The organism is Ramlibacter sp. PS4R-6, from assembly GCF_037572775.1.
In the GTDB taxonomy this organism is placed as follows: Bacteria; Pseudomonadota; Gammaproteobacteria; order Burkholderiales; family Burkholderiaceae_C; genus Ramlibacter.
The window spans coordinates 2,106,964-2,216,387 of the sequence record NZ_JBBHKA010000001.1 but is presented as its reverse complement, the minus strand read 5'-3'; the positions used below and the strand labels follow the sequence as shown (position 1 = coordinate 2,216,387).

110 protein-coding genes, 6 tRNA genes and 1 riboswitch (2 of these 117 only partly in view) are annotated in these 109,424 nt (G+C 68.4%); of the genes, 43 read left to right on the top strand and 73 right to left on the bottom strand.

Going from position 1 to position 109,424, the window contains the following annotated elements:
• Window positions 1-578: the 5' portion of a DUF6806 family protein gene (locus WG903_RS11005; protein WP_340075205.1), read on the bottom strand. The gene continues 49 nt to the left of window position 1, outside the view; 578 of the gene's 627 nt are visible here — the first part of the coding sequence; its start codon is at window positions 576-578; its stop codon lies beyond the left edge, outside the window.
• Between the two features lie 54 nt (window positions 579-632).
• On the opposite strand from WG903_RS11005, the gene WG903_RS11000 reads away from it, so the two are divergent.
• Window positions 633-1,355 (top strand): class I SAM-dependent methyltransferase, encoded by a 723-nt coding sequence (locus WG903_RS11000; RefSeq protein ID WP_340075203.1) that lies wholly within the window; start codon window positions 633-635, stop codon window positions 1,353-1,355.
• Window positions 1,356-1,366: 11 nt separating this feature from the next.
• On the opposite strand, the gene WG903_RS10995 is transcribed toward WG903_RS11000, so the two are convergent.
• The 10 genes from WG903_RS10995 to WG903_RS10950 form a co-directional block, all read right to left on the bottom strand.
• Window positions 1,367-1,459, bottom strand: a tRNA-Leu gene (locus WG903_RS10995).
• A 47-nt stretch (window positions 1,460-1,506) separates the two neighbouring features.
• Window positions 1,507-1,580, bottom strand: a tRNA-Cys gene (locus WG903_RS10990).
• A 47-nt stretch (window positions 1,581-1,627) separates the two neighbouring features.
• Window positions 1,628-1,703: transfer RNA gene (locus WG903_RS10985), tRNA-Gly, on the bottom strand.
• 49 nt (window positions 1,704-1,752) lie between these two features.
• The gene (gene lon / locus WG903_RS10980) at window positions 1,753-4,182 is read right to left on the bottom strand and encodes an endopeptidase La (protein ID WP_340075201.1); all 2,430 of its coding nucleotides are present in this window, start codon (window positions 4,180-4,182) and stop codon (window positions 1,753-1,755) included.
• 93 nt (window positions 4,183-4,275) lie between these two features.
• Window positions 4,276-5,541, bottom strand: a complete 1,266-nt coding sequence (clpX, locus tag WG903_RS10975) for an ATP-dependent Clp protease ATP-binding subunit ClpX (RefSeq protein ID WP_340075199.1) — start codon at window positions 5,539-5,541, stop codon at window positions 4,276-4,278.
• A gap of 104 nt (window positions 5,542-5,645) precedes the next feature.
• The gene (gene clpP / locus WG903_RS10970; RefSeq protein ID WP_340075197.1) at window positions 5,646-6,254 is read right to left on the bottom strand and encodes an ATP-dependent Clp endopeptidase proteolytic subunit ClpP; all 609 of its coding nucleotides are present in this window, start codon (window positions 6,252-6,254) and stop codon (window positions 5,646-5,648) included.
• A 100-nt stretch (window positions 6,255-6,354) separates the two neighbouring features.
• A complete protein-coding gene (gene tig / locus WG903_RS10965) occupies window positions 6,355-7,665 on the bottom strand; it encodes a trigger factor (RefSeq protein ID WP_340075195.1) in 1,311 nt (436 codons plus the stop codon).
• A gap of 29 nt (window positions 7,666-7,694) precedes the next feature.
• A tRNA-Leu gene (locus tag WG903_RS10960) sits at window positions 7,695-7,781 on the bottom strand.
• A gap of 66 nt (window positions 7,782-7,847) precedes the next feature.
• Window positions 7,848-11,036, bottom strand: coding sequence for an efflux RND transporter permease subunit (locus WG903_RS10955; protein WP_340075193.1), 3,189 nt, complete (start codon window positions 11,034-11,036; stop codon window positions 7,848-7,850).
• Between the two features lie 7 nt (window positions 11,037-11,043).
• Entirely contained in the window at window positions 11,044-12,207 is a 1,164-nt protein-coding gene (locus WG903_RS10950; RefSeq protein ID WP_340075191.1) for an efflux RND transporter periplasmic adaptor subunit, read from the bottom strand.
• 103 nt (window positions 12,208-12,310) lie between these two features.
• On the opposite strand from WG903_RS10950, the gene WG903_RS10945 reads away from it, so the two are divergent.
• Together WG903_RS10945 and hpnD are read left to right on the top strand one after the other, a co-directional pair.
• The gene (locus WG903_RS10945) at window positions 12,311-13,255 is read left to right on the top strand and encodes a squalene/phytoene synthase family protein (protein ID WP_340075189.1); all 945 of its coding nucleotides are present in this window, start codon (window positions 12,311-12,313) and stop codon (window positions 13,253-13,255) included.
• Complete coding sequence (hpnD, locus tag WG903_RS10940; protein ID WP_340075187.1) at window positions 13,252-14,091, top strand: presqualene diphosphate synthase HpnD; 840 nt, start codon at window positions 13,252-13,254, stop codon at window positions 14,089-14,091. The genes WG903_RS10945 and hpnD overlap by 4 nt, the downstream gene beginning before the upstream one ends.
• Here the strand turns inward: hpnD and WG903_RS10935 are convergent.
• Window positions 14,088-14,780, bottom strand: coding sequence for an HAD family hydrolase (locus WG903_RS10935; protein ID WP_340075185.1), 693 nt, complete (start codon window positions 14,778-14,780; stop codon window positions 14,088-14,090). The two genes, hpnD and WG903_RS10935, sit on opposite strands and share 4 nt — an antisense overlap.
• A 17-nt stretch (window positions 14,781-14,797) precedes the next feature.
• On the opposite strand from WG903_RS10935, the gene hemH reads away from it, so the two are divergent.
• Window positions 14,798-15,781, top strand: a complete 984-nt coding sequence (gene hemH / locus WG903_RS10930) for a ferrochelatase (RefSeq protein WP_340075183.1) — start codon at window positions 14,798-14,800, stop codon at window positions 15,779-15,781.
• Here hemH and WG903_RS10925 read toward each other — a convergent pair whose 3' ends face one another.
• The 10 genes from WG903_RS10925 to WG903_RS10880 all read right to left on the bottom strand — a co-directional run bounded on the left by WG903_RS10925 (window position 15,782) and on the right by WG903_RS10880 (window position 27,717).
• Window positions 15,782-16,693 carry an alpha/beta fold hydrolase gene (locus WG903_RS10925; RefSeq protein ID WP_340075181.1) on the bottom strand — a complete coding sequence of 304 codons (912 nt, stop codon included), beginning with the start codon at window positions 16,691-16,693 and terminating at the stop codon, window positions 15,782-15,784.
• 23 nt (window positions 16,694-16,716) lie between these two features.
• Entirely contained in the window at window positions 16,717-17,853 is a 1,137-nt protein-coding gene (locus WG903_RS10920; RefSeq protein WP_340075179.1) for an ABC transporter substrate-binding protein, read from the bottom strand.
• A 59-nt stretch (window positions 17,854-17,912) separates the two neighbouring features.
• Window positions 17,913-19,625: a carboxylesterase/lipase family protein gene (locus WG903_RS10915; RefSeq protein ID WP_340078225.1), complete on the bottom strand. Its 1,713-nt coding sequence runs from the start codon at window positions 19,623-19,625 to the stop codon at window positions 17,913-17,915.
• A gap of 36 nt (window positions 19,626-19,661) precedes the next feature.
• Complete coding sequence (locus WG903_RS10910; RefSeq protein ID WP_340075177.1) at window positions 19,662-20,708, bottom strand: branched-chain amino acid ABC transporter permease; 1,047 nt, start codon at window positions 20,706-20,708, stop codon at window positions 19,662-19,664.
• A 7-nt stretch (window positions 20,709-20,715) separates the two neighbouring features.
• Window positions 20,716-21,693, bottom strand: coding sequence for a branched-chain amino acid ABC transporter permease (locus WG903_RS10905; RefSeq protein ID WP_340075175.1), 978 nt, complete (start codon window positions 21,691-21,693; stop codon window positions 20,716-20,718).
• The gene (locus WG903_RS10900) at window positions 21,690-22,415 is read right to left on the bottom strand and encodes an ABC transporter ATP-binding protein (RefSeq protein WP_340075173.1); all 726 of its coding nucleotides are present in this window, start codon (window positions 22,413-22,415) and stop codon (window positions 21,690-21,692) included. Before WG903_RS10900 ends, WG903_RS10905 begins: the two co-directional genes overlap by 4 nt.
• Window positions 22,412-23,245 (bottom strand): ABC transporter ATP-binding protein, encoded by an 834-nt coding sequence (locus tag WG903_RS10895; protein WP_340075171.1) that lies wholly within the window; start codon window positions 23,243-23,245, stop codon window positions 22,412-22,414. The genes WG903_RS10900 and WG903_RS10895 overlap by 4 nt, the downstream gene beginning before the upstream one ends.
• Before the next feature lie 24 nt (window positions 23,246-23,269).
• Window positions 23,270-24,769 (bottom strand): extracellular catalytic domain type 2 short-chain-length polyhydroxyalkanoate depolymerase, encoded by a 1,500-nt coding sequence (locus WG903_RS10890; RefSeq protein ID WP_340075169.1) that lies wholly within the window; start codon window positions 24,767-24,769, stop codon window positions 23,270-23,272.
• Between the two features lie 113 nt (window positions 24,770-24,882).
• Window positions 24,883-26,082, bottom strand: a complete 1,200-nt coding sequence (locus WG903_RS10885) for a substrate-binding domain-containing protein (protein WP_340075167.1) — start codon at window positions 26,080-26,082, stop codon at window positions 24,883-24,885.
• Between the two features lie 165 nt (window positions 26,083-26,247).
• Window positions 26,248-27,717, bottom strand: a complete 1,470-nt coding sequence (locus WG903_RS10880; RefSeq protein ID WP_340075164.1) for a sigma-54 interaction domain-containing protein — start codon at window positions 27,715-27,717, stop codon at window positions 26,248-26,250.
• A 71-nt stretch (window positions 27,718-27,788) separates the two neighbouring features.
• Between WG903_RS10880 and WG903_RS10875 the strand changes: the two genes are divergently transcribed.
• Window positions 27,789-28,214, top strand: coding sequence for an RNA-binding S4 domain-containing protein (locus WG903_RS10875; protein ID WP_340075162.1), 426 nt, complete (start codon window positions 27,789-27,791; stop codon window positions 28,212-28,214).
• Window positions 28,215-28,218: 4 nt separating this feature from the next.
• Here the strand turns inward: WG903_RS10875 and WG903_RS10870 are convergent, their stop codons facing one another.
• Window positions 28,219-28,956 (bottom strand): SDR family oxidoreductase, encoded by a 738-nt coding sequence (locus WG903_RS10870; RefSeq protein WP_340075160.1) that lies wholly within the window; start codon window positions 28,954-28,956, stop codon window positions 28,219-28,221.
• A gap of 96 nt (window positions 28,957-29,052) precedes the next feature.
• Between WG903_RS10870 and WG903_RS10865 the strand changes: the two genes are divergently transcribed.
• Entirely contained in the window at window positions 29,053-29,229 is a 177-nt protein-coding gene (locus WG903_RS10865) for a hypothetical protein (RefSeq protein ID WP_340075158.1), read from the top strand.
• Between the two features lie 67 nt (window positions 29,230-29,296).
• Window positions 29,297-30,148, top strand: coding sequence for an alpha/beta fold hydrolase (locus WG903_RS10860; protein WP_340075156.1), 852 nt, complete (start codon window positions 29,297-29,299; stop codon window positions 30,146-30,148).
• 3 nt (window positions 30,149-30,151) lie between these two features.
• Here WG903_RS10860 and WG903_RS10855 read toward each other — a convergent pair whose 3' ends face one another.
• From WG903_RS10855 to tilS, 19 genes are all read right to left on the bottom strand, one after another.
• Entirely contained in the window at window positions 30,152-31,357 is a 1,206-nt protein-coding gene (locus tag WG903_RS10855; RefSeq protein ID WP_340075154.1) for an ABC transporter permease, read from the bottom strand.
• 9 nt (window positions 31,358-31,366) lie between these two features.
• Window positions 31,367-32,098 (bottom strand): ABC transporter ATP-binding protein, encoded by a 732-nt coding sequence (locus WG903_RS10850; protein ID WP_340075152.1) that lies wholly within the window; start codon window positions 32,096-32,098, stop codon window positions 31,367-31,369.
• Window positions 32,095-32,937, bottom strand: coding sequence for a glycosyltransferase family 2 protein (locus WG903_RS10845; RefSeq protein ID WP_340075150.1), 843 nt, complete (start codon window positions 32,935-32,937; stop codon window positions 32,095-32,097). The genes WG903_RS10850 and WG903_RS10845 overlap by 4 nt, the downstream gene beginning before the upstream one ends.
• Before the next feature lie 2 nt (window positions 32,938-32,939).
• Window positions 32,940-33,668 carry a 3-oxoacyl-ACP reductase FabG gene (gene fabG, locus WG903_RS10840; RefSeq protein WP_340075148.1) on the bottom strand — a complete coding sequence of 243 codons (729 nt, stop codon included), beginning with the start codon at window positions 33,666-33,668 and terminating at the stop codon, window positions 32,940-32,942.
• Window positions 33,665-34,090 carry a hydroxymyristoyl-ACP dehydratase gene (locus WG903_RS10835; protein ID WP_340075146.1) on the bottom strand — a complete coding sequence of 142 codons (426 nt, stop codon included), beginning with the start codon at window positions 34,088-34,090 and terminating at the stop codon, window positions 33,665-33,667. The genes fabG and WG903_RS10835 overlap by 4 nt, the downstream gene beginning before the upstream one ends.
• A complete protein-coding gene (locus tag WG903_RS10830) occupies window positions 34,087-34,893 on the bottom strand; it encodes a beta-ketoacyl synthase chain length factor (RefSeq protein WP_340075144.1) in 807 nt (268 codons plus the stop codon). Before WG903_RS10830 ends, WG903_RS10835 begins: the two co-directional genes overlap by 4 nt.
• Window position 34,894: 1 nt before the next feature.
• Window positions 34,895-36,091, bottom strand: coding sequence for a beta-ketoacyl-ACP synthase (locus tag WG903_RS10825; RefSeq protein WP_340075142.1), 1,197 nt, complete (start codon window positions 36,089-36,091; stop codon window positions 34,895-34,897).
• On the bottom strand, window positions 36,073-37,152 hold the full coding sequence (locus tag WG903_RS10820) for an SAM-dependent methyltransferase (RefSeq protein WP_340075140.1): 1,080 nt from the start codon (window positions 37,150-37,152) through the stop codon (window positions 36,073-36,075). The genes WG903_RS10825 and WG903_RS10820 overlap by 19 nt, the downstream gene beginning before the upstream one ends.
• An 11-nt stretch (window positions 37,153-37,163) precedes the next feature.
• Entirely contained in the window at window positions 37,164-37,730 is a 567-nt protein-coding gene (locus WG903_RS10815) for a LolA-related protein (protein WP_340075138.1), read from the bottom strand.
• A complete protein-coding gene (locus WG903_RS10810; protein ID WP_340075136.1) occupies window positions 37,727-38,605 on the bottom strand; it encodes an LpxL/LpxP family acyltransferase in 879 nt (292 codons plus the stop codon). The genes WG903_RS10815 and WG903_RS10810 overlap by 4 nt, the downstream gene beginning before the upstream one ends.
• Window positions 38,602-38,919 (bottom strand): hypothetical protein, encoded by a 318-nt coding sequence (locus WG903_RS10805; RefSeq protein ID WP_340075134.1) that lies wholly within the window; start codon window positions 38,917-38,919, stop codon window positions 38,602-38,604. The genes WG903_RS10810 and WG903_RS10805 overlap by 4 nt, the downstream gene beginning before the upstream one ends.
• Window positions 38,916-40,301: an AMP-binding protein gene (locus WG903_RS10800; RefSeq protein WP_340075132.1), complete on the bottom strand. Its 1,386-nt coding sequence runs from the start codon at window positions 40,299-40,301 to the stop codon at window positions 38,916-38,918. The genes WG903_RS10805 and WG903_RS10800 overlap by 4 nt, the downstream gene beginning before the upstream one ends.
• 1 nt (window position 40,302) lies before the next feature.
• Window positions 40,303-40,698 (bottom strand): hypothetical protein, encoded by a 396-nt coding sequence (locus WG903_RS10795; RefSeq protein ID WP_340075130.1) that lies wholly within the window; start codon window positions 40,696-40,698, stop codon window positions 40,303-40,305.
• A 22-nt stretch (window positions 40,699-40,720) separates the two neighbouring features.
• On the bottom strand, window positions 40,721-41,008 hold the full coding sequence (locus WG903_RS10790) for a phosphopantetheine-binding protein (RefSeq protein ID WP_340075128.1): 288 nt from the start codon (window positions 41,006-41,008) through the stop codon (window positions 40,721-40,723).
• Window positions 41,005-41,394: a hypothetical protein gene (locus tag WG903_RS10785; protein WP_340075126.1), complete on the bottom strand. Its 390-nt coding sequence runs from the start codon at window positions 41,392-41,394 to the stop codon at window positions 41,005-41,007. The genes WG903_RS10790 and WG903_RS10785 overlap by 4 nt, the downstream gene beginning before the upstream one ends.
• 162 nt (window positions 41,395-41,556) lie before the next feature.
• A complete protein-coding gene (locus WG903_RS10780; RefSeq protein WP_340075124.1) occupies window positions 41,557-42,405 on the bottom strand; it encodes a DUF3405 domain-containing protein in 849 nt (282 codons plus the stop codon).
• Window positions 42,406-42,454: 49 nt separating this feature from the next.
• Window positions 42,455-42,548: transfer RNA gene (locus WG903_RS10775), tRNA-Ser, on the bottom strand.
• A 35-nt stretch (window positions 42,549-42,583) separates the two neighbouring features.
• The gene (locus WG903_RS10770) at window positions 42,584-43,861 is read right to left on the bottom strand and encodes an aspartate kinase (RefSeq protein WP_340075122.1); all 1,278 of its coding nucleotides are present in this window, start codon (window positions 43,859-43,861) and stop codon (window positions 42,584-42,586) included.
• Between the two features lie 88 nt (window positions 43,862-43,949).
• Complete coding sequence (gene tilS / locus WG903_RS10765) at window positions 43,950-44,891, bottom strand: tRNA lysidine(34) synthetase TilS (RefSeq protein WP_340075120.1); 942 nt, start codon at window positions 44,889-44,891, stop codon at window positions 43,950-43,952.
• Between the two features lie 104 nt (window positions 44,892-44,995).
• Here tilS and WG903_RS10760 point away from each other — a divergent pair, with 104 nt between their 5' ends.
• Entirely contained in the window at window positions 44,996-45,661 is a 666-nt protein-coding gene (locus tag WG903_RS10760; protein WP_340075118.1) for a TonB family protein, read from the top strand.
• 37 nt (window positions 45,662-45,698) lie between these two features.
• Here WG903_RS10760 and WG903_RS10755 read toward each other — a convergent pair whose 3' ends face one another.
• Genes WG903_RS10755 through cysS form a run of 3 tightly spaced genes read right to left on the bottom strand, consistent with a single transcriptional unit; the run spans window position 45,699 to window position 48,723 of the window.
• Complete coding sequence (locus tag WG903_RS10755; RefSeq protein ID WP_340075116.1) at window positions 45,699-46,679, bottom strand: acetyl-CoA carboxylase carboxyltransferase subunit alpha; 981 nt, start codon at window positions 46,677-46,679, stop codon at window positions 45,699-45,701.
• Window positions 46,680-46,711: 32 nt separating this feature from the next.
• Window positions 46,712-47,350, bottom strand: coding sequence for a DNA-3-methyladenine glycosylase family protein (locus WG903_RS10750; RefSeq protein ID WP_340075115.1), 639 nt, complete (start codon window positions 47,348-47,350; stop codon window positions 46,712-46,714).
• Window positions 47,347-48,723 carry a cysteine--tRNA ligase gene (cysS, locus tag WG903_RS10745; protein WP_340075114.1) on the bottom strand — a complete coding sequence of 459 codons (1,377 nt, stop codon included), beginning with the start codon at window positions 48,721-48,723 and terminating at the stop codon, window positions 47,347-47,349. The genes WG903_RS10750 and cysS overlap by 4 nt, the downstream gene beginning before the upstream one ends.
• Window positions 48,724-48,815: 92 nt before the next feature.
• Between cysS and WG903_RS10740 the strand changes: the two genes are divergently transcribed.
• Genes WG903_RS10740 through WG903_RS10720 form a run of 5 tightly spaced genes read left to right on the top strand, consistent with a single transcriptional unit; the run spans window position 48,816 to window position 52,016 of the window.
• Window positions 48,816-49,349: a tetratricopeptide repeat protein gene (locus WG903_RS10740; protein ID WP_340075112.1), complete on the top strand. Its 534-nt coding sequence runs from the start codon at window positions 48,816-48,818 to the stop codon at window positions 49,347-49,349.
• A 34-nt stretch (window positions 49,350-49,383) separates the two neighbouring features.
• On the top strand, window positions 49,384-49,962 hold the full coding sequence (locus WG903_RS10735) for a peptidylprolyl isomerase (RefSeq protein ID WP_340075110.1): 579 nt from the start codon (window positions 49,384-49,386) through the stop codon (window positions 49,960-49,962).
• A 10-nt stretch (window positions 49,963-49,972) separates the two neighbouring features.
• Window positions 49,973-50,479 carry a peptidylprolyl isomerase gene (locus WG903_RS10730; protein WP_340075108.1) on the top strand — a complete coding sequence of 169 codons (507 nt, stop codon included), beginning with the start codon at window positions 49,973-49,975 and terminating at the stop codon, window positions 50,477-50,479.
• Between the two features lie 2 nt (window positions 50,480-50,481).
• A complete protein-coding gene (locus tag WG903_RS10725; protein WP_340075106.1) occupies window positions 50,482-51,261 on the top strand; it encodes a UDP-2,3-diacylglucosamine diphosphatase in 780 nt (259 codons plus the stop codon).
• Entirely contained in the window at window positions 51,261-52,016 is a 756-nt protein-coding gene (locus tag WG903_RS10720; RefSeq protein WP_340075104.1) for a M90 family metallopeptidase, read from the top strand. The genes WG903_RS10725 and WG903_RS10720 overlap by 1 nt, the downstream gene beginning before the upstream one ends.
• 1 nt (window position 52,017) lies before the next feature.
• Here WG903_RS10720 and WG903_RS10715 read toward each other — a convergent pair whose 3' ends face one another.
• Window positions 52,018-54,642 carry a DUF349 domain-containing protein gene (locus WG903_RS10715; RefSeq protein ID WP_340075102.1) on the bottom strand — a complete coding sequence of 875 codons (2,625 nt, stop codon included), beginning with the start codon at window positions 54,640-54,642 and terminating at the stop codon, window positions 52,018-52,020.
• 843 nt (window positions 54,643-55,485) lie between these two features.
• Here WG903_RS10715 and WG903_RS10710 point away from each other — a divergent pair.
• The 3 genes from WG903_RS10710 (at window position 55,486) to nrdR (ending at window position 58,170) form a co-directional block, all read left to right on the top strand.
• The gene (locus WG903_RS10710) at window positions 55,486-56,307 is read left to right on the top strand and encodes a lytic transglycosylase domain-containing protein (RefSeq protein WP_340075100.1); all 822 of its coding nucleotides are present in this window, start codon (window positions 55,486-55,488) and stop codon (window positions 56,305-56,307) included.
• A gap of 26 nt (window positions 56,308-56,333) precedes the next feature.
• Window positions 56,334-56,444: riboswitch (ZMP/ZTP riboswitch) on the top strand.
• A gap of 22 nt (window positions 56,445-56,466) precedes the next feature.
• The gene (gene glyA, locus WG903_RS10705; protein WP_340075098.1) at window positions 56,467-57,711 is read left to right on the top strand and encodes a serine hydroxymethyltransferase; all 1,245 of its coding nucleotides are present in this window, start codon (window positions 56,467-56,469) and stop codon (window positions 57,709-57,711) included.
• A 9-nt stretch (window positions 57,712-57,720) separates the two neighbouring features.
• Complete coding sequence (nrdR, locus tag WG903_RS10700) at window positions 57,721-58,170, top strand: transcriptional regulator NrdR (protein ID WP_340075096.1); 450 nt, start codon at window positions 57,721-57,723, stop codon at window positions 58,168-58,170.
• On the opposite strand, the gene WG903_RS10695 is transcribed toward nrdR, so the two are convergent.
• The 8 genes from WG903_RS10695 to WG903_RS10660 form a co-directional block, all read right to left on the bottom strand.
• The gene (locus tag WG903_RS10695; RefSeq protein ID WP_340075094.1) at window positions 58,167-58,688 is read right to left on the bottom strand and encodes a GspH/FimT family protein; all 522 of its coding nucleotides are present in this window, start codon (window positions 58,686-58,688) and stop codon (window positions 58,167-58,169) included. The genes nrdR and WG903_RS10695 overlap by 4 nt on opposite strands.
• A 10-nt stretch (window positions 58,689-58,698) precedes the next feature.
• A complete protein-coding gene (locus WG903_RS10690; protein WP_340075092.1) occupies window positions 58,699-59,274 on the bottom strand; it encodes a GspH/FimT family pseudopilin in 576 nt (191 codons plus the stop codon).
• Window positions 59,275-59,379: 105 nt separating this feature from the next.
• The gene (locus tag WG903_RS10685) at window positions 59,380-64,023 is read right to left on the bottom strand and encodes a hypothetical protein (RefSeq protein ID WP_340075090.1); all 4,644 of its coding nucleotides are present in this window, start codon (window positions 64,021-64,023) and stop codon (window positions 59,380-59,382) included.
• A gap of 28 nt (window positions 64,024-64,051) precedes the next feature.
• Window positions 64,052-64,588, bottom strand: coding sequence for a pilus assembly PilX family protein (locus WG903_RS10680; RefSeq protein ID WP_340075088.1), 537 nt, complete (start codon window positions 64,586-64,588; stop codon window positions 64,052-64,054).
• Window positions 64,588-65,700 (bottom strand): PilW family protein, encoded by a 1,113-nt coding sequence (locus WG903_RS10675; protein ID WP_340075086.1) that lies wholly within the window; start codon window positions 65,698-65,700, stop codon window positions 64,588-64,590. Before WG903_RS10675 ends, WG903_RS10680 begins: the two co-directional genes overlap by 1 nt.
• Window positions 65,701-65,705: 5 nt before the next feature.
• A complete protein-coding gene (gene pilV, locus WG903_RS10670; RefSeq protein WP_340075084.1) occupies window positions 65,706-66,287 on the bottom strand; it encodes a type IV pilus modification protein PilV in 582 nt (193 codons plus the stop codon).
• The gene (locus WG903_RS10665; protein ID WP_340075083.1) at window positions 66,284-66,787 is read right to left on the bottom strand and encodes a GspH/FimT family pseudopilin; all 504 of its coding nucleotides are present in this window, start codon (window positions 66,785-66,787) and stop codon (window positions 66,284-66,286) included. The genes pilV and WG903_RS10665 overlap by 4 nt, the downstream gene beginning before the upstream one ends.
• A gap of 5 nt (window positions 66,788-66,792) precedes the next feature.
• Window positions 66,793-67,242, bottom strand: coding sequence for a type IV pilin protein (locus WG903_RS10660; RefSeq protein WP_340075081.1), 450 nt, complete (start codon window positions 67,240-67,242; stop codon window positions 66,793-66,795).
• A 131-nt stretch (window positions 67,243-67,373) separates the two neighbouring features.
• Here WG903_RS10660 and ribD point away from each other — a divergent pair, with 131 nt between their 5' ends.
• Genes ribD through WG903_RS10610 form a run of 10 tightly spaced genes read left to right on the top strand, consistent with a single transcriptional unit; the run spans window position 67,374 to window position 74,775 of the window.
• The gene (gene ribD / locus WG903_RS10655) at window positions 67,374-68,474 is read left to right on the top strand and encodes a bifunctional diaminohydroxyphosphoribosylaminopyrimidine deaminase/5-amino-6-(5-phosphoribosylamino)uracil reductase RibD (protein WP_340075079.1); all 1,101 of its coding nucleotides are present in this window, start codon (window positions 67,374-67,376) and stop codon (window positions 68,472-68,474) included.
• A 38-nt stretch (window positions 68,475-68,512) separates the two neighbouring features.
• Window positions 68,513-69,130, top strand: a complete 618-nt coding sequence (locus WG903_RS10650; RefSeq protein WP_340075077.1) for a riboflavin synthase — start codon at window positions 68,513-68,515, stop codon at window positions 69,128-69,130.
• Window positions 69,127-70,239 carry a bifunctional 3,4-dihydroxy-2-butanone-4-phosphate synthase/GTP cyclohydrolase II gene (gene ribBA, locus WG903_RS10645; RefSeq protein WP_340075075.1) on the top strand — a complete coding sequence of 371 codons (1,113 nt, stop codon included), beginning with the start codon at window positions 69,127-69,129 and terminating at the stop codon, window positions 70,237-70,239. The genes WG903_RS10650 and ribBA overlap by 4 nt, the downstream gene beginning before the upstream one ends.
• A gap of 13 nt (window positions 70,240-70,252) precedes the next feature.
• Complete coding sequence (ribH, locus tag WG903_RS10640; protein WP_340075073.1) at window positions 70,253-70,714, top strand: 6,7-dimethyl-8-ribityllumazine synthase; 462 nt, start codon at window positions 70,253-70,255, stop codon at window positions 70,712-70,714.
• Entirely contained in the window at window positions 70,714-71,214 is a 501-nt protein-coding gene (gene nusB, locus WG903_RS10635; RefSeq protein WP_340075071.1) for a transcription antitermination factor NusB, read from the top strand. The genes ribH and nusB overlap by 1 nt, the downstream gene beginning before the upstream one ends.
• Window positions 71,211-72,395, top strand: a complete 1,185-nt coding sequence (locus WG903_RS10630) for a pyridoxal phosphate-dependent aminotransferase (protein ID WP_340075069.1) — start codon at window positions 71,211-71,213, stop codon at window positions 72,393-72,395. Before nusB ends, WG903_RS10630 begins: the two co-directional genes overlap by 4 nt.
• Complete coding sequence (gene ybgC, locus WG903_RS10625) at window positions 72,392-72,808, top strand: tol-pal system-associated acyl-CoA thioesterase (protein ID WP_340075067.1); 417 nt, start codon at window positions 72,392-72,394, stop codon at window positions 72,806-72,808. The genes WG903_RS10630 and ybgC overlap by 4 nt, the downstream gene beginning before the upstream one ends.
• On the top strand, window positions 72,805-73,497 hold the full coding sequence (tolQ, locus tag WG903_RS10620) for a protein TolQ (RefSeq protein WP_340075065.1): 693 nt from the start codon (window positions 72,805-72,807) through the stop codon (window positions 73,495-73,497). The genes ybgC and tolQ overlap by 4 nt, the downstream gene beginning before the upstream one ends.
• A gap of 2 nt (window positions 73,498-73,499) precedes the next feature.
• A complete protein-coding gene (locus WG903_RS10615) occupies window positions 73,500-73,925 on the top strand; it encodes a biopolymer transporter ExbD (protein WP_340075063.1) in 426 nt (141 codons plus the stop codon).
• A 7-nt stretch (window positions 73,926-73,932) separates the two neighbouring features.
• Entirely contained in the window at window positions 73,933-74,775 is an 843-nt protein-coding gene (locus WG903_RS10610) for a cell envelope integrity protein TolA (protein ID WP_340075061.1), read from the top strand.
• 8 nt (window positions 74,776-74,783) lie between these two features.
• Here WG903_RS10610 and WG903_RS10605 read toward each other — a convergent pair whose 3' ends face one another.
• Together WG903_RS10605 and dnaE are read right to left on the bottom strand one after the other, a co-directional pair.
• Window positions 74,784-75,557, bottom strand: a complete 774-nt coding sequence (locus WG903_RS10605) for a class I SAM-dependent methyltransferase (RefSeq protein WP_340075059.1) — start codon at window positions 75,555-75,557, stop codon at window positions 74,784-74,786.
• A gap of 1 nt (window position 75,558) precedes the next feature.
• Complete coding sequence (dnaE, locus tag WG903_RS10600; RefSeq protein ID WP_340075057.1) at window positions 75,559-79,017, bottom strand: DNA polymerase III subunit alpha; 3,459 nt, start codon at window positions 79,015-79,017, stop codon at window positions 75,559-75,561.
• Between the two features lie 53 nt (window positions 79,018-79,070).
• On the opposite strand from dnaE, the gene WG903_RS10595 reads away from it, so the two are divergent.
• On the top strand, window positions 79,071-79,778 hold the full coding sequence (locus WG903_RS10595; RefSeq protein ID WP_340075055.1) for a sulfurtransferase: 708 nt from the start codon (window positions 79,071-79,073) through the stop codon (window positions 79,776-79,778).
• Between the two features lie 45 nt (window positions 79,779-79,823).
• Window positions 79,824-80,705, top strand: coding sequence for an alpha/beta hydrolase family protein (locus tag WG903_RS10590; RefSeq protein ID WP_340075053.1), 882 nt, complete (start codon window positions 79,824-79,826; stop codon window positions 80,703-80,705).
• Between the two features lie 35 nt (window positions 80,706-80,740).
• Here WG903_RS10590 and WG903_RS10585 read toward each other — a convergent pair whose 3' ends face one another.
• The 4 genes from WG903_RS10585 to WG903_RS10570 are packed head-to-tail and all read right to left on the bottom strand — an operon-like array spanning window position 80,741 to window position 83,408.
• The gene (locus WG903_RS10585) at window positions 80,741-81,637 is read right to left on the bottom strand and encodes a pirin family protein (protein ID WP_340075051.1); all 897 of its coding nucleotides are present in this window, start codon (window positions 81,635-81,637) and stop codon (window positions 80,741-80,743) included.
• Between the two features lie 3 nt (window positions 81,638-81,640).
• A complete protein-coding gene (locus tag WG903_RS10580) occupies window positions 81,641-82,195 on the bottom strand; it encodes a flavodoxin family protein (protein WP_340075049.1) in 555 nt (184 codons plus the stop codon).
• Entirely contained in the window at window positions 82,192-82,668 is a 477-nt protein-coding gene (locus tag WG903_RS10575) for a DoxX family protein (protein ID WP_340075047.1), read from the bottom strand. Before WG903_RS10575 ends, WG903_RS10580 begins: the two co-directional genes overlap by 4 nt.
• A 35-nt stretch (window positions 82,669-82,703) precedes the next feature.
• A complete protein-coding gene (locus WG903_RS10570) occupies window positions 82,704-83,408 on the bottom strand; it encodes a pirin family protein (RefSeq protein ID WP_340075045.1) in 705 nt (234 codons plus the stop codon).
• A 108-nt stretch (window positions 83,409-83,516) separates the two neighbouring features.
• Here WG903_RS10570 and WG903_RS10565 point away from each other — a divergent pair, with 108 nt between their 5' ends.
• The 4 genes from WG903_RS10565 (at window position 83,517) to WG903_RS10550 (ending at window position 87,311) form a co-directional block, all read left to right on the top strand.
• Window positions 83,517-84,467 carry a LysR family transcriptional regulator gene (locus WG903_RS10565; RefSeq protein WP_340075043.1) on the top strand — a complete coding sequence of 317 codons (951 nt, stop codon included), beginning with the start codon at window positions 83,517-83,519 and terminating at the stop codon, window positions 84,465-84,467.
• 4 nt (window positions 84,468-84,471) lie between these two features.
• A complete protein-coding gene (gluQRS, locus tag WG903_RS10560; RefSeq protein ID WP_340075041.1) occupies window positions 84,472-85,350 on the top strand; it encodes a tRNA glutamyl-Q(34) synthetase GluQRS in 879 nt (292 codons plus the stop codon).
• Complete coding sequence (gene trmB / locus WG903_RS10555; protein WP_445263592.1) at window positions 85,320-86,042, top strand: tRNA (guanosine(46)-N7)-methyltransferase TrmB; 723 nt, start codon at window positions 85,320-85,322, stop codon at window positions 86,040-86,042. The genes gluQRS and trmB overlap by 31 nt, the downstream gene beginning before the upstream one ends.
• Window positions 86,043-86,174: 132 nt before the next feature.
• Window positions 86,175-87,311 carry an ABC transporter substrate-binding protein gene (locus tag WG903_RS10550; protein WP_340075037.1) on the top strand — a complete coding sequence of 379 codons (1,137 nt, stop codon included), beginning with the start codon at window positions 86,175-86,177 and terminating at the stop codon, window positions 87,309-87,311.
• Between the two features lie 3 nt (window positions 87,312-87,314).
• Here WG903_RS10550 and alaS read toward each other — a convergent pair whose 3' ends face one another.
• Entirely contained in the window at window positions 87,315-89,939 is a 2,625-nt protein-coding gene (gene alaS / locus WG903_RS10545; protein WP_340075035.1) for an alanine--tRNA ligase, read from the bottom strand.
• A 237-nt stretch (window positions 89,940-90,176) separates the two neighbouring features.
• Between alaS and WG903_RS10540 the strand changes: the two genes are divergently transcribed.
• A tRNA-Gly gene (locus tag WG903_RS10540) sits at window positions 90,177-90,250 on the top strand.
• 47 nt (window positions 90,251-90,297) lie between these two features.
• On the opposite strand, the gene WG903_RS10535 is transcribed toward WG903_RS10540, so the two are convergent.
• From WG903_RS10535 to WG903_RS10480, 12 genes are read right to left on the bottom strand one after another with little or no spacing between them, the layout of a single operon-like run.
• On the bottom strand, window positions 90,298-90,927 hold the full coding sequence (locus WG903_RS10535) for a glutathione S-transferase N-terminal domain-containing protein (RefSeq protein ID WP_340075033.1): 630 nt from the start codon (window positions 90,925-90,927) through the stop codon (window positions 90,298-90,300).
• The gene (locus tag WG903_RS10530) at window positions 90,924-91,223 is read right to left on the bottom strand and encodes a cupin domain-containing protein (RefSeq protein ID WP_340075031.1); all 300 of its coding nucleotides are present in this window, start codon (window positions 91,221-91,223) and stop codon (window positions 90,924-90,926) included. Before WG903_RS10530 ends, WG903_RS10535 begins: the two co-directional genes overlap by 4 nt.
• 19 nt (window positions 91,224-91,242) lie before the next feature.
• On the bottom strand, window positions 91,243-92,157 hold the full coding sequence (locus WG903_RS10525; protein WP_340075029.1) for an alpha/beta fold hydrolase: 915 nt from the start codon (window positions 92,155-92,157) through the stop codon (window positions 91,243-91,245).
• Window positions 92,154-93,026, bottom strand: a complete 873-nt coding sequence (locus WG903_RS10520; RefSeq protein ID WP_340075027.1) for a CoA-transferase subunit beta — start codon at window positions 93,024-93,026, stop codon at window positions 92,154-92,156. The genes WG903_RS10525 and WG903_RS10520 overlap by 4 nt, the downstream gene beginning before the upstream one ends.
• Window positions 93,013-93,870: a CoA transferase subunit A gene (locus WG903_RS10515; protein WP_340075025.1), complete on the bottom strand. Its 858-nt coding sequence runs from the start codon at window positions 93,868-93,870 to the stop codon at window positions 93,013-93,015. The genes WG903_RS10520 and WG903_RS10515 overlap by 14 nt, the downstream gene beginning before the upstream one ends.
• Before the next feature lie 4 nt (window positions 93,871-93,874).
• Window positions 93,875-94,600, bottom strand: a complete 726-nt coding sequence (locus WG903_RS10510) for an ABC transporter ATP-binding protein (RefSeq protein WP_340075023.1) — start codon at window positions 94,598-94,600, stop codon at window positions 93,875-93,877.
• On the bottom strand, window positions 94,587-95,372 hold the full coding sequence (locus WG903_RS10505) for an ABC transporter ATP-binding protein (RefSeq protein ID WP_340075021.1): 786 nt from the start codon (window positions 95,370-95,372) through the stop codon (window positions 94,587-94,589). Before WG903_RS10505 ends, WG903_RS10510 begins: the two co-directional genes overlap by 14 nt.
• Window positions 95,369-96,988, bottom strand: coding sequence for an ATP-dependent acyl-CoA ligase (locus tag WG903_RS10500; protein WP_340075019.1), 1,620 nt, complete (start codon window positions 96,986-96,988; stop codon window positions 95,369-95,371). Before WG903_RS10500 ends, WG903_RS10505 begins: the two co-directional genes overlap by 4 nt.
• Window positions 96,985-97,962: a branched-chain amino acid ABC transporter permease gene (locus tag WG903_RS10495; RefSeq protein WP_340075017.1), complete on the bottom strand. Its 978-nt coding sequence runs from the start codon at window positions 97,960-97,962 to the stop codon at window positions 96,985-96,987. The genes WG903_RS10500 and WG903_RS10495 overlap by 4 nt, the downstream gene beginning before the upstream one ends.
• A complete protein-coding gene (locus tag WG903_RS10490) occupies window positions 97,959-98,825 on the bottom strand; it encodes a branched-chain amino acid ABC transporter permease (RefSeq protein ID WP_340075015.1) in 867 nt (288 codons plus the stop codon). The genes WG903_RS10495 and WG903_RS10490 overlap by 4 nt, the downstream gene beginning before the upstream one ends.
• 32 nt (window positions 98,826-98,857) lie before the next feature.
• On the bottom strand, window positions 98,858-100,036 hold the full coding sequence (locus WG903_RS10485; RefSeq protein WP_340075013.1) for an ABC transporter substrate-binding protein: 1,179 nt from the start codon (window positions 100,034-100,036) through the stop codon (window positions 98,858-98,860).
• Window positions 100,029-100,790 (bottom strand): TetR/AcrR family transcriptional regulator, encoded by a 762-nt coding sequence (locus WG903_RS10480; RefSeq protein ID WP_340075011.1) that lies wholly within the window; start codon window positions 100,788-100,790, stop codon window positions 100,029-100,031. The genes WG903_RS10485 and WG903_RS10480 overlap by 8 nt, the downstream gene beginning before the upstream one ends.
• 111 nt (window positions 100,791-100,901) lie before the next feature.
• Here WG903_RS10480 and WG903_RS10475 point away from each other — a divergent pair, with 111 nt between their 5' ends.
• The 10 genes in view from WG903_RS10475 to WG903_RS10430 are tightly spaced (at most 17 nt apart) and all read left to right on the top strand, a layout consistent with a single transcriptional unit that may run on beyond the window.
• Complete coding sequence (locus tag WG903_RS10475) at window positions 100,902-102,005, top strand: thiolase family protein (RefSeq protein WP_340075009.1); 1,104 nt, start codon at window positions 100,902-100,904, stop codon at window positions 102,003-102,005.
• Window positions 102,002-103,201 carry a thiolase family protein gene (locus WG903_RS10470; protein ID WP_340075007.1) on the top strand — a complete coding sequence of 400 codons (1,200 nt, stop codon included), beginning with the start codon at window positions 102,002-102,004 and terminating at the stop codon, window positions 103,199-103,201. The genes WG903_RS10475 and WG903_RS10470 overlap by 4 nt, the downstream gene beginning before the upstream one ends.
• Window positions 103,202-103,218: 17 nt before the next feature.
• Window positions 103,219-103,689, top strand: coding sequence for a Zn-ribbon domain-containing OB-fold protein (locus WG903_RS10465; RefSeq protein ID WP_340075005.1), 471 nt, complete (start codon window positions 103,219-103,221; stop codon window positions 103,687-103,689).
• Between the two features lie 11 nt (window positions 103,690-103,700).
• The gene (locus WG903_RS10460) at window positions 103,701-104,891 is read left to right on the top strand and encodes a thiolase C-terminal domain-containing protein (protein WP_340075003.1); all 1,191 of its coding nucleotides are present in this window, start codon (window positions 103,701-103,703) and stop codon (window positions 104,889-104,891) included.
• A complete protein-coding gene (locus WG903_RS10455; RefSeq protein WP_340075001.1) occupies window positions 104,888-105,331 on the top strand; it encodes a Zn-ribbon domain-containing OB-fold protein in 444 nt (147 codons plus the stop codon). The genes WG903_RS10460 and WG903_RS10455 overlap by 4 nt, the downstream gene beginning before the upstream one ends.
• Window positions 105,328-106,380, top strand: coding sequence for an MBL fold metallo-hydrolase (locus WG903_RS10450; protein ID WP_340074999.1), 1,053 nt, complete (start codon window positions 105,328-105,330; stop codon window positions 106,378-106,380). The genes WG903_RS10455 and WG903_RS10450 overlap by 4 nt, the downstream gene beginning before the upstream one ends.
• Complete coding sequence (locus WG903_RS10445) at window positions 106,377-107,150, top strand: SDR family NAD(P)-dependent oxidoreductase (protein WP_340074997.1); 774 nt, start codon at window positions 106,377-106,379, stop codon at window positions 107,148-107,150. The genes WG903_RS10450 and WG903_RS10445 overlap by 4 nt, the downstream gene beginning before the upstream one ends.
• A complete protein-coding gene (locus tag WG903_RS10440) occupies window positions 107,147-108,400 on the top strand; it encodes a thiolase family protein (protein ID WP_340074995.1) in 1,254 nt (417 codons plus the stop codon). The genes WG903_RS10445 and WG903_RS10440 overlap by 4 nt, the downstream gene beginning before the upstream one ends.
• An 11-nt stretch (window positions 108,401-108,411) precedes the next feature.
• Window positions 108,412-109,176: an SDR family NAD(P)-dependent oxidoreductase gene (locus tag WG903_RS10435; protein WP_340074993.1), complete on the top strand. Its 765-nt coding sequence runs from the start codon at window positions 108,412-108,414 to the stop codon at window positions 109,174-109,176.
• Window positions 109,173-109,424, top strand: the beginning of a protein-coding gene (locus WG903_RS10430) for an iron-containing alcohol dehydrogenase (protein WP_340074991.1). 912 nt of this gene lie beyond the right edge of the window; the window shows 252 of its 1,164 coding nt (coding positions 1-252); its start codon is at window positions 109,173-109,175; its stop codon lies beyond the right edge, outside the window. Before WG903_RS10435 ends, WG903_RS10430 begins: the two co-directional genes overlap by 4 nt.

Below are 109,424 nucleotides of genomic sequence, written 5' to 3'. Positions count from 1 at the left end.
CCCCCGCTGCCGCGCGGGGGCTTGCCGATCTCCAGCGAGCTCACCAGCGCGTCGAAGCGCTGCGAGAACAGCCGGTCGATCTCGGCGACGACGCCATTGAGCTCGCCCGCGTCGAAGTGGCGCTCCATCAGGTTCACCACGTCCTCCACCAGCAGGTCGCGCTGCACCTGCATGATGGCCGCCGGCGTGGGGCCGACGAACAGCATCACGAAGTCGTCACGGGCCTCGGCCTCGGGCGGCTCTTCCTCCTCGTCGAACTCGGCGTCGTAGAACGTGACCTCGATGGCCGCGCCCTGCTCCGACAGTTCATTGAGGCTCATGGCCATCTCGTCGAGCGACTGGCGGAAGTCCTGGTCGCCCTCCACCGTCCAGCACATGCGCAGCACGTGCTCGGTGGCGTCGAACTTGATGCCGGGCTCTTCCTCGTAGGCGCTCTCCGCCGCATCCGCCAGCGATTTCGCGCCGGCGTATTTCCACAGGGGCTTGAGCGCCTCCTGCAGCTGCGTATAGGTTACGTCGGCGCGCAGGGGCACGTCGCCGTGCACGTGGATCTCGAAGGGGGCGTCGTAATTGGCCATGGGGACGAAAGGTGAAGTTTAGACTATGGGAACTCTTCAGATGGCCGCCCCGGAATGATCAAGCAATTGGCGAAGGACTGCCTGCGCGCCGCCGGCTTCGAGCTGCGCCGGGTGCCGGCAGGCACGCAGGGCCCGGTCCAGAGAGCGGATCGGCGGTTCGTCAACTTCCACATCGGTTGCGGCGCCATCCTCGCGCCGCAGTTCCTGAACATCGACGGCGACCTGACGTCCGCCGGCTTGCCGCGCGGCGTTCGCGGGCCGGTACCGGCGCCGGGTCGCCCCGAGGCATTCGCATGGGCCCACGACCTTCGCGCGGGCATCCCCGCGCACGACGGCTGCCTGGAGACGATCTACCACGCGCACTTCCTCGAGCACCTGACGGTGGCCGAAGGCATCGCTTTCCTCGCCGAGTGCCGGCGCAGCCTGCGCCGCGGCGGTTGCATGCGGGTGGCGGTGCCGGACCTCGAGCTGTGGTCCCGGAGCCTGGCGTCGGCGGACCCGACATTGTTCGACTGGTACCGGCGCGCGTACCTGGGCGACGACAGCGAGGCCTACCCTACGCGCGGCTCGGTTTTCGCGGGAATGTTGTACGGGTGGCAGCACCGCACGGCGTTCGACTACGACACGCTGGCGGCGCGCCTCTCGGCGGCCGGTTTCGACCGCATCCGCCGGGTGCCATGGGGAGCGAGCGAGAGGTTGCCGTCAGTCGATGTGCTCGAGCCCGCAGACAGCGAACGGCGGCACGAGAGCCTGGTCGTCGAGTGCGAAAAGGCCTGACGCCGACCTGCTGGTACCTCGGGCCGGACTCGAACCGGCACGCCGCCTTTGGGGCAAGCGGCGGATTTTAAATCCGCTGTGTCTACCCATTTCACCACCGAGGCCCCTGCTCAGGGACTTCATTGTGGCTCATTGGTGGCGAGGGGCTTTTTGGAGGCGCGTACCGGAGTCGAACCGATCTAAACGGATTTGCAATCCGCTGCATAACCGCTTTGCTAACGCGCCGCTTTCCGGATGTGGAAACGGGAAGCACGTGCTTCCCGTTTCTGAATTGGAGCGGGCAAAGAGTCTCGAACTCTCGACCTCAACCTTGGCAAGGTTGCGCTCTACCAACTGAGCTATGCCCGCATATTTCGAGCCTCGAATTATAGCGTAGTTTTTCGGGGCCCTTTTCCGCTCAGTGCTGGACGCCGAGGCGCGACTCCGCCGGTTTCGCGGCGTCGGGAAGCGCGGGCGCCGCCGCAGCGACCTCTTCGTCCGTGAGCGGGGTCGGCGTGCGCTCCAGGGCGACCTCGAGCACCTTGTCGATCCACTTCACCGGCACGATCTCGAGCCCGTTCTTCACGTTCTCGGGGATGTCCTGCAGGTCCTTGGTGTTTTCCTCGGGGATCAGGACGGTCTTGATGCCGCCACGCAGGGCCGCCAGCAGCTTTTCCTTCAGGCCGCCGATCGCGGTGACTTCGCCGCGCAGCGTGATCTCGCCGGTCATCGCCACGTCCGCACGCACCGGGATGCCCGTGAGGGCCGACACCAGCGCCGTCGTCATCGCGGCGCCCGCGCTCGGGCCGTCCTTGGGCGTGGCGCCGTCGGGCACGTGGATGTGGATGTCCTTCTTCTCGAAGTTCTCCTCCTTGATGCCCAGCATGCGCGCGCGGCTGCGCACCACCGTGCGCGCGGCCTCGACCGACTCCTTCATCACGTCGCCGAGCGAACCCGTGCGCTGGATGTTGCCCTTCCCGGGCATCAGCGCCGACTCGATCGTGAGCAGGTCGCCGCCGACTTCCGTCCACGCGAGGCCCACCACCTGGCCGACCTGGTTCTGCTTTTCGGCGCGGCCATAGGTGAACTTGCGCACACCGAGGAAGTCGTTGAGGTTCTCGGCCGTCACGACCACCTGCGGCGTCATCTTTTTCAGCTGCAGGCCCTTGACCACCTTGCGGCAGATCTTGGAGAGGTCGCGCTCCAGCGAACGCACGCCGGCTTCCCGCGTGTAGTAACGGATGATGTCGCGGATGGCGTCCTCGGTCACCGCGAGCTCTTCTTCCTTCACGCCGTTGTTCTTCATCTGCTTGGGCAGCAGGTACTTCATGGCGATGTTGGCCTTCTCGTCCTCGGTGTAGCCCGAGAGGCGGATCACCTCCATCCGGTCCAGCAACGCCGGCGGGATGTTCATCGAGTTGGACGTCGCCACGAACATCACGTCGCTCAGGTCGAAGTCGACCTCGACGTAGTGGTCGCTGAAGGTGTGGTTCTGCTCGGGGTCCAACACCTCGAGCAGGGCCGACGCCGGGTCGCCGCGGAAGTCCTGGCCCAGCTTGTCGATCTCGTCCAGCAGGAACAGCGGGTTGCGCGTGCCGACCTTCGACAGCGACTGCAGCACCTTCCCCGGCAACGCGCCGATGTAGGTGCGGCGGTGGCCGCGGATCTCGGCCTCGTCGCGCATGCCGCCCAGCGCCATGCGCACGTACTTGCGGCCCGTCGCCTTGGCGATCGACTGGCCGAGCGAGGTCTTGCCCACGCCGGGCGGGCCGACCAGGCACAGGATGGGCGCCTTCACCTTGTCCACGCGCTGCTGGACCGCGAGGTACTCGAGGATGCGGTCCTTGACCTTCTCGAGGCCGTGGTGGTCCTCATTGAGGACATCCTCGGCGTGCGACAGGTCGTGCTTGATCTTCGTGCGCTTGCTCCACGGCAGCGACGTGAGCACGTCGATGTAGTTGCGCACCACGGTCGCCTCGGCCGACATCGGCGACATCAGCTTGAGCTTCTTCAGCTCCCCGTCCGCCTTCTTCTTGGCGTCCTTGGGCATCTTCGCGGCCTTGATCTTCTTCTCGATCTCCTCGATGTCGGCGCCCTCTTCGCCTTCGCCGAGTTCCTTCTGGATGGCCTTGACCTGCTCGTTGAGGTAGAAGTCGCGCTGGTTCTTCTCCATCTGGCGCTTCACGCGGCCGCGGATCTTCTTGTCGACGTTGAGGATGTCGACCTCGCGCTCGATCTGCTCGAAGAGGTTCTCCAGGCGCTCCTTGACGTCGGCCAGGTCCAGCACGACCTGCTTGCTCTCGAGCTTGAGCGGAAGGTGCGCGGCGATGGTGTCGGCCAGGCGGCCCGGGTCGTCGATGCTGGAGATCGAGGTGAGGATCTCCGGCGGGATCTTCTTGTTCAGTTTGACGTACTGGTCGAACTGCTGCATCACCGCGCGGCGCAGCGCCTCGATCTCGGCGGACTTGACGTCGCCGCCGGCGGGGTCCTGAGGCGTCACGTCGGCCACGAAGTGCGATTCGCCTTCGGTGATCTTGTTGACGCGCGCGCGCTGCTGGCCTTCGACCAGCACCTTCACGGTGCCGTCGGGCAGCTTGAGCATCTGCAGGATGGTGGACACGCAGCCCACCTCGAACATGTCGCTGGTGGACGGCTCGTCCTTGGCGGCGGCTTTCTGCGCCACCAGCATGATGCGGCGCTCGGCCTCCATGGCCGCTTCCAGCGCCTTGATGCTCTTGGGCCGCCCCACGAACAGCGGGATGACCATGTGGGGGAAGACCACCACGTCACGCAGCGGCAGCAGGGGCAGCTGGATGGGTTCGGTGGGCAGGGGCGTGTGGCCGGACATTGGATTCCTTGTGTTCTCTAGCCCAATATGGACCGTTCCGGGCGGGTTTCAACCCGCGGTGATGCTGGACGCGGCGAAACCGCCGTCATTCCGTCATGCCTTCTTGGCTGCCTCGCGGTAGACCAGCAGAGGCGCCTTGCTCTCCTCGATCGTGGATTCGTCCACCACGACCTTGTCGACGTTGGCGATGTTGGGCAGCTCGAACATCGTGTCGATGAGCGACTGCTCCAGGATGGAACGCAGGCCGCGCGCGCCGGTCTTGCGGGCGAGGGCCTTGCGGGCGATGGCGCGCAAGGCGTTGGGGCGGATCTCCAGGTCGACGCCTTCCATCGCGAAGAGCTTGCCGTACTGCTTGGCCAGCGCGTTCTTCGGCTCCGTCAGGATCTGGACCAGCGCGTCCTCGGAGAGCTCCGCGAGCGTGGCGACGACCGGCATGCGGCCGACGAGCTCGGGAATCAGGCCGAACTTGATGAGGTCTTCCGGCTCGACCTCGCGGAACACGTCCGACAGGGCGCGCTCCTTCTTGGTCTTCACCGTCGCGCCAAAGCCGATGCCCGACGATTCCGTGCGCTGCTCGATGACCTTTTCCAGGCCGGCGAACGCGCCGCCACAGATGAACAGGATGTTGGTCGTGTCGATCTGCAGGAAGTCCTGGTTGGGGTGCTTGCGCCCGCCTTGCGGGGGCACCGAAGCCATGGTGCCTTCGATCAGCTTCAGCAGCGCCTGCTGCACGCCCTCGCCCGACACGTCGCGCGTGATCGACGGGTTGTCGCTCTTGCGCGAAATCTTGTCGATCTCGTCGATGTAGACGATGCCGCGCTGCGCGCGCTCGACTTCGTAATTGCAGTTCTGCAGCAGCTTCTGGATGATGTTCTCGACGTCCTCGCCGACGTAGCCGGCTTCGGTGAGCGTCGTCGCATCGGCCATCACGAACGGCACATCGAGCATGCGCGCCAGCGTTTGCGCCAGCAGCGTCTTGCCCGAGCCGGTGGGACCGATCAGGAGGATGTTGCTCTTGGCGAGCTCGACCTCGTCCTTCTTGGCCTTGTCCTTGTGGCGCAGGCGCTTGTAGTGGTTGTAGACCGCGACCGACAGGCTGCGCTTGGCCGCCTCCTGGCCGATCACGTAGTTGTCCAGGTTGGCCTTGATCTCCGCGGGCGTGGGCAGGTCGCCGCGCGCTTCGCGGTTTTCCTCACCCGTGGGCAGTTCATCGCGAATGATCTCGTTGCAGAGATCGATGCACTCGTCGCAGATGAAGACGGAAGGCCCGGCGATCAGCTTCTTGACCTCGTGCTGGCTCTTGCCGCAAAACGAGCAGTAAAGCGTTTTCTCGCTGGAAGAGCCTTTCTTGTCGGCCATGGATTCCTCAGGATGGGTTCCGGGTCAAATGATAGCGAAAACGCCAAGGCGCCTCCCGTAGGACGGGAAGCGCCGTTGCTGTGGAGCAACCTCGGATGGGAGCCTTACGGCCGGTGCGCGAGCACCTGGTCCACGAGGCCGTACGACTTGGCCTCTTCGGCGTCGAGGAAATAGTCGCGCTCGGTGTCGCGCTCGACTTTCTCCAGCGGCTGGCCGGTCTTGTCGGCCAGGATCTTGTTCATGATCGCCTTGGTCTTCAGGATGTCCTTGGCGTGGATCTCGATGTCCGTCGCCTGGCCCTGGGCGCCGCCCAGCACCTGGTGGATCATGATCTTCGAGTTGGGCAGCGCCACGCGCTTGCCCTTCGCGCCCGCGGCGAGCAGGAAGGCGCCCATGCTGGCGGCCATGCCGCAGCACAGGGTGGAGACCTGCGGCTTGATGAAGTTCATCGTGTCGTAGATCGCCATGCCGGCGCTCACGCTGCCGCCGGGCGAGTTGATGTACAGGAACACGTCCTTGTCGGGGTTCTCGCTCTCCAGGAAGAGCATCTGGGCCACCACGAGGTTGGCCGTCTGGTCGTTCACCGGCCCCACGAGGAAGACGATGCGCTCGCGCAGCAGGCGCGAATAGATGTCGTAGGACCGCTCGCCGCGCCCGGACTGCTCGATCACCATCGGGATCAGGCCGAGGCCGCGGGTTTCAAGTGCGCTCATGGAATGGGGGCTCCGTTCTTGACTGGGGTAACTGTATGCCAAAAGGAAATGGGGCCCGCGCGGCGAAGCGCAAGCCCCATTACGCGGTAAGGCCGGCGGCTTACTGCTGCTGCATCAGCTCGTCGAAGGAGACGTTCTTGTCCTTCACCTGGGCCTTGGCCAGGATGAAGTCCGTGACATTGTTCTCGATGACGATGGCCTCGACCTCGGCCAGGCGGCGGCGGTCGCCGTAGTACCAACGCACCACTTCGGCCGGCTTTTCGTAGCTGGCCGCGAGCTCTTCCACATGCTGCTTGATCTGGTCGGCCTTGGCTTCCAGGTTGTTCGTGCGCACCAGCTCGGCGACCACCAGGCCCAGGCGCACGCGGCGCTCGGCCTGCGGGCGGAACATGTCTTCCGGGATCGGCGCCTTGTCGGCGTCCTTCAGGCCGCGCTGCTTCAGGTCGGCGCGCGCCTGCTCGACCATACGGTCCAGTTCGGCCTGCACCACGGACTTGGGCAGGTCCAGCTCGGACTTCGCGACCAGCGCGTCCATCGCGGCCTGCTTGTTGCGGGCCAGCAGGCGGAATTTCACCTCGCGCTCGAGGTTCTTCTTGATGTCGGCGCGCAGGCCTTCCACCGTGCCTTCGGGAATGCCCAGCGACTTGGCGAAGGCTTCGTTCACCTCGGGCAGGTTGGCTTGCTCGATCTTCTTGACGGTCACGAGGAAGTCGGCCTGCTTCCCGGCCACGTCCTTGCCGTGGTAGTCCTCGGGGAAGGCCAGCGGGAAGGTCTTGCTCTCGCCCGACTTCATGCCGCGCGTGGCGTCCTCGAACTCCTTGAGCATCTGGCCGTCGCCGACGATGAACTGGAAGTCCTCGGCCTTGCCGCCCTGGAAGGGCTCGCCGTCGATCTTGCCTTCGAAGTCCACCGTCACGCGATCGCCGTCGGCGGCCGGCGCGTCGGCCGGGCGCTGCGCGAAGGTGCGGCGCTGCTTGCGCAGGATGTCCAGCGTCTTGTCGATGGCGGCGTCGCTCACCTCGGTGGCGAGGCGCTCGACTTCGGCCGTGGCCAGGTCGCCGATCTTCACCTCCGGGTAGACCTCGAAGATCGCGTCGAAGGCCAGCTGGCCGTCGGGGGCCCCGTCCTTCTCGGTGATGCGGGGCTGGCCGGCCACGCGCAGGTTGGCCTCGTTGGCGGCCTGGGCGAACGCCTCGCCCACCTTGTCGTTCATCACCTCGTAGTGCACGGAGTAGCCGTAGCGCTGGGCGACGACGTTCAGCGGCACCTTGCCCGGGCGGAAGCCGTCCATCTTGACGGTGCGCGCCAGGCGCTTCAGGCGCGAGTCGATCTCGTTCTTGATGACGTCCGCGGGAAGCGTGAGCGTGATCTTGCGCTCGAGCTTGTCGAGGGTTTCAACGGTGACGGCCATGGTGGTTCTCTTGTCTATGTGCGTGTGACTGGTGCGCGGGGTCGGACTCGAACCGACACGCCGGTGAAGGCGTCAGGACCTAAACCTGGTGCGTCTACCAATTTCGCCACCCGCGCTTGCCCCAATGGGAAAGCGGGCCCCGGTCACCCGGCGGCCCGCTTGCCATCGGCGAATCGCGAATTTTAGCCGACGGCGGGCACCGCGCCGTCGTCCCGGCGCAGGCCGGGATCCAGAGTCTCTTCTTCACCGGGCCGTTTGACCCGGAAACAGGCCGCGTACATGGCCGGCAGGGCCAGCAGCGTGAGGACCGTCGCAACGATCAGGCCACCCATGATGGCCACGGCCATCGGGCCCCAGAAGACCGAACGCGAAAGCGGAATCATCGCCAGCACGGCCGCCGCGGCCGTCAGCACGATCGGACGCAAGCGGCGCACGGCCGACTCGACGATCGCGTTCCAGGTCGGCACGCCCGCCGCGCGGTCTTGCTCGATCTGGTCGATCAGGATCACCGAGTTGCGGATGATCATGCCGAAGAGCGCGATCACGCCCAGCAGCGCGACGAAACCGAAGGGCCGGTTCAGGACCAGCAGCGCTCCCGCCACGCCCGCGATACCCATGAAGCCCGTCCCGAATGCCAGCAGCGAGCGGCCGAAGCTGTGCAGCTGGAGCATCAGGAGCGTGAAGGTGATGAAGATCGCGATGGGCAGGCCGACGGCGATGGAGCCCTGGCCCTTGGAGCTTTCCTCCACCGCGCCCGCGACCTGGATCGCATAGCCGATGGGCCACTTCTTCTCCAGCTCCTTCAGCTTGGGCAGCAATTCGTTGGTCACCGTCGCGCCCTGCAGGCCCTCGACGATGTCGCTCTGCACGGTGATGGCGTAGTCGCGGTTCTCGCGCCACATCACGCCCGGCTCCCACGTGAACGTGGGGCGCGCGATCTGCGTGAGCGGGATCGACTTGCCGGACGCGGTGGGCAGGTAGGCATTGCCCAGGTCCGTCAGCGCATTGCGCTCCTCCAGCGGCTGGCGCAGCACGATGTCGATCAGCTTGTCGCCCTCGCGGAACTGGCCCACCGGCGTGCCGGCGAGGATGGTGCGCGAGGCCTGCGCGATGGACTGGCTGGTGACACCCAGCGCACGTGCCTTGGCCTGGTCGACCTCGAGGCGCAGCACCTTGACCGACTCGTTCCAGTTGTCGTTGACGCCGCGCGTGTTGGGGCTGGCGCGGAAGACTTCCTTCACCTGGTCGGCGCGCGTGCGCAGCTCGATGGGGTCGGGGCCGACCACGCGGAACTGCACCGGGTAAGGCACGGGCGGGCCGTTGGGCAGCAGCTTCACGCGGCCGCGCGCCTCGGGGAATTCGGTGGCCAGCAGCGCCGGGAACTTCACGCGCAGCGTCTCGCGCGTCTTCAGGTCCTGCGGCATCACGATGAACTGCGACACGTTGGTCTGCGGGAACACCTGGTCCAGCGGCAGGTAGAAGCGCGGCACGCCGGAGCCCACCCAGGTGCTCACGCTGATGACGCCCGGCTCGGCCTTCAGGCGCGCCTCGACGCGCTTGGTCACCTCTTCGTTCGCGGCGAAGGACGTGCCCTCGGGGAACCAGATGTCGACCATGATCTCGGGCCGGCTGGAATCGGGGAAGAACTGCTGCTGCACCTTGCCCATGCCGACGATGCCGAGGAAGAACACGGCGATGGTGGCGCCTATGGTCTTCCAGCGGTGCTCCACGCACCAGTCCACGAGCTTGCGGAAGTTGCGGTAGAACGGCGTGTCGAAGTGCTCGTGGTGTTCGCTGGTGGGCGGCTTTTCCTTCAGCAGCGCCTGCCCGAGGTAGGGCACGAAGTACACGGAGACGAGCCAGCTCAGGACCAGCGCGATCACCGTCACCGCGAAGATCGCGAAGGTGTATTCACCGACGGTGGACTTCGCCAGGCCGATCGGCAGGAACCCCGTCGCCGTGATGAGCGTGCCCGTGAGCATCGGCATCGCCGTGATCTCGTACGCGAAGGTGGCGGCGCGGACCTTGTCGTAGCCCTCCTCCATCTTCCGCACCATCATCTCCACGGCGATGATCGCGTCGTCGACCAGCAGGCCCAGCGCGATGATCAGCGAGCCCAGCGAGATCTTGTGCAGGCCGATGCCCCAGTAGTCCATCGCCAGGAACGTGACGGCCAGCACCAGCGGGATCGTGATGCCGACGACGAGGCCGGGGCGCATGTCGATATACCAGCGCTTCCACAGCGGCAGCGCCGCGGCGTCGGGGCGCTTGTGCAGGCCCAGCGCGAGGAAGCTCACGGCCAGCACGATGGCGACCGCCTCGATCAGCGTGCGCACGAACTCGCCCACGGAGTTCGACACGGCCTTCGGCTGGTCCTGGATCTGCACGAGCTTGATGCCGGCGGGCAGGCCGTCCTCGATGCGATGGAACTCGGTCTTGAGCGACTTGCCCAGGCGGATGATGTCGCCGCCCTTGGCCATGGACACACCCAGCGCGATCACTTCCTTGCCGTCGTGGCGCACCTTCACCGAGGGCGGGTCGACGTAGCCGCGCTTGATCTCGGCGATGTCGCCCAGGCGCAATTGGTTGCCGGAGGTGCCGCGGATCGGCATGGCACGCAGCTGGCTCACGGCCTCGAACTGGCCGGCCACGCGCACCTGCACCACGTCCAACGGGGTCTGCACGGCGCCGGCGGATTCCACTGCGTTCTGCTGGCCCAGCTGCGCCAGCACCTGATTCAGGTCCAGGCCCAGCTCGGCCAGGCGCTTCTGCGAGATCTCGACGAAGAGTTTTTCATCCTGCACGCCGAACAGTTCGACCTTGGCCACGTCCTGCACGCGCAGCAGGTTCTGGCGCACGTCGTCGGCGAACTGCTTGACCTCCGCGTAGCTGTAGCCGTCGGACTCCAGCGCGTAGATCACGCCGTATACGTCGCCGAAGTCGTCGTTGAAGAACGGCCCCTGGATGCCCGGCGGCAGCGTGTACTTCATGTCGCCGATGTTCTTGCGCACCGTGTACCAGACGTTGGCGACATCGGTGGGCTTCGAGTTGTCCTTGATCTGGAAAATGATCTGCGACTCGCCCGGCTTGGAGTAGCTGCGGATCTTGTCGGCGTAAGGCGCCTGCTGCAGCGAGCGCTCGATCTTGTCGGTGACCTGCTCGGCCACCTGCTGCGCCGTCGCGCCGGGCCAGTAGGTGCGCACGACCATCGCGCGGAAGGTGAAAGGCGGGTCTTCGTCCTGCCCGAGCTGGAAGTAGGCGGCGAAACCCAGCAGCATCAGCACCACCATCAGGTAGCGCGTGAGCTCGGGGTGGTCCAGCGCCCACTTGGAGAGGTTGAACTTCTCCTTGGGCTGCACGTCGGTGCTCATCGCGGCCTCACTTCGAGACGGGTGCGCCGCCTTCGGTGGCGGCAACGGTCTTCGCCTGCTCCTGCGCGACGGCGTTGGCCGGCGCGGCCGAGCGCTCGCGGAAGATCGCGACCTTCTGGCCCGGCGACAGCACATGCACGCCGGCGCTGACCACCAGCATGCCCGGCTGCAGGCCCGACGCGATCACCGCCTCGTTGCCGTCGGCCGTGGCGATCACCACCGGCTGCGACTTCACCGTCATCGTCTGCTTGTCCAGCACCCACACGGCCGTGCCGTTGCCTTCCTTGCGCAGCGCGCTGGTCGGCAGCTTGATCACGGGCATGCCCTGCATGCTGAGCGCCTGCGGGGCAACGTACACCGTCGCGCCGAGCGGCACGTTCACCCCCGCGTCGAGCGAAACCTTGATCGGGTACGTGCGCGTAACGGGGTCGGCGGCGGCCGCCACTTCGCGCACCTTGCCCTTGACGTCGCGGTTGTCGGACCAGATGCGCACCGACACCTCGGTGCCGGCCTTGATCGCGGCGACCTTGTCCTCCGGCACGGAGAACACGACGTCGCGCGGGCCGTCGACGGCGACGCGAACGACCGTCATGCCGGGGTTCACGACCTGCCCCGACTCGGCTTCGACGGCCGTGATCACGCCCGGCGCATCGGCGACGAGGCTCGCGTAGGTAGCCTGGTTGCCTTGCGCGGCGAGCTGCGCCTTGGCCTGGTCCAGCTGCGCCTGCGCGGCCTTCAAGGTGGTTTCCCGGCGCTCCAGTTCCGCGCCGCTGATGAAGTTCTGCTCGCGCAGGGCCGCGTAACGCTTGAAGTCCGCCCCGGCCAGGTCGCGGTTGGTCTGGGCCGCATTCACTTGCGCCCGGGCCGCTTCGGCCGCCAATTGGTAATCGCGCGCATCGAGCTGCGCCAGCACGTCGCCGGCCTTCACGCGCTGCCCCACTTCGGCCTGGCGCTTGATGATCTTGCCGCCCACGCGGAAGCCCAGGCGCGACTCGACGCGCGGCTTCACCTCGGCCGCGAACTCGTGGCTGGCCTGGAAGGTGTCCACGCCGACGGTGATCACCTTGACGGAACGGATGGGCTCGGGGGCGGCTTCCTGCCGGGAGCAGCCCGCCAGGACGGCGGCGGCGACGGCCAGAGCCAGCGGGAGGGAACGGAGTCGGGGAGACATGGCAGTTTCTTTTCGGGAAAAGGGAGACGAGGGCAACCTTACTGACTGACTGGTTAGTAATCTAGGGGAACCGCTCAGCCTTGTCAAGCGACAATCCGCCGCCATGCCCGACCGTTCGCGCCCGGACCCCGCCCTGCTGACGCTCCTGGAAGGCGTTTCCCGGTCCTTCTACCTGTCGATCCGCCTCCTGCCGCCGGGATTGGGGCGGCCGGTGGGCTTGGGCTACCTGCTGGCCCGGGCATCGGACACCCTGGCCGATGCCCCCGGCGCCGGCAGGGCCGAACGGCTGGCCTTGCTGGACCGGTTCCTGGGCATGGTGCGCGGCGAGCGCCCCGCCGAACCCATCCGGCTCGACGCCGCCGAAACCCCGCAGGAGCGCCAGCTGCTGCAGGCGCTTCCGGCCTGCATGGGCGAGCTGCAGGCGCTCGACGAAGCGGATCGAGCCGACGTGCTCACGGTCCTGGGCCACATCACGCGCGGCCAGCGGCTGGACGTCGAGCGCTTCGGCGACGCTTCCGCCGCGAATCCGGCGTCGCTGGCGGACGACGGCGAGCTGGACGAGTACACCTACCTCGTCGCCGGCTGCGTCGGCGAGTTCTGGACGCGCCTGGGCTTGCGGCACGTCGCCGGCTTCGCCACCCTCCCCCCACCCGAGCTGATGGACCTGGGCAAGCGCTACGGCATGGCCTTGCAGCTCGTGAACGTGCTGCGCGACGAAGCGCAGGACCTCGCGACCGGGCGGCGCTACCTCCCCGCGGCGCGCGAACCGTGGTTCGCCAGGGCACGCGAGGGGCTCGAATGCGGCTTGCGCTATTCGCTCGCACTCGAAAGCAGGCGCATGCGCGTGGCCAGTGCATTGCCCGCCTTGATCGGCGCACGGACGCTCGCGCTGCTTCGGGCCGCGGGCCCGCGCGCCGCGCACGAACGCATCAAGGTGCCGCGCAGCGAAGTGCGCTGGCTCCTCCTGCGCGTGCTCCTGTCGCTGGGCAGCCGTGCGCGCATCGCACGCGAGTTCCGCGACGCGCTCGGCGACAATCGCCCGCGATGACGCCGCAGGATTACGTCCAGCAGAAAGCTGCCGCCTCGGGCAGCAGCTTTTATTACGCCTTCCTCTTCCTGCCCAGGCCGCGGCGCGCGGCGATCACGGCCTTCTATGCGTTCTGCCGCGAGGTCGACGACGTGGTCGATGAAGTGAGCGACCCGGGCGTGGCACGCACGAAGCTCGCGTGGTGGCGCTCCGAAGTCGCGAAGTCCTTTCGTGGCCAGCCCGAGCACCCGGTGATGCGCGCGCTCATGCCGTGCGCGCCGGACTACGGCATCGAGGAGCGGCAGCTGCAGGCGGTGATCGAAGGCTGCGAGATGGACCTGCAGCAGACGCGCTACCTGGACTTCCCGGGCCTGGAGCGTTACTGCCACCTGGTCGCGGGCATCGTGGGCGAGGTGGCGGCGCGCATCTTCGGCCAGTCGCAGCCGCAGACCACCGAATACGCGCACAAGCTGGGCCTGGCGTTCCAGCTCACCAACATCATCCGCGACGTCGGCGAAGACGCGATGCGCGGGCGCATCTACCTGCCCGTGAACGAACTGCAGCAGTTCGACGTGAAGTCGCAGGAGATCCTGGAGCGGCGCTACTCCGACCGTTTCACGGCGCTGATGAAGTTCCAGGCGGACCGCGCGCGGCGTTATTACGACGAGGCGCTCGCGCTCCTGCCGCCCGAAGACCGCCGTGCCCAGAAACCCGGGCTGATGATGGCCAGCATCTACCGCACGCTGCTGGACGAGATCGAGCGCGACGGCTTCCAGGTGCTGCACCAGCGCGTGAGCCTCACGCCGGTGCGCAAGTTCTGGCTGGCCTGGAAGGTGCAGGCCCTGGGGCGCCTCTAGCCGAGCAGTTCGCAGAGTTCCGTGAGGTGGCTCACGGTCACCTGCGGCTGCTGCTCGTGCGGCCACAGGTGGTCCGAGCGGTTCACCCACACTGCCTGCATCCCGGCGTTCAATGCGCCCAGCGCGTCCAGTGTCGCGTCGTCGCCGACGTGCAACATGTCCTCGGGCGTCACGTCCACCGCGCCGGCGGCGGCGTGGAAGATGCGCGGGTCGGGCTTGCCCACGCCGAACTCGCGCGCCGAGATGGCGGCGCGGAAGAACTCCGCGATGCCGACGCGCGCCAGGTCCGCGTTGCCGTTGGAGATGCTCACCAGCGGGAAGCGCGCCGCGAGGTATTCGAGCGCGGGGCGCGCGTCCTCGAAAAGGTCCACGCGCTGGCGCTCGGCGAAGAACACCTCGAACGCCTTGTCCGCCAGCAGCGGGTTCTCGCCGGCGCGGTACAGGGCCAGGCGGATCGACTCGCGCCGCACGGCGCTCAGGTCGTGCTTCAGTTCGGGCCGGTTGCTCGCCATGTAGTCGCGGATGTCGCGCAGCGCGCCCGGGCTGGAGAAGAGCGCGGCAGCCATGGGCGCGTTGTCGACGAGCCAGTCGTGCAGCACCTTCTCGGCGCGCTCGATCGTGGGCCAGATGGGCCACAGCGTGTCGTCGAGGTCGAGGCTGACGGCCTTGATCCGGGCAATGTCGAGCATTCAGTGAGAATAGCGCAATGCAATGCGCGATCCTCTGGTGCAACCTCGGCACGCCCGAAGCGCCGACGCCGGCCGCGGTGCGGCGCTACCTGGCGCAGTTCCTGTCGGACCCGCGCGTCGTCGAGATCCCTCCCGCGCTGTGGCTGCCGCTCCTGCGCGGCGTGATCTTGCCCCTGCGCGCGCCGAAGTCGGCGGCCAAGTACGCCAAGATCTGGACGCCCGAGGGCTCGCCCCTGCAGGTGTGGACCGAAAAGCAGGCCAAGCTGCTGCAAGGCTGGCTGGGCGAGCGCGGCCACAAGCTGAAGGTGCGCCACGCGATGCGCTACGGCGCGCCGTCGATTGCTTCCCAGCTCGATGCGCTGCACGCCGAGGGCATTCGCCACGTGCTCGTCCTGCAGGCCTACCCGCAATACTCGTGCTCCACCACGGCGAGCGTGATCGACGAGGTCGGGCGCTGGGCCGCGCGCACGCGGGTGGTGCCGGAGATCCGTTTCGTCAACAGCTACCACGACGACAGCGGGTACACCGAGGCGCTCGTGCGGCGCATCGAACGCTCGTGGCGCGACGGCGGCCGCCCGGACCACCTGGTGCTGAGTTTCCACGGCGTGCCGGAACGCACGGTGAAGCTGGGCGACCCGTACCGCGACCAGTGCCTGGAAACCGCGCGCCGCGTCACGGGACGCCTCGGTCTCGATGCGAAGGACTTCACGGTGAGCTTCCAGTCCCGGTTCGGCCGCGCGAAGTGGCTCGAACCCGCGACGGAGGCCACCTTGCGCTCGCTCGGCAAGCGCGGCGTCAAGCGCGTGGATGTCGTCTGCCCGGGCTTCACCGGCGACTGCCTCGAGACGCTGGAGGAGATCGCGATCGAAGGCCAGTCCGCCTTCCTCACGGCCGGCGGCAGGGAGTTCCGCTACATCCCGTGCCTCAACGACGACTCCGCGTGGATCACGGCGCTCGCAACGATCGCCGAGCGCCACCTCGCCGGGTGGCCGACGCGCTGATCAGGACAGCGCCGCGGCGCGGGGGCCCTTCGAGGGCGCGGGCGCCGCGTCGTGCTGATCGATGAAGGACATCACCAGGTCCAGTTGCTCCGGGACGTTCAGGGCGGGCGCATGGCCGCAGCCGGGAATCTCGACGATGCGCGTGAGGCCACGCAGCCCCGGGCCGCGCCGCATCATCTCGTCGGTGGCGTCGCGCTGCACCAGGTCCGACTCCGCGCCGCGCAGGCACAGCACCGGGATCTCCAGCACGTCGTAGTGCGCCCAGATGTCGTAGTCGTTCGGGTGGTCGGTGAACTGCCGCACCATCTGCGGGTCGTAGTGCGGCGTCCAGCGGCCGTCCGGCAGGCGGCGCGCGGAGGTTTCCGCCAGGCGCCGCCACTGGGCATCGCTCATCCAGCCGAAGGGCTTGTAGACCTGCCGGAAGAACGCTTCCAGTTCCGCCATCGTGTCGAACGACGGCGGGTTGCCTGCATAAGCGCGGATGCGTGCGAGCGCCGCGTCGGCGAGCTTGGGCGCGTTGTCGTTGAGGACCAGGCTCTTGATGCGCGACTTGAGCTTGGGCTGGAAGATGCCCGATGCGCTCACCGTGCCGATCGCGCCGCCCATGGACGTGCCCACCCAGTGCGCGTCGGCGATGTCCAGCCGGTCCATCAGCTCGAGGGCCAGTTTCGCGTAGAACGACAGCGTGTATTCCTTGACGGGATCCGGGCTCCACTGGCTGTAGCCGCGCCCGAGCGTGTCGGGGCAGATCACCCGGTAGCGCGCCGACAGGTGCTCCGCCAGTTCGTCCATGTCGCGCCCGGTACGCGCGAGCCCGTGCCAGGCGATGACGGTGCGCGGGTGCTGCGCACCCCACTCCGTGTAGTGGATCTCGCGGCCGGCGCAGGTTGCGTAGCGGGAGCTCGGGCCCATCCTCTGTCCTCTCTGGGGTTGTTCTACTTCAGCAGCTTGCCGGTGCTTCCGATCACCGTGACTTCCACGTACTTGGAGCCGATGCGGTTGTCCGGCGCGAAGCTCACCGTGATGCCGCCCAGGTCGAAGTTCGCGAGCGACTCCAGCGCCTTGATCACCTTCGCGCGCGTCGGGGCCGGGCCGGCGCGGCGCAGCGCCTCGACCAGCACCTTGGCGCCGAGGAACTCCTCGAAGCTGGTGTAGTTAACCGGCTCGTTCGGCGCGTACTTGCGCAGCAGGTCCTGGTACTCGCGGATCGCCGGCAGGTTCGCCATGTAGGGATAGGGCACGACCTGGCTGATGCCCAGGCCGTGCGCGTTCTTCAGGCCGGCGAGCTTCACGAGCTCCGCCGGGTCCACCACCGAGATGTTCAGCAGCTGCGCGCCGCCGCCCGACTCGCGGTACTGCTTGACGAAGGCCGCGGTCGGCTTGTTGATGGAGATCATGATGATGGCCTGCGGGTCCGCGGCCTTGATCTTCTTCACCGCCTCGTCGACCTTGTCGGTGTTGCGCTCGTAGCCGGCGGTGGTCACGAGCTTCAGGTTGCGCCGCGCCATCGCCGACTCGACGCCCGCGAGGCCCGCCTTGCCGAAGCCGTCATCCTGGTACATCACGGCGATGCGCTTCATGCCCAGCGTCGTGAGCTGCTGCACCATGTGCTCGGCCTCGTCCGCGTAGCCGGCGCGCACGTGGAAGATCCACGGGTTGTACGGGCTGCGCAGCGGCTCGCCGCCGGTGTACGGGGCGACGAGCGGCGCGCCGCCCTCCTCCAGCACCTTGTCGGCCAGCAGCTTGCCGATATTGGCCGTGCCGGCGAAGCCGAACAGCGCGACCACCTCCGGCTTGGCCAGCATCTCCTTCGTGAGGCGCACCGTCTCGTCGACCTTGTAGCCGTCGTCGGCCACCAGCACCTTGACCTTCTGGCCGTTGATGCCCCCGCGCGAGTTGACGTGGTCGAAATAGATCTGGCCGCCCAGCACCATCTGGCGCCCGGTGCTGGCCAGCACGCCCGACAGGGGCGCGACCTGCCCCACGACGATGTCCGCGGCGGCTCCCGTCGCCGCGATGCAGAGCGCGAGCGCGCCCAGGGTTTTCGTTCCCAACGACGTCCATGACTTCATGACATTCGTCTCCTGACTGCTTGGTGGAATGACAACTCCCTGGGCGGGCTCTGCGGCCCTTACTCGACGTGGATGGCCTTGGCCGTCGGCGTGGCGTCGAACACCAGCTTGTTCGGCCACACCGGCCACGTCACGCCCAGCGCGGCGTTGTTCGGGTCGCCGGTGCGCGCGAAGGCGGACATCGTCTGCATCATCGCGGCGGACAGCTCCAGGCGGCCGGGCTTGTTGGCTTCGTTGAACCACACGTTCCCGAACAGCGAGGGGCCGAAGGTGCCGAAGAGGAACGGCAGGTCCACCAGGTGCACCGCGCCGTAGATGTCGTTCCACGGGGCCGGCTGCTCGTCCCAGTCGAAGCGGTAGTAGTACACGTTGCTCTGCTGCGTCTTCAGCGAGTTCAGCACGTTGTCGCGGCTGCGGCCGAAGAACACGGCGTTGAGCGTTTCGGCGCGCGCCGTGAAGCCGGTGGTCGGCGCGTTCACCGGCAGGTAGGACGCGGCAAGCCACTGGTCGACCGTCGTCTGCGGCGTGGCGTTGGGGTTGTACGAGAAGTGGTTGGCGAACAGCTGCGCGTCGGTGACGATGCGCGCGTTGCCCGTGCCGCCGACGAGCGGCAGGAACGACGGGAACAGCTTGCCTTCGTCGCGCGTGTTGCCCGCGAGGACCGGCACCTTCACGTAGTTGCCGGCGTTGATCGCGGCGATGGGATCGGATGCGACGACCGTGCCCTCGGGGATGGGGCCCGAGCCCGCCAGGCCGGCGAGCGCCAGCTTGGTGAGCAGCGTCGTGAACAGCTGCGCGCTGGTCTTGCCGCGCACGTAGTCGGCGATCTGCGCGTCGGTGCGGGTGGCGATGTACGCATTCGCCGATGCCACGTCCGTCGCCAGGCCATCGGCGATCAGCAGGTTCTGCAGCATCGCCGTGCCTTGCGCGTTGTAGACAACCGCGGGCGAGAGCGTCGGGATGCTGCCGGCCGGCAGGTTGGTCGCCATCGAGATGCCGCCGGACAGCGGCACCACCTTGTGGAACAGCTTCGGGCTGGCCGCCACCATCAGCGGCGAGGTCTGCAGCGCCCACACGTTGATCGCGCCGGCCGACTGGCCGACGATGGTCACGTTGTCCGGGTTGCCGCCGAAGGCCGCGGCGTTCTTGCGCACCCACTCCAGCGCCTTGATGCTGTCGAGCAGCGTGAAGTTGCCGGAGTTGGTCTGCGCATCGCCCGTCTTGAGCTGCGGCAGGCTGAAGAAGCCGAGCACGCCCAGGCGGAAGTTCGGCGTGACCACCACGGCGTTGGCGTTCTTGGCCAAGGCGCTGCCGTTGTAGACCGGGTCGGCGGTGTAGCCCGACACGTTGCTGCCGCCGTGGAAGAACACGATCACGGGCAGGTTGCCGTCGTTCGTGCCCGGGCGCCAGACGTTCAGGTACAGGCAGTCCTCGCTGCCCACGGCGGTGTTCAGCGTGGTGCCGATCGTCGCGTCGTAGGTGTTGTTGGTGCCGGGGCCGTAGATGCGCCCGTACTGCGCGCACGCATTGCCGAACGACTGCGTGAGCTTGGTCGACGTCCACGCTTGCGGCTCGGCCGGCGCCTTCCAGCGCAGCGCGCCGGTGGGCGGCGCCGCGAAGGGAATGCCCTTCCACGAATACGTGCCCTGGCCGAAGTCTTCGGCCCCCTTCACCTCGCCCAGGTGCGTCATGCGCACGGTGGGGTCGTTGCCGCCCCCGCCGCCGCACGCGGCGAGCAGCGCCACGAGGCCCAGGGCCCACAGGTTCTTCATGTTCACTTCGTCTCCTCCGGTTGGGATTGAATGGTTTCAGGCGCGGCGCGCCGCACGCAGGCGGCCGACGACGCCTGTCGGGAAGTAGTAGACGGACAGCACGAACAGGACGCCGAGCCACAGCAGCCACCGGTCGGGCGACAGCAGCGCGGCCAGCCACGACACGCCGGACGCGGCGTCGGAAGCCAGCTTCAGCAGGTCCTGCAGGTAGCTTTGCGCGACGAGGAAGATGCCGGCGCCCAGCAAGGCGCCGTAGATCGTCCCCATGCCGCCGATGACGACGATCAGCAGCACGTCGAGCATGATCTCGAACGACAGCGAGGTGTCCGGCCCGTTGTAGCGCAGCCAGATCGCCAGCATCGCGCCGGCCAGCGTGGCGAACAGCGCCGACAGGATGCTCGACATCGTGCGGAAATAGACCACGCGGTAGCCGATGGCCTCGGCGCGGAACTCGTTCTCGCGGATCGCCTGCAGCACGCGGCCGAACGGCGAGTTGACGATGCGCAGCATCGCCAGGAACAGCACCACGGCCACGACGAACAGCAGGTAGTAGGTGATCATGCGGCCGTCGATTGACTCGGTGAGCTGGAAGCTGGGCGACAGCAGCTCGGGCATCTTGAAGGTCAGGCCGTCTTCGCCGCCCGTGAGGTCCGACAGCTGCGACGCCAGCGTCTGGAAGGCCGCGGCCACCGCCAGCGTGATCATCGAGAAGAAGATCGCCTTGACGCGCAGCGAGAACAGGCCGACCAGCAAGGCGAGCACGAACGACAGCGCGAGCGCTGCCACGAGGCCCACGAGGATCGAGCCCCAGCCCGGGCCCATGCGCGTGGCGGCGATCGCGATGCCATACGCGCCGATGCCGAAGAACATCGTGTGTGCGAAGCTCACGATGCCGGTGTAGCCCAGCAGCAGGTCGAAGCTCGCGACCAGCACGACGAAGACCAGCACCTTGGCGGCGACGCTCAGCGCCTTCGCACCCGGGAAAATGAAGGGCGTCAGCGCCAGCGCGACGACGAGCGCGACGAGGAGCACGGCCAGCACGCGGCTGCGCGGGTAGTCGTTGGAGAGGAGTCGGGTCAGCATCGCGGCCTCACTTCGACAGTGCGTAAACGCCCTGGGGCCGCCACAGCAGGATGGCCATCATCAGCGCGATGTTGGAAAAGAGGGCCGCCTTCGGCACCAGGAAGCCGGTGTAGTTGGCCATCAGGCCCACCAGCAGCGCGCCGATCAGCGCACCGGTCGTGGAGCCCAGCCCGCCGATGATCAGCACGATGAAGATCAGCACGTTGACCTGGGCGCCCATCTGCGGGATGACGTTCTGCTGGTACAGGCCCCACATCACGCCCCCCAGGCCTGCGAGTGCGCTGCCGACCACGAACACCCCGATGAACAGCACCTTGATGCGGTAGCCGAGCGACTCGACCATCTCGCGGTCCTGCACGCCGGCGCGGATCAGGAGGCCGATCTTCGTGCGCGTCAGCACCCACCACAGGATGCCGAACACCGCCAGGCCGACGATCACCGCGACGATGCGGTACTTCTCGATGTTGGCGTCGCCGACGAAGTAGGAGCCGCGCATGGCCGTGGGCAGCGGCAGCGGGATCTGCAGCGGGCCCCAGATGACCTTGATCAGCTCCTCGCCGATGATCATCCCGCCCATCGTGATCAGGATCTGCTTGAGGTGGTTGCCGTACACCGGGCGCACGATGAAGCGCTCGAAAGCCAGGCCGATGGCGCCGGCGACCAGCATCGCGATGACCATCGCCGGCAGCACGGCCAGCAGGTTCTGCACCAGGCTTTCGGAGCCGGTGTAGTCGCCCATCGAGCCCAGCACGCTGGTCGCCACGAAGGCGCCGAGCGCGATGAACACGCCATGCCCGAAGTTCAGGACGTCCATCAGGCCGAAGACCAGCGTGAGGCCCGAGGCGATGATGAACACGATCATGCCCATCGCCAGGCCCGCCACGGTGAGCGTGAGCCAGGTGGACGGCGAGCCGATGAACGGCAGCACGATGAGCGCCAGCAGCGGGACCAGCGCGACGGGTTTCCAGTCGAAATCGCTCTTCATATCGCGAGCCCCAGCAGCGAGTGCTGCAATTCCTCGTCCTCGGCCAGCTGCTGCATCGAACCGGTGTGCACGATGCGGCCGTTGTCCATCACGGCGACGTTGTCGCCCAGGCGCTTGGCGAAGTTGATGTTTTGCTCGACGAGCAGGATGGAGACGCCGCTCGCCTTCAATTGCGCGAACGCGTCGATCATGTTGTTGATGATCGCGGGGGCCAGGCCCTTGCTCGGCTCGTCGACGATCAGCAGCTCGCGCGGCTCCACGATCGCGCGCGAGACGGCCAGCATCTGCTTTTGCCCGCCCGAGAGCTTGCCGGCCGGGTGGTTCCAGAACTTCTCCACGGCCGGGAACAGCGAGAAGATCCACTGCAGCCGCGTCGAGTCGATCTGCCCGATGTTCTTGGCCCAGCGCGCGGCCAGCAGCATGTTCTCCTTCACGGTGAGGTCCGCGAAGATCCCCATGTTCTCGGGCACGTAGGCCACGTTCAGCTGCGCGATCTGCGGCGTGGCGAGCTTGGTGATGTCCTGGCCGTTGAACACGATGCGGCCCTGCGAGGCGCGCCACAGGCCCATGATCGTGCGCAGCGTCGTCGTCTTGCCGGCGCCGTTGCGCCCGAGCAGCATCGTGAGCTGGCCGCGGCGCACGGTGAAGTCCACGCCGTGCAGGATGTGGTACGCCCCGATGTGCGTGTGCACGCCCGAGAGCTCGAGGATGTTCTCGTTCATTTGCCGCCCCCGTTCACCACGCGCAGCTCGGGCCGCTCCAGCGGCACCTCGCGCTCCTCGCCCGCCTTCTCGGCGCTGACGCCCAGGTAGGCCTCCTGCACGATCGGCGAGGCGATGACTTCGGCGGGCGCGCCGTCCGCCACCAGCGCGCCGTTGTGCAGCACGATGATGCGATCGGCGAGCTCGCGCACGACGTCCATCTTGTGTTCCACGAGCAGGATGGTCTTGCTGGCGTCTTCCTTGAGCCTGCGGATCAGGTTCAGGATCACGGGCGCTTCGGCGGCGTTCATGCCGGCGGTGGGCTCGTCGAACATGAACACCTGCGCATCCAGCGCCATGAGCAGCGCGACCTCCAGCTTGCGCTGGTCGCCGTGCGGCAGGCTGGCCACCAGTTCGTTCTCCTTGTCCTTCATCGCGACCGACTCGAGGATTTCGTCGGCACGCTGCAGCAGCGCCTTGTGGTCGCTCCAGATGCTCCACAGGTTGAAGCCGCGGCGGTGGTCGCCTTCGCGCGCTGCCTGCACCGCGAGGCGCACGTTCTCCATCACCGTCAGGCGCGGGAACAGGTTGGTGAGCTGGAACGCGCGGCCCAGGCCGGCGCGCGTGCGCTGCGCGGCCGAAAGGCCGGAGAGGTCGCGCCCGTTGAGCGTGACCTGCCCGGCCGTGGCCTTGAGCTGCCCGGAGATCAGGTTGAAGTAGGTGGTCTTCCCTGCCCCGTTGGGGCCGACGATGGCGGTCAGCGTTCCCGGCTGGAAGGCACAGGTGACGCCGTTGACCGCCACGTGGCCGCCGAAGCGGATGGTCAGGTCCTTGGTCGCGAGCAGGCTCATTGGTTCATGGGAGAAAGTGGACGATCAGGGACAGGTGCCGATCACGTAGTAGTTCGTGCCGGTCTGCTTCAGGGTTGTCACGGTGTAGACGTTCCACAGGCCCATGTTCTGGTTGGACCCGTTGGCGTATGCGTAGCCGCCGCTCTGGTGCGCGCGGCCGGCGACGGTGTGGTTGTAGTTGTTGGCCGTGTAGCAGACGGGCGTGGCGCCCGTCGTGGTGCCGTTCACGGACGACGACATCGCGCCCTGCGTGCCGGCGGAGTCGACCGCGGCGACGGACCAGGAGTAGGTGGTACCCGCGGCCAGCCCGCTGTCGGTGAAGCTCGTGCCCGCGACCAGGCTGCCGTTGACCTTGCCGCCGTTGCGGAAGACGTTGTAGCCGGAGGCGCCGGTGACCGCGCCCCACGTGATGTTCATCGTGGTGTTGGTCGCGCCGCTCGTCGCCACGCCCGTGGGCGCCGGCAGCGTGCCGCCGCCGCCCCCGCCGCCCGTGCCGGACGAGACCTGGTCGACCATCGCCTTGATCGCGGCGACCTGCGTGCCGGCCTTCTGCGAGAAATTGGTGCCGTACCAGCCGATCCAGTCCCAGCAGCCGTTCGGGTTGCCGAGCGAGCCGCTGGCGGACGTCTGGCGGCTGGTGCTGTCCACCTTGGTCTGCGGGAACAGCACGATGATGCTGTTGGTGTCGGCCCAGCGAGTGATGCCGGTGTTCTTGACGTACTTGTCGCCGATGGTGTCGTAGTTCTGCTGGCAGCCGTGCAGGGCCACGTGCACCTTGCACTGCGCGCCGCTCGCGCAATTGGCCGGCACGTAGAGCCAGCCGTTGGGCGACATGCCCGGGTTGCCGGCGATGTACGGCGTCTGGTCGAACTGGATGTAGTTGCCCGCCGCCGGCGCGTTGTTGCGCGCATTCAGCGTGCCGTAGAACTTCTCGAACATCGCCTTCGCGCCGTCGTAGCCGCAGTTGCTGATGTACGGGGAGGAGCTGGAATTGCAGGCGTTGTTGCCGGTGGCGTCGAAGTCGGTCGGGAAGACGTGGGCCGTGCTGGCGCGCTGCACGTACGACAGGTTCGCCGCCGCCACGCCGTTGTTCGTGTACTGCGTCTGCACCGCGTTCATGGGGTTCGGCCCCACGGTGAAGTCGCTCGTGCCGACGAACATGTAGACCTTCTGGCCGGCGACGTTCGACTTGGCGTCGATCTGGTTGCCGCTCCAAGCGTTGATGTCGTTCTGCATCGTCGTCAGCATGGCGCTGGAGATCGACGCGTTGTACATGCACGCCGTGTAGTTGTTGTGGCCCGCGCACATGTACGGGCCGCCGGCGAAGACCGCCACGCCCTTGAACAGCGACGAATGCGCGTAGCCGAGCTGGTTCGCCATGAAGCCGCCGGACGAGAGGCCCGACACGGTGGTCTGCGTCTTGTCGACGTTGTACTTCGCAAGCGGGACTGCCCCCTGGGCGGCGAACGCGATGGCAAGGGCCGCCGCACCCACGAGGGCACGAAGCGCTTTCTGGAACGTCATTGAGTGTCTCCTTGGTGGTTGAGGGTCGAACAGCCCCTCGCCCCCGTGTGCCCGGGGGTTCTCTCAATCAACGGAACAAAAAGGGGCGCGGCCGCGCCCGTGGAAAGCGGTGGCTAGCGCTTGTTCTTGATCGGCACCTGCATCTCGGTCGGCTTGATTTCCTTCACGAGGGACAGGTCGGCCATCGCACCGGGCCGCGCGCCGGGCGAAACCCGGAAGTGGTACATCGACTGCATGGCCTGGTGGTCTTCCTTGCGGAAGGTCATGTTGCCCTTGGGCGTCTCGAAGGTCAGGCCTTCCATCGCCCCGATGAGCTTGTCGGTGTTGGTGTCGCCGGCGGTCTTCTTGAGCGCGGCGACCACGGCCATCGCGGCGGAGAACCCGCCGGCGGTGAAGAAGTCCGGCGGCGACTTGAAGCGCGTGTAGTGGTTGGTCACGAGCCACAGGTTCGGCTGGTTCTTGGAGAAGCCGAAGTAGTAGTAGCTCGCGCCTTCCATTCCCGGGAAGTTGTTGTACGGGACCATGGCCGGCAGGATGTTGCCGCCCGTTGCCACGTCGATGCCGTAGCGCTTCTTCAGGTCCAGGTCGGCAAGCTTGGCGAACGGCGGGTTCGCGCCGGCCCAGATCACGAAGATCACCTTGCGGCCCGGCTTGTCCTTCAGGTTGTCGACGATGCGCTGGAAGCCGGCGGTGAAGTCCGTCGTCGTCTGCGGCAGGTATTCCTCGTGGATGATCTTGGAGTTCTTGAGCGCTTCCTTGAACGCCTTCACGCCGTCACGGCCGAAGGCGTAGTCCTGCGCCAGCGTCGCGACGCTGGTGTTGGGCAGGTCGACGGCCACCGCGTTGGAGATCGCGTCCTGCGAGCTCGAGCGGCCGGTGCGGAAGATGTACTTGTTCCAGCGCTCGCCGGTGATCGAGTCGGCCACGGCCGGCTCCACCAGCAGCACCTTCTTGTATTCCTCGGCGACCGGCAGCATCGCGAGCGCGACGCCGGAAGACGTCGGGCCGATGGCGAGGTCCACCTTGTCGTCGGCGTAGGCCGCCTGCAGCAGCGACTTGCCCACGTCGGGCTTGCCCTGGTCGTCCTTCTCGATCAGCACGATCTTGCGGCCGTTGACCTGCATCGTGCCGCCCGTGGCGTACTCGAATCCCATCTGCAGGCCCGTCTGGGTCTGCTTGCCGTAGGCCTCGAGCGGGCCGGTGCGGCTGTAGATGTGGGCAATCTTGATGTCCTTCGCCTGGCCGAAAGCGAAGGGGGTGGTGAAGGCGGAAGCGGCGATGGCAGCCAGCGCCAGCCAGGAACGGCGTTGCATGGTGTCTCCTCTAATAATGAACTTCGTCGGGAACCGGCTGGCTCATGCACGTGGCGTGCCAAGCTGAAGCCTTTTGATTTCATTGGACTTTTTTCCAGCGCACCACGGTGGTGTCTGGAAATAAGGCAAGTCTAACTGTCTGATAGCCGAACAGTTGTCCGATTTTCAGACGGTGGCGTCCAGCCTTTCGTAGAGCTTGGCGCGCGAGATGCCGAGCAGGCGCGCGGCGGCCAGCTTGTTGCCCGAGGTGGCAGCCAGCGCCGCTTCGATCGCTTCGCGCTCGAGTTCGGCGACCTGTTGCGCGAGCGGCCGCAGCACGCGGTCCCCTGCTTTCGCGGCCGTCGAGGCCACGGGCCGCACGGGCGGCTGGATCTGCTGGATGCCCGACTCGCGCAGCACTTCCTCCACCCCCGGGACGTCGATGTGCGGCGAGTCGCTGCGCATCGCGGCCTGCTCCAGCACGTTGCGCAACTCGCGGATGTTGCCGCGCCACGCCTGTGCCGACAGCAGCGCGATCGCGTCCGCGCTGAAGTCCGGCGCGGGCGAGCCGTTGCGCAAGCCGATGTCCTCGGCCAGCACCTCGATGAGCGCGGGGACGTCGGCGAGCCGCTCGCGCAAGGCGGGCACGCGGATGGGCAGCACATTGAGGCGGTAGAACAGGTCTTCGCGGAACTTGCCTTGCCGCACCAGCTCACCGAGGTCGCGCGACGTCGCGGCGATCACGCGCGCATCGAACGGCACCAGCTTGTTGGAGCCCAAGGGCTCGATCTCGCCTTCCTGCAACGCGCGCAGCAGCTTCGGCTGCAGCACCAGCGGCATGTCGCCGATCTCGTCGAGGAACAGCGTGCCGCCGTCGGCCAGCTTGAACTTGCCGTCGCGGCCCTTGCGGTCGGCGCCCGTGTACGCGCCCGGTGCGACGCCGAAGAACTCGGCCTCGAGCAGCGTGTCGGGAACGGCCGCGATGTTCACGCCCACGAGCGGCCCGTTGGCGCGGCCCGACGCGGCGTGGATCGCGTGCGCGAGCAGTTCCTTGCCCGTGCCGGTTTCGCCGAGCAGCAGCACCGGGCTGGACGACATCGCCGCGCGGCGTGCCTGGCGCTTCACTTCGGTGGCGGCGGGGCTGCTGCCGACGAAGCTCGCCAGCGTGTACTTGTTGCGCCGCTGCGTGGCGAGTTCGCGCCGCGCATCGTCCAGGTCGCGCTGCAGGGCGGCGAACTTGTGGATGAGGGGCTGCAGCGTCGTCTCCGGGTGGTCGAAGAGCACGATGCCCAGCGCGCCGATGACTTCGCCGTTTTCGTCGCGCAGCGGGATGCGGCTGACGACGAACGTGCCCGCGCGGTTGGAGAGCAGGTCGATCAGGATGGGCTTGCCCGTCTGGATCACGCGGTGCATCTGCGTGTTCTGGATGACCTCGGACACGGGATGGCCGACGAAATCCTCCTCGCGCGGGAAGCCCAGCGCGGGCAGGTAGCGGCGGTACTGGTCGTTGATCCAGACGACGCGCGAATCGCGGTCGACGAGCAGCATGCCTTCGCTCGCGTTCGCGAACAGGTCGAACATGGACTTCGCCGCAAGCTCGAGGATGCGCTGGCCGTCCAGCGGCAGGGCTTCGGTGCGGGCGGGGGACTGCTTCATGCGTCCATCGTAGCCGGGCCTTGGCGCGAGCCATCCGGATTTGCCCGCGGTGGGGGACAATACCCACAGAGATGGATCGGCAGCGCATCGACAGGTGGTTGTGGGCGGCGCGCTTCTTCAAGACGCGCACGCTCGCCGTGGACGAGATCGGCCGCGGCCGCGTCAGCGTGAACGGGCAGGAGGTGCAGAAGCCCGCACGGGAAGTGAAGGCCGGCGACGTGGTCGCCGTGCGCCATGGCTACGTGCAGCGCACGGTCGTCGTGAAGGGCCTGTCGGAAGTGCGCGGGCCCGCGCCGGTCGCGCAATTGCTCTACGAGGAAACGGCGGAGAGCATCGCGGCCCGCGAGCGCGCCGCGCAGCAGCGCCGCGACGCACCTGAGCCGGCCCACAGCATCGAGCACGGCCGACCCACCAAGCGCGGGCGGCGCGAGCTGGACCAGGCGCAGCGCGGCTGGGGCGACCGCTGGAGCGCGTCCGTCGACGACGACAAGGCCTGAGCCGCTACCACTTCTCCATGTAGGGCCGCAGGTCCAGCTCGAAGGTCCACGCATCGCGCGGCTGCTGGTGCAGCCACCAGTAGTTCTCGGCGATGTGCTCGGGGCTGAGGATGCCCTCCTGGTCCTTGAGCGCGTAGCGCTCCGGGAACTGGGTGCGGATGAACTCCGTGTCGATCGCGCCGTCGACCACGACGTGCGCCACGTGGATGTTCCGCGGGCCCAGCTCGCGCGCCATGCTTTGCGCAAGCGCCCGCAGCGCCGCCTTGGCGCCGGCGAACGCGGCGAAGTTCGCCGAGCCGCGCAGCGACGCCGTCGCGCCGGTGAAGATGATCGTGCCGCGCTCGCGGTTGACCATCCGCTTGGCGACTTCGCGGGCGTTCAGGAAGCCGGCGAAGCACGCCATCTCCCAGATCTTCTGGTAACGGCGCGCCGTTTCCTCGAGGATGCTGGTGCGCACGTTCGCGCCGATGTTGAAGACGAAAGCCTCGATGGGGCCGATGTCGCGCTCGACCTGCTCGACGAGCGCGATGACGTCCTCCTCGCGGCGGGCATCCGATGCAATGCCGTGCGCCTGCCCGCCCGCGGCGCGGATCGCGTCGACGAGCGGCTGCAGCTTCTCGCCGTCGCGCCGCGTGACGACGGCCGTGCAGCCGCCCTGCGCGAAGCGGCGCGCGATCGCGCCGCCTGTGGAATCGCCCGCACCCACGACGAGTGCGACGCCCTTGCTGGTTTGCGTGTTCATGGCCGCAAGTGTCGGACTCTTCCGACGCGGCGTCACGCGAGGGGCTGTCACGGCTGTGCCATGTGAAGGGGCAATATTCCGGGCCCGGAGTACCGAATGCAAAGAACCCAGAAATCAAACGAGAACAGGACGGCCTCGATCCTGCAGCGCCTGCCCGTGATCCTGGCGGTCACGGCGGCTTCCTATGGCCTCACGCTGCCGGCGGGCGCGCGCGCCGCGAACGCGCAGCAGCCCGCCAAGACGGAGCAATCGCAGCCCGCGCCGCAGCGCTGACCGCTCCCCTCACCCGCAAAGGCCGCCCGCGGGCGGCCTTTGGTTTTCCTGCCTACACTGCGGCCCCATGCGGATCGACATCGGTGGCGGCGTACGCCTTTACGTGGACGTGGAAGGCCCGGGCCTTGTGCCCGACGGCGCTGCCATGCGCGAGAAGCCCACGCTCATCTGCATGCACGGCGGGCCCGGCTTCGACCACACCAGTTTCAAGCCGGCGTTCTCGCAGTTGGCCGACGTGGCGCAAATCGTCTACTACGACCACCGCGGCCATGGGCGCAGCGACCGCAGGCCGCGCGAGGAGTGGACGCTGGACACCTGGGCCGATGACATCGTGCGCCTGTGCGACGCGCTCGGCATCGAAAAACCCATCGTGCTGGGCCAGTCCTTCGGCGGGATGGTGGCGCAGAAGTACATCGCGCGGCACCCGGGCCATCCGGGCAAGGTCGTGATCTCCAGCACGTCGCCGCGCTGGGTGCTGCAGCGCAAGCTCGATGCGTTCGGGCGCAAGGGCGGCGAGAAGGCGCGACAGGCGACCGAGGCCTACTGGTCGAACCCCAGCGCCGAGACCTTCCAGGTGTACTGGGACACGTGCCGCCACCTGTACAACACGCAACCGGCCCGTGACGCGATGGGCGGCGACCGCGTGACGATGAACAAGGACATCCTGCTGGACTTCGCCGCGAACGAAATCCGCACCATGGACCTCGCGCCGGGCCTGGCACGCGCGCAATGCCCGGTGCTCGTGATGGCGGGCGAGGAAGACCCGATCTGCGACATCACGGATGCCGAGGAGATTGTCGCCGCCTTGCCGAAGCAGCTGGTGCAGTTCGCGCGCTTCCCGAACGTGGGCCACGGCGCGTGGCGCGACGATCCCGAAGCCGCCTTCGCCGTCCTGCGGCGATTCATCTCCTCGGACTGACGCTCAACCCGCCGGCCCGAGATGGCGCCGGCGCAGCGCGCGCCACGACAGCGCCAGGCACACGGCCGCGAAAGCCACGAGCAGCCCGATCCGGGGCCACATGTGCCCCGGCGTCGGGTCGCCGAGGAAGACGGATTGCATGCCGTCCAGCGCCCAGCCCATGGGCGACCACTCGGAGATGCGCTGCAGCCCCGGCGGCATGAGCATGCGCGGAACCATCACGCCGGCGATCGCCCCCAGGATGACGTTGAGGCCGCCACCCAGCGCGGCGGCGTGGTCGAAGGTGCGCGTGTACGCGGCGATGAGCAACGCCAGCGCCACCGCCGCCGCACTCGTCGCCAGCACGATGAGCAGGAACCAGGGGACCGACACATCGAGATGCAGCGCATCGCCGCCGAGCAGCGGCACGAGCCAGCGGCCCACGAGCACCATGAACGCGAGCTGGACCCAGTTGAGCAGCACGAACGCGGCCAGCTTGCCCCCCAGCATGGCATCCGCGCTCACGCCAAGCGTTGCCAGGCGATCGAGCGTGCCTTCGTTGCGCTCCTGGATCAGGACCCCCGCGATCGGGATCACCACGAAGAACATGCCGAACACGAGCCAGGCCGGCACGCTTTGCTGGACGGCCGTCATTGCGCGCCCCGACTCGATCTCGTACAGGTAGCGCACCGCCGGCGTGCCGTTGGCGAGCAGGTCCGCGCCTGAAGTCCCGTCGACGAGCACGCTGGCGAAGGGCCCCGCATTGGCCGCCAGCACCTTCATCTGCACCTGCACCAGCGAGAACGTGAGCTCGGTGCGCAAGCGCGCCGCGGCCGCAGGCTGCACGAGGTTGCCCAGCCACATCTCCAGCTTGGACGCATCGGGCCTGTTCTCCGCGCCGAAGAGCGTGGGCGGTACGACCACCCCGGCTTCGACCCGGCGCGCCTTGAGCGCGTCGCGCAGCTCCTGCCGCGAGGCGAACTGCGTCCCGCCATGTTGCGCGAGCCATTCGCGGACCCACTGGCGAGCGGCGGGCCGCTGGTCCTCGACGACCCAGCCCGCACGCGGCAGCTCGATTTTCTGGATGAGGGTGTTCTTCAGCGTGAAAGACATCACCAGCACGAAGATGCCCGGCATCAGGAACAGCACCGCGAGCCCGTGCGGGTTGCGCAGCAGCAGCTGCCATTCCTTCGCCGCGATGCGCAGCATTTGCCGGAACGTGTGGCCCATGCGCTCGCCTCAGTCCCGCAGCCGCCGCTGCGTGTAGTGCATGAAGAGGGCTTCGAGGTCCGCGAAGGGACCGCCCTGCCCTTGCGCCTGCAACAGCGTCGGCAGGTCGCCGCTCGCGAGCACCTGCCCGTGGTCCAGCAGCAGGATGTGCGAGCACACGGCGCTCACCTCCTCCATGTAATGCGTCGCATAGAGGACCGCGGTCCCTTGCGCCGCCATGTCGCGCACGCGGTCGAGCAGGAAGGCGCGCGACTGCGGGTCCACGCCGACGGTCGGTTCGTCCAGCAGCAGGACGTCGGGGCTTTGCAGCAGGCCGATCGCCAGGTTGAGGCGGCGGCGGACGCCGCCCGAGCACTCGCGCGCGCGGCGCGCGGCGAACTCCTGCAGCATGCACGCCTCGATGGCCTTGCCGACACGCACGGATCGCTCCGCGTCGGCCAGGTCCAGCATCCCGGCGAAGAAGCGCAGGTTCTCGTCGCAGGTGAGGTCCGGGTAGAACGCATATTCCTGCGGCACCCACGCCACCGACGGCTTGCCCCCGCGGTGGACGATCCGGCCGGCCTGCGGCTTGCGCAGGCCCACCAGCAGGCTGATCAGCGTGGACTTGCCCGAGCCGTTCGGCCCGAGCAGGCCCAGGGCCTGGCCGCGCGACAGGTGCAGGTCAACCTGCCGCAGCGCCGGCTCGGTGCGGCCGGGATAGGTGTAGCGCAACTGCTCGGCGGCGAGCACGGTCTCGGTCATTGCACCGGTGCTTTCGGCGCGTTCGCCGCATGCTGGGCGCGATCCGGCGCTTCGCCGGTGCCGCGCCGGCCCGGCAGCACCACCGGCTGGTGCAGGCTGCGCCACAGGCCCAGCGGCGCCATCCCCTGCGCGAGCAGGCGCCCCGCGACCATGATCACGATCTTGGCGATGTCGATGACGGGGCGGAAATGGCTGGCGCGCGCCTGCACCGGGTAGCGCCCCGGGATGGCGACGGCCAGCGTGCGATGGCCCCGCGCCGCGGCCTCGATGAGGATCTCGCTTTCGAACGTGAAACGGCTGCCGTGCACGCGCGCCAGCGCGAGCCGCATCACCTCGGCGGGATAGATGCGGAAACCCGATTGCGAATCGGCGATGGGATGGCCCGCGGCCCACGAGATCCAGAAGCACGCGAACCTGTTGGCGCGGTAGCGCGCCGGCGGGAACTGGCTGCGGTCGTGCAGCCGCGAGCCGATCACGATGTTCGACGGATCGCGTTGCCAGGCCGCCATGAGGTAAGGCGCGTCGGCGGGATCGTGCTGCCCGTCGCCGTCGAGCGTGACGACGCAGCGCGCGCCCTGCTGCAGCGCATGCGCGAACGCCGTGCACAGGCTGGCCGCCTTGCCCTGGTTACTCTCGTGGGCCAACAGCGTCACCGGCAGGCCGGCGAGCTGTTCGCGCGTGCCGTCGCTCGAGCCGTCGTCCACGACGATCACGCGCGGGCACAGGGCCAGCGCGCCGCGTGCCAGCTCGCGGATCGTCCCTGCTTCCTGGAAGGCGGGGATCGCGATCCACGCGCCGTCCCACTGCGCGGCCGCGTTGTCGCCGGATTCGAATTGCATGCTCAGTACAGCCCCCCGTTGACCCCGATCACCTGCCCCGTCACGTAGCTCGCGGCATCGGATGCGAGGAACGCGACGACAGCCGCCACTTCCTCCGGTCGCCCCGCGCGCCCCGAAGGGACCAGCGCCTGGATTCTCTCCGGGGGAAACGCGGCCTCGGCCATCCCCGTGTCGATCACGCCGGGCGACACCACGTTGACGGTGATGCCGCGGTTCGCGACTTCCATCGCCAGCGACTTGCATGCCGCCTGCAACCCCGCCTTGGCCGCCGCGTAGTTGGACTGCCCGCGGTTGCCCGCCTGCCCCGCCACGGAGCCGATGGCGATGATGCGGCCCCAGCGCGTGCGCACCATCGGCAACAGCAGCGGCTGGGTGACGCGGAAGAAGCCGTTCAGGTTGGTGTCGATCACCTCGTGCCACGTGTCGTCGTCCATGCCGGCCATGAGTGCGTCGCGGTGGCGGCCCGCATTGTTCACGAGGACTTGCACGGCGCCGCCGGCGAGGATGCCCTCGATCCCTTGCCGCACCGCTTGCGCATCGCGCAAGTCGAAGGCTACCGCTTCGGCCTGCGCGCCCGCTGCTCGCAGCTCCTGCGCCAGCGCCTGCGCGCGATCCAGTCCCTGGTTGGCATGCACGATCACGTCGGCGCCGCCGGCCGCGAGTGCGCGGCAGATCGCAGCGCCGATGGCGCCGCTGCCGCCGGTCACGAGGGCCCGCCGCCGCGCCGTCATGCCGGCGCCCCGAAGACGACCATCAGCCGGCCGTCGCAAACCGGGCTTTCGCCCGCGCTGACCTGGAACGAATAGAGGCAACCGGCCGCGACGCGGCTGAGCATCTCGGCGCGCACGCGCACCGGCTCGCCGGCGGGGAAGCCGGGCGCATGCAGCTCGATGTCCATCAGCTTGGCGAGCATGCCGGCGCGTGGCGCCAGCGCATGTTCGATCAGCGCACCGTGGATCGCCGCCGCCTGCGCGGCGTATTCGCACGACGCGATCGCCGGCACGTGCTCGTCGCGCGCGAGCGGATGGTCGGACCCCGGCGCATCGGCGGTGCACACGATGCTGCCCGCGTTCCACTGGCTGACGGCGTCGAGCAGGCACATCGTCCCCGTCTGCGGCACCAGCCGTTCGATCGTCGCGCGGTCGAGCTTCATGCCGGAATCTCCTGGCGGCGCAAGGTGAGCATCTGCGCGCCCAGGGGCAACCGCCGCTGCGTGCCCGCGGGCGATTCGAGCAGCGCCAGAGCCGCGACGCCGGCGGCGCTCGCCTGCTGCGACCATGGCGCGGGCATCCAGTCCGGCAGTGCCGATGCTTGAGCATCGCCGCGTGCGTCGAGCGCTACGCTGAACGATGCGAGCGCCGAAACTTCCGATGGGCCGCAGCCGATGACCCACGCGCTGGCCATCGCATCGGCGATGGGGAGCTGCTCGTTCATGGGCGCGGTCATCACGGGATCGTAATTCACGAGCAAGACCGGGGCGCCCGTGGCGCGCGCCTCGACGACGGCGCACAGCAGGCCGCTCGCGAAGCTCTCCAGCCCCAGGCTCACCACGGTCGCCGGTTCGCGATTGCCCCACGCGATCGAGAAGTAGCCCGATGGCGCATTGAGCACCGAGTTCGAGAACACGAGGGGCGAGACCTGGCGCGTCGTCGCGAGCGCTTCCAGCATTTGCACGCTCACCTCGCCGGTGCCTTCGTCCGCCGCGAACACGGGCCGCAGCGTCGCCGCCGGGAACGGGGAGCCTTGCAGCGCCTGTTCGATGCATGCGAGGACCAGGCGCACGGCCTGGCTGGCCCGCCTGCGCTCCTGCGCGGGCAGCATGGCGGGCGCGGGCAATGCCAGCGGCGCATGCGCATAGGCCTCTGCGCCCGACGCAATGGCGCGAAGCTGCGCCAGCGACGACAGCCCGGGCGCGAGCACCGCCGCCGCATACAGGAAGAAGTCGAACTCGGCCACGTCAGTCCGCCCGGCTGAAGACCAGCGAACAATTGCTGCCGCCGAACCCGAAGCTGTTGGACATCGCGTGCCGGATGGGCGCCGCGGCGCCCTGCTTCACGACGTTGACGCCGAGTTGGTCGTCCGCCTCGCGCAGGTTCGCGGATGGCGGCAGGGCCTGGTGCTCCAGCGCCAGCACGCTGACGAGCGCCTCGACGATGCCAGCCGCGCCCAGCGTATGGCCCGTGACACCCTTCGTCGAGGACACGGGCACCGTGCCGGCGCCGAACACGGCGCGCAGGGCCGCCGACTCGGAACTGTCGTTGGCCGGCGTGGCGGTGCCATGCGCGTTGACGTAACCCACGTCGCTCGCACGCAAGCCCGCGGCGTCCAGCGCCATCTGCATGGCGGCCTGCGCGCCCCGGCCTTCGGGATGCGGGGTCGACATGTGCCAGGCGTCGCTCGACTCGCCGCCGCCCGCGAAGACGATGCGCGAAGGCGCGCGTGTGAGCAACGCGAACCCCGCCGCCTCACCGATCGAGATGCCCTTGCGCCCGGCATCGAAGGGCCGGCACACGTCGTCGGACAGCAGTTGCAGCGAGTCGAAGCCGTGCAAAGTCGACAGGCACAGGCTGTCGGCGCCGCCGACGACGGCAGCGTCCACCAAGCCCGCTTCGATCCAGCGTTGCGCGGTGAGGAACACCTTGGCGCTCGACGAGCATGCAGTGGAGATCGTGGCCATCGGCCCTTCGACGCCCAGCGTTTGCGCGGTGTAGCGACATAGCGCATCCAATGAATGGTGGCGGCGGTAGTCGAAGTTGGCGGGCCACTGCCCGTCGCCCTTGCGCGCGCCATACGCGACTTCGGTGCTGCGAATGCCCGACGTGCTGGTGCCCAGGACGAGGCCCACGCGTGCCGCGCCATGCGCCGCGACAGCAGCCGTTACCGCGTCGGCGAACGCGCGGTCGCGCAAGGCCAGCCAGGCGAGCCGCAGGTTGCGGCAGTCCCACGCGCCGAGGTGCGCGAACTGCGCGTCATCGTCGACACCGGGAACGGCGCCGAGCCAGCACGGCAGCTCGCACCAGTCCACCGCACCGCTGCGCAGCGCGCTTTCCCCGCGCGACACCGCTTGCCAGAGCGCGGCCGCGCCGTGGCCCGCGGGGTGCACGATGGTGGATGCGGCGATGCCCAGCATGTCGTTCAGCCGGCGGGGCGGCATTCGAGCAGCGTGTGGTAGCCACCGACACCGTCGGTGAGTTCGGCGACCTCCAGCCCCGCGCGCTGCACCAGGGCCAGGAACAGGGACGAGTCGTACATCTGGCTGTTGCCGTTGGCGACGCAGCTGAAATACAGCGACGTCTGCTGCAGGCTGAACGCCGCGGCTTCGAAGCGCTGGCGGTCCCAGAACAATTCCAGCACCCAGATGCGGCCGCCAGGCGCGAGCGCCTCGCGCGCCTTGGCGAGGATGCCCACGATCTGCTCCTCGGAGAAGCAGTCGAGGAACTGGCTCATCCAGATGAGGTCGTAGCCGCGGGGCAGCGCCCCATCCGGGTCGAGCAGGTCGAGCGGATGCAGCTGCGCGCGCTCCGCAAGGCCTGCGTTCGCCAGGCGCGCGCGCGCCCGCTCGAGCTGCGGCGGCAGGTCGACGAGGCCCACCTCCAGGCCCGGCAGGCGCGACAGGCACTGCTCGGCCCACTTGCCGGTGTTGCAGCCGATGTCGAGGAGCCGCTTCGGCGGCGCTTTCGCGAGGCGCGCGCAGGCCGCGGGGAAAGCCGCATCGGAGTAGAAGTGGTCGAACGCATGCCAGCTGGCGCGCGCGGGCTCGGGCATCACCGACAGGCCTTCGTACAGCGTGGGCCAGGGGCCCAGCTCCTTCAGTCCCGCAGGCCGGCCCTCGGCCAGCGATTCGCCCAGGTGCGCGGCCGCCAGGTAGCAGACGTCGCGCGTGAAGTCGAAATTCACCCGCGTCATCTCGTCGTCGACCAGGAAGCGGCCCAGCTTGCCGAGAAAGTAACGGCCTTCGCGGCGCCAGACGATGCGCAGGCCGAGCGCGGCTTCGAGCAGCACGCGCGTCGCGTACTCCGACGTCCCGGTCGCCTTCGCCACGTCATCGATCGTCATGCCTTCGCGCGCCGCTGCGTCACCGCCGGCCAGCGCGGCGAGGATGCCGCGGTCGCGCATGACGGCGGTCGCCTGGAAGGCCAGCGGCGCGAAGGCGAGCCATTGGGCCGCGCTGATGGCCTCCAGCGCCGTCAACGGGTCTTTGTCGTACAGGGGCATGGTGTTGCGTTTCAGTAGGCCAGGCGCGTGGTGGTGCGCTGGCCGTTGGTTTCGTTGACGACGATGACCTGCACGCGGCCGGCCGCGCCTTGCAGCTCGACACCGGCCAGCGCACGCGAGACCTTCGCCTGGCGCGGCGACAGCTTCACGCGCCACGCGTTCGCATCGCCGCTGAGCTCGATGCGGAAGTCGCGGTCGAGCGAAGCGAAGTCGCCGGCCACGATGTTTCGCATGAGGTCGGCGATGGGCGCCAGGGCGGGCGCTTGCGTGAACAGGATTTCCTTGCGTGCGGCCGGCTCGCCGCCCGTCCATTCGATGCGGTCGGCGAGCAAGCGCCAGGTCTCGCGGTGCGGCGTTTCGATTCGCTTCTCGAGCGCATCCGGCGTCGAGCGCATGGTGCCCTTGGAGAAGACCGGCGAAGCGAGCCAGGGCGACTCGCGCTCCTCGTCGAACGCCACCGTGCGGCCGGCCGCGGCCTGAAGCTGGCGCTGCAGCTCGGGCATCGTCAGGGCCCAGGCGGGCCCTGCGAGCAGCAGCAGCAGCGCGCAAGCGGCGCGGGGGAAGCGCCAGGAGCTCATTCGGCCGTCCAGTAGGGGTAGAAGTTGAACCAGTTCAGAGGATAGCGCCGCGCGTACGACTCCAGCACCGCCGCGTAGTGGTCCACCGCGGGCTGCAGCGCGGCGCCGCGGCTGCCCCGCGCGGCCGTCGCACGGAACTCCACGAACTCGATGCGGTAGCGGTTGCCGCCTTCGAAGAGGCCGAAGCAAAGCAGCACGGCCGCCTGGCTGCGCGCCGCCAGCACGTGCGGCGCCAGCGGCAGCGGCGCGCTGTGCGACAGGAAGCTCGCGCGCGCGGCGGCGGCCCCGCCATCGACGCGGTCGGCCAGGATGCACACGATGCCGCCCTCCGCCAGCGCGTCGTATGCGCGCAGGTAGCAGTCCGCCTGCCCGAGCGGGATCAGCTTCATGCCGTCGTCCACGATGCCCGCGATGCGCCGCAGGCGGGCGCGCGGGTCGACGCGCATCATCACGTGGACTTCACGCCCGTCCATGGCGCGGTTGGCGAGCATCAGCAGGTCGAAGCTGCCCAGGTGCGAGCCGAGCAGCATGCAGCCGTTCCCGCGCTTCAGGGCTTCGTCCAGCAGCGGCAAGCCGTGGATGCTGACCTCGAAGCGGTCGAAATCGCCCGTGGCCATGTAGACGCGGTCGAGCAAGGTCGTCGCGAAGGCATAGATGTGCCGGAAGACGTCGCGCAGGCGCGCGGGGCGTCCGTAGACGGCTGAGAGGAAGTCCGACGAGGCGCGGCGAGCCGTCGCATCCGTCACGACGAAGTACGCGACGATCGGGAACAGCAGCGCGCGGCACAGCGGCCTGCCGCCGGCGCGCGCCAGCCACACGATGAGGCGCATCAGCCACACGCTGCCGCGCTCGGCCTTGTCGCTCCAGCCCTTCATCCCCGCGCTCCCGCAGCAACGACGCCGACGCCTTCGGCCACCAGGACCCACGTCGAATCCCGCGAGACAGCGACACGGAACGACGCGCGTTCGTCCTCGACCACGCAATGGGTCCTGACCGCCTCGCCCGGCTTCAGGATGGAACTGAACTTCACGCGCTGCACGCGCACCATCGCGCGCCCGGTCACGGCCGCGAGCCTGGCCATGACGTGGTCCAGCAGGAGCACGCCCGGCACGATCGGGTTGCCGGGGAAATGACCCGCGAGTGATGGATGCGCCGCGGGCACCTCGAAGTCGAACTGGATTTCGTTCATGGCCGGCGCCTGCTCTCGCGGTATGCCGCGTGGATCTCTTCGAGCGCCGCGCGCGGCAGCTTGCCCGAGGCGGCCCGCGGCAGCCGCTCAACGCGGATCACGGTGCGCGGCAGGAAGACCGGATCCATGCGCCCGCGCAACCACGCGAGCACGGCATCGCGCGCCAGCTCGCCGGCGTAAACCAGCACCAGCCGCTGGGTCGGCGAGTCGCTTGCCGGCAGGAAGAACACGCCGTCCTGCAATCCCGGCATCTCCTGCAGCAGCTGGTTCAGGCCCGCCAGCGACGCGCGGCGGCCGGCGATCTTCAGCATGTCGCCGTGCCGCCCCAGCAGGCGGAAGCTGCCGTCGGCCGCCAGTTCGATGTGGTCCGACAGCTGGCGCGGCGACTCGAAGTGGCCGCCCCAGGCCTGCGTGCCTTCGGGCGACGATTGCAGCCGCACGCCGTCCAGCGCGCGCCATGCGGTTTCGTGCGCGGTCCGGCGCATCGCGATGGCGCCCGTCTCCGTCGACCCGTAGATCTCCATGACCGGCGCCGCGACGAGTGCTTCGGCTTCCGCCGCCAGTGCGGGCGCCAGTTGCATGGTGGATGCGATGACCAGCCGCGCACCCATGGCCCGCTCGCCGGCTTGCGTGAACGCGCGCAAATGCACGGGTGTCGCGATCCAGAGCGCCGAACCATGGCTGTCCGCGAGCGCGCCGCACACGTCGCCGGGCAGCAGCGGGCGGCCTTCCTGCACCGGCATGCCGCCGATGAGCGACAGCATCACCGAGGTCTCCAGCCCGAACATGTGCTGGGGCGGCACGCTGCAGACGATGCGGGCGATCGCGTCCTGCTCCCCGCGAAGCTCCTGGCGCAGGCGCGCCAGCAGCACCTGCGCGCCGCGGGCGAGGTGGCCGAGCGTCTTGTGCTGCGCCTCGGGGGTGCCGGTGCTGCCGGAGGTGTAGAGACGCACCAGCTGCGATTCCGCATCGGGTGTCCAAGCCAGTTCATCGCCCGAGGGCAGCGAGGGTGGCGGGCTTGCATCGAACACAAGGCACTGCGCGTGCTTCGCCCAACCCGCTTCGACCAGCGATGCGTCGTCGACGACGATGATGGGGTCCGTGTTCGACCGCAGGATGGACACGAGGTCGCCTGCCCCGCCCGACGGCGGCAGCACCTGCGCGCAGCCGCGCCGCAGCGCGGCGAGCCAAGCGACGAGAAAGCCGGCGCGGGTGCCGCAGAGGTTGCACACCGTCGCGCCTTCGCGCAGCCGCGCGGCCAGCGCGAGCGACGCGGCGTGCACCTCGCGCCAGGTCCACGGCCTGGCGCCGCCGACGACGGCCGCGCGGTCCAAGTGCCGCGCCGCGCCCGCGAGAGGCGTCTGCATCCAGGTGGCCGCCACGTCAGCTCCCTGCCCGCTTGCGCGGATGCCACACGCTCCAGGTGTCGCGGACCTGCTGCAGCAGGCCCGGAAAAGGATGGCCGGGAAAAAGATGGGGGCGAAGGCGGTGTTCGCCGACGAAGAGCAGCACCGTGCCGGCCCAGATGGCGAGGCCTGCGGCGCCGGGCGCCATCGGGAAGAGCAGGACTGCGACGGCGGCCAGGACGAAGTACGCCACCCACACGGCGGTCAGCCGGCGCGTGTACCGACGCAGGGGTTCAGGCATGTGGGGATCGCCGACGCGGGCGATGCGCTCGATGAGGGGCATCGCGCCCGGCCGCAGCGTGCGGCCGAAGAAGAACGCGAGCCAGGCTAGGAAGAAGGCCGGCAGCAGACGCGAAAGCATGGCGGCGTCCATGGGCCGGCCCTTTCCATGCTTGTCAGCGCCGCGCCGATGCGGTGATGTGGTCAGCGAGGCTGCGCAACGAGGCGAAGATCGCCTCGTTGTTCGGATCGTCGGCCTTCAGCTTCACGCCGTAGCGCTGCTGGACGATCAGGGAGATTTCGAGAACGTCGAGGGAGTCCAGGTCGAGGGCGCCCCCGAAGAGGGGCGCGCCCAGGTCCAGGGTCGCGGCATCGACGTCCTCGAGGTTCAAGCCCTCGACGATCACGCTGGCCAGTTCCCTCGCGAACTCCTGCGTGGTGGACTGAGCCAGGCTTGCGCTCATGACGCCGCCAGCTGCGCGGCGATGCCGCGGTGCAGGTTCTGGATCCAGCCGTTGTAGTTCTTGTGGATCTTGCCGCCGCTTTCCTGCAGGTTTTCGCTGGAGCGGTACTTGATGCTGTAGGCGGTCGTCGAATAGGGAATCGTGACGACGGCCGAGTGGCCACGCAGCGCGATCGTGCCGACGAGCGTGTTCGGGCCTTCGTCCTTCATCTGCCAGCCCAGCGCGGCGCCGGCGCGGACGATGGCGCCGCGGACCTGGTCGTGCGTCAGCGTCTTGCCGCTGGCATTGACGGCCGCGGCCTGGTCGACGTTGTGGATCGGGGCGGTCGTGCAACCGGCGACGGACACTGCGATCGCCAGGGCGGCAGCAACGATGTGGAAACGCATGGATTCTCCTCCGTGGATGGACCTGACCCGCACCGGCTGGGCGCGGGTCGCTCAGTACCGGAGACTATGGTTTTCTGCGGTCTCGCGGTGCGCCAATTCTACTCAACAGTACCTGACGGCTGGAAAAAATCAGCCCTCCGACGCCGCCGCACAACACGGAATTCAGCCGCCGCCGGGCGGCATGATCATCACCTTCTCGCCGTCGAACACCCAGCGTTCCTTCACGGGGTGGAACAGCAGGGGGCCCTGCCCGCGGTGCGCGAACTCCTGCAGCGAAACGTACGGCCTGCAGCGCACCGTCGATTGCAGGGGCAGGAGCGCCACCGGGTCCTGGAACGCGCCCACGTAGCAGGTCTTGCGCACGTTCAGGTCCTCGAGCCGGCGGCCCTCCATCAGCAGAATTGTGGGGACGATGGCCTCGAAGTGGCCCAGCCAACCCTGGCGGTGCGCGCGCTCGACGGACTCCAGCGCCGCGCGCGAAAACCGCACGACGGCCATGAAGGCCTTGTACATGTTCTCGCGCGGCAACTGCACGTCCGCGGGCGGGGTGAGCGACGGCCACCAGAACCAGTCCGGCCAGTCCTGGAAGCGGTGGAAGTGCGCGGCCAGCAGCACCGCATCGGTCTCGCGGTAGGCCTCGAAGAACTCGCCCCAGCGGCCGCGGTACTCCACGTCGCCCTCGACCTGCCAGAAGTACGCGTAGCCGGGATGCGAGCGCAGGAACGACAGCAGCGGGAAGTGCGCGTTGCCCATGATCCGCTCGGAACCGAAGTAGCGAAAGCCCAGCTGGCGCGGCAGCTCCAGCGCGTTGAAGGTGAAGAGGGCGTCGGCAGCGCCGATCGATTCGAGCTGCGCCTTCCAGCGCGCGACGACTTCGGGGTCGTCCTCCTGCAGCACCAGGAAGCAGTCGGCGTGCGCCGCGCTTTCGCGCCGCAGGCGCTCGAACCGGCGCGCCAGCACCTCGTCCCAGATGTGGGTGAGGAAGACGATGCAGGTGTCACGCTGCGGCATGGGCGGAGACTACCAAAACAAAAGCCCCGCGAAAGCGGGGCTCGGGTCCTGGCGGAGTCGGAGGGATTCGAACCCTCGATGCACGTTTTTGCGCACATACTCCCTTAGCAGGGGAGCACCTTCGGCCTCTCGGTCACGACTCCTGGCCAGCCGGGATTATGCCCGAAGGCATTGCTCTTCAGTTCTGCGAAGCCGGTTGCTGATCGAGGTCGAAAGCCCGGTGCAGCGCGCGCACGGCGAGCTCCATGTACTTCTCGTCGACCACGACCGAGGTCTTGATCTCGCTGGTGGAGATCATCTGGATGTTGATGCCCTCCTCGCTCAGCGCGCGGAACATCTTGGCGGCGATGCCGACGTGGCTGCGCATGCCGATGCCGACGATGGAGACCTTGCAGATGCGCGTGTCGCCCTCGATGCGGTCCGTGCCCAGCGACGGCAGCACCTTGGCCTTGAGCAGGTCCACGGTGCGCGCGTAGTCGTTGCGGTGCACGGTGAACGAGAAGTCGGTCTTCCCGTCCTTGGAGATGTTCTGGATGATGACGTCGACGTCGATGTTCGCGTCGGCCACCGCGCCCAGGATGTTGTATGCGATGCCGGGCTTGTCCGGCACGCCCAGGATGGAGATCTTGGCTTCGTCGCGGTTGAACGCGATGCCAGAGACGACGGCTTGTTCCATTTTCTCGTCTTCCTCGAAAGTGATCAGCGTGCCCGAAGTGGCCTCCTCGCCGATCGGGATGTCCCACGGCGTGAAGCTGGAGAGCACGCGCAGCGGCACCTTGTACTTGCCCGCGAATTCCACCGAGCGGATCTGCAGCACCTTGGAGCCCATGGAGGCCATCTCCAGCATCTCCTCGAAGCTCACGGTGTGCAGGCGGCGCGCCTCGGGCACGACGCGCGGGTCGGTCGTGTACACGCCGTCCACGTCGGTGTAGATCAGGCACTCGTCGGCCTTCAGCGCGGCGGCCACCGCAACCGCCGATGTGTCGCTGCCCCCGCGGCCCAGCGTGGTGATGTGGCCCTTGTCGTCCACGCCCTGGAAGCCCGTGACGATCACGACCTTGCCGGCGTCGAGGTCGGCGCGCACCTTTTTGTCGTCGATCGACTCGATGCGCGCCTTCGTGTACGCGCTGTTCGTCCTGATCGGCACCTGCCAGCCGGCATAGCTCACCGCGTCCATGCCTTCGGCCTGCAGCGCGATCGACAGCAGGCCGACGGAGACCTGTTCGCCGGTGGAGGCGAGCATGTCCAGCTCGCGCAGCAGCGCGTCCGTCGTCTTGGCGGGAGAGAGCTCCTTGGCCAGGCCGAGCAGGCGGTTGGTCTCGCCGCTCATCGCGCTGGGCACGACGACCATCTGGTGGCCCGCGCGGTGCCACTTGGCCACGCGCTTGGCGACGTTGCGGATCCGCTCGACGGAGCCCATGGAGGTGCCGCCGTATTTGTGAACGATCAAGGCCATCGGAAGGACGGGAAGGATTCGGGAGGGATGCCGCCTGGAAAGCCTCGCGGCGGCGCGGGCGGCGCCGCGCGATCCAACGACTCAGGGATTATACCGATGGGGTGAACACCAACCGCGCCCCATCGCGCTGCACGAACCCCTCGCCCACGCGCAGCCGGATGTCGTGGCCGCGGGTGGCGCATGCGGCGACCTGGCGCTGGAGTTCCTCGAGTTGCGCGGTGCTGGCCTGCGCCTCGTGGGCGCTGCGCAGCCAGTGGCGCAGCACGTTCGCCTGGCGCGCGCGGCCCAGCGAGCGCAGCGCGGCGATGTCCGGCGGCGTGCCCACGCGCTGGAGGTCCTCGGCCGCAACTTCCTCGAGCACCGATTGCGCCTGCGCGGCATGGCGCGCGCTGCGCGCGAACGTGTTGAGCGCCGTGGGGAAGGCTTCGCGCAACGCCGGCAGCACGCGCGAGCGGATGCGGTTGCGTGTGTACGCCTCGCTCTCGTTCGACGGGTCTTCGATCCACTCGACACCGCGGGCCTTCAGCCACACACGGATGTCCGCCGCGGAGACTTCCAGCAAGGGCCGGCAGTAGTCGACACCGTCCTGCTCCCATGCGGGCCGCATCCCGGCAAGCCCCGCGATGCCCGCGCCGCGCGAGAGCGCGAGCAGCACGGTCTCGACCTGGTCGTCGGCGTGCTGGGCCAGGGCCACGCAGGCAACGCCTTCGCGCAGCGCGGCCCGGTGGATGGCTTCGTAGCGGCCGCGGCGCGCCGCATCTTCGGGACTTTCCCCGGGCGCGTGGCGCGCATCGATGCGCTCGGCATGCAGGGGCACACCCAGCGCCCCGCAGGCGGAGCGGCAATGGCTTTCGAAGCCGGCCGCCGCCGCCTGCAGCCCGTGGTTCACATGGATCGCCACCACCTGGCCCGGCCACCGCGTCGCGCAGGCGACCAGCAGCGCTGTCGAATCGGCGCCGCCGCTATAGGCTACGGCGAGCGGCAGCCGCGGCGCGAACGCCGCGACGGCGGCATCGAGGCTGGCGGTCATGCGGGGATTATCGGCAGCCCCGTGCGGCCCTCAACGAATGCAGATTTACCCTCAGTGCCCGTCGCCGGGTGGCCGATAGAATCCGCGTCACAAAAGGTAACAGCATGCAGAAACTCGGCAACCGCGGGGCCGCCCACAAGGCGCGCCTCGCCGGGGTAGTAGCGGGACTGCTCTTGGCCACGGCCCACACGGCCTCCGCCCAGACGTCCGCCCCTCCCGCAGGCAATCCGGTCGACAACGCACCCAGCGAGGCTGCCCGCCGCGCCGCGCTCAGCCCGTACCGGTTCATCCTCCAGAACGCATCGGCCCCGCGCAAGGCGGCCGCGCCGGCGCCCGCCCCTGCGCCGGCGGTTGCGGAGCCCAAGCGCGCGCCCGCGCCGGCGCCCGTGCAGCAGGCCGCCGCACAACCGCAGGCACCCAGGCCGGCGCCCGCACCGGAAGTCGCAGCGCCACCGCCGCCCGCGCCGGAACCCACGGTCGCCGCGGTGTCACGCCAGGCCGCCGAGCCGCCGCCGCCCCGGCGCGAGATCATCCCGATCCAGACCGACGAGCCGCGCCTGTCGCCCGCACTGCTGCGCGAGCAACCAAAGGGCGTGGTCAAGGTGCACTTCGACATCCAGCCGAACGGCACGGTGTCGGACGTGAAGATCCTGGCGAGCACCAACCGCTCGCTCAACCGCCCGACGCTCGAAGCGATCCAGGGCTGGAAGTTCCAGCCGGTCGACGAGATCCTGACGGTGGAGACCGAGCTGGTCTACAAGTTCGACTGACGCGCGCCCGGCGCGTCGGCTCGGCACCCGGCGCGCTTCAGCGCGTCGGCTCGGCTTTCGTGTCCGTGAAGCGCCCGTAGCTCTTGAGCCGGTCGTAGCGGCGGTCCAGCAGTTCGCGCGTCTTCAGGTCGGTGAGCTGGCGCATCGCATCGTTCAGCGCGCGCTTGAGGAACGCAGCCATCTGCTTGTGGTCGCGGTGCGCGCCGCCCACGGGCTCGTTCACGATCTTGTCCACCAGGCCCAGCGCCTTCAGGCGATGCGCGGTGATGCCCATCGCATCGGCGGCTTCCTGCGCCTTCTCCGCCGTCTTCCAGAGGATGGACGCGCAGCCCTCGGGGCTGATCACGGAGTAGATCGAGTACTGCAGCATCAGCACCTGGTCGGCCACCGAGATCGCGAGCGCTCCGCCGGAGCCGCCCTCGCCGATGATCGTCGTGATGATGGGGGTTTCGAGCTGCGCCATCTCGAAGATGTTGCGGCCGATGGCTTCCGACTGGCCGCGCTCTTCGGCATCGATGCCGGGGTACGCGCCGGGCGTGTCGACGAAGGTGAAGACCGGCAGCTTGAACTTCTCAGCCGTCTTCATCAGGCGCAGCGCCTTGCGGTAACCCTCGGGGCGGCTCATGCCGAAATTGCGCAGCCCGCGCTCCTTCGTGTCGCGGCCCTTCTGGTGGCCGATCACCATGCAGGGGCTGCCGTTGAAGCGCGCGAGCCCGCCCACGATGGACAGGTCGTCGGCGAAATGGCGGTCGCCGTGCAGCTCGATGAAGTCCGTGAAGATCTCGTTCACGTAGTCGAGCGTGTACGGGCGCTCGGGGTGCCGCGCGATCTTGGTGATCTGCCACGGCGAGAGCTCGCTGTAGATGTCCTTGGTGAGCTGCAGGCTCTTCTTGGAAAGCTGCTCGATCTCCTCGGAGATGTCCACGGCCGATTCCGTCTGGACGTAGCGCAGCTCCTCGATCTTGGACTCGAGCTCCGCGATGGGCTGCTCGAAATCCAGGAATGTCCTCTTGGCCACGGTTGGCTCCTGTTCTTGTGCCTCGGCTTGCCTCAGTACTCCACGGGCAGGGGATCGAGGGACCGCCAAATATACCAAGTCGCGACGCTGCAATACGGGTCCCAGGCGGCGGCCACCTCGCGGGCGTCGCTGCGGCTCACCGACTCGCCGGAGAAGTAGTTCTTGCTGATGCCGGTGATCAGGCCCACGTCGTCCAGCGGCAGGACGTTGGGCCGCATCAGGTGGAAGATGAGGAACATCTCCGCCGTCCAGCGGCCGATGCCGCGGATGCCCACGAGCTCCGCGATGATCTCCTCGTCGCTCATCGCCTTCCACGCGCCGACGTCGATCGCGCCCGAATCGAAGTGCAGCGCCAGGTCGACGAGGTACTCGATCTTGCGCGCCGACAGGCCCGCGGCCTGCATGTCGTCCACCTTCAGGCGCAGCACGTTGGCGGGCACCATGTTGCGCGGCAACTTGGCGAAGCGGTCCCACACCGTCTGCGCGGCCTTCACCGAGATCTGCTGGCCGACGATGCTGCGAGCGAGCGTGGTGAACGCGTCGCCGCGCGACTGCAGGCAGGCCTCGCCGAACTGCGGGATGAGGCGCTTCATCACGCGGTCCTTCTTCGCGAGGTAGCGGCACGCCTCCTCCCAGTAGTCAGGACGCGTGAAGACGACCTTGTCGTTCAAGTCGCGGACTCCCACGTGGTGCCGGTGGGGGAATCCTTGAGCACGACGCCTTGCGCGAGCAGGTCCTTGCGGATCGCATCGGCGCGCGCGAAGTCCTTCGCGGCCTTCGCCGCGGCGCGCTCCTCGATGAAGCGCTGGATGGTCGCATCGTCGAGCGTGGAGCCCGCGCGCAGGAAAGCCTTCGGGTCGCCCTGCAGCACGCCGAGCGTGCCGCCCAATGCCTTGAGCAGCCCCGCGTGCTGCGCCGACTTCGTGCGGTTCACTTCGGCGGCCAGGTCGAACAGCACCGCGACCGCTTCGGGCGTGCCGAAGTCGTTGTCCATCGCGGCCTTGAAGCGCGCGGCGAACGGGTCCTGCCAGTCGATCGCGGCATCGCGCGCCTCGACCAGGTCGAGCGCGGTGTACAGGCGGCGCAGGCTGGCGCGGGCATCGTCCAGGTGCTTGTCGCTCCAGCCGATCTCGGTGCGGTAGTGCCCGCGAACCATGAAGAAGCGCACGGTCTCGGCGTCGTACAGCCGGAGCACTTCGGGCAGCGAGAAGAAATTGCCCAGCGACTTCGACATCTTCTCGCCGTCGATGTTGAGGAAGCCGTTGTGCATCCACACGTTGGCCAGCGGCTTGCCGAAAGCGCCTTCGCTTTGCGCGACCTCGTTCTCGTGGTGCGGGAAGATAAGGTCCGTCCCGCCGCCATGGATGTCGATGGGCTGGCCGAGGATGCTGTGCGCCATCGCGGAGCACTCGATGTGCCAGCCCGGCCGGCCTTCGCCATAGGGGCTCTGCCACTTCGCATCGGCGGGCTCGGTGGGCTTGGAGCTCTTCCACAGCACGAAGTCGAGCGGGTCGTGCTTGTCGTCGGCCACCGCCACGCGCTCGCCCGCACGCAGCTGGTCCAGCGACTTGCCGGAGAGCTTGCCGTACCCCGGCAGCGCGCGGACGGCGAAGTTCACGTCGCCGCCCTCGGCGCGGTACGCGAGCTTCTTGCGCTCGAGCAGCTGCACGATCTCGACCATCTGCGGGATGAAGTCGGTGGCGCGCGGGTCGTGCGTCGGGCGCAGGATGCCGAGTGCGTCGTAGTCCTGGTACATCAGCGCCGTCATGCGCTCGGCCAGCGCACGCACCGTCTCGCCGTTCTCCACCGCGCGGCGGATCATCTTGTCGTCGATGTCGGTGATGTTGCGCACGAAGTCCACGGCGAGGCCGCTCGCCTCGAGCCAGCGGCGCACCACGTCGAACGCGACCGCGGAGCGCACGTTGCCGATGTGGGGGCGGTCGTAGACGGTGACGCCGCACACGTACATCCGCACACGGCCCGGCTCGATCGGCGAAAAGTCCTCCAGCTCACGCTTGAGCGTGTTGTAGATGCGCAAGGTCATGGGTGCGGGGAAAACGCGGGCCGCGCGCGAGGGGCGGCGGCTACAATGCGGCGCAGTATATAGCCCGGCTTCGGCGCTGTCAGACACACGACGTGACATCCATCCAGAGCGTGCAATCCGGCCGCATCGCGCGCGCCTTTTCAGTGGCGTTGCTCTGCTTCGCATCCTTCGCCGCGCGGGCCGACGACTACACCGACGTCAACCGCCTCGTGCAGGCCAGGCAGTACGACCAGGCGATGGCGAAGGCCGAGCAGTACCTCGCCGCCAAGCCGCGCGACCCGCAGATGCGCTTCCTCAAGGGGGTGATCCTCGCCGAGAGCGGCAAGCGCGCCGCCGCGATCGAGGCCTACCTGCAGCTCACCCAGGAATACCCCGAGCTGCCCGAGCCCTACAACAACCTCGCCGTGCTCTACGCGCAGCAGAACGACTACGACAAGGCCCGCGACGCGCTCGAAGGCGCGGTGCGCGCCAACCCCAACTACGCCACCGCGCACGAGAACCTCGGCGACGTCTATGCGCGCCTGGCGAGCCAGTCGTACGCGAAGGCGCAGCAGATCGACCCCGCCAACACGAGCGCGCCGCCCAAGCTCGCGCTGGTGCGCCAGCTGCTCGCGCCCAAGCGCTGATTTCCCTCTCCCCGAAAACGACCAGGAGTCATCGATGCAGATCACCCGCCGTGCCGCGGCCTTCGTCCTTTCCGCCAGCTTCGCCCTCGCCGGTGCGTCCGCGTTCGCGGCCGACAAGGCGCCGCGCGTGAAGTTCACGACGTCCATGGGCGAGTTCGTCGTCGAGGTCTATCCCGACAAGGCGCCGAAGACCGTCGACAACTTCCTCACGTACGTGAAGGCCAAGTTCTACGACGGCACCATCTTCCACCGCGTCATCGGCCACTTCATGATCCAAGGCGGCGGCTACCAGCAGGACTACCGCCCGAAGATCACGCGCCCGCCGGTCGCGCACGAAGGCGCCACGGGCGTGAAGAACGACGTCGGCACCATCGCAATGGCACGCACCGACAACCCGAACTCCGCCACGTCGCAGTTCTTCATCAACGTCGCCGACAACTCGCGTCTGGACCCGACGGGCCCCGCTACCGGCTACGTGGCTTTCGGCAAGGTCGTGAGCGGCATGGACGTGGTGAACAAGATCAAGGAAATCCCCACCGGCGCCGGCGGCCCCTTCCCCACCGACGTGCCGAAGACGCCCGTGGTCATCCAGTCCGCGACCCTCGTGCAATAAGGAGCATCCCATGGCGAACCCGAAAGTCGACCTGCACATCGCCAACCACGGCGTGATCACGATCGAGCTCGACGAGCAGAAAGCGCCCCTGAGCACGAAGAACTTCCTCGACTACGTGAAAGCCGGCCACTACGACCGCACCATCTTCCACCGCGTGATCGACGGCTTCATGATCCAGGGCGGCGGCTTCGAGCCCGGCATGACGCAGAAGAAGGCGAACGCGCCGGTGCAGAACGAGGCCACCAACGGCCTGAAGAACGACAAGTACACGGTGGCGATGGCGCGCACGTCCGACCCGCATTCGGCCACCGCGCAGTTCTTCATCAACGTCGCCGACAACGAGTTCCTCAACCACAAGTCGCCGACGCCGCAGGGGTGGGGCTACGCCGTCATCGGCAAGGTGGTCGCCGGCAAGGAAATCGTCGACAAGATCCGCGGCGTGAAGACCGGTCGCAAGGGCTTCCACGACGACGTGCCGCAGGAGGACGTCGTGATCGAGAAGGCCGTCGTCGCCTGACGATGGACCCCACGGCGCTGCCACGCATCGCGGAGCTGGCCGCGCCGGCGGCGTGGCAGAGCATCGAGTTCATCTCCGACCTGCACCTGCAGGCCTCCGAGCCGCGCACCTTCGATGCGTGGCGGCGCTTCATGGCGTCGTCGCGCGCCGACGCCCTCTTCATCCTGGGCGACCTGTTCGAGGTGTGGGTGGGCGACGACGTCGTCGACGAGCCGGGCTTTGCGGCGGATTGCGCGGCGGTCCTGCAGGCGGCCGCGAAGCGCCTGCCGGTGTTCGTGATGCACGGCAACCGCGACTTCCTCATGGGCGATGGCCTGATGCGCACGTGCGGCGCCACGCTGCTCGAGGACCCGACCGTCTTCACCTTCGGTGGCGCGCGCTGGCTCCTGACGCACGGCGACGCGCTGTGCGTGAGCGACACGAAGTACATGCAGTTCCGCGCGCAGGTGCGCGACGCCGCCTACCAGCGCGCCTTCCTCGCCAAGCCGCTGGCCGAGCGGCTGGCGATCGGCCGCGCCATGCGCGCCGAGAGCGAGTCGCGAAAGGGCGCCGGCCCGAGCCCCGACTACGGCACGGTGGACGACACGCTCGCGGCCCAGTGGCTGGAGGCCGCCGATGCGCGCACGATGATCCACGGCCACACGCACCAGCCGCGCGAGCACGACCTGGGCCGCGGCCTCACCCGCATCGTGCTGGCCGACTGGGACCTGGCCGCCACCCCGCCGCGCTGCGAGGTACTGCGTGTGGACGTGTGGGGCGCGCAGCGCGTCACCCTGGCCTGATGTTCGGCTGGCTGCGCAGGCGACCGGCGCGCCGCGAGATACCCGACGCGCTCTGGCAGTCCGCCCTCGCCCGCTGTCCCTTCCTGTCTGAACGCCCTGCCGCGGACGTCGCCAAGCTGCGGCAACTGGCCGGCGAGTTCCTCGCCCGGAAGGAATTCCACGGCGCACGCGGCTTCGTCATCACCGATGAAGTCGCCGTGGCCATCGCGGCGCAGGCGGTGCTGCCCGTGCTCCACCTCGGCCTGGACTGGTACGACGACTTCGTCGGCATCGTGGTGCACGCCGACGAAGTGGTCGCGCGGCGGTCGTCGATGGACGAGACCGGCGTGGTCCACGACTGGGAGGAAGTGATCGCAGGCGAGGCGATGGATCGCGGGCCGGTGATGCTGAGCTGGCATGACGTCTCGGGCGCCGGCGAACGCGCGCACGAAGGCTACAACGTGGTCATCCACGAGTTCGTCCACAAGATCGACATGCGCGACGGCGCCCCGGACGGCTGCCCGCCGCTGCCGACCGCCGCCGCGCGGCGCGCATGGCTCGAAGTCATGCAAAGGGAATACGAAGCCTTCCGCGAGAAGGTCATCGTCGCCGAGCGCTTCGGCGGCGACGAGACGTGGCTCGATCCCTACGGCGCGGAAGCCATCGACGAGTTCTTCGCCGTCGCGAGCGAGGCCTACTTCGTCGCGCCCGCGCGCTTCCGCGCGGAGCACGCCGCGCTGGCGCAACTCTTCGACGGCTTCTTCGGCGCGCGCTGAATCAGCGGCGCATCAGCACCTTCAGCGCGTTCTGCAGGCGGCGCGCGTTCGTCGCGTCGTAGGCGGTCGCGAGCACGCGCGCCGTGTCCTCGGCCCAGGTCTGCGCGGGCGACGGGTCGCTGCGGCGCGTGAGCAGCTGCAGCTGCATGGCGCGGCGCGCCTGCAATTGCTCGGCGGGCGTCGGGGTTTCCGCGGCGATTTCCAGCCGCAAGAGCGCTTCGGCGGCATCGCCGGACGGTGCGTTGCCCAGGACCTTGCCCCAGGCGGCGCGCGTGCCACCGGCGACCGCCTTGCCCAGCTCCTGCTGGCTGGGCAACTGCTCGGCCGAGCGCTGCTCCCACGCCGTCATCAATTGGGTCAGCGCTTCGCCGTGCGCCTGTGCCGCCAGCTTCTTCAGAGCGAACTGCGCGTGCTCCAGCGCTTCGCGCTGTGCGCGGAAGGCGGCATCGCCCAGGCGCGGGCCGCGGTCTTCGCGCTCGCCGCCGCGGCGGTCGCGGTCGCCGAAGCGCCCCGCCGGCGCACCCTTGCGGTCGCCGAACTTGCCGCCGCGCGCGGGCGCCGCGGGCTCGGTTTTCTTCATGCCGGGGCGATCGTCGCCGCGCATCGCGACGAGCGGGCGCGGCTTGGCCTTGGGAGGCGCGGGCTGCTGCTCCGCGGCCGGCGCTTCGCCTTCCGCGGATGCTTCGGGCGCCGGCACGGGCGCCGCCGCCTGTTCGGCATCGGCCGCGGCTGCGACGTCGGCGCGCGCCTGCGCCTGGCCCTTCAACGCGGCCTCCAGGCCGGCCATCGCGGTCTTGATCTTCTGTGCGTCGCCGGTGGCGTTCGCGGCCTCGAGGGCTTTGGACGCGTCCAGCACCATGCGGTCGCGCTCGCTCAGCTCGGCGGCCGCGCGATCGCGCTCCTGGCCCTTGCGCTGGAACGCCTCGTCGATGGGCTTGCGGAACGCGTCCCACAGCTTCTGTTCGTGGCGGCGGTCGAGCGGGACCTGCTGCGCTTCCGCCTGCCAGCGCTGCTGCAGCGACTTGACGGCGTCGATGCGCAGTTGCGGCGCGGCGCCGAGCACCTTCGCCTCTTCGATCATCGCGTCGCGGCGGCCGAGGCTTTCCTTCTGCATCGCCTCCAGCGGCGCGCGCGCGGCCTGCATCGCTTCCTTCCACTTGGCCTGCATGTCGGCGAAGAGCTTCTCGGGCAGGTGCCCGCCTTCGCGCCAGCGCATGTCGAACTGCTGCAGGATGCGCGCGAAACCCTTCCAGTCGCCGTCGAGCGCCGTCGTGTTCGCTTGCGCCCACGCCTTCACTTCGTCGATGAGCGCGACGCGCTGCGCCTTGTGCTCGGCCGACTCGGCCTTGACCTTGTCGAGCCATTCCTCGACGACCTTGTAGGCGGCGTTGCACGCTTCGTCGAAGCGGCGCCACAGGCCGTGGTTCGGCGGGCCGCCCTGGTCCACCTGCTTCCATTGCTCGCGCAAGGCGCGCAGCTGTTCCTGCATCTTGCGGCCGCCGAAGCGCGGCTTGGGCGGCTGTGGCTCCTGGCCTTCGACCGGTGCCGGCTTTTCGAACAGGTCTTCCGCCTTGGCGACGAGTTCCTGGCGCAGCTGGTCGGCGCGCCAGCGCTGCCAGCCTTCGAGTTCGCTCGCGGCGCCCAGCGCCGCATGCGCCTGGCTCTCGAGCGTGGCGTCGACGTGCCTGCCGTGCTCCTTCAGCGCGGCGCGCAGCGCGTTGGCGGCGCCGGCGCTGGCCTTGCCGTGGCCCTGCGCGATCTCCTGCTCGAGCTTGCCGAGCACTTCGCGCACGGCGGCATTGGCACGCTCGCGCACCTCGGGGTCCACCTTGGGCTTCGGCGGCTTGGCCGGCGCTTCGACTGCGACGCCGCGCGCGGCGCGCAATTCGTCGGCCCACACGGGCACGGGCGGCAGCGGCGCCGCAGGATCCTGCGCGGCGCCCTGCGCTTGCGCGACGGCGCCCTGGAAGGCATCCCACACGACCTGCAATTGCTGGCGCGAGGAGTCGAGCAAGGGCGGAAACTTGTTGTCGACGCTGGCCCAGTTGGCATCGGCCTGCAGCGCCTGCGCCTGCGCCTGCCACTCGGGCACGTCCTTGCTGAGCGCGTCGGCCGCGGCCACGGCGTCCTGCCAGGGCTTCGTCGACAGCACCTCGATGCGCTGCGCGAGCAGCACGGCCGCTTCGCGCTGCACCTGCACGCGGTGCTGCAGGTCCTCGATGCCCTTGACGCGGTCCGCTAGCTGCGCCTTCACCGTCGCCAGCGGTTCGCGGCTGAGGGGCGCGCCGGCCTTGGCGGCGTCGCGCTGCCACGCCAGCGCGTCGGCGATGTTCAGGCGCGGCTGCGCCAGAAGCGCCTGTGCCTTGTCGCTCCATTCGGTGGCGATGTGCTCCTGCGTGCGCGCCCGGCGCAGCTCGTCGAGCTTCTCGCGCAGCAGCTTCGCGGCGCCCTTGTCGCGGGCGGAGAGTTCGCGGAACACCTCCTGCATCTGCTCGGGGCTCGGGTTGGTCGCGAGCCAGTCGCGCACGCGTGAGCTGCGTTCGCCGGAAGTGGGTGCCGAGAAGGCGCCGCCCGTCAGTTCGTCGAGGGCGCGGGTGTCATTGTTCTTGAGGGTGGCCTGGGTCACGAGGAAATACCGTATGGACGCACGCGCGAAAACGCGCGGCAAATCGCTATTCTCGCCGGGATCGATGCCCAGCCGCAGCGGCACGCCGATGGAGCGCGCCAATATAAAAGCCCGGCCAGCCGCCATGGGCGCCTGCCGGGCTCGGCGGCTGACGAAGAGTCCTGCGCCGCCTTGGGTTCGCGATCAGGGAGGTTTCACGTCCCCGTTCGCGACGGAAGCAAGAGATTGCCTCCAAGTGGGGCCGGGGCTGCCTCCCGGACGGAAGGCCCTACCGGCTTTTGCCCGATCCCTCGGGCTCTGACAAGTTAGGGGAGCGGCGCCTTCTTTTCAAGGAACGCTTTTCAATGGCGGCACAAGGCGCGATTGGGCGCGCTGCATTGACAACGGCCGAACCCGTGTCTAGGTTGGGCTACCCAGTCCGGACGAATACTTAAGACTGGATACATGGGCCGGTCCGCCGTGCGCTCCTTATTTGATAGCAGCTCCGGAGGCCCGGCGCCCTGTCAGGCAGTTCCGACGCGGACTTGGGCGCTTTCCGGACAGGCGAAATTCCCGCCCGGGCGCCAAAATCCGGTTGTCACTGGTTATCCAGAGTATATAAACGTAACTCCATATTCTTGACCTGATATTTGGTAGGCCCCTAGAATTCGCCGTCCCCAGCAAAAGTACTAGGGACAACCCGAACCCGCTGCCGAACCCGGCTTGTGCGGAAGGTATCCGGCGAGAGCCCCGAGAACAAGGCCTCGCCCCTTCCGGCGGCGACCCAATCAAAACGAGGGACCGACCTGTGATGACCGCGAAAAGCGGCATTGCGGTGCGGCCCCGCGCGAGAGAGGAAGTGCTATGACAGCGTTAGGAAAGACGGTTCAGGGCATCCGGTGCTTCGCATCGGACGTGGCCCAGGGCTTCTTCGAAATCACGCACAACGGCTTTGCCCTCGTGGGCCTGGCCACGGTGTGCCTCGCGGCCACCTTGTTCGCCCGCCCCGACCTGAGGGACGCGGGAGAGACCCGCCTGCGCGACTGGCTCCATGCCCGCCAGGAGGCGGCCGTCGGCATGCCGATCCAGCTCGATGCCATCGAGCGGGCCACCGCCACCGACCCGCGCGGGCTGCCCAAGCAGCAAGCGGCCGTCGCCTACTGGCTGAGCAAGAAGTACCGGGTGGCCCCCGAGCCGCTCAGCGCGCTCGTGTCCGAGGCCTACGAGATCGGCGAGAAGGCCAAGCTGGACCCGACCCTGATCCTGGCGGTCATGGCGGTCGAATCCGGTTTCAACCCCTTCGCCCAGAGCCCGGTGGGCGCCCAGGGCCTGATGCAGGTCATGACCGGCGTGCACAAGGACAAGTACGAGAACTTCGGCGGCAAGCTGGCCGCCTTCGATCCGGTGACCAACCTGCGCGTGGGCGTGAAGGTGCTGCAGGAGTGCATCCAGCGCGCCGGCGGCATCGAGGCCGGCCTGAAGTTCTACGTCGGCGCCGCCCTGAGCGGCGAGGACGGCGGCTATGTGGAGAAGGTGCTGGCTGAACACGCCCGCCTGAAGCTCGTCGCCTCCGGCCGCCACGTGCCGCTGCCGCAACCGGCGCCGGTGCTGCGTACGGTGGCCCCGGCCGAGCCGGAGCAGCCCGTCGCCCCGCCGGCCGAGGAAAAGGTCGCCGTCGTCTCCTGAGGGGAAATCGCCGGTCCGGTACACTTTGCGGTGTACGCGACTGGCGATAGGCGCATCGTGCGCTGACGTGGAGCTCCACTGGGAAGCGTACCGCCGGCTCCGAGGCCGGTGATCCGCCGTGCGCCTGGGCAGCCAATCCATCCATCCAAGGACTGCCGCATGTTCCACCGCAACTTCCTCATCGAGCAAACCGACCCCGACGTCTGGGCCGCCATCCAGGCCGAAAACAAGCGCCAGGAAGACCACATCGAGCTGATCGCGAGCGAGAACTACGCGTCGCCCGCCGTGATGGCCGCGCAGGGCACCCAGCTCACGAACAAGTACGCCGAGGGATACCCCGGCAAGCGTTACTACGGCGGCTGCGAGAACGTCGACGTCGTCGAGCAGCTGGCCATCGACCGCATCAAGCAGATCTTCGGGGCGCAGGCCGCCAACGTGCAGCCGCACTCCGGCGCGCAGGCCAACGAAGCCGTCTTCATGGCTTTCCTCAAGCCGGGCGACACCATCATGGGCATGAGCCTGGCCGAAGGCGGCCACCTCACGCACGGCATGGCACTGAACATGAGCGGCAAGTGGTTCAACGTCGTCTCCTACGGCCTCGATGCGCAGGAAGCCATCGACTACGACGCCATGGAGCGCAAGGCGCATGAGTCCAAGCCCAAGCTGATCATCGCGGGCGCTTCCGCGTACGCGCTGCGCATCGACTTCGAGCGCTTCGCCAAGGTGGCGAAGGACGTCGGCGCCGTCTTCATGGTGGACATGGCACATTACGCGGGCCTGATCGCCGCAGGCGTGTACCCCAACCCGGTGCCGCACGCCGACGTCGTCACTTCCACGACGCACAAGAGCCTGCGCGGGCCGCGCGGCGGCTTCATCCTGATGAAGTCCGAACACGAGAAGGCGATCAACAGCGCCATCTTCCCCGGCCTGCAGGGCGGGCCGCTGATGCACGTGATCGCGGCCAAGGCCGTGGCGTTCAAGGAAGCGATGCAGCCCGAATTCAAGACCTACCAGCAGCAGGTCGCGAAGAACGCGCAGGTCGTGGCGCAGACGCTGACCGAGCGCGGCCTGCGCATCGTGAGCGGCCGCACCGAAAGCCACGTGATGCTGGTGGACCTGCGTCCCAAGGGCATCACCGGCAAGGAAGCCGAGGCGGTGCTGGGCCAGGCGCACATGACGATCAACAAGAACGCGATCCCCAACGACCCGCAAAAGCCGATGGTGACGAGCGGCGTCCGCCTGGGCACGCCCGCGCTGACGACGCGCGGCTTCAAGGAAAACGAGGCGCGCATGACGGCCAACCTCGTGGCCGACGTGCTGGACAACCCGCACGACGAGGCGAACATCGCCAAGGTGCGCGAGAAGGTCGCCGCGCTCACGCGCGAGTTCCCGGTCTACAAGTAAGGCGATGCGATGAAGTGCCCCTTCTGCGGCAGCACCGACACCCAGGTGGTGGAGACGCGTGTCGCGGAAGACGGCGACTTCATCCGGCGGCGCCGCCAGTGCGCGGGGTGCGAGAAGCGCTTCACCACCTACGAGCGGCCCGACGTCACCTTCCCCGCGATCGTCAAGAAGGACGGCCGGCGGATCGATTTCGAGCGCGACAAGCTGCGCGCCTCGATGAACCTGGCGCTGCGCAAGCGCCCGGTCAGCACCGAGCAGATCGACGGCGCCGTGGAGCGCATCGAGGAGAAGCTGCTGAACCTCGGCGCCCGTGAAGTCCCCAGCTCGCGCATCGGCGAACTCGTCATGCGCGAACTCAAGAAGCTCGACAAGGTGGCGTACGTGCGTTTCGCCAGCGTCTACCGCAGCTTCGAGGACATCGACGACTTCAAGACGCTGGTGGACGAAGTCCGCCGCTAGGCGCAGGCCGCGTGGCGTTCGCTGCGCAGCTGCGGCGACTTCCCGGCTTCCAGGGTCACGCGCGTGCCCTCCGTGCGTTCGAAAGTCTGGCGGCAGATGGTGAGCGCGCTCGTCGGCGTTGCAGCCCCCACCAAGGTCGCGGCACCCGTGGGACCGAAAGCGACCGCGTGAACGAGGTTGAAACTCCCGACGGTGCGCAAGGTGGCCGCGAAGGGCCGCTCGCGCACGAAGATCTTCTCGCCCCGCCCGCGCACCCCGTTGCCGTCGGCATCGTCGAACGCGATCCAGCCTTGCGACCAGGGACCGGCGGCCGTACACCGCTCGCCGTCCGCCGACTTGCACAGCACCACTCGGCTGGCGCGGCGGATGGCTTCGGTGCGCGCGAGCTTCAGGTCGGCCGCGAACCCGAAGGAAGCGGCTGACACCTGCACGGACTCGAGCATGGCGTTCAGGTGGGCCGGGACGGGCGTGGCCTGGAATGCGCACGCGAGGGCAACTGCGGCGAGGAGCTTTTTCATGGCGAACCCGTCAGGCGCACTGGGCGACCCAGGCCTTCTGCACGCGCGGCCGGCCGGAGGCGTTGATCACGATGTTGCGGGCTTCGCCGCCGCGCAGCGACGGGTGGCACAGCGTGATGGTGCCCGCCTGGAACGCGCCGGACACGAGCTTGGTTTCGCCGCTCGGCAGGTAGGAGATGTACTTCGCGACGTTCAGGTTGCCCGACAGGCGCAGGTCCTTCGGCAGGGCCTGCATGCGCGAGATGACTTCCTCGCTCCCGTCGCGCAGCCCGTTGTTGTTGGCGTCGTGGAAGACGATCCAGCCCTGCTCCCACCCGCCCGTCGCCGAGCACGAAACGCCGTCCATGGACTTGCACACCACGGCGCGGGAGTTGCGCTTGACGGCTTCGCTGCGCGCCAGCAGGAAGCCGGAAAACAAGTCGTTCGTCGCGGTCGTCAACTTGACCGAGCGGATCATCCCGGTGAACGCCGGCAAGCCGGCGCCCAGCAAGATGCTCGCGACCGCGAGCACCGCCATCAGTTCCACCAGGGTAAAGCCGGGCGCGTGGCGCCGGCCGCGGAGGGGGTTGGGTTGGTGCGTGTTCATGGCTGGGAACGATAGGGGTCACCCCATCGTTCCCGCGCCGAACTGTTCAGGCGATTTCCTGCGAAGGATTTCGCACCGGCCGGCTAAACCGGCCGGGCGCCGACGCTATTTCTTGTACCAGTAGGTGCGCTTCAGGTTCTTCGGGACCGCGTTGACCGGCGGGCTGTTCTCCAGCGAGGAGCAGGACGTGCACACCGCTGCGCACCCGATGCAGAACTTCTCCTCCGTGGTTTCCGAAGGGTTGTTCGGGTTGTTGGTGGAAACCGTGATCAGGCCCGCCACCGGGCTGGGCGGGAGGCCGCCGCCCACGATCAGGTTGGTGGTGGTCGTCGCCAGGAAGGGGCTCACCGCGTAGGCCTTGGCCTCGCCCAGGTTGGCCTTGCACTGCCCGTCGGGATCGACCGGCCGGTTGGTCGCGAAGAACACCATCCCGTTCGTCGCGAGCGGCGCGTTCACGCCCTTCTCGCCCACCGCGAAGTTGATGTAGAAGCCGTTCGGGTACGTGGTCGCGGTCGTGCCGCTGTAAGGCGTGCTGGTCGAGTTGGCCATGGTGCCCAGCGTCACGTTGCTCGTGACCGGCGTGCCGGGAACGGACCCCAGGTCGTTGATCATGAAGAAACGGTCGGACACGCCGTAGGAGGTACCGGCAGCCGTGTTCTTCAACGGGTGTTCGCGGTCGCCGGAGGGGATCGACACCGCGTCGTACGCGCCACTCTGGCCCGACTGGCCGATCGACAGCACCGACGGCGGGAAGAAGAACTTGCGCGGGGCCTTGCCGTCGGAACACGACGGCGCCGGCGCGGCGCCGTCATCGCAGCCCAGGCTCGCGAGCTTCGTGACGGTCCAGTCCGCCGAGTCGGCCGCGGCGATGTCGGCGCGCCAGACGTTGCCGCCCGTGTCGCCGAAGTAGAGCCGCTCGGTGAAGCCGTCGCCGTCGCGGTCGACGAACGCGATGTCCGAAGGGATGGCGAACTTCATGCCCGGCACGTTGCGGCAGGTCGCCGAGGTCGTGCAGGTGGAGTTCGCGCTCCACACGAGCGAGCCGTCGCTGGCCTTGATGATGTAGATGCCCCGGCCCATGGTGTTCGTCGCCGGGGGTTCGCTGTCCTGCGCGGGGTCGTAGCCGGCGCCGAAGATGATCACCGGGTTGGCCGTGCCCAGGCCGCTCTTGGCGAGGATGGTCGCGCGCGGGCGGGACCAGCTCTGCCCCATTTCCTCGAAGCCGGTGTCGGCGCTGCTCCTCTTCCACATCACGCTGGGGGACGCCGGCTGGCTGACGTCCAAGCCGTACATGAAGCGGCCGCCACGGCGCATCGACAGGAAGATGTACGCCGTCGAGATGGTGCCGGAGCCGTCGCTGTTCAGGCGCTGGTAGGAAGACGTCTGGCCGTCGACGAAATAGTCCTTGGCCTGCGCCGACGGCAGGATCGTCGACGGGAACTTGATTTCCGGCGTGTTCAGCCGCAGGCGGCTGTACAGGCCGTAGTGCTCGGGCAGGACCAGGCCCCAGATTTCGCCGCCGGGCGCCACGCCGTTGATGTTGCCGGTCAGCTGGTTGCCGTTGACCGCGCGGAACACGCCGTCGTTCGCGCCGTAATAGACGACGATCCCGCGCGCGGCGTCGCCGTAGTTGATCACCATCGGTCGCGAATGCAGCACGTCGCCGTGGATCGACGGCCGGACCGTGATGGTCCCGCCGGGGCCGTTTTCGCCGCCGTAGTTGTCATAGCCGCGAATCCACCGGATCATGGTGTCGCGGTCCGGCGGCGTCGAGCCGCTGTAGACCTTGATCGTGCCGGTCGCGGTCACGGCCGGCGTCTGTGTCACCGTGCGCATCAGCGTGCAGGTGCCGCCGATCGTCGAGCAGGCACTGCTCGTCGTCCACGTCCCGAGGTATTCGGCTTCCGTGGACAGCGTCGACGCCGAGCTGACGGTGACCTGCTGGCCGGACGTGAAGCTGCCCGCCGTGAGCGTCGCCGTTGCCGTGGCGTTCGCGCCGCTGCGCGTGATGCCTCCGGCGCCGATCGTCGCCGCGCTGGTGCCGGAAATGCCCACCGTCGCCGACGTGGCGGTGATGGGCGTCGAGGGCGATGTCGTGATCGGGTACGTGAACTCCGTGCAGCCCGACGTCGTGCAGGTGATCGTGACGTTGCTGGTGTTGGTGACGTACGCGGTCTCGTTGGGCTGCGTCCCGGAAGCCTTAGTGATGTTGACGATCTTGGTGTCGCCGATGGCCGCCCCGAACCAGCCGGAAGGCAGGCCCGTGGCCTTCGCCGTCGTGGCGGTGGTGGTGGTGCGCCCCAGCGTCGCGATCGTCTTGTTCGTGCTGTCCACCCCAATCGTCGCCGTCACGCCGCCCTGGTTTTTCAGGTTGGTGGGACCCCCGGTCAACGAGAAGGTCTTCGCGGCGGCGTTCGCCGCCGACACGGTGAACGTACCCGGGTACTTGCTGCCGTTGCCGTCGCTGGCGTTGCTGACGACCACCGTCTGCCCCACGTGGAGGTTGTGGGTGGTGCTCGTCGTGCCGTCGATGTTCCCCTGCGAGGGGTTCGTCAGGGACGCGTTCGAGATCGACGGATAGGCCGACGTGCTCACCTGGGCCTGGTAGACGTTCTGCGCCGTGGCCGTCGGCGTGATCGTGACGTTGAACGTCAGCGTCGAGCCGCTCGCGGTGACAGGAACCGCGGTGATGTCGTAGTCCGACGGGTTCGAACCCGTGATCTTCAGCGTCTGGGCGGTCGTGAATCCGTGGGCGGCCGAGGTCGTCACGGTCAGCGTCTCGGTGTTCACCGCGCCGCCGTTGGTGCTTCGGCTCATGGCCGAAATGTTCACGGATCCGCTCGCCGCCGAGGAAACCGAGTAGGTCGCCGTCGAAGGCGTCGTCGGGTAGTCGGGCAGCCCGGTGATCGTGAATGTCGTCGCACTCGAAGGCGCGCTGATCACCTGCGTCACGTTGTAATCCGACTGCGAAGCGCCGCTGATCGAGACCTGCGTCGTCCCCGCGGTGAAGCCGTGGTTGCCGCTGGTGGTCACCAGCGCGGTCGTGCCCGTCCGCACGATCGATGCGACGTTGAGCGTGGACGAGGTGCCGAAAGCCGCCGACGAAATGTCGACGTTCGACGTCGAGAAGATGTTCGACGAGTGGGTAAGGGACGCGTTGCAGGTTGACCCCGTGGGGCAGTAGGTGTACAGGCGCCGCGGGTTCGACGTGGTCTGGGCGTTCGCCGTGTAGTCGGCGGTCAGCGCCTCCCACCGCAGCTGCTGGCCGACGCCGCCCTTCTCGACGACCTCGCCGTCGGGGTTGTCGTACGCGCTGACGAGCGTGCCCTGCGAAGCCGTCGCGTTCTTCCAGAAGCCGCCCGCCGAGTCGGGCAAAGTGCTCGTGTCCTTGTTCTTCGTCCAGAAGCTCACCGCCGTCGGCGAGATGAAGCCGGTGGTCGGGTTGATGGCGGGCTGGTCCTTCGAGTCACCCTGAACGAGCGCGCCGGAGGCGTTCTTGACCAGGTGGTACTGCTTCAGGTTGCCGAGCCAGCGCGGGTTGCCGGTGGCGTCGGGGCGGAACATGCCCAGGTAGATCTGGTTCAGGTAGCTGCCGTCGGCGTTCACGGACACCGGGAGGCTGGCCGAGGAGAACACGCTGTTGACCGCCTGCACTTCGTTGAGGATGGTTTCCAGCGCCGTCGTGATCTCGGTGGCATTGCCCGTGCGGAAGTACTTGCCGCCGCCGTACTTCGCCATGGTCGTCAGCAGCGCGGGGTAGTCGCCCTTGCAGGCGTTCGACGGGTCGAGCACGCCGATGGTGTAGGTCGTGATGTTCTGGATGCCCTGCATCGTGTCGGTGCCGCCATCCTGCTGGTACATGTAGCGGGCCCATTCATCCGCCCAGTTCTCCGACCAGTCGCTGGTGTTGGTCGACGGCACCATGACCGTCTGCGGCGACGCGTACAGTGCCGAAGTCGGCGCATTGCACGTCGGCCCGCTGAACACGACGTTCTCGGATATCTTCGTCTTCTGCGCGGTGCTGGCGCCGACGTACGCCGTGCCCAGCCCGTAACTGTCGGAATACGGAGAAGTGTTGCCGTCGCCCGGCGTGCCCGAGTTGCCGAAGGCATTGCCGATGAAGACGATGAAGTTCTTCTGGCAGCCCGAGGCGAGGACGGAAGTGCCGCCGTAGTCCTTGCCCGACTGGCCGATCTTGCCGTTGTAGTAGGCCCAGGCCTCCTGCATCATGCCGCCGGTGTGGCTGGTGCTGGCCTTGGCGTTGAAGACCGTCGACGAGCTCTGGCCGCTGACGTCCCAGGCCTTGATGAAGTTGATCAGGTTGGCCTTGTTGGCGGCATTCATCAGCGTCAGCTTGCGCACGAGGCAGCCGCCTGCGCCGCTGGGGCAGGTCTCGTGGAACGCGACGTCGCTCGTGCTGCGCACGTCGTTCGCGTAGTTGTTGCTGTTGGTGGTCATGATGCCGATGTTCACGGAGCCGTTCGGCAGCGCGTTGATGGCATCGACCAGGGCGCAGATCTCGATCCCCGCCGCCTTGCCGTTGGGGATCGGCGAGCCGCCCGTGCCGAACGTGCACGAGGACGCATCGGCGGAGAAGGAGGCGGCCGTGTCGATCACGAGCAGCACGTTCGGCACGCCGTTGGTCCCGCCGTCCGACACGTAGATGTCCGTGTCGTCCGCGCGCAGGCCGGAGGAATACCCCATCAGCACGAACGCGAGCAGCACGAAGATGTAATTGAGCTTTTTCATTGAGGACTCCACTGCGAGCGCCATGCGCTCAGGGACACGCCACTTCCGAACTCACCCGCAGGGAAACGCCCTGCACCATGGTCATGCTGTTGCCGGCCGTGTCGGCGGTCACCGCGGCACTGATTTCCCAGGTCTGGTCCTTGCATTCGGTCGGCTGCGGGATGCACTTGCCGTCCTTGTCGAAAATGCATTCCTGGTCGATGTTCCCGTAGCAGGCGCGGTCTTCCGCCTTGTCCTTGTTGAGCTGCGTGCTGACCACGTTGTTGCTCAGCGTGCAGGACGGCTTGGACACGTTGATCTTGTAGGTCGCGCCGCCGGTGGAAATCTGCAGCGCGGGCTGCGCCGTGACGCTGTCCACCTTGGTCGCCGCCTTCATCAGTTCCACCGTCTGCTCCAGCGCAACCTGCGTGGCGGCCTCGGCCTCCGCCTGCGTCTGGGCATTGCCCGCGATCTTCAGGTTGATGTTGCCGAAGCGGATCGCCGAGACGACCAGCAGCGTCAGCACGATCAGCATGATCAGGCTCACGACGAGCGTGATGCCGGCTTGTCGGTTGCGCGATTCCATCAGGTCCCCCTGCCGCTCGGGTTGATGAGGCGGATGGACTGGATGAACAGGTGGCGTCTGTAGCCCTCGTCACCCGACGGCGCCGATGCCGCGCCGGCCGTCCCCATCACATAGGTCTTCGTGTCGGTGAAACCCGGCGCCTTTTCGGTCCCGCGCGCGACCAGGTAGATCTTCATGCTCTTCACGTCGGCCCAGTTCGCGAAGGTGAGCGCCGAGCCGTCGACGTCGGCGGCAGCCGGCTTGTCTGTGTCGGTGTAGCGGTTGAAGTCGAACTGCATGTTCTCGATGCCTTCGGCGATCGTGATCGGTGACTGCATCGCCGGGGCGTTGCTCGTCACGCCCAGGTCCACGCGCTTGAGCGTGGGGATCGGGTTGCCGTTGTCGCCGTCCGTGCAGCTGTTGGAGACCTCCACGCTGCACTTCGCGATGTAGTAGATGTGGACCACGAGCTTGCGCGGCGTGGCGCCCGTCGTCTTGTCCTTGCGCACCTTCGCGAACGTCGTCGAGTCGGTGGACCCGTCGGCGGTGGCCAGCGCCCAGCCCAGTGCCGTGCCCGAGCTGTTCAGGCCAGTCTGCAGGTAGACCTGGCCCACCTTCAGCTTGCTCCAGTCGACGCACGGCGAGTACGGGGCGGTGCAGCCCGATGTCTTCTCCACCGCGCTGGTGTCCGGGTCGACGTGGCGCACCACCAGGATGTCGGTGCCGGGCTTGTGGTTCTTCACGCACACGGCCAGGTTCGTCGGGAGCGTCACCGGCGCGTTGTAGCCCTGCACGTGCAGCGCGGTGCCCTCCTGGAGGTTGCCCGCGCCCGCGATCGTCGTCGAGCAGGGGTCGGGCATTGCGGTGGCGGTGCCGGGCGCCGCCGACAGCTCGCCCCAGTACCCGGCCATCATGAGGTCCTCGGCCATCGTCTGGACGGCGTACCGGCCGTTCTCCAGCATCTTGCCCGCGCGGTCCAGCTCGGCGCGGTTGGCGCTCTGGTTGGCGATGAGCGTCGCGATCGCGGCCACGAGGATCATGCCCAGCACGATCGCGATCATGAATTCGATGAGCGTCAGGCCGCGCATGGCCCGGCGGCCGCGCGTTGCAAGGGTGGGGAGTCGGGTGCCCATGGCCATCAGCTCAGTTGGACCTTGACGCTCACCGCGCGGCGGGCGCCGTCGTCGGTGCCGTACTGGCCGGTCGCGCAGGCGACGCCGGCGGGCGGCGCGAGCGTCGCCGCGGAACCCTGCCACGCCACGCTCACCTGGTAGAGGTTGCTCGACGGGTCCTTCGTGATGCAGCCGCGCGCACCGAGGATCGCGCCGACCGAACTGCCGCCCGAGATTTCCGCGCTGCCCAGGAGCTGGTCGCGCCATTCGGTGAGGTCCAGCACCATGCGGTCCTTCTGCTCGGCGGTGACGCCGGTGACGACGCACGTGGTCGCCGCGGGGACCGTGGTGGCGTTGGTGCCGATGAAGCTTGCCAGCACGTAGCAGCTGGCCACGGACTTGTTCGTGGCCATGCGCGACGCCATGTCCTGCACCAGCATCAGCGCCTGCACGCGCTGGTACGACTCCAGCTGCGCGCGCTGGCTCTGGATCATCACGCCGACCAGGCCGAGCAGGCCGAACATCAGGATCAGCAGCGAGACGAGGACCTCGATCATGGTCGCGCCGGCCTGGGCGCGGGACGAAGGCGGCCGTTGACGGGGCTTCATGGGCAGTTTCCTGAAGACGGGATGCCGGAGGAGTCGACCTTCACGCAGCGCGTGGAGGTCGCGTTCGTCGCGGCGAACTTGAAGCAGCTGCCGCCGACGGGGCGGCCCGAGTTGGCGAAAGCGACGCTGGCCACCGTGCCCGCGGTGCTGCACGCGGAGTCCGTGTAAGTCGCCACGGAGATGTTCCCGACCGGCTCCTGCTGGTGCAGCGTGATCGTCGAGGAGGTGACCGTCCAGCCGTTGGCCCAGGCATCGCTCGACGACGGGGTGACCGTGACGGTGCCGTTGCGCTTGATGGCCTCGCTGCGCGCGATGAGCATCGCGCTCATCAGCTCGAACGCCGCGGATTTCACGCGCTGCCCGGCGACGAATTTCTGGAAGGCGGGCACGCCCAGGCCCATCATGATCCCCAGGATCGTCATCACGACGAGCAGTTCGACCATGGTGAAGCCACGCTCGCGGCGCGAGGCCGCGAGCGCAGGGCGGGGCGATGGCGCCATTTCCGTCATTTCCAGCACTTGGGGACTCCGCCCGTGCCCGTGACGCCCTTGGTGCCCGCGTTGTTGTACGTCAGGCTGCCGCACGACGCGTCCTTCGTCGCCTGCGCGCTGCCCGCGAGGGGCGCGGCCGTGACGGTCCAGGTCGGCGGCGTGGCCGTGTTGTCGGCGGTGACGGTGACCTTGTAGTTCGAACTGACCTCGCTGGGAACCGTCATGTTGACCGCCGACCATTCCGCCGTCGTCCCGTTCGGGATGGAGAAATAGCTGCGGGCGTTGAGCATGGACTGCTCCTGGCGGTTCGCGACGGTGACGATGAAGCTTTGCGCCGCCGAGCGCTTGCCGTGGACGATGTGCGACGTGTACGCGGGATAGGCCACCGCGGCCAGGATGCCGATGATCGCCACGGTGACCATCAGCTCGATGAGCGTGAAACCTGCTTGTACGTTCTTCTTCATGGGATCTCCTCCGGCGCGCCAGGCGGGCCGAGGCTGAACCATATCCGAAGGGTTCCCGGCCCCCGCCCCCGCCCCGACGCCCGGTTGCTTTGCGGGGGCGAACGGTCGGGGGATACCGCACAATCCCCGCCATGCAGGCCACCCCGCCTTTCATGCGCCAGGCCCTGGGCCTTGCCGCCCGGGCGGTGGGCGTGTCCGACCCCAACCCCCGGGTGGGCTGCGTGATCGTGGCCGCCGACGGGCACACGGTGCTCGGCACGGGCCACACGCAGCCCGCCGGCGAGGCCCATGCGGAGGCGATGGCCTTGCGCGAGGCGGCTGCCCACGGCCGTTCGGTCGAGGGTGCGACGGTTTGGGTCACGCTGGAGCCCTGCGCTCACCACGGCCGCACCCCGCCCTGCTGCGACGCGCTCATCGCGGCGAAGGTGGGCAAGGTGGTCGCCGCCCTGCCCGACCCCAACCCGCTGGTCGCGGGCGAAGGGCTGCAGCGCCTGCGCGCGGCGGGCATCGCCGTCGAGACGGGTCCCGGCGAGGCCGAGGCGCGCGACCTCAACGTGGGCTTCTTCTCGCGCATGCAGCGCGGCCTGCCCTGGGTGCGCATGAAGATCGCCGCGTCGCTCGACGGGCGCACCGCGCTGGAAAGCGGGGCCAGCCAGTGGATCACGTCGGAAGCCGCGCGCACGGACGGGCATGCCTGGCGCGCCCGCGCGAGCGCGGTCCTCACCGGGATCGGGACGGTGATGGAAGACGACCCGCGGCTGGACGTGCGCCACGTGGCGGTGCGCCGGCAGCCGCTTGCGGTCATCGTCGACAGCCGGCTGGAAACGCCCACGGCCGCGAAGATGTTCATCGAAGGCCGCCCCCTGCTCGTCTACGCAGCCGTGCCCGACGCGGCGCGCCGCGGCAGCCTGGAAAAGGCCGGCGCCACCGTCGTCGAGATGCCCGGCCCCAACGGCAAGGTCGACCTTGCCGCCCTGCTGCGCGACCTGGCGCGGCGCGAAGTGAACGAGGTGCACGTGGAGGCCGGCCACAAGCTCAATGGGTCGCTGCTGCGCGAAGGGCTCGTGGACGAACTGCTGGTGTACCTTGCGCCGAAGCTCCTCGGTCCGGGGCGCGACATGGCCAACATCGGCCCGCTGGCGCAGCTGTCGCAGGCGCTGCCGCTGGAATTCACCTCGATCGAGGCCATTGGCCCCGACTTGCGCATCCGCGCGCTCGTCAAACGGCCCTAGTCCCCGGGACACAGCGGATTCCCTGCGAAAATGCGGGGATGTTCACCGGAATCATCACCGGGGTCGGCCGCATCGCCGCGGTGCGCGACCTCGGCAGCTCATCGCAGCACGGCAAGCGCCTGCGGGTGGAAGCCCCGGCCGGCTACCTGGCCGACGTGCAGCTGGGCGACAGCATCGCGCTCAACGGCGCCTGCATGACGGTCACCGGCCTCGAAGGCGACGCTTTCACCATCGACATTTCCGCCGAATCGCTCGACAAGACCGCGGGCCTCGCGCAGGCCGGCCCCATCAACCTGGAAAAGGCCCTGCGCGCGCACGACCGGCTCGGCGGCCATATCGTCGCGGGCCACGTCGACGGCATCGGCACCGTGACGCGGTTCGAGCCCGTCGGCGAAAGCTTCGAGCTGCGCGTGCTGGCGCCGCGCGAGCTCGGCAAGTACCTGGCCTACAAGGGCTCGATCACCGTCAACGGCGTGAGCCTCACCGTCAACAGCGTCAAGGACACCGCGGACGGCACCGAGGCCAGCATCAACCTGATCCCGCACACCGTGCAGAACACGGCGTTGGGCGAACTGAAGGCGGGTAGCCGGGTCAACCTCGAGATCGACCTGATCGCGCGCTACGTCGAGCGCATGCTGTCGGGGGTGCGTGCATGACGCAGCCGGTATCGCCCATCGAGGACATCGTCGAGGAGATCCGCGCCGGGCGCATGGTGATCCTGGTCGACGAGGAAGACCGCGAGAACGAGGGCGACCTCGTGCTGGCCGCCGAGCACGTCACGCCCGAAGCCATTAACTTCATGGCGCGCTACGGCCGCGGCCTCATCTGCCTGACGCTCACGCGCGAACGCTGCGAGCGCCTGCGCCTGCCGCCCATGGTGGCGCGCAACGGCACGAAGATGGGCACGGCGTTCACCGTGAGCATCGAGGCCGCCGAAGGCGTGACCACCGGCATCTCCGCCGCCGACCGCGCGCGCACCGTGCAAGCGGCTGTCGCAAAGGATGCGAAGGCCGAGGACCTCGTGCAGCCCGGCCACATCTTCCCGCTGCAGGCGGTGGACGGCGGCGTGCTGATGCGCGCGGGGCATACCGAAGCCGGCTGCGACCTCGCCGCCATGGCGGGCGCGATGCCTGCCGCGGTGATCTGCGAGATCATGAAGGACGACGGCACCATGGCGCGCCTGCCCGACCTGCAGGCCTTCGCCGCGGCGCACGGCCTGAAGATCGGCACCATCGCGTCGCTCATCGAGTACCGCAGCCGCATGGAGTCGCTGGTGCAGAAGGTCGGCACGCGCGACATCCGCACCCCCTACGGCGACTTCGTGGCCCATGCGTGGAACGACAAGCCCAGCGCCGGCGTGCACCTGGCGCTGGTCAAGGGCCAGTGGAAGCCCGATGAAGTGGTACCCGTACGCGTGCACGAGCCGCTGTCGGTGCTCGACGCGCTCGAGCTCGGCCGCCCCATGCACTCGTGGCCGCTCGACGCCAGCCTGAAGTACATCGCCTCGCAAGGCCGCGGCGTCGCCGTGCTGCTCAATTGCGGCGAAGATGCGCAGCAGCTGCTCGCGCAGTTCGAAGGCACGGCACGCGCCGCGCAGGCGCCGGAGCGCGGCAAGATGGACCTTCGCACGTACGGCATCGGCGCGCAGATCCTGCGCGAATGCGGCGTGCATCGCATGAACCTGATGGGCCGCCCCCGGCGCATGCCCAGCATGGCCGGCTACGGCCTGGAGATCGCGGGCTACATCCCGCCCAACGCTTCATAAAGAACAAGAAAAGATGTTTGGCGCAGACAAAGGCAAGGCCGGCAAGCTCGACGGCAAGGGCCTGTACATCGGCATCGTGCAGGCCCGCTGGAACGCGGGCATCACCGATTCGCTCCTCGAAGCGTGCACGGGGGAACTCGTGAAGCTCGGTGTCGCCGAGGACCACATCGACGTGGTCAAGGTGCCGGGCGCACTGGAAATCCCGGTCGCCCTGCAGGCGTTGGCGGAGAAAGGCGGCTACGACGCACTGGTGGCGCTCGGCTGCGTGATCCGCGGCGAGACCTACCATTTCGAGCTGGTGGCCAACGAATCGGCCGCTGGCGTCACGCGCGTGTCGCTGGACTACCAGCTGCCCGTCGCCAACGTCATCCTCACCACCGAGAACCTCGCGCAGGCGCAGGAACGCCAGGTCGAGAAGGGTGTCGACGCCGCGCGGGTCGTGGTCGAGATGTGCAACCTGCTGGACGAACTCTGATGGCCACGGCGAAGAAACCCGCGACCACCAGCACGGGCGCGCGCAAGGCGTCGGCCAAGTCGGCGCGCAGCCGCTCGCGCGAGTTCGCGCTGCAGGCGCTGTACCAGTACCTCGTGGGACGCAACGAAGCGGCCGCGATCGACACGTTCACGCGCGACCTCGCGGGCTTCCACAAGGCCGATTCGGTGCACTACGACGCGCTGCTCCACGGCTGCGTGAAGGAAGCCGGCGAGCTCGACGCGCTCATCGTCCCCCTGCTCGACCGCAAGATCGAGGAAATCTCCCCCATCGAGCACGCGATCATGTGGATCGGCGCGTGGGAGTTCCAGCACGCGCCTGACGTGCCCTGGCGCGTGGTGCTCAACGAGTGCATCGAACTCGCCAAGGAATTCGGCGGCACCGACGGCCACAAGTACGTCAACGCCGTCCTGAACGGGCTGGCGCCGAAGCTGCGGGCAATGGAAGTGGAAGCCGACAAGAAGGCGGGCAAGGCCAGATGAGGATCGCGAAGCTGATCGAAAGGATCGAGCCCTTCTACGTGATGGAAGTGGCCAAGGCCGCGTCGCAACTGGCGCGCGAAGTGGCGCACACCAGCAAGCCGATGATCTTCCTGAACATCGGCGAGCCCGACTTCACCGCGCCGCCGCTCGTGCAGGAGGCGGCGCAGCGCGCCGTCCACGCGGGCAAGACGCAGTACACGCACGCCGTCGGCCTGGACGCCCTGCGCGAGAAGATCAGCCAGTGGTACGCGCAGCGCTTCGGCGTGGACGTGCCGGCGAGACGCATCGTCGTCACATCGGGCGCTTCCGCCGCGCTGCAGCTGGCCTGCCTGGCGCTGGTCGAGCCGGGCGAAGAGATCCTGATGCCGGACCCCAGCTATCCGTGCAACTGCCACTTCGTGACGGTGGCGGGCGGCGAGCCGGTGCGCATCCCCTCCACACCCGCCGAGCGCTTCCAGCTCACCGCCGCCAAGATCGCCGAGCACTGGACGAAGAAGTCGCGCGGGGTGCTTCTCGCATCGCCCTCCAACCCGACGGGCACGTCGATCCATCCGGACGAGCTGCGCCGCATCCATGACTTCGTGAGCAGCCACGGCGGCATCACGATCCTCGACGAGATCTACCTGGGCCTGTCGTACGAGGAGACCTTCGGCCACACGGCGCTTTCGATTTCCGACCAGATCATCAGCATCAACAGCTTCTCGAAGTACTTCAACATGACCGGCTGGCGCCTGGGCTGGGTCGTGGCGCCCGAAGATGCGGTGCTGGCCATCGAGAAGCTCACGCAGAACCTGTACATCTGCCCCAGCGCCGTCGCGCAGCATGCGGCCCTGGCCTGCTTCGAGCCCGACAGCATCGCCGAATACGAGCGCCGCCGCGCCGAGTTCAAGCGCCGCCGCGACTACTTCATCCCGCAGCTGGAGAAGGTGGGCTTCCACGTGCCGGTGGTGCCCGACGGCGCGTTCTACGCGTGGGCCGACTGCACCGAAGTCTGCAAGCGCCTGGGCGTGAAGGACAGCTGGGACCTGACCTTCGAAATCATGAAGCGGGCGCACGTGGCCGTGACGCCCGGCCGCGACTTCGGCGTGGCCCAGGCCGCCAACTTCATCCGCTTTTCCACCGCGAGCTCGATGGAGCACCTGCAGGAAGCCGCGCAGCGGCTGGAGGAGCTGCTCAAGTGACGCAGCAGCGGGCTTTCACCTGGCCCGTGCGCGTCTACTGGGAAGACACGGATGCCGGTGGCATCGTCTTCTACGCCAACTACCTGAAGTTCTTCGAGCGCGCGCGCACCGAGTGGCTGCGCGCGCTGGGCATCGGCCAGCACGGCCTGAAGGAACGCACCGGCGGCATGTTCGTCGTGCTCGAAACCAGCGTGCGCTACGTCAAGCCGGCCCGCCTGGACGATGAACTTCTTGTTACGGCCGAGGTCAAGGAAGGGGGACGGGCGTCTTTGATAATCGACCAGCAAGCCCTTGACGCGGCCACCGGGGCCCTGCTCTGCCAAGGGAATATCCGCATTGGATGGGTCGAGGCGGCCACCCTGCGCCCTGCCAGAATCCCCGCCGACATCCTGGAAGCCCTGAAACAACGATGACCAACGAACTGTCGATCCTGCAACTGGTGCTCAACGCGAGCTGGGTGGTCAAGCTCGTCATGCTCCTGCTGCTGGGCGTCTCCGTCGCAAGCTGGGCGGCGATCTTCCGCAAGCTGATCGCGCTGAAGCGCGTGAACTCCCTCAACGAGGAGTTCGAGAAGGAGTTCTGGTCGGGCACCAGCCTGAACGACTTGTACTCGGCGGCCGTGCAGCAATCGAAGAACGCAGGGCCGATGGAACGCATCTTCGCCAGCGGCATGCGCGAATACCAGAAGCTGCGGGAGAGGCGCATCACCGACGCGGGCACCTTGCTCGACGGTGCACGCCGCGCCATGCGCGCAGGCTTCCAGCGCGAGATGGACGCGGTGGAAACGCACCTGTCGTTCCTCGCCTCGGTGGGTTCCGTCTCGCCGTACGTCGGCCTGTTCGGCACGGTGTGGGGCATCATGCACGCCTTCATCGGCCTGGGCGCGCTGCAGACCGTCACGCTCGCCACCGTCGCCCCCGGCATCGCCGAGGCGCTGGTCGCCACCGCCATCGGCCTGTTCGCGGCCATCCCCGCGGTGGTCGCCTACAACCGCTTCGCCCGCGACATCGACCGCGTCGCCATCCGCCTGGAGACCTTCATCGAGGAGTTCTCCAACATCCTGCAGCGCAACCTCGGGGCGCAATCCGCTTCGGGCCACTGACCATGCCGGCCATGGCCCACCGCGGCGGCCGCCGCCGCACGATGAACGAGATCAACATGGTCCCGTTCATCGACGTCATGCTGGTGCTGCTGATCATCTTCATGGTGACCGCGCCCCTCATCGCCCCGAGCATGATCGACCTGCCCAGCGTGGGCAAGGCGGCCAAGGCGCCCGACCAGGTGATCCAGGTGCAGATCCGCAAGGACGAAGGCATCGACGTGAAGGTGGACGAGAAGTCCATGAGCGTGCCCATGGCCGACCTCGACTCGACGATCAAGCAGCTGCAGGCCGGCCGGCCCGCGGGCAGCAGCGCCGTGGTCATCGCTGCCGACAAGAACGTCAAGTACGAACTTGTCGTGAACGTGATGGACAAGCTGCAACGCGCGGGCGTCCAGCGCGTGGGCCTGTCGGTGCAGGTGGCGAAGTAGGCACGCCATGCAGGCGACAGCGGACAGCCTCGCCTTCGCGCCGCCGCGCGAACCGGCCGCGGTGCGGGGCTTCCTGCTCGCCGCCGTCGCGCACATCCTGCTCATCGTTGCGCTCACCTGGGGCATCACCTGGGACAAGAGCACCGCGCCCGTTGCGGTCGAAGCCGAGCTGTGGTCCGCGTTGCCGCAGGAAGCCGCGCCGCCGCCTCCGCCTCCCCCGCCGCCGCAACAGCAGGTCGTGACAGCCCCGCCGGTGGCTCCGCCGCCGCCCGTCGTCGAGCCGAAGGCGCCCGACATCACCATCGAGCGCGAGAAGAAGCGCCAGCAGGAAGAGGCCCGGCGCCACGAGGAAGAGGAGCGCCGCAAGCTCGAAGCGCAGAAGAAGCGGCTGGAGGAACAGCGCTGGCTCGCCGAGGAGAAGCGCCAGCGCGAGGAACTCGCGAAGAAGGAAAAGGCCCGGCAGGAGCTCGACGCGAAGAAGCGCGAGCAGTTGCGCAAGGAGCAGATCGCGCGCATGCAGGCCCTGGCCTCGGGCGGCGGCTCGCCCTCCGCGCAGGGCACGGCGCAGAAGTCGTCGGGGCCTTCGGACAGCTATGCCGGCCGCATCCGCGCGCGCGTCAAACCCAACATCGTGTTCACCGACGACGTGCCGGGCAACCCCAGCGCCGAGGTGGAAGTGCGCATGGCGCCCGACGGCACCATCATCGCGCGCAAGGTCACCAAGCCCAGTGGCGTCAAGAGCTGGGACGACGCCGTTCTGCGCGCCCTCGACAAGACCGAGATGTTGCCGCGCGACGTCGATGGGCGGGTACACACCCCACTGATCATCGAGTTCAAGCTGCGGGGCTGATCAGAGACCTATCGCCAGGACCTGATCGAGAAGAGCCGACCGACCCCCCGCTGCAAGCGCAGGATGAACTTCACCGCGGGCATCTGCAGGCGCCGCTCGGCATCGGCCAGCGCTTCAGGCAGGCCGAATCTCAATTCATACTCGCCGAAGTAGGCCGAAGTCACTTTCGATTCGGCGTCGAGCAGCGAGCGGGTGAGGTCGGCTCCTGGGCCTGGTGGCGCGGAGCCATAGTCGAGCACATTGAACCGGAACCACGGTGGGAGCCGTGCATTGCCCATGAGCGAGGGACGGACGCGATGCTGCAGGGAAAGCCCGCGCTCGGAGAACTTGTCGTGCCACCACGTCCTGGGCTGGCAATTGACGTGGCCTTCGCCTGGCTGCCCAGGCACGGCGGCGGAAAAGACGACCGCCGGCGCCGCCGAACAGAGGAGCGCCACGAGTGCGTCCGAGCGGTCCTCGCGGATGTGCTCCCCGACTTCGAGGCAGACCGCAAGGTCGAAGGCATTGGTGAACCGCGAAGTGGCCGCGCGGACCGCCTGCTCCGACTCCAGGTCAAGGTGCTCGAACAGGACCCGCGTGCCGGAGAAGTCCGGGGATGAGTAGCCGTCGGTCGCGACGACGCTGCAGCCGCGCCGCGCGAGCTCGCGACTCAGATGGCCCGGACCGCATCCGACGTCCAGCACTCGTTCCGGCGCATAAGCTCGCACGATTGCTTCTGCAACGGCACCGTAGTCGTGGGCGAAGGTGCGTGCATCGCCAAAGTATTGGGCGTCGTAGCTCACGTCACGCGTCGTACACCACCTGCGCGGCCCCTTGGTCGGCCTGCGCCATCCAGCTCGCCAGCGCCGCATCGCTCGGGAAGAAGCGCGCGTCGTCGCCCAGCTGGATCTCCGCCTCCGCGCCATCTCGCTTCACCGCCAGCCGCACCGGCAGGCCGCGCACAAGGTCGCCCTGCTCCGTCGATTCGCGCCTGGCCGGGAAGTCGCGCAGGATGCGCTTGATGTCGGGCGCCTTGCCGTTCACCGCCACGCGCAGGAACTTGCCGAAGCGGCAGCGCGCCGTCGCCAGGTCCCACACCTGGTTCACGTTCAATCGATAGCCGCCGTTGAAGCGATCCGGCTGCAGCTTGCCCTGCACGATGACAAGCTCGTCGTCCTTGAGCAGGTTGCGGTTCAGGTTCCACAGCGATTCGTCGGCCGTGGCCTCGATCACCGCCGACTTGTCGTCCAGCTTGAAGATCGCGAGCTTGCCGCGCGGCGCGTTGATCGTGCGGAAGTCGCTGACGATCCCCGCGAGCAGCTGCGGCTCGCGGCTGTCGATCAGCTCGTCGATGCGGCGCCTGGCGAAGCGCCGCACTTCCAGCGCCACTTCGTCGAAGAGGTGGCCCGAGAGGTAGAAACCGATCGCCGTCTTCTCGAAGGTCAGGCGCTCCTTCACGCCCCAGGGCACCGCATCCACCAGGGGCGGCTCCTGCGTGCTGGCGGCGTGCGAATCGCCCGAGTCGAACAGGCCGCCTTGGTTGGCGTTGGCCTCGGTGGCGTTGGCGAAGTCGAAGGCGCGGTCGATCGACGCGGCCATGGCCGCGCGATTGAGCTGCAGCGAATCGAAGGCGCCGGCCTTCACCAGCGCTTCCACGGTGCGCTTGTTGATCTTCGTGCGGTCCACGCGGCAGCAGAAGTCGAACAGGCTCTTGAACGGGCCGCCCTCCTCGCGCGCGGCGACGATCGCATCGATCGCCTGCCCGCCCGTGCCCTTCACCGCGCCCAGGCCGTAGCGGATCACCTTGTCGGAGATGGGCTCGAAGCGGTACACACCGCGGTTGACGTCCGGCGCCTCGAAGGTGATCCCGAACTGCTGCGCGTCCTCGAACAACACCTTCAGCTTGTCGGTGTCGTCCATTTCGATGGTCATGTTGGCGCAGTAGAACTCCGCCGTGTAATGGACCTTCAGCCACCCGGTGTGGTACGCCAGCAGCGAGTACGCGGCGGCGTGGGACTTGTTGAAGCCGTAGCCCGCGAACTTCTCCATCAGGTCGAAGATCTCGTCGGCCTTGCCCTCGGAGATGTTCTTCTGCGCCGCGCCCTTGCGGAAGATGTCGCGGTGAAGCGCCATCTCCTCGGCCTTCTTCTTGCCCATCGCCCGGCGCAGCAGGTCGGCGCCGCCGAGCGAGTAGCCGCCCAGCAGCTGCGCGGCCTGCATCACCTGCTCCTGGTAGACCATGATCCCGTAGGTCTCGGAGAGCACCTGCTCCAGCAGCGGGTGCGGGTAGTGCACGTCCTCGCGCCCGTTCTTGCGCGCGCAGAACGACGGGATGTTCTCCATCGGGCCCGGGCGGAACATCGCGTTGAGCGCCACCAGGTCCTCCAGCCGCGTGGGCTTGGCGTCGCGCAACATGCCTTGCATGCCGCGCGATTCGAACTGGAACACCGCCTCGGTCTTGCCGTCGGCGAAGAGCTTGTAGGTGTGCGGGTCGTCCAGCGCGACCTTCTCGAACGCGAAGTCCTTCTGGTCCGGGTGCCGCTCGCGGATGAAGTCCTTGGCCAGCTCCAGGATCGTGAGGGTCGCGAGGCCCAGGAAGTCGAACTTGACGAGGCCCGCGGCCTCGACGTCGTCCTTGTCGTACTGGCTCACCGCCGACTCGCTGCCCGGCTGTTGGTAGAGCGGCGTGAAGTCCGTGAGCTTGCCCGGCGCGATCAGCACGCCGCCCGCGTGCATGCCGACGTTGCGCGTCAGGCCCTCGAGCTTCTGCGCGAGGTCGACCAGCGTCTTCACGTCCTCCTCGCGCTCGTAGCGCTCCTTGAAGAGCGGCTCCTGTTCCAGCGCGTCGGCGATGGTGATGTGCTGCCCCGGCTTGTTCGGGATCAGCTTGCTGATGCCGTCGCAGAAGGTGTAGCTCATGTCGAGCACGCGGCCCACGTCGCGGATGGCCGCGCGCGCGGCCATCGTGCCGAAGGTGGCGATCTGGCTCACGGCGTCCTTGCCGTACTTGTCCTTGACGTAGTCGATGACGCGGTCGCGGTTGGCCTGGCAGAAGTCGATGTCGAAGTCGGGCATCGACACGCGCTCCGGGTTGAGGAAGCGCTCGAAGAGCAGTTCGTACTCGAGCGGGTCCAGGTCGGTGATGTTCAGCGAGTACGCGACCAGCGAGCCGGCGCCCGAGCCGCGGCCCGGGCCCACCGGGCAGCCGTTGCGCTTGGCCCAGTTGATGAAGTCGCCCACGATGAGGAAGTACCCCGGGAACTTCATCTTCAGGATGGTCTCGATCTCGAAGTCCAGGCGCTGCACGTAGCGCGGCGCCTCCTTCTCGCGCCGCGCCGGGTCGGGATACAGCTGCGCCAGCCGCTCCTTCAACCCTTCATGCGAGGCAAAGCGGAAGTACTCGTCGATCGGCATGCCGTTCGGCGTGGGGAATTCCGGCAGGTGCGGCTTGTTCAGCTCCAGCACCAGGTTGCAGCGCTTGGCGATCTCCAGCGTGTTCGCCACCGCCGAAGGCACGTCGGCGAAGAGCTGCTCCATCGCGGCCTGCGGCTTGAACCACTGCTCGCGCGTGAACTTGCGCGTGCGGCGCGGGTTGGCCAGGATCTCGCCTTCCGAGATGCACACCCGCGCCTCGTGCGCCTCGTAGTCGTCCTCGGTCGCGAACTGCACGGGGTGCGTGGCCACCACCGGCAGCTTCAGGCGCGCGGCCAGTTGCACCGCGGCGGCCACGTGCGCATCGTCGTCGGCGCGGCCCGCGCGCTGCAGCTCGACGTAGAAGCGGTGCGGGAAGATCGACGCCAGTGCCAGCGCCGCGTCGCCGGCGCGCTGCTCGTCGCCCTGCACCAGCGCCTGCCCGACGGGCCCCGCCTGCGCGCCGGAGAGCACGATCAGGCCCTCGCCCAGCTCCTTCAGCCACTCGATCTTGCAGGCGCCTTGCGCCTTGACGACGTTCTTCGTCCAGGCGCGCGCCAGCAATTCGCACAGGTTCAGGTAGCCCTGCCGGTTCTGCACCAGCACCGCGACCCTCGCCAGCGACTGCGGGTCCTTGGCGAAACCCTGCACGAAGAGCTCGCAACCGATGAGCGGCTTGACGCCGGCCGAGCGCGCGGCCTTGTAGAACTTGATCGCGCCGTAGAGGTTGTTCAGGTCGGTGACCGCCAGCGCGGGCTGGTGGTCGGCCTGCGCCGCCTTCACGATCTCGTCGATGCGGTTGGTGCCGTCGGCGATGGAAAATTCCGTGTGCAGGCGCAGGTGGACGAACATGCAGCGATTGTAGGAAACGCCGGGACCCCCTCGGTCCTTAAAATCGGCGGATCGTGAATTCCGTCCTGAACGTTTCGGCGTACCGCTTCGTCGACATTGCCGACCCGCATGCGCTGCGCGCGGCGCTGCTGGAGCGCGCGCGCTCGCTGGACCTCAAGGGCACCATCCTGCTGGCCTCGGAAGGCATCAACCTGTTCCTGGCGGGCGCGCCGGAGGCCGTGCGCGGCATCGTTGCCTTCCTGCAGCTGGAAGCGAAGGAAAGCTGGTCGCAGGCCCAGCCCTTTCGCAAGCTGCTGGTGAAGGTCAAGCGCGAGATCATCCGCATGGACACGCCATCCGTGCAGCCGGCGCGCGGCCGTGCGCCGGCGCTGGATGCGAAGACCGCGCGGCGCTGGATCGGGCAAGGCCACGACGACGCCGGCCGCCCCGTCGTGCTGCTCGACACGCGCAACGCGTTCGAGGTGGACTACGGCACCTTCGACGGCGCGATCGACTGGCGCCTGTCGAAGTTCAGCGAATTTCCCGCCGCGCTCGCCGCGCGTCGCGCGCAGCTCGAAGGCAAGGCGGTCATCAGCTTCTGCACGGGCGGCATCCGCTGCGAGAAGGCCGCGATCCACATGCGCGACAGCGGCCTGGACAACGTGTGGCAGCTCGAAGGCGGCATCCTGAAGTATTTCGAGGAGACCGGCGGCGCGCACTTCCGCGGCAAGTGCTTCGTTTTCGACGGGCGCGAGGCGCTGGACACGTCCCTGCAAGCCTGATAAACCTCGCCCGTCACGGCCCCACTTGGGCCGCAGGAGGGCCACATGCTTCGAGCAGTCGCATTCCTTTTCCTGGCCGTCGCCACGTCCGCGTGGGGCCAGTCCTTCGACCCCATCACGACCGATCCGCCCGCGGGCGATCCGCAGTTCGCGGCGCAGCCCGCCCTGTTGTCCGTCCAAAGCGGTGGCGTCACCCTGAACGGCCGCGGCCTGATCGCGCAAGGCAAGGGCCCGCATCCCACCGTGCTGCTCTTGCACGGCTTCCCGGGCAACGAACTGAACCTGGACCTCGCGCAGGCCATGCGGCGTGCGGGCTGGAACGTCTTCATGTTCCATTACCGCGGCAACTGGGGCAGCGGCGGCCAGTACTCGTTCCCGAACGTGCTGGAGGACACGGCCACGGTGCTGGCCCACCTGCGCACGCGCGCCAACCCCGCCTGGCGCGTGGACCCGGGCCGGATCGTCCTGGTGGGGCACAGCGTGGGCGGGTTCGCGGCGCTCAACACCGCGGCCGCGGATGCAGGCGTCAAGTCGGTCGCTTCGATCGCGGGCTTCGACGTCTCCCTGAACGGGGAATCGCTGGCTGCGAACGCGGCCATGCGCGACGGGTTCACCAACTTCGTGAAGGCGCAAGGGTCGATCAACGTGCCGGACGCGGAGGGATTCATCAAGGCATGGACCACGGCCCCCGCGTCGTGGAAATTCCCCGGCCTGGCGTCGAAACTCGCGACGAAGAACGTTCTGATGGTGATGGGGAGCCGGGACACAGTCTCGACACCGGCCATCCATCACGCGCCGCTGCTGCAGGCGCTGAGAGCGACCCCGGGCGCGCAAGTGGCGGAGGTGGTCCTGGAGACCGACCACAACTTCTCGGACAAGCGGATCGCCTTGCAGCGGGCCATCCTGGAGTGGCTCTCGAAGCAGTGAAAGACGCTGGCTCCCGGCCTGCGCCGGGATGACGGTCAGGAGCGCGGTTCCGCCGCCGTGAAGCGCGTCGGCGGCAGGGGGATGAACTCGTCGTCGCCCGGCACGCGGCCCATGCGCATCGCCTGCCAGTCCTCGCTGGCCTGGATGATGCGGTCCTTGCGGCTGGAGACGAAGTTCCACCACATGTGGCGCGGGGCGTCCAGCGGCTCGCCGCCCACCACCGCGAACCGCGCGGCGCCTTGCGCGTGGATTCGCGTCGCTTCGCCCGCACGCAGCACCGCCATCGTCCCCGCCGGCAGCGTCGCGGCCTCGATCACGAGGTCGCCCTGCACGGGATAGACCGCCATCTCGGGCGCGAGCGGCGGCAGCTCGATGGCGCCGCCCGCGGGCAGCATCACGTCGAGGTACAGCGTCTGCGAGAACGCCTTCACCGGCGACGTCGCGCCGAACGCGGAGCCGATGAGCACGCGAACGCGCGCCTGGCCGAGGTCCACGTCGGGGATCGCATCCGCCGGCGTGTGCGCGAACGACGGCTCGTCCTCCTCGTGCGCCAGCGGCAAGGCCGTCCACAGCTGCAGGCCGTGCATGCGGTAGCTCGTGCCGCGCAGGTGGTCCGGACGGCGCTCCGAATGGACGATGCCCCGACCCGACGTCATCCAGTTGATCGCACCGGGTTCGATCAGCTGCTCGCTGCCGATGCTGTCGCGGTGCATCATCGCGCCTTCGAAGAGGTAGGTGACCGTTGCGAGGCCGATGTGCGGATGCGGCCGCACGTCGTGGTTCTCGTTCGGCGGCGCCACCACCGGCCCGAAGTGGTCGAAGAAGATGAACGGCCCGACGTTGCGCCGCTGCATCGAAGGCAGCAGGCGGCGCACGACGAAGCCGCCGCCGAGGTCCTTCTCGTGGCCCGCGAGGGTGATGTCGATGGACATGCGCTAAGGATAGAGGCGCGCGGTGATCTCCGCCACGCGTGCGCCGAGCAACCTTGCGGTCTCGAGGTCGCCGGCCGACATGTCGGCCGCGCCGCCGTCGGTGGGCGAAGCGGCCATCGCGCCGGTGTACGAGACCAGGTAGTTCACGTCGTCGCGTTTCGACGACTTCAGGTTGGAGGGCATGAGCCCCAGGCTCACCCAGATCATCCCGTGCTGGTTGGCCAGCGTCATGATGGTGTGCAGCGTGTTGAGCTTGTCGCCGCTCATGCCGCCGCTGTTGGTGAAGCCCGCCGCCACCTTGTCCTTCCACGCCTGGGCATACCAGGGCTTGGACGAGGCGTCGGCGAACTTCTTGAACTGCCAGCTGACGTCGCCCATGTAGGTGGGCGAGCCGAAGATGATCGCGTCGCTGGCCTTGAGGTCCTCCCACCCGCCGGGCGGGAGGTTGCCGTCGGCGTCGATCGCCACCAGCTCCGCGTTGGCGCCTTCGGCCACCGCCTGCGCCATGCGCTGCGTGTGGCCGTAGCCGGAGTGGTAGACGACCGCGATGCGCGTCATCGTGCCCCGTAGGCGGGCCGGCCGGCCGGCTCTTCATCGCGGCTGCGCACGCCGCCGTCCACGCTCAGGCGGCCGGCGCCGAAGGCCGCGAAGGCCAGCAGGCCGCCGATGATGCCGAGGTTCTTGTTGAAGCTCATCTTCTGCGCCATCAATTGTGCCTCGGGCACGGCCCAGTAGCCATGGAAGAGGGGCGTGATGACCGCGACGAAGATCGCCAGGCCCAGCGCCGCCCAGCGGGTCTGGAAGCCGACCAGCACGGCGAGGCCCAGGCCCAGCTCGGCGAACACGGCGATGGCCGCGCAGATCTCGGGGAACGGCACGCCCTTGCTGGCGATGTAGCCGGCGGTGCCGGCAAAGCCCATGAGCTTCGCGAAGCCCGAGGGCACGAACACATAGGCGACCAGCATGCGGCCGATCAGGGCGAGCGCGTCTTGCGCGCCGTTGGTGGGGGTGTTGGTGGTGGTGGGGTACATCGTGTTTTTCCCTTCGACGTCTTTCCGTTTGATGATCACTGGCCGACGAGGTCGAAGACCAGCACTTCCGCATCGCGTCCCGCCGACAGCGTGACCTGCGATTCCTTCTCGAGCTGCGCGGCGTCGCCGCCGACGAGCTTCTTTCCGTTCACTTCCACTTCGCCGCGCACCACGTGCACGTAGCCCTTGCGGGTGGGATCGAGCTGGAGCGTGGAGGTTTCCGCGCCGTCGAAGAGCCCCGCGTACACGCGCGCGTCCGCGTGGATCAGCACCGAGCCTTCGGCACCGTCGGGCGACGCGACAAGCCTCAGCTTGCCGCGCTTCTCGCCCTCGTCGAAGGTCTTCTGTTCGTAACTGGGCGCGATGCCGCGCACGTTCGGTTCGATCCAGATCTGCAGGAAGTGCGTGGTCTCGTTGGGCGCGTGGTTGAACTCGCTGTGCATCACGCCGCGGCCGGCGCTCATGCGCTGCACGTCGCCGGGCGGGATGCCCTTGACGTTGCCCATGCTGTCCTTGTGCGCGAGGTTGCCCTGCAGCACGTAGCTGATGATCTCCATGTCGCGGTGGCCGTGCGTGCCGAAGCCCGTGCCGGGCGCGATGCGGTCCTCGTTGATGACACGCAGGTTGCCCCAGCCCATGTGCTGGGGGTCGTAGTAGTCGGCGAAAGAGAAGCTGTGGAACGACTTGAGCCAGCCGTGGTCGGCGAGGCCGCGTTCGTTGGACTTGCGAAGCGTGAGCATGGGGCGCTCTCCTTTCCTGATGCTTCCCATGTTGGTCCACGGGCGGTGTCGGAAGGATTCCCGCCTTTGATGGCATCATTCAAAAAAACTGAAGCCCCTGGCCCATCCATGGCAACCCCGCGCGATGTCCTGACGCCCGACGCCCTCTCGCTGCTGCAGGCGGTGGCCACGAGCGGCAGTTTTGCCGCCGCGGCGCGCGAACTGGGCCTGGTGCCCAGCGCCGTCACCTACCGCGTGCGGCAGATCGAGGACGCGCTGGACGTGCTGCTGTTCGACCGCAGCTCGCGCCAGGCGCGCCTGACCGATGCCGGCACCGAGCTGCTGCGTGAAGGCGCGCGCCTGCTGCAGGAGATCGACGCCGTGGCCAACCGCGTGCGCCGCGTGGCCACCGGCTGGGAGTCGCAACTGACGATCGCCGTCGACACGGTGATGTCGTGCGCCACGGTGATGGAGCTGGCGCAGGCCTTCTTCGAGCTGGCGCCGACCACGCGGCTGCGGCTGCTGGACGAGTCGCTGTCGGGCACGCTGGAGAAGCTGACGTCCGGCCAGGCCGACCTGGCGATCGGCGTGGTGCTGGACCCCGGCACGTCGGCCGGCATCCAGGCGCAGCCCATCGGCGACATGCCGTTCGTGTACGTCGTCGCGCCCCACCACCCGCTGGCGAAGCTGCGCGAGCCGGTCAGCGACGACATCGTGCAGAAGCACCGCGCCATCGCGGTGGCCGACTCCGTGCAACATGGCGCCGCCGTGACCTTCTCGCTCCTTCCCGGGCAGGACGTGCTGACCGTGCCGACGATGCGCGCGAAGATCGACGCGCAGTTGCGCGGGCTGGGCGGCGGCTTCGTGCCCGAGCCGCTCGCGCGGCCGCACGTCGAGCGCGGCACGCTGGTCGTCAAGAAGCTGCAGCGCACGGCGCGGCTCGTTCCGATGCGCTATGCGTGGCGCACCAGCCCGCCGCCGGGCCGCGCGCTGTCGTGGTGGCTGCAGCAGCTGGAGAGCCCCGCGACGCGGCGGGCGCTGCTGGAGCGGCACCGGTTCGCGGACGGCATCCTGGGCTGACACGATGGCGCCGTACGTCGGCCGTTTCGCGCCCTCGCCCACGGGCCCCCTGCATGCGGGCTCGCTCGTCGCGGCGCTGGCGAGCTGGCTCGATGCGCGCGCGAACGGCGGGCGCTGGCTGGTGCGCATCGAGGACGTCGACACGCCGCGTTGCGTGCCGGGCGCGGCCGAAACCATCCTGCGGCAGCTGGCCGACTGCGGCCTCGTGCCCGACGAGCCGCCGCTGTGGCAATCGGCGCGGCGGGAGCACTACCAGCGCGCACTCGATGCGCTGGTGGCCGCCGGCCGCGCCTACCCGTGTGCGTGTTCGCGCAAGGACATCGAGGGCGCGCTCGCGGCGCTGGGGCGCACGCAGGAGCGGCACGGCGAGCTCGTCTACCCGGGCACCTGCCGCAACGGCTTGCACGGGCGCGAGCCGCGGTCGTGGCGTTTCCGTGTCGAGCCGGGCCGCGTGGCGTGGACCGACCGCCGCCTGGGCGCGCAATCGCAGGACGTCGAGCGCGAAGTCGGCGACTTCGTCCTCAAGCGCGCGGACGGCTTGTGGGCCTACCAGCTCGCCGTCGTCGTCGACGATGCGGCGCAAGGCATCACCGACGTCGTGCGCGGCGAGGACCTGGCGGACAACACCGCCAGGCAGATCCAGCTGCAGCAGGCGCTGGGCACGGCGACGCCGCGCTACCTGCACACGCCGCTGGTGTTCGGCGCCAACGGCGAGAAGCTGTCGAAGCAGAACGGCGCGGTGGAAGCGGAAACCCGCGACCCGCTGCGCGCGCTCAACGCCACGGCGGCCGCGCTGGGCCTGCCGGCGCAGGAAGGCGCAGTCGCATCGGCCCTGGCGGCGTGGGTGGCGCAATGGCGCGCCACCTACAATCGAAGCCCGTGAGTGACGACGAAAACGACAAGACGCCGCACAGGCGCACCATCCGCAGTTTCGTGAAGCGCGGCGGCCGCGTGACCACCGGCCAGGCGCGCGCCCGCGAACAGCTGGGTTCGCAGTTCATCATCGGCTACGAGCCGCGCGTGCTGGACCTGGCGCAAGCCTTCGGCCGCGATGCGCCCACCGTGCTCGAGATCGGCTTCGGCATGGGCGAGGCCACGGCGCACATCGCGGGGCTGATGCCCGGCACCAACTTCCTGTGCTGCGAGGTGCACACGCCCGGCGTGGGCGCCTTGCTCAAGCGCATCGGCGAGCAGCAGCTTTCGAACATCCGCATCGTGCAGCACGACGCCGTCGAGGTGCTGGACCACATGGTCGCGCCCGCGTCGCTGGCAGGCGTGCACGTGTTCTTTCCGGACCCGTGGCACAAGAAGCGGCATCACAAGCGCCGCCTGATCCAGCCGCCGCTGGCCGCGAAGATCGCCTCGCGCCTGCAGCCGGGCGGCTACCTGCACTGCGCGACCGACTGGGAGGAGTACGCGCAGCAGATGCGCGAGGTGCTGGGCGCCGAACCGGCGCTGGAGAACACCGCCGGCGGCTACGCGCCGCGCCCGGAGTACCGGCCGCTCACCAAGTTCGAGAACCGCGGCCTGAAACTGGGCCACGGCGTGTGGGACCTGGTGTTCCGCAAGCGCTGATGCCGGGCACGAAGCCTGCATTCGCCCATGAGCAATCGGCATGGCGCCCCCGGTGATCCCGCCTTGTGGGGGCAATGCCCGAGGAGTATCGTCATTGAGCGCTTTCGAGTTAGTTTGAGAGGAGTCCCCACCATGTCCATCCGCCGCAGAACCGCCCTGGCCGCGTCGCTCGCACTCGCCGTCGCCGGCCCCGTATGGGCCCAGGCCAAGAACCAGAAGAAGATCGTGCTGGGGCAGTCGGTGCCGCTCACCGGCGCCGCCAGTGAAATCGGCCTGGCCTTCGCCGCCGGCGCGAAGCTTTACGTCGACACCTTCAACGGGCAGAAGAACAGCCCGGGCTACCAGTTCGAACTGCGCCAACTGGACGACGGGTACGTCCCCGCTCGCGCCGGCGAAAACGCGAAGAAGCTATTGGCCGACGGCGCCGACCTGCTGTTCGGTTTCGTGGGCACAGGCAGCGCCGATGCCGGTGCCAACGTCGCCACGGCCGAGAACGCGATCTTCTTCGCGCCCTTCGCGGCCGCGGACACCTTGCGCGACGCCAAGCACCCGAACGTCTTCCACGTGCGCCCCAGCCTGGCCGACGAGGCGCTGAAGATGGTGCGCCACTGCGCAACCCTCGGGCAGACGCGCATCGCCGTCCTGGCCGAGGACGACGCGATGGGCCGCGCGGGCCTGCAGGCCGTGCAGGAGGCGCTCGCCGAACAGAAGCTGGCGCCGCTGGTGGCTTCCGCATTCGTGCCAGTCAACAGCGACAAGGTCGACAACGCGGTCGCCACGATCACCAAGGCCAACCCGCAGGCGATCATCCAGGTGTCCCTGTTCAACTCGACGGCCGCCTTCATCCGCAAGGCGCGCAAGTCGGGCTATGCGGGCTCGTTCCTGAATTTCTCGGTGGTCGGCATCGACCCGCTGTTCACCGCGCTGGGCAAGGAGATCGGCGGCGTGGTCGTGTCGCAGGTGGTGCCTTCGCCCAAGAGCCGCGCCACGCCCATCGTCAAGGAATACCTCGCGGCCATCGACAACTCGGACCAGACGCCGTCGTACGAAAGCCTGGAAGGCTTCATCGCCGCAAAGACGATGGCCGAAGCCGTCAAGCGCGCGGGCGTCGGGACCAAGTTCGACAAGGCCGCCTTGCAGCGCGCGATGTCGTCGATGACCGACTACGACGTGGGCGGCTTCCGCATCAACCTGCGCGCGGGTGTGCGCGACTCGGTTCGCGCGATCGACCTGGTGACGATCACGCCGGACGGCAAAGTCGTCCGCTAAGCGTCAGACACGTTCGGCGACCCAGCCCTGGACCGACTCCAGGGCCAGGGGCAGCTTGCTCGCGTCGGTGCCGCCGGCCATGGCCATGTCGGCCTTGCCGCCGCCCTTGCCGCCGACCTGCTGCGCGACGAAGTTCACCAGGTCGCCGGCCTTGACCTTGCCCATGCTGTCGGCGGTGACGCCCGCAGCGAGCTGCACCTTGCCGCCGTCCACGGCCGCGAGAACGATGGCCGCGGTCTTGAGCTTGTCCTTGAGCTTGTCCATCGTGTCGCGCAAGGTCTTGGCGTCGGCGCCGTCCAGGCGCGCAGCCAGCACCTTCACGCCCTTCACGTCCACCGCCTGCGACACGAGGTCGTCGCCCTTCGACGATGCGAGCTTGCCCTTGAGCTGCGCTATTTCCTTTTCGAGCGTGCGCACCTGGTCCAGCACCTGCACGATGCGGCCACCCAGCTCCTGCGGCGCGGACTTGAGCGTGCTGGCCGCGCTGTTCACGGTGGACTCCAGGTCCTGCAGGTAGTGCAGCGCATTGGCACCCGTCACGGCCTCGACGCGGCGGATGCCCGCGGCCACGCCGCCTTCCATCACGATCTTGAACAGCCCGATGTCGCCCGTGCGCTGCACGTGCGTACCGCCGCACAGCTCGCGCGAGCTGCCGATGTCGAGCACGCGCACGGTGTCGCCGTACTTCTCGCCGAACAGCATGACCGCGCCGGTCGCCTTCGCCGATTCGATGTCCATCACGCGCGCCTGCGTGGGCTGGTTCGCGAGGATTTCATCGTTGACGCGCTTTTCGATCTCGCGCACCTGGTCGTCGGTGACGGCGTGGTTGTGCGTGAAGTCGAAGCGCGTCTTGTCGGCATCGACCAGCGAGCCCTTCTGCTGCACGTGCGAGCCCAGCACTTCGCGCAACGCCTTGTGCATCAGGTGCGTGACCGAGTGGTTGCGCATCGTCGCCTGGCGGCGCGCGGTGTCGACGGCGGCCTTCACCGCATCGCCGACCTTCAGCGTGCCCTGCGCCATCGTGCCGTGGTGGCCGAAGACGTCGGCCTTGATCTTCTGCGTGTCCTCCACGCCGAACTGCACGCCCTGCGCGGCGATGGTGCCGCTGTCGCCCACCTGGCCGCCGCTTTCCGCGTAGAACGGCGTCTTGTCGAGAACGACCACGCCCGACTCGCCCTGCGCAAGCTGCTGCACGGGCGTGCCTTCGCGGTACAGCGCGACGACTTTCGCCGGTTCCTCGAGCTTTTCGTAGCCGGTGAACACGTTGCCCGCGCCGGTGTATTCCAGCGCGCGGTCCATCTTGAACTTGCCCGCGGCACGGCCGGCGGCCTTCTGCTTTTCCATCGCCCGCTCGAAACCCGCCGTGTCGACCGTGACGTTGCGCTCGCGGCAGACGTCGTTGGTCAGGTCCAGCGGGAAGCCGTAGGTGTCGTGCAACTTGAACGCGACATCACCCGGCAGCACGGTCTTGCCGCCGGCCAGCGCCGCATCCAGGATCTCCATGCCGTTCTCGAGCGTTTCGTAGAAGCGCTCTTCCTCCGCCTTCAGCACGTCCATGATGCGTTGCTTGCTCGCGGCGAGGTTGGGATACGCCTCGCCCATCATCGCGACGAGGTCCGGCACGATCTTGTAGAAGAACGGCGTCTTCTGGCCCAGCTTGTAGCCGTGGCGGATGGCGCGGCGGATGATGCGGCGCTGTACGTAGCCGCGGCCTTCGTTGGACGGGATCACGCCGTCGGCCACGAGGAACGACGTCGCGCGCACGTGGTCGGCAATGACGCGCAGCGACGGGTTCGACAGGTCCTTGGTGTGCGTCTCGCGGCCGGCGGCGGCGATCAGCTTCTCGAAGATGTCGATCTCGTAGTTGCTGTGCACGTGCTGCAGGATCGCGGCGAGGCGCTCCAGGCCCATGCCGGTGTCCACGCAGGGCGCGGGCAGCGGCACCACGCTGCCGTCCGGCTGCATGTCGAACTGCATGAACACGTGGTTCCAGATCTCGATGAAGCGGTCGCCGTCCTCCTCGGGGCTGCCGGGCGGCCCGCCGGGGATGTGATCGCCGTGGTCGTAGAAGATTTCCGAGCACGGGCCGCAGGGGCCGGTGTCGGCCATCATCCAGAAGTTGTCGCTCTTGTACTTGCCGCCCTTGTTGTCGCCGATGCGGATGACGCGATTCGCCGGCAGGCCGATCTCCTTCGTCCAGATGTCGTAGGCCTCGTCGTCCTCGTGGTACACGGTGGCGAGCAGCCGGTCCGCCGGCAGGCCGTACACCTGGGTGAGCAGCTCCCAGCCCCACTTGAGCGACTCGCGCTTGAAGTAGTCGCCGAAGCTCCAGTTGCCCAGCATCTCGAAGAACGTGTGGTGGCGCGCCGTGTAACCCACGTTCTCCAGGTCGTTGTGCTTGCCGCCGGCGCGCAGGCAGGCCTGCACGGATGCCGCGCGAACGTACGGGCGCTTGTCGGTGCCCAGGAACACGTCCTTGAACTGCACCATGCCCGAGTTGGTGAACATCAGCGTGGGGTCGTTGCCCGGCACGAGCGGGCTCGACGCGACGACGGCATGCCCCCGCTGCTCGAAGAAATCGAGGAAGGTCTGGCGGATCTCGGCGACGGTGAATTTGCGGGGGGTCATGGGGGTTCCGGGTGGACCGGTGATTTTATCGGGTGGCCCATGCCCCGCCCCGCTGCCTGAGCCATTCCCTCTTGCACGTGCCGCGGAATCCTGCCGACTTGCGCGGCTCGGCCCCCAGGGGAGGTTGACTTTTCAACTTCCGTGAACGCCGGCTCGATGCTGCTCGCGCAGCGCGTGAAGCAGTTCATCGACGCCAGGGGTTGGTGAAGCCCTGCTGACTTAGAATCGCTCAACCCTGCGGGCGTCGTTCAATGGCAGGACCTGAGCTTCCCAAGCTCAAGACGTGGGTTCGATTCCCATCGCCCGCTCCAGCCCGGAGCCCCACCGCGGGGCTCTTCGCATTTCTGCGGTGGCCGGCTCAAACCGCCCCGACGACCGTCTGCTTCACCGGCACCGTCTGCTCGAACGAGGGCCGCTGCCACAGGCGCTGCGCCAGCGCTTCCAGGTGCGCATGCCGGCGCCATGGCAGTTCGGGGTAGCGCACGTCCAGGTACTGCAGCAAGGTCCCCACCGCGATGTCACCCAGGCTGAAGGAGTCGCCGACCGCGTATTCGCTGCCCGGCTCGATGAGCCGTGCGATCTCGTCGACGGCGGCGGCGATCTTCGCTTGCTGGCGCGCGAGCCAGGGCGCGCTGCGATGCGCCTCGGGGCGCTGGCGCTCCATGAAGACCAGCACGAAGGCGTCGCAGGCGCCGTCGGCCAGCACCTCCAGCCGCTTCGCCGCGAGCAGCAGGCGCGTGTCGCGCGGGTAGATCGGCGGCTCGGGATTGCGCAACTCGAGGTACTCGAGGATGAAGCGCGACTCGTAGTAGCACTCGCCGCTGTCGAGGATGAGCACCGGGATCTTGCCGAGCGGGTTGTATTGGGGCGCGGTGGCGCCGGCGTTCCACGGCACCTCGGTGAGCAGCTCGAACGGGATGCCCTTCTCGTGCAACGCGATCCGCACCTTGCGCGCGTAGGGGCTGGGCGTCGCGCTGAGGAGCTTCACGCGGCTTCCCGCTTCTCGCGGCGGCGAGCGGCGTAGAACATGGCGCCCTCGGGGCCGTAGCGTTCCGAGTGGGGCACGTTCGCTTCCAGCTGGAACCCGCTGCCGGGGACCAGGTGCACGGTGATCGGGCCCTGCTGCAGCCACATCTCGCCTTCCACCAGGACGGCTTCGACGCTGAAGGGGTGCGTGTGGATCCCGGTCACGGCCTGCGGCGCCCAGCGGCGCTCGAGCACTTCGTCGAAGCCCCTGGCGACGGCGTCGGCGCGGAAGGATTCGAAGTCGGGCAGTGATGTCATGGCAGGCGCTCCTGTAGCGTCAATGCAAGGCGATCGAGTCGGCGAACCGGGAGACTGCTTCGGCCAAGCCCGCCGGGTTGTCGGTCTGCACGGAATGGCGGGCGCGCGGCACGTCCATCCAGCGCCCGTCGGGCAGCGCGGCGGCGAACTTGCGCGCATCGTCGGCGGTGAAGATTTCGCTGTCGGCGCCGCGCGCCACCAGCACCGGGCAGGCGATGCGGTGCAGGACGCCCCACAGCGGGCGGCGGGCATCCATGATGTCCTTGGCCGTCAGGCCGACGAGCGTGCGGGGGTCGTACTTCCACGTCCAGGTTCCGTCGTCCTGGCGGCGCAGGTTGAGCGCCAGCGTGTCGCGCAGCAGCGCGGGGTCGCGGCGCGCGCCCAGGCGCGACAGCCTTGCCGCGGCATCCTCGGGGCTGTCGAACACGCGATAGCCGCCCAGGCCGCGCATCAGCCGGTCCACGGGCTCGAATTGCGCCTCCGGGCCGATGTCGACGCAGACCAGGCCGCCCACGCGATCGGGGTGCGAGGCGGCATACGCGATCCCGTTCACGCCGCCCATCGACATGCCCACCACGATCGGCCTGTGCAAGGCCAGGGCGTCGACGAGCGCGGCGACGTCCCGTGCGTGGTCCGCGAGGGCGTATTCGCCGGCGTCGGACCATTGCGAATCGCCGTGGCCGCGCTGGTCCAGCGCCACGCACCGGAACCGGCCGCTCATCGCCAGGCAGAACGCGTCCCAGGTGTGCGCCGACTGGCCGCCGCCGTGCAGCAGCAGGAGCGGCCGGGCGGCGGGGTCGCCCCATTCGAGGTAGCGCATGCGCAAGCCGTTGAGCGTCGCGAAGCCCTGCCGCGGCGGCTCGATGCGGTCGCGGTCGATGGCGATCCCGGCGTGCGCCGCGATGGCCGCCAGGTACTCCGTGCGCAGGGTCATGCCCGTGCCGCGAGTTCCGCCAGCTTGTTCCTCAGCACCTGCCGCGCCGGCTCGCGCCGTGCCAGCTGCTCGATGCGTGCGAGGCGATCGTCGCCGGTGAAGATTTCCAGGTCGCGCAGCGCCAGCGGGTCCACGCGGGTGCGCAGGATCTCCAGCTGCTGCGGCGTGAGCGGCGTGAACGGCACCGGCCGCTCACTGAACTTCAGGTCGAAGCCGGTCTGGTCCTGCACCTGCTGGCGCGTGACGCCCGGCATCAGCGTCTCGACTTCGAGCACGCCACCCGGGCGGAACCGCATGATGGCGAGGTCGGTGATGATGGTGTGCGGCTTCGCGCCCTCTTCATTGCCGGGGCCGCTCACGAAATCGAGCTTGCGCACGAAGCAGTTGCGGTCGTGGCGCGGCACGTACATGTACAGGGCCGCCTCCACCGGGATGCCGTCGGGCAGGCCCGCCGCGCCGGGCAGCCGCACCTTCGGCGACTCGTACGGGCCGATCACCACGTTGTTGGTGCGGCCGGTCGCGTCCACCTGCGCGGGCCGCAGGAACTCCTTCCAGCCGCCGCGCCGCCCCGTCACGAACGAGGGCAGGTACGAGCCGTTCACGTCCCAGTACGTGAAGCGGTACACGGCCCGCTCGAGCGCCTCGAACTCGTAGGCGGCCAGGCTCAGCGAATGCGAATCCGGCACGAAGCAGTTGCCCACCGGGCACAGCCGGATCGAGTGCCGCGCGTGCGTGGCCTGCGCGAGCATGTAGGCGGAAGTCGGCAGGAACGTGCCGATGCCTTCCAGCAGGACGTCGCCGTCCTCGATCTGCGCGCAGATCGCGGCGACCATGTTTTCCGAGACGGTGTGCGCTTCAGGCTGGGTCACGGCTGGTCTCCACGATGCTTTTCAGGTAGTCGGGCAGGCCGGCGGGGCCGTGGACGTGTTGCGCGAGGTACTGCGGGGCGCCGCCGCCGCGCGCCTGGCGCAGGTAGTTGGTGAGGTGGACGACGTCCAGCGGGTAGTCGGGGTAGCAGCTGGTCGGGTGTGCGCCGCCGGGGGCTTCGACGACGGCGTCGACCATGAAGGACACGAGGCCGGCGCCGCCCTGCGCGGCCTTGATCTGCGCGGTCGGCACGATCTTCTCCGCGGTGACGATGGTGTAGTCGGCAGCCATCGCGAGCTGCGCGTCGACGCAGTGCTGCCCGCCCAGCCAGGTGTGGCCCTGTTCATCCGCCATGGGTGCATGGATGATCGCCACGCGCGGCGCGAGCGCCGGGAACCAGGTGAGCTCCTCGCCCGTGACGGGGCAAGGCGCACGCCTCAGGTCCGGGCGGATGCGGAAGAAGTCGGTGCCGACCTCGCAATCGCGCGACGGCAGGTAGGGCACGCGCATCAGCGCGGCCTGCAGGCCGACCGCGATGGTGTATTCGGTTTCTTCCACCACCTTCACGAGCCCCTGCTCCACCGCCTTGCGCAGCAAGGGCGCAAGGCCCAGGAATTCCAGGCCGAAATAGCACGTGCGCAGCGTGCCCAGAGAGCCCGCCGCGGCGAGCAGTTCGGCCTCGAAGCCGCTGCACATGCCCACCACGGTCAGGTCGCGCAGCTCGCGCCGCACGAGCCCGCGCACGAAGGCCATCGGCTTGCGGTACAGCGTCATGCCGCCGATGCCGATGGTGTCGCCGTGGCGGACCTGCCCCAGCGCCTGGGCCATGTCCATTCTCTTGTTCACTGCATTACGCGGCATGGCTGCTGCTTCCCCCGAGGTAAAGGTCCTGGATGACGGATGAGCCCTGCGCCTCTTCCTTGCTGCCGGAGAACGCGATGCTGCCGTTCTCCAGGACATAGACCGAGTTCGCGAGGTTCATCGCAAGGCGCGTGTTCTGTTCGACCAGCAACACGGTGAGGTTGCGCTCGGCGACCAGCTTGCGCACGACTTCGAGCACCTGTTCCACCAGCACCGGCGACAGCCCCATCGACGGCTCGTCGAGAAGCAGCACGCGCGGCTGCGCCATCAGCGCGCGGCCGAAGGCCAGCATCTGCTGCTCGCCGCCCGACAAGGTGCCGGCGGGCTGCTGCAGGCGCTCCTTCAGGCGGGGAAATGTCTGGAAGATGAAGTCCTCGACCTCGGGCCGCGACGACGGCAGCTTCGCGGCGATCGCGCCGAGGCGCAGGTGGTCCGCGATCGTGAGGTCCGGGAAGATCTGCCGGCCTTCGGGCACGTGGATGATGCCGCGCTTGACGATCTCGTGCGGCTCCAGCTTGTCGATGCGTTCGCCTTCGAACTCGATGGTCCCCGCGCGGGCGTCGATCACGCCGGAGATCGCGCGCAGCAGCGTCGACTTGCCCGCGCCGTTGGGGCCGAGCACCGTGGTGAGCCCGCCCATGGCGACGTCGACGTCGATGTCGTGCAGCACCGTCGCGCGGCCGTAGCCGGCCTGCAGGCCCTTAATGCGCAGCATGGCCGGCTCCCAGGTAGGCTTCGATCACGCCGGGGTCCGTGCGGACCTGCTCGGGGCGGCCCTGCGCGATCAGCTTGCCGAAGTTCAGCACGTAGAGGTATTCGGTCAGGCTCATGACGAACGCCATGTCGTGCTCCACCAGCAGGAAAGCGACGGGCCGGGCCGCGCGCACCCGCTTGAGCGCGGCGACCAGCGCCTGCTTCTCGGACGAATTCATGCCGGCGACCGGCTCGTCCAGCAGGATCAGCTTGGGGTTGGAGATGAGGGCCCGGCCCAGCTCCGTGAGTTTCTGCAGCCCGTAAGGCAGGTCGCCCGCGACGCGATCGAGGTGCGCTTCCAGCCCGAGCAGGACGGCGACTTCCGCGACCTGCTGGTCGACGGCCATTTCCTCGCGGCGCGCCGCGGGCAGTGCGAGGCCGCTGGTCACGAAGCCGGCCTTCGTGGCCGAAGTGGTCCCCATCGCGAGGTTGTCGCGCACGGTCATCGTCGGGAACAGGCGGACGTTCTGGAAGGTGCGCGTGATGCCGAGCGCCGCGACGTCGTGGACGGCAACGCCCGCGATCTCCTTCTCGTCCAGCAGCACCCTGCCGCCGGTCGGCTCGTAGATGCGCGAGATCACGTTGATCAGCGTCGACTTGCCCGACCCGTTGGGGCCGATCAGGCCGACGACCTGGTGCGCGGCGACGGTGATGCTGACGCCATCGACGGCCTTCAGGCCCCCGAAGTGCATCGACACGTTGTCGACGGAAAGAAGCGATGTGCCCGTGTTCATCGCTTCACCACGATGCCCGCCTTCTCGCGGTCCCAGATCTCGCCCAGGCGCGCCTGGGCGTCCTGCTTGAGCTTGTACTTCTCGACCTTCTCGGTCATGGTCTTGGGCAGCTGGGGCAGGAATTCCACGTAGCGCGGCACCATGAAGTAGGCCATGTTGTCGTTGCAGTGGTGCACCAGCTCGGCCTCGGTGAGGCGGCCGCCCTCGCGCAGCACCACGCTCACCATCACCTCGTCCTCGCTGTGCTCCGACTGCACCGGGAAAGCGGCGACGTCGAGCACGGCGGGGTGCATGAGGATCATCTGCTCCACCTCGAACGACGAGATGTTCTCGCCGCGGCGGCGGATCGCGTCCTTCTTGCGGTCCACGAAATAGATGTAGCCGTCCTCGTCCATCCAGCCGCGGTCGCCGGTGTGGAACCACAGGTTGCGCAAGGTGCTCGTCGTCGACGCGGGCATGTTGTAGTAGCCCTGCGCGAAGATCCACGGCTCCCTGGTGCGCACGACGATCTCGCCCGGCGTGCCGCGCGGCAGCTCGAAGTCGTCGTCGTCGACGATGCGCATCTCGCAGTACGGCGCGGGCTTGCCGCCCGACTCCCACTTGGAGGGCGGGTCGTCGGGGCCGCGCACGGTCACCATGCCGCAGTCGGTCAGTGCGTAGACCGACGTGAACTTGATGCCGAAGCGCTCCTCGAACTGGTGGTAGAACTGCTTGGGCGTGGGCACCACCATCACCTGGCGCACCTTGTGGTCGCGGTCGGCCGGGCTGGGCGGCTGGCTCCAGAGGAAGCTCGTCATCGCGCCGAGCGAATTGAACTGCGTCACGCCATGGCGGCGGATGTCGTCCCAGAAGGCCGACGCCGAAAAGCGGCGCACCATCACGACCGATGCGTCGGCGATCAGCGCCGGCAGGACGCTGCACAGCCAGGCATTGCCGTGGAACACCGGCAGGCAGACGTACAGCACGTCGTCCGGCCGGTAGCCATACGTCTCCGCCAGCACGACGCCGCAGCTCACGGTGTGCGAGTGGGTGGACAGGTTTCCCTTCGAAGGCCCGGTGGTGCCCGAGGTGTAGAGCAGCGAGTGGAGGTCGTTGAAGCGCACGTCCACGTCGGGCGCGCTGTCGGACGATGCGGCCATCAGGCTGGCGTAATCGGCGAGCGGCCAGCCGATGCTGCCCGCGGCGGGCTGTTCCCGGCCCGCCTCGGCGATCGAAAACACGTTGCGCAGCTTGGGCACGCGGCCGCCGATGGCGGCCAGGCGCGGCACGAGCGCCGCGTCCGCCACCAGCACCTCGCTGTCCGATTGCTCCAGGTAATAGGCGAGCAGCTCGCCCTTGGCCGCGGTGTTCAGCGGCACCGACACGGCGCCCAGCTTGCCCAGCGCCACGTACAGCAGCACGATCTCGGGCTTGTTCTCGATCATCAGGGCCACGTGCGTGCCCTTGGTCACGCCCCGGGCGGCCAGGCCGTTGGCCAGCTTGTTGCTGAGCACGTCGAGGTCACGGTAGGTGATCGTGCGGTCCTCGAAGCGGATGAAGGGCCGGTCGCCGTGCTCGCGCGCCTTGTCGGCCACGATCCGGCCGAGGACGCGGTCCCGGATGGGATAGGACTTCATGTGGGCTTTGCCTCGGAGATGGGAGTGGCCGGGCGCCTGCGGGGGATGCGCGACGCAACCCAGTCGAACGACTTCTGCAGCAGGCCGATGAGGCCGGTGGGCCAGAACACGAACACGAGGATCATCGCGAGGCCGTACACCAGCTGGTGGTGGCCGCCGAAGCCGCGCAGCAGCTCGGGCAGCACGACGACGAAAGCGGCGCCGAGGAACGAGCCGGCAATCGAGCCGAGGCCGCCGACGACGATCATCGAGACGAAGGTGATCGACAGCCAGAGCGTGAAATGCTCGACGCTGATGAAGTTGATGATCGGCGCGTACAACGCGCCGCCCAGCGAAGCCAGGGCCGCGCTGACGGCGAAGGCCATCACCTTCAGCCGCGGCACGTTCACGCCCAGCGAGCTGGCGGCCAGTTCGCTGTCGCGCATGGCCACGAGCATCCGGCCCGGCCGCCGCTTGACGACGTTCGCGACGAACAGCACCGTGACCACCACGATCGCAAGCACCAGGTAATACATGCGGCCCGGCGTGTTGAAGGCGAAATCGAGGATCTTCGGCGGGTTCACCGTGAGGCCGTAGGGCCCGCCCGTGATGCCCTTGAAGTGGTAGAGCCCGCGCTCCACGCTGATGCCGAAGGCCATCGTCGCGATGGCGAGGTACAGGCCCCGCAGCCGCACCGCCGGGAAGCCCACGCCCAGGCCGATCAGCCAGCCGCTTGCCACGGCAATCACCAGCGCGAGCGGGAACGCCACGTTGTACTTCAGCTGCGCGATGGTCGACACGTACGCGCCGATGGCGAAGAAGCCGGCATGGCCGAGCGATATCTGCCCGCTCAGGCCGGTGAGCAGGTTCAGCCCTACCGACACGACACCGTATGCGCCGGCAAGCGCGAGCAGGTAGAGCCAGTAGTCGCCCGCCACGAAAGGCAGCGCGACGGCGATCGCAAGGACGACCCAGGGGACGAGGGATCGGTTCACACCTTCTCCTTGCGTTGCTTGCCGAACATGCCTTCCGGCTGCAGCAGCAGCACCACCAGGATGAATGCGAAGGCGATCGTGTCCTTCAGGTAGGTCGGGATGTAGAGCACCGCGACGTTCTCGATTACGCCGAGCACGAGCCCGCCCACGAAGGCACCCACCAGGCTGCTCAGCCCGCCGAGCGCCGCGACGGCGAACGCCTTGATGATCGGCGCCTGCATCATGTTCGGCTGCAGGAAGGTGAGCGGCGCGATGAGCACGCCGGCCACGGCGCCGACCGCCGAACCGACGATCCATGCCGTCGATGTGAGCCGGCGCAGGTTCAGGCCGATGAGCGCGGCGCCGAAACGGTTCTGCGGGATCGCCCGCAGGGCCAGGCCCGTGCGCGTCCAGCGCAGGTAGGCCGCCAGGCCCATCGCGATGACGAATGCGGTGGCCAGCACGCCCAGGTGCTGCGCCGCGATGGCCGTGTCGCCGATGCGGATCGTGCCTTCGCCGAAGATCGAGGGATACGGCCGCACGTCCGGGCCCCAGATCGCCTTGACCGAGCCGTGGATGACGAAGAACAGCCCGAGCGTGACCACCACGGTGGCGAGCAGGCCGCTGGTCTGCACCGGGCGGATCACGACGCGCTCGACGAGCAGGCCGATCACGGCGCCGGCGATGATGCTGGCCACGATCGCGACCGCGAACGGGGCGTGCAGCGAATGGAACACCGAGAAGCCGATGAAGGCCGCGAGCGCCGAGACCTCGCCGTGCGCGAACGTCGCGATCTCGGTGATCCGGTTGATGAACACGAGGCCCAGCGCGAGGAGCGCGTACACGCTCCCCTCGGCAAGGCCGTTGATGACGGCCTGATCCATGGCGGCAGCTCAGTGAAGGCGCGGTGCGCGCGTTACTTGGAGACGATCCAGTCGGACGCCTTCGACCACTTGCCGCCCTTGACCTGGATCATGTACAGCGAGCGCTTGCCGTCGTGGTCGTTCGCGCTGAAGACGACGGGGCCCATCATGGCGGACTGCTTCGGGTTCCACTTTTCCAGCGCGGCGATCACCTTCTCGCGCGTGGGCTGCGGGCCGGCTTCCTTGATGGCTTCGATCACCAGCTGCATCGCGGCGTAGGCGTAGGCCGTGAAGAAGGTGGGATCGACGTCCGGGGAATACTTCTTCAGGTTGGCGAGGTAGGCCTTGATGGCCGGGTCGTCGCTTTCGGGACGGGGCATCATGTCGGCGGCGTAGAAGCCTTCGGCCAGCGGGCCCAGCAGCTTGATCAGCGTGGCGTCGGCCTGCGTCGTGAAGCCGGCGTACTTGGGCTTGAAGCCGATGCGGTCGGCTGCCGTGACGAGGCGAGCCGATGCTTCCAGCGTGGTCGCCGTGTACACGAAGTCGCAGCCGGCGTTCTTCATCTTGAGCACCTGCGCCGAGAAGTCGGTGGTTCCGCGCTCGAAGGTCTCGGCAGCGGCCAGTTCCATCTTGCGCGCTGCGACGGCCTTCTTGGCGCCGGCGAAATGGTCCTCGCCCGACGGGTCCACCTGGTAGACCAGGCAGGGCTTCTTCGAGCCCGCGTTGTCGATCATCCAGCCGACGATGATGTCGGCCTGCGTCAGGTAGGCGGGATGCGCCATGAACAACTGCTTCAGGCCCGCCTGGTTCAGCTGGGTGGAGCTGGCGCCCATCGGGAACAGCAGCGGCACCTTGGCCTGCTCGAGGTACTTGGCGGCGACGACGGTGGTGGGCGTGCCCAGCCCCGTCATCACCAGCACCTGGTCGCGTTCGACGAGCTTGCGGGCCGCGGCCATGGCGCGCGAAGGCTCGTAGCCGTCGTCCTCGATGATCAGCTCGAGCTTGCGGCCGTTCACCCCACCCGCGTCGTTGGCAGCCTGGATCGCCGCGTTCCAGCCGGCGCTCATCTGCTTGCCCGTGAGGGGGATCGGGCCGGTCAGCGCGTTGTACGCGCCGATCTTCACGAGCTTGTCGGTGACGCCCTGGGCGGCCGCGGGCTGGACGGCGGCGGCCACGAGCGCGCCTGCCGCGATGGCGGCGGCGAGTTGCCGCACGAACTTGATATCACGCATTGCTTGTCTCCAATCGGGTCGGGTTGGTTTTGAGGGTTGCCGGCGCGCCTGCGGCGTCTAATCGGAGCCCCTGGGGGTGCGCGTCGAGCGCGCGGGTGATGAGTTGCACGAGCTGGTCGGCGACGACTTCGGCGGACCACTCGCCGCCCTGCCGGTACCACTTGGGCACCCAGTTCATCGCGCCGAACAGCGCGAAGACGGCCAGTTTCGAATTGCACGGGATGATGCTGCCGTCGCGCATGCCTTCCTCGACCAGCGCGCGATAGCGGCGCTCCAGCTGGTCGCGGCGGCGGATCAGGTTGCGCAGCTGGTCCGGGAGCAGCGCGCCTTCCTCGAGGATCACGACGGGGTGGCCGAAGTCGCCGATCAGCTCGGCAAGGTAGCCGCGGATCGTCACGCGCAGCTTGTCGAGGCCGTTGCGGCCCGTGCGCTCGCCGTCTTCCAGGTGGCGGAAGCTCATGTCCATCACCAGGTTGAAGCACGCAGCGAGCACTTCATGCTTGTTCTTGACGTACCGGTACAGGGCGGGCTTGGTCACGCCCAGCCGCTCGGCGATGTCGTCCATCGACGTCCCGTGGAAACCGCTGCGGTTGAAGCAGTGCGCGGCCGCATGAAGGATGGAGTTGCGCTTGAGCTCGTCCTTTTCCTCCTGGGACGGCAGAGCATTGCCCCAGGCGGCGACCGGGCGCGCCGCGCCGGCCGCGGCCTTGCGCGCGCTGGGCCTGAGCTTCGAAACGTTGGATCGCTGTTGCATGTGACCGAAAGATAAGGTATCGTTTCTCGCGAGTCAAGTCCGGTTACCGATCGGTAACCTAGGGAAACCACTTAGTAGAGCGGCGGCCCGGCCGCGAAAGGAGACGTTCGGATGACTGTGTACATCGTGGGCCTCGGCCTGCACCCGCCCAGCCGGGCGGAGCGCGGCCTGCGGCTCGAGGAAATGGCGTGGCGCACTTCGCGCGCGGCGCTCGAATCGGCTGGCGTGAGCCGCCGCCAGCTCGACAGCGTGACCCTGGGGGCCTGCGACGAAATGGACGGCCGCCCCATCTCGAGCATGCTGATGACGGCGCCCGCCGGCGGCTACGGCACCGACGAGATCAAGGTGACCGACTCGGGCGCGACCGCGCTCGCCCTCGCCTACGCGCGCGTCCTCGCCGGCGAATCGAACCTGGGCCTCGTCGTCAGCTGGTGCAAGACGTCCAAGACCGACATCGGCTCCGTCTTCCGCCTGCGTGGCGAGCCCTTCTACACCCGCCCTCTCGGCATCGACGACACCGTGGCCGACGCGCTGTTCGCGCAGGCCGTTGCTGCCGAGTTCGACGTGAGCGACGGCGAGGCGAACCAACGCGTGCTCGACGCCTACACCCGGGCCGCGCGCAACCCGCGCGGCATCGGGCACGACGTGCCGACGCGCGACGCCGTCGCGGCCTCCGCCTACGAAGCCACCCCGCTGCGCGCCGCGCAGCGCGCGCCGCACACCGACGGCGCGGTGGCGCTGGCGCTTGCGTCCGAGCAGTTCCTGCGCAGCAACCCGGGCGTCAAGCCGCTGGCGCGCATCGCGGGCATCGGCTGGGCCACGGACGAATACCGGCTGGACGGCCAGAGGCTGCGCGCCATGAAGTCCGCGCGCACCGCCTGGCAAAGGGCGCTCAAGCAGGCAGGCCTGCGCGGCGCCGGCGAACTGGATGCGGTCGAGCTCGAGTCCCAGACCGCCTGGCACGAAGCAGCCTACGTGCGCGCATTCGGCATCGAGCGCAAGGAGACGGTCTCGCCATCGGGCGGCGCCTTCGCGCAGAACCCGCTGTTCTGCACCGGCCTCGTGAACGCGGCCGAGGCCGTGCTCCAGGTCTCGGGCCGCGCCGGTGCCGTGCAGCGGCCTGGCGTGAAGCGCGCCGCGGCGCACGGCTGCCACGGCTACGCGCAGCAGGGCAACGTGGTGATGGTGTTCGAAGGCACGGGAGCGACGCAATGAGCATGAACCACACGGTTGCCGTGCTGGGAACCTACCAGACCGAATTCAAGACGCACGACCCGGACCACACGTTCGCCGAACAGGCGCAGATCGCCGCCGCCGGCGCGCTGAAGGACGCGGGCATGACGCCCGGCGACGTGGACGCCATCGTCTTCTCGCTGGCGCCGACCTACTTCATGGGCGTGGCCGATGCCGACCGCTGGTCCATCGACCACATCTTCGGCGCCGGCAAGCCGATGCTGCGCGTGCACACGGGCGGCGCCACCGGCGGCTCGGCGGTGCAGGCCGCCTACAACCTGGTCCGCTCGGGCCTGCACCGCTCGGTGCTCGTCGTCGGCGCGGAGCGCATCGCGGAGACACCGGACGCGCAGGACGTGCTGAACCTGATCTTCGACGTGTTCTACGAACGCGACATGCCGCTGTCGACGAACACCTCGGTCGGCCTGTGGACCACCAGCTACATGGCACGCTACGGCTACACCGAGGAGGACCTGGCGCGCGTGGCGGTCCGTGCCCGCCGCCATGCCACGAAGAACCCGCACGCGCACCTGAAGGGCCTGATCACCGTCGAGGACGTGATGGCCTCGCGCATGATCAGCACGCCCCTCAAGCTGTTCGACATCTGCCCGCGCTCGTCCGGCAGCGCCGCGATGGTCGTCGGCAACATGGACATGGCCAAGCAGTTCTGCTCCCGGCCCGCGTTCATCAACGGCGTGGCCAGCCGCACCACCACCTACTGGATCGGCGACCGGATGACGCCGACGACCGACGCCGATTTCACCGACTTCGTGATCGCGGGCGAAGCCGCGTCGGTTTGCTACAAGCAGGCGGGCATCACGGACCCGCTGGAGCAGGTCCAGGTGACGGAGTTCTACGACCCCTACACGGTGATGACGCCGCTGCAGCTGGAGCGCCTGGGCTTTTGCGCGCCGGGCACCGCGCTGCGGCTGGAAAAGGAAGGCTACTGGGACATGGAGGGCGGCGCCGTGGCGGTCAACCCTTCGGGCGGCACGCTGTGCACCAACCCCATCGCGGTGTCGGGCCTTGTCCGCGCCATCGACGCTGCCACGCAAGTGATGGGCCGAGCCGGGACGATGCAGGTTCCGAACGTGCACAACGCCGTGTCGTCGGCGGTGGGCGGCATCGCCCAGTTCTACAACTGCACCGTGTTCGGCGACCAGCCGCACGGCCACTGAAATTCCAGGAGACAGCAATGAGCGAACGCAACACCGAACCCGGCGGCGTGATCAACGAAGTGGTGACGCTGCGCTACGACTATTCCCTCGGCGAAGTCGCCGGCAAGTTCATGGAAGGGCTCAAGCAGGGCAAGATCCTCGCGACGAGCTGCTCCAAGTCGGGACTGACCTACCTGCCCCCGCGCGCCTATTGCGAGCGCAGCTTCGAGCCCTGCGACGGCTGGGTGGAAGCGGCGTTCGAAGGCGTCATCGAAGCCTCCACCATCGTCGTGCGCGGCTTCCAGGGCAAGCGCAACCCGCCGGTGGCGATCGCGTACGTCAAGCTGGACGGGATCGACTCGGCCATCGGCAACTACGTCGACGGCCTTGACCTGAGCAACCTGGATGCGGCCCAGAAGAGGATCGCACCCGGCAAGCGCGTCAAGGTGAAATTCGGGGCGACGCGCGAAGGCCGCATCACAGACTTCAGCTTCGTCTGCGCGGACTGAAGGCGGGCGGCATGAGCAGTGCATCGCCCGTGCGCGAGAGCCAGCGCGCCTGCATCGTCGGCATCGGCGAGACGCGCTACACCAAGCGCGGCGAGCAGGCAGACCGCGGCGAATGGGCGCTGGCCTGCGAAGCCGCGCTCAACGCCACGCGCGACGCCGGGCTCGACCCGCGGAACATCGAAGGGCTGGCCTCGTACTCCGGCGACACCTCGCTGCCCTGGCTGATGCAGCACGCACTGGGCATCCAGCACCTGCGCTTCGCCTCGATGGTTTGGGGGGGCGGCGGCAGCGGCGCCTGCGGTTCGCTCGCCCATGCCGTGGCGGCGGTGGAAAGTGGCCAGGCGGCGAACGTCCTGGTGTTCCGCTCGATCGTGCAGCGGCCCGGCAGCCGCTATGGCGAGGCCGGCGGTTTCTCGGAAGTGCCGCAGATCGACCTGCTCGCGCCCTTCGGCATGCTGATGCCCGCCAGCATGATGGCGCCGAGCTTCATGCGGTACATGCACGAATACGGCATCCGCACCGAGCACCTGGCGGAAGTCGCCCTGGCCTTCCGCGACAACGCGCAGCGCAACCCGCGCGCCGTGATGCATGGCCTGCCGCTCTCGATCAACCAGTACATGGCCGCGCGCATGATCGCCGAGCCGCTGCGCCTGTACGACTGCTGCCAGGAGAACGACGGCGCCTGCGCCCTGCTCGTGACCACGGCGGAGCGCGCGCGCGACCTGCCCGGCAAGCCCGTGCGCGTGCTGAGCGCGCAGCAGGGCGGCAACCCCGGCTGGGGCTCCGCGACGATGGGCAGCCACACCATGCCCGCTGCCGAGTACGGCTGGGGCAACGGCGAGCAGCTCTCGAACGACCTCTATGCCGCGGCCGGCGTGTCGCCATCCGAGGTGGACTTCGCGCAGATCTACGACCACTTCACGCCCGCCGTGCTGATGTCGCTGGAGAACTTCGGCCTGTGCGGCCGCGGCGAAGGCGGCGACTTCGTGGCGGCCGGGAAGATCCGCCGTGGCGGCTCGATGCCCCTCAACACCGCCGGCGGCCTGCTGTCGGAGGCGTACATCCACGGCCTGAACCTCGTGGCCGAAGCCGTGCGCCAGCTGCGCGGCGAATCGACATCGCAAGTGCCGGGTGCACGGGTCGGCCTCGTCACCGCCGGCATCGGGTCGACCCCGATCAGCGCCGCCCTCCTCGCCGCATGACCATGACCAGCTACCTGCCCGACCTGGGCCCCATCACCGCGCCCCAACTGCCCGACCATTTCGCCTTCTGGGACTACTGCGCGAAACGCGAACTGCGCTTCCAGTGCTGCAGCGCGTGCGGGCAATGGCGCCACCCGCCCGCGCCCGTGTGCCCGCACTGCGGGTCCGCCGCCGTGGAGTGGAAGCTCGCCCCGTCGCGGGCCGAGCTCTTCAGCTACACGGTGGTGCACCACGCGTCGACGCCCGCCTTGCGCGGACACGTTCCGTACAACATCGCCATCGTCGCCTTCCCCGACCTCGTCGACATCCGCATCGTGAGCAACGTGCTGGACGTGCCGCCGCAGGAGCTTCGCATCGGCATGCCGCTGCAGCTCGTGTGGCAGGAACAGGCCCCGGGGCGCGTGCTGCCGCTCTTCGTGCGCGCGAAAGCCACGGCATGAGCGAATTGCTCTACCCGGCCGGTGAACCACCTGCACCCGGCCAGGCCGTGGAGGTCGCGCCGGGCGTGCTGTGGCTGCGCATGCCGATGCCGTTCGCCCTGAGCCACATCAACTTCTGGGCGATCCGCGACGGCGATGCATGGGCCATCGTCGACAGCGGCCTGCACACGGTGGAGACGGCCACCGCGTGGCTGCAGCTCGTCGCGCCCGGCGGGCCGCTGCAGGGGCGGCGCGTTTCGCGCGTGTTCGCGACCCACATGCATCCCGACCACGTCGGCATGGCCGGCTGGCTCACGCGCCGCTTCGACTGCCAACTGTGGATGTCGCGCCTGGAATACCTGAATTGCCGCCTGCTGGTGGCGGACACCGGGCGCGAGGCACCGGCCGACGGCGTGCGCTTCTACCGGCGCGCCGGCTGGCAGGACGCGCAGATCGAAACCTACCGCGCGCGCTTCGGCGCGTTCGGCCGGATGATCCACCCGTTGCCCGACAGCTTCCGCCGGCTCGAGGACAAAGCCGTGCTGCGCATCGGCGAGCATGACTGGCATGTGGTCGTCGGCCGCGGCCACTCGCCCGAGCATGCATGCCTGCACTGTCCCGCGCTGCGGCTGCTGATCTCGGGGGACCAGGTGCTGCCGCGCATCACTTCGAATGTCTCCGTGCACCCCACGGAGCCCGCGGCGGACCCATTGTCCGAATGGCTCGAGAGCCTGGCCGAAATTGCGCGGCGTGTGCCCGACGACGTGCTGGTGCTGCCCGCGCACAACGAGCCTTTCACCGGCCTGCACGAGCGGCTGCGGCAGCTGGAGGACAGCGTGACGCAGGCCCTGACGCGATTGCGGACCAAATTGCAGGAGCCGCGGCGCGTGGTCGACGTGTTCGACGCGCTGTTCCGGCGGCCCATCGGCGACGACCCGCACCTCCTGAGCATGGCCACCGGCGAAAGCGTGGCGCACATCAATTACCTGCTCCAGCGCGGCGAGGCGCAAGTCGAGCGGATCGAAAGCGGCACCGAGTGGTATCGGATCGCACCCGAAAGGCACACATGAACCCGTTGCAAGGTCTCACAGCCGTCGTCACCGGCGGCACCACCGGCATAGGCCTCGCGTGCGCGCAGGCCTTGCTCACCGCGGGGGCCGAAGGGGTCCTCATCAACGGCCGCGACGCCGCGCGCGCGGAAGATGCGCGACAGTCGCTCCAGTCCCGGTTCGCGGGTGCGCGCGTGCTGTGCGCCGCCGGCGACATGGGCCGCGCCGGGGATGCGGCGCGCGTGATGGCGGCGGCGCACGAGGGTCTCGGTCGCATCGACATCCTCGTGAACTCCACAGGCGGCACCGACGTTCCGAAACTGCTGCACGAGACCGCGCTGGAAGACATTGCCGGGATCCTGGACCGGACGCTGCGGCCCCAGCTCACGAGCTGCCGCGCGGCCCTGCCCTACCTGCGGGACGCCGGCCGCGGCTGCGTGATCAACATCGCGTCCGACGCCGCGAAACTGCCCACGCCCGGCGAGTCGGTGATCGGCGCGTCGATGGCCGGCATCGTGATGTTCACGCGCACGCTCGCGATCGAAGGCCGCCGCAACGGCATCCGCGCGAACGTGGTCACGCCGTCGATGACCAGCGGCACGCGCCACTTCGAAGCGGTCATGGCCGACCCGTTCTGCGCGAAGGTGTTCGCCAAGGCGGAGAAGATGGCGGCGCTCGGCGTGGTGACGAAAGACGAGCTGGCGCAGCTGGTGGTGTTCCTGGCCTCGCCTGCCGCGGCCAAGATCACCGGGCAGGCGATCAGCATGAACGGCGGGATTTCGGCGCTATGAACGCGGAACCCGTCTTCGTTGTCGGCGTCGGGCATACGCCGTTCGGCAAGCACGCCGACCTTTCGCTGCGCGAGCTCGCACAGCGCGCCACCGTCGAGGCGATGAACGATGCCGGCATCGAACTCGCCGCGCTGCAGGCCGCCTTCTTTTCCAATGCGACCCAGGGCCACATGGAAGGCCAGGAGATGATCCGCGGCGAGATCGTGCTGCGCAGCCTGGGCGTGGGCGGCATCCCGGTCTTCAACGTGGAGAACGCCTGCGCCAGTGCCAGCTCCGCATTCAAGCTTGCCGTCAACGCATTGCGCGCGGGCGACGCCGACGTGGCGCTGGCGCTGGGCGCCGAGAAGATGTTCTCGCCGGACCGCGAACGCATGATGAGCGTGTTCGACGGGGCGTGGGACGTCGCGACCGCGAAAGAGAATGCGCGGCGGCTCGCCGAGCTGGGCGCGGGCGTGGACGTGCCGCCCGGCACCACCTCGCCTCGCCCCTACAGCGTCTTCATGGACGTCTATGCCGCCTTCGCGCGCTTCCACATGAAGCGCTTCGGCACCACGCAGCGCCAGCTGGCGGCGGTCGCCGCGAAGAACCACGAACACTCCGCCGCGAACCCGCTGTCGCAGTACCGCAAGGTGTTCACCGTCGACGAAGTGCTCGCGGCGCCGCCCATCACGTACCCGCTGACGCTGCCGATGTGCTCGCCGATCTCGGACGGCGCCGCCGCGGCCGTCGTCGCGACCCGCGAGGGCATGCGGCGGCTGGGTCTCGACGCGAGGCGCGCCGTTCGCGTTCTCGCTTGCGTCGTGCAGTCCGGCAGCGATCGCGCGGCCGACGAGGTGGAGCGCCACTGCACCGCGCTCGCCGCGAAGCGCGCCTACGAAGTCGCGGGGCTGGGGCCGAAAGAGATCGACGTCGCCGAAGTGCACGACGCAACGGCGATGGGGGAGATCATCCAGGTGGAAAACCTGGGCTTCTGCGGCTACGGCGACGGCGGCCCGCTCGCCGAGCGCGGCGAGACGCGCATCGGCGGCCGCATCCCCGTCAACCCCTCCGGCGGCCTCGAGTCGAAGGGCCATCCCATCGGCGCCACCGGGCTGGGCCAGATCCACGAGCTCGTCAAGCAACTGCGCGGCGAGGCGGGCGCACGCCAGGTGAACGGCGCGCGCACCGCCATCGCCGAAAACGGCGGCGGGCTGCACGGGATCGAGGAAGCGGTGGCCTGCATCACGATCCTCCAACGCGCGCAGCCCTGAAGGGACAAGCCATGGACCCGAAAGGAAAGATCGCCATCGTGACCGGCGCCGGCTCGGGCCTGGGCCGCGCGACATGCGACGAACTGAAGGCAGCGGGCGCCACCGTGTTCGCGTTCGAGCGCGACGAAAGCCGCCTGGACTCGCTGCGCGAGGCAGGCATCGAGGCATTGCACGTGGACGTCGCGTCCGAAGCGTCGGTGCGCGATGCCGTGGCGCACGTCACGTCGCGTGCGGGTGCGCTGCACGTCGCGGTGAACTGCGCGGGCATCCTGCGCGCGGCCAAGACGATCGCCCGCGGTGAGGTGTTTCCGCTGAAGGACTGGGACGACAGCATCGCCGTCAACCTGACGGGCACGTTCAACGTCGTGCGCTTCGCGGCGCTCGCGATGAGCGCCAACAACCCCGACGCAGACACGGGCGAGCGCGGCGTGATCGTGAACGTGGCATCGGGTGCGGCGACGCAGGGCCAGGTGGGCCAGGCGGCCTACAGCGCCAGCAAGGCCGGCGTCATGGGCATGACCCTCCCCCTCGCGCGCGACCTGGCGGAGCATGCGATCCGCGTCGTCGCGATCGCGCCCGGCCTGTTCGACACGGCCATGGTGGCCGGCATGACGGACAAGGTGCGCGACGCGATCATCGACAGGATGGTGCTCTACCCGAAGCGGCGTGGGCGGCCCGGGGAATTCGCGCGGCTGGTGCGCCACGTCGTCGAGAACGAATACATCAACGCGACCATGCTGGACATCGACGCCGGGGTGAGGACGACGCCGCGATGACGCCCGCGGCCGGCGAGTTCGCCGTGCAGGCGCACGAGCGCATCGTGTTCGGAAGCCCCGCCGGCGACGCCGTGCTGCGCGAGGCGCAACGCCTTGGCGCGCGGCGTGTTTTCGTCGTCACCAACCGGTCGATCGCGAAGCTGGATCAAGGTCCGCTTCAACGGCTGGTGGATGCGCTCGGTCCGCTGCATGCCGGCACCTTCGCTGCCATGTCCGCGCACTCAAGCAGCGCGGATGTGGCGGGCGCG

What these genes read in the sequence shown, in the direction of transcription:
- lon (WP_340075201.1), bottom strand. Translation starts at nt 4,182, where the DNA reads ATGTCCGGCCACACGCCCCTGCCCACCGAACCCATCCAGCTGCCCCTG.
- WG903_RS10675 (WP_340075086.1), bottom strand. Translation starts at nt 65,700, where the DNA reads ATGGGCACCCGACTCCCCACCCTTGCAACGCGCGGCCGCCGGGCCATG.
- WG903_RS10665 (WP_340075083.1), bottom strand. Translation starts at nt 66,787, where the DNA reads ATGGCGCCATCGCCCCGCCCTGCGCTCGCGGCCTCGCGCCGCGAGCGT.
- WG903_RS10690 (WP_340075092.1), bottom strand. Translation starts at nt 59,274, where the DNA reads ATGAACACGCACCAACCCAACCCCCTCCGCGGCCGGCGCCACGCGCCC.
- WG903_RS10440 (WP_340074995.1), top strand. Translation starts at nt 107,147, where the DNA reads ATGAACGCGGAACCCGTCTTCGTTGTCGGCGTCGGGCATACGCCGTTC.
- nusB (WP_340075071.1), top strand. Translation starts at nt 70,714, where the DNA reads ATGGCCACGGCGAAGAAACCCGCGACCACCAGCACGGGCGCGCGCAAG.
- WG903_RS10910 (WP_340075177.1), bottom strand. Translation starts at nt 20,708, where the DNA reads ATGCTGACCCGACTCCTCTCCAACGACTACCCGCGCAGCCGCGTGCTG.
- WG903_RS10735 (WP_340075110.1), top strand. Translation starts at nt 49,384, where the DNA reads ATGCAGATCACCCGCCGTGCCGCGGCCTTCGTCCTTTCCGCCAGCTTC.
- WG903_RS10575 (WP_340075047.1), bottom strand. Translation starts at nt 82,668, where the DNA reads ATGTACCCCACCACCACCAACACCCCCACCAACGGCGCGCAAGACGCG.
- WG903_RS10590 (WP_340075053.1), top strand. Translation starts at nt 79,824, where the DNA reads ATGCTTCGAGCAGTCGCATTCCTTTTCCTGGCCGTCGCCACGTCCGCG.
- ribH (WP_340075073.1), top strand. Translation starts at nt 70,253, where the DNA reads ATGTTTGGCGCAGACAAAGGCAAGGCCGGCAAGCTCGACGGCAAGGGC.
- WG903_RS10905 (WP_340075175.1), bottom strand. Translation starts at nt 21,693, where the DNA reads ATGAAGAGCGATTTCGACTGGAAACCCGTCGCGCTGGTCCCGCTGCTG.
- WG903_RS10825 (WP_340075142.1), bottom strand. Translation starts at nt 36,091, where the DNA reads ATGCCGCCCCGCCGGCTGAACGACATGCTGGGCATCGCCGCATCCACC.
- WG903_RS10865 (WP_340075158.1), top strand. Translation starts at nt 29,053, where the DNA reads ATGCAAAGAACCCAGAAATCAAACGAGAACAGGACGGCCTCGATCCTG.
- WG903_RS10835 (WP_340075146.1), bottom strand. Translation starts at nt 34,090, where the DNA reads ATGAAGCTCGACCGCGCGACGATCGAACGGCTGGTGCCGCAGACGGGG.
- WG903_RS10485 (WP_340075013.1), bottom strand. Translation starts at nt 100,036, where the DNA reads ATGCGTGATATCAAGTTCGTGCGGCAACTCGCCGCCGCCATCGCGGCA.
- WG903_RS10650 (WP_340075077.1), top strand. Translation starts at nt 68,513, where the DNA reads ATGTTCACCGGAATCATCACCGGGGTCGGCCGCATCGCCGCGGTGCGC.
- WG903_RS10955 (WP_340075193.1), bottom strand. Translation starts at nt 11,036, where the DNA reads ATGAGCACCGACGTGCAGCCCAAGGAGAAGTTCAACCTCTCCAAGTGG.
- WG903_RS10925 (WP_340075181.1), bottom strand. Translation starts at nt 16,693, where the DNA reads ATGGGCCCGAGCTCCCGCTACGCAACCTGCGCCGGCCGCGAGATCCAC.
- WG903_RS10810 (WP_340075136.1), bottom strand. Translation starts at nt 38,605, where the DNA reads ATGAAGGGCTGGAGCGACAAGGCCGAGCGCGGCAGCGTGTGGCTGATG.
- WG903_RS10780 (WP_340075124.1), bottom strand. Translation starts at nt 42,405, where the DNA reads ATGCCGCAGCGTGACACCTGCATCGTCTTCCTCACCCACATCTGGGAC.
- WG903_RS10480 (WP_340075011.1), bottom strand. Translation starts at nt 100,790, where the DNA reads ATGCAACAGCGATCCAACGTTTCGAAGCTCAGGCCCAGCGCGCGCAAG.
- ribBA (WP_340075075.1), top strand. Translation starts at nt 69,127, where the DNA reads ATGACGCAGCCGGTATCGCCCATCGAGGACATCGTCGAGGAGATCCGC.
- WG903_RS10580 (WP_340075049.1), bottom strand. Translation starts at nt 82,195, where the DNA reads ATGACGCGCATCGCGGTCGTCTACCACTCCGGCTACGGCCACACGCAG.
- WG903_RS10895 (WP_340075171.1), bottom strand. Translation starts at nt 23,245, where the DNA reads ATGAGCCTGCTCGCGACCAAGGACCTGACCATCCGCTTCGGCGGCCAC.
- tig (WP_340075195.1), bottom strand. Translation starts at nt 7,665, where the DNA reads ATGGCCGTCACCGTTGAAACCCTCGACAAGCTCGAGCGCAAGATCACG.
- clpX (WP_340075199.1), bottom strand. Translation starts at nt 5,541, where the DNA reads ATGGCCGACAAGAAAGGCTCTTCCAGCGAGAAAACGCTTTACTGCTCG.
- WG903_RS10465 (WP_340075005.1), top strand. Translation starts at nt 103,219, where the DNA reads ATGAGCGAACGCAACACCGAACCCGGCGGCGTGATCAACGAAGTGGTG.
- WG903_RS10795 (WP_340075130.1), bottom strand. Translation starts at nt 40,698, where the DNA reads ATGGACGCCGCCATGCTTTCGCGTCTGCTGCCGGCCTTCTTCCTAGCC.
- WG903_RS10880 (WP_340075164.1), bottom strand. Translation starts at nt 27,717, where the DNA reads ATGAAGCAGTCCCCCGCCCGCACCGAAGCCCTGCCGCTGGACGGCCAG.
- nrdR (WP_340075096.1), top strand. Translation starts at nt 57,721, where the DNA reads ATGAAGTGCCCCTTCTGCGGCAGCACCGACACCCAGGTGGTGGAGACG.
- WG903_RS10815 (WP_340075138.1), bottom strand. Translation starts at nt 37,730, where the DNA reads ATGAGCTCCTGGCGCTTCCCCCGCGCCGCTTGCGCGCTGCTGCTGCTG.
- WG903_RS10550 (WP_340075037.1), top strand. Translation starts at nt 86,175, where the DNA reads ATGTCCATCCGCCGCAGAACCGCCCTGGCCGCGTCGCTCGCACTCGCC.
- WG903_RS10455 (WP_340075001.1), top strand. Translation starts at nt 104,888, where the DNA reads ATGACCATGACCAGCTACCTGCCCGACCTGGGCCCCATCACCGCGCCC.
- WG903_RS10935 (WP_340075185.1), bottom strand. Translation starts at nt 14,780, where the DNA reads ATGCTCGACATTGCCCGGATCAAGGCCGTCAGCCTCGACCTCGACGAC.
- WG903_RS10945 (WP_340075189.1), top strand. Translation starts at nt 12,311, where the DNA reads ATGCCCGACCGTTCGCGCCCGGACCCCGCCCTGCTGACGCTCCTGGAA.
- WG903_RS10490 (WP_340075015.1), bottom strand. Translation starts at nt 98,825, where the DNA reads ATGGATCAGGCCGTCATCAACGGCCTTGCCGAGGGGAGCGTGTACGCG.
- hemH (WP_340075183.1), top strand. Translation starts at nt 14,798, where the DNA reads ATGCAATGCGCGATCCTCTGGTGCAACCTCGGCACGCCCGAAGCGCCG.
- WG903_RS10760 (WP_340075118.1), top strand. Translation starts at nt 44,996, where the DNA reads ATGCAGAAACTCGGCAACCGCGGGGCCGCCCACAAGGCGCGCCTCGCC.
- cysS (WP_340075114.1), bottom strand. Translation starts at nt 48,723, where the DNA reads ATGACCTTGCGCATCTACAACACGCTCAAGCGTGAGCTGGAGGACTTT.
- WG903_RS10885 (WP_340075167.1), bottom strand. Translation starts at nt 26,082, where the DNA reads ATGCAACGCCGTTCCTGGCTGGCGCTGGCTGCCATCGCCGCTTCCGCC.
- WG903_RS10720 (WP_340075104.1), top strand. Translation starts at nt 51,261, where the DNA reads ATGTTCGGCTGGCTGCGCAGGCGACCGGCGCGCCGCGAGATACCCGAC.
- WG903_RS10615 (WP_340075063.1), top strand. Translation starts at nt 73,500, where the DNA reads ATGCCGGCCATGGCCCACCGCGGCGGCCGCCGCCGCACGATGAACGAG.
- WG903_RS10500 (WP_340075019.1), bottom strand. Translation starts at nt 96,988, where the DNA reads ATGAAGTCCTATCCCATCCGGGACCGCGTCCTCGGCCGGATCGTGGCC.
- fabG (WP_340075148.1), bottom strand. Translation starts at nt 33,668, where the DNA reads ATGACGGCGCGGCGGCGGGCCCTCGTGACCGGCGGCAGCGGCGCCATC.
- WG903_RS10660 (WP_340075081.1), bottom strand. Translation starts at nt 67,242, where the DNA reads ATGAAGAAGAACGTACAAGCAGGTTTCACGCTCATCGAGCTGATGGTC.
- WG903_RS10435 (WP_340074993.1), top strand. Translation starts at nt 108,412, where the DNA reads ATGGACCCGAAAGGAAAGATCGCCATCGTGACCGGCGCCGGCTCGGGC.
- WG903_RS10445 (WP_340074997.1), top strand. Translation starts at nt 106,377, where the DNA reads ATGAACCCGTTGCAAGGTCTCACAGCCGTCGTCACCGGCGGCACCACC.
- WG903_RS10855 (WP_340075154.1), bottom strand. Translation starts at nt 31,357, where the DNA reads ATGGGCCACACGTTCCGGCAAATGCTGCGCATCGCGGCGAAGGAATGG.
- WG903_RS10890 (WP_340075169.1), bottom strand. Translation starts at nt 24,769, where the DNA reads ATGACGTTCCAGAAAGCGCTTCGTGCCCTCGTGGGTGCGGCGGCCCTT.
- pilV (WP_340075084.1), bottom strand. Translation starts at nt 66,287, where the DNA reads ATGAAGCCCCGTCAACGGCCGCCTTCGTCCCGCGCCCAGGCCGGCGCG.
- WG903_RS10770 (WP_340075122.1), bottom strand. Translation starts at nt 43,861, where the DNA reads ATGGCCTTGATCGTTCACAAATACGGCGGCACCTCCATGGGCTCCGTC.
- WG903_RS10525 (WP_340075029.1), bottom strand. Translation starts at nt 92,157, where the DNA reads ATGACCCTGCGCACGGAGTACCTGGCGGCCATCGCGGCGCACGCCGGG.
- WG903_RS10630 (WP_340075069.1), top strand. Translation starts at nt 71,211, where the DNA reads ATGAGGATCGCGAAGCTGATCGAAAGGATCGAGCCCTTCTACGTGATG.
- WG903_RS10785 (WP_340075126.1), bottom strand. Translation starts at nt 41,394, where the DNA reads ATGCGTTTCCACATCGTTGCTGCCGCCCTGGCGATCGCAGTGTCCGTC.
- WG903_RS10470 (WP_340075007.1), top strand. Translation starts at nt 102,002, where the DNA reads ATGAGCATGAACCACACGGTTGCCGTGCTGGGAACCTACCAGACCGAA.
- glyA (WP_340075098.1), top strand. Translation starts at nt 56,467, where the DNA reads ATGTTCCACCGCAACTTCCTCATCGAGCAAACCGACCCCGACGTCTGG.
- WG903_RS10870 (WP_340075160.1), bottom strand. Translation starts at nt 28,956, where the DNA reads ATGAACACGCAAACCAGCAAGGGCGTCGCACTCGTCGTGGGTGCGGGC.
- tolQ (WP_340075065.1), top strand. Translation starts at nt 72,805, where the DNA reads ATGACCAACGAACTGTCGATCCTGCAACTGGTGCTCAACGCGAGCTGG.
- WG903_RS10725 (WP_340075106.1), top strand. Translation starts at nt 50,482, where the DNA reads ATGGACCCCACGGCGCTGCCACGCATCGCGGAGCTGGCCGCGCCGGCG.
- WG903_RS10860 (WP_340075156.1), top strand. Translation starts at nt 29,297, where the DNA reads ATGCGGATCGACATCGGTGGCGGCGTACGCCTTTACGTGGACGTGGAA.
- WG903_RS10585 (WP_340075051.1), bottom strand. Translation starts at nt 81,637, where the DNA reads ATGTCCATCGACATCACCCTCGCGGGCCACGAGAAGGACCTCGGCGGC.
- WG903_RS11000 (WP_340075203.1), top strand. Translation starts at nt 633, where the DNA reads ATGATCAAGCAATTGGCGAAGGACTGCCTGCGCGCCGCCGGCTTCGAG.
- tilS (WP_340075120.1), bottom strand. Translation starts at nt 44,891, where the DNA reads ATGACCGCCAGCCTCGATGCCGCCGTCGCGGCGTTCGCGCCGCGGCTG.
- hpnD (WP_340075187.1), top strand. Translation starts at nt 13,252, where the DNA reads ATGACGCCGCAGGATTACGTCCAGCAGAAAGCTGCCGCCTCGGGCAGC.
- WG903_RS10450 (WP_340074999.1), top strand. Translation starts at nt 105,328, where the DNA reads ATGAGCGAATTGCTCTACCCGGCCGGTGAACCACCTGCACCCGGCCAG.
- WG903_RS10805 (WP_340075134.1), bottom strand. Translation starts at nt 38,919, where the DNA reads ATGAACGAAATCCAGTTCGACTTCGAGGTGCCCGCGGCGCATCCATCA.
- WG903_RS10790 (WP_340075128.1), bottom strand. Translation starts at nt 41,008, where the DNA reads ATGAGCGCAAGCCTGGCTCAGTCCACCACGCAGGAGTTCGCGAGGGAA.
- ribD (WP_340075079.1), top strand. Translation starts at nt 67,374, where the DNA reads ATGCAGGCCACCCCGCCTTTCATGCGCCAGGCCCTGGGCCTTGCCGCC.
- WG903_RS10730 (WP_340075108.1), top strand. Translation starts at nt 49,973, where the DNA reads ATGGCGAACCCGAAAGTCGACCTGCACATCGCCAACCACGGCGTGATC.
- WG903_RS10510 (WP_340075023.1), bottom strand. Translation starts at nt 94,600, where the DNA reads ATGCTGCGCATTAAGGGCCTGCAGGCCGGCTACGGCCGCGCGACGGTG.
- WG903_RS10915 (WP_340078225.1), bottom strand. Translation starts at nt 19,625, where the DNA reads ATGAAGAACCTGTGGGCCCTGGGCCTCGTGGCGCTGCTCGCCGCGTGC.
- WG903_RS10680 (WP_340075088.1), bottom strand. Translation starts at nt 64,588, where the DNA reads ATGGAATCGCGCAACCGACAAGCCGGCATCACGCTCGTCGTGAGCCTG.
- WG903_RS10505 (WP_340075021.1), bottom strand. Translation starts at nt 95,372, where the DNA reads ATGAACACGGGCACATCGCTTCTTTCCGTCGACAACGTGTCGATGCAC.
- WG903_RS10850 (WP_340075152.1), bottom strand. Translation starts at nt 32,098, where the DNA reads ATGACCGAGACCGTGCTCGCCGCCGAGCAGTTGCGCTACACCTATCCC.
- WG903_RS10875 (WP_340075162.1), top strand. Translation starts at nt 27,789, where the DNA reads ATGGATCGGCAGCGCATCGACAGGTGGTTGTGGGCGGCGCGCTTCTTC.
- WG903_RS10570 (WP_340075045.1), bottom strand. Translation starts at nt 83,408, where the DNA reads ATGCTCACGCTTCGCAAGTCCAACGAACGCGGCCTCGCCGACCACGGC.
- WG903_RS10695 (WP_340075094.1), bottom strand. Translation starts at nt 58,688, where the DNA reads ATGAAAAAGCTCCTCGCCGCAGTTGCCCTCGCGTGCGCATTCCAGGCC.
- WG903_RS10685 (WP_340075090.1), bottom strand. Translation starts at nt 64,023, where the DNA reads ATGAAAAAGCTCAATTACATCTTCGTGCTGCTCGCGTTCGTGCTGATG.
- trmB (WP_445263592.1), top strand. Translation starts at nt 85,320, where the DNA reads ATGGCGCGCCACCTACAATCGAAGCCCGTGAGTGACGACGAAAACGAC.
- WG903_RS10950 (WP_340075191.1), bottom strand. Translation starts at nt 12,207, where the DNA reads ATGTCTCCCCGACTCCGTTCCCTCCCGCTGGCTCTGGCCGTCGCCGCC.
- WG903_RS10920 (WP_340075179.1), bottom strand. Translation starts at nt 17,853, where the DNA reads ATGAAGTCATGGACGTCGTTGGGAACGAAAACCCTGGGCGCGCTCGCG.
- WG903_RS10900 (WP_340075173.1), bottom strand. Translation starts at nt 22,415, where the DNA reads ATGAACGAGAACATCCTCGAGCTCTCGGGCGTGCACACGCACATCGGG.
- WG903_RS10710 (WP_340075100.1), top strand. Translation starts at nt 55,486, where the DNA reads ATGACAGCGTTAGGAAAGACGGTTCAGGGCATCCGGTGCTTCGCATCG.
- WG903_RS10460 (WP_340075003.1), top strand. Translation starts at nt 103,701, where the DNA reads ATGAGCAGTGCATCGCCCGTGCGCGAGAGCCAGCGCGCCTGCATCGTC.
- gluQRS (WP_340075041.1), top strand. Translation starts at nt 84,472, where the DNA reads ATGGCGCCGTACGTCGGCCGTTTCGCGCCCTCGCCCACGGGCCCCCTG.
- alaS (WP_340075035.1), bottom strand. Translation starts at nt 89,939, where the DNA reads ATGACCCCCCGCAAATTCACCGTCGCCGAGATCCGCCAGACCTTCCTC.
- dnaE (WP_340075057.1), bottom strand. Translation starts at nt 79,017, where the DNA reads ATGTTCGTCCACCTGCGCCTGCACACGGAATTTTCCATCGCCGACGGC.
- WG903_RS10820 (WP_340075140.1), bottom strand. Translation starts at nt 37,152, where the DNA reads ATGCCCCTGTACGACAAAGACCCGTTGACGGCGCTGGAGGCCATCAGC.
- WG903_RS10530 (WP_340075031.1), bottom strand. Translation starts at nt 91,223, where the DNA reads ATGACATCACTGCCCGACTTCGAATCCTTCCGCGCCGACGCCGTCGCC.
- WG903_RS10565 (WP_340075043.1), top strand. Translation starts at nt 83,517, where the DNA reads ATGGCAACCCCGCGCGATGTCCTGACGCCCGACGCCCTCTCGCTGCTG.
- WG903_RS10475 (WP_340075009.1), top strand. Translation starts at nt 100,902, where the DNA reads ATGACTGTGTACATCGTGGGCCTCGGCCTGCACCCGCCCAGCCGGGCG.
- WG903_RS10845 (WP_340075150.1), bottom strand. Translation starts at nt 32,937, where the DNA reads ATGCAATTCGAATCCGGCGACAACGCGGCCGCGCAGTGGGACGGCGCG.
- WG903_RS10610 (WP_340075061.1), top strand. Translation starts at nt 73,933, where the DNA reads ATGCAGGCGACAGCGGACAGCCTCGCCTTCGCGCCGCCGCGCGAACCG.
- clpP (WP_340075197.1), bottom strand. Translation starts at nt 6,254, where the DNA reads ATGAGCGCACTTGAAACCCGCGGCCTCGGCCTGATCCCGATGGTGATC.